The following is a 115,343-nucleotide window of genomic DNA, read 5'->3' on the forward strand; positions in this document are numbered from 1 at the left end:
TGTATGGCACCCTATAACCGCGATGTTGTTACCGTGCCGCGCGGCTACCATCCGGTCGCCACCATTGCCGGATACGATAACTACTATCTGAACGTGATGGCAGGACCGGTGCGCAAATGGAAGTTTACCTGGGAGAAGGATCACGCCTGGGTTAACAGCGACAGCTATCCGGTTAAAGCGAAGTAAACGCAGCCGGGAAGAGATGAAAGGCAGCCTGAACAGGCTGCCTTATTTGTTGATAAGGTGCCAGCACGAGGAGTTCAGGCCGATCGTAAAGACGCAAAAAACGTCATCCTTGTCAGCACGGCCCGCGCCCTTCATGACGCGGGCCGCTTTACTCTTCTGCCTGAACACCCCGCGCTTGAGCTGGGGGGGCATCTGTAGCAGTACGCCCGATCACCGACCTTATCACGAACTCCACACGCGTTGCGTTGGGGAGTCGTCTTTACTCTTTGGCATTATTTAACGCCAGCGAGACCGCCAGCGTCTGGGCCAGGCACAGCGAAGCGACCTGGGAACGGAATCCGTCAACCTGCGCTTCACGCACCACAAAACATACGTCGCTGAAGGCAGCCAGCGGGCTTACCTGGCTGTCGGTAATGGCTATCTGCTGCGCACCGCGGCGGGCACCCATTTCTACCAGCTCTACGCCCTCGCGCGCATAGGGTGAATAGCTGATGGCGATCACCACGTCTTTCGGATTCACTAAACTAAGCTGCTCGGTAAACATTCCACCTAAGCCATCAATAAGAAAAGCGCGGCGCTCAAGGTGGCGCAAAGCATAGGTCAGGTAAGAGGCCACGCTAAAAGAGCGGCGCAGGCCAATGACATAAATGTTTTCAGCATTGTTGAGCATCTCTACCGCTTTGTTCAGCTGCTCTGGGTTGGTTTGCATCGCCAGCTGCTGAAGCGCCTGCGAATTCACCATCGTAAAGACGTTCAGGATCTCGGCTGGATTTTCAGGTGATGCGGCAGCTTCATCGGTCGCGGTCTGGCGAAACAGACGCGCCCGCTCGGTATAGTTAACCGTCTCTTCCATCAGGTGCTGACGGAAAACCTGCTTCATTTCGTTAAAGCCGCTGAAGCCAAACGCGTTTGAAAAGCGAATCAGGGTAGAGGGCGGCACATCGGCCTGCTGTGCGATAGAAGCGACGGTATCAAAAGCAATGCTGTTGCTGTTATCGAGAATATAGCGGGCAACCTGTTTCAGGCGCTTGCTAAGCGTATCGTAGCGACGACGAATATCGTCCTGTAACAAGGAAAGCTGTGTAGGGTTAGTTGTCATTACTTCGGCCTGCTAAAAATGATTGGCGTTTTGCTGAGCGATATTCTACCAGACGAATGGAAAATTTCATTTGAAACCCCTGTTAGCAGACTTTATTTCATCGCAACATGAATTACCTCACAGAATGTAGTGCCAACTGGCGCTAAATCTGGCGAAAAGCGTCCGGTTAATCGTGTTAATTAGCGATTAATTTGCGTTGAAAAGAAGGAAACGCCGCCAGAAGCAGCGGCGTTATAGCTTGATGAAAACTAGCTGGCCTGTTGCATCGGGCGCGCTTCGCGCCAGTAGCCGATAAGCGTCAGATAGTTGCTTTTAACCTGCTCAATCAGCTGTTTGTCATTCAGCTCGCCCTGCAGCCACTGACGCGAAGGCTGACCGAAAATCGTGCGGCCAACGGCAAAGCCTTTTACCCACGGCGCCTGCGCTGCATCACGGAAGCCCGCTTTCAGCTTCGCTTCCGGTGCATCCAGTCCCAGCAGCAAAATACCGCGGCACCAGGGATCCTGTTGTTCAATGATGTTACCGATGGTTTGCCAGCTTTGCAGCGACAGCGGCGGCAGCTTCCACCAGTCGGGCTGAACGCCAAGCTGGTAAAAATGCTCAATAATATCAATATAGTAACCTTCCTGGCGGTCCGGATTATCCTCCGGTAAGATCACTTCCAGCAGCAATTCATGGCCTGATTTATTACAGCCGCGCCAGACATCGAGAACTAGCGCATCCTGCTCGGCACGCAGCGCGGCGTCATCATGGGGATGATAAAAGACCAGGCACTTCACCACATGCTCCTGTGGCCAGTCGATAAGCTGCGAGCCGATATTGCCATGCTCCAGACGTAAAGGGCGTGAACCCGGCATTTCAATCGGTCGGCCAATCCACCAGCCTTTGCCGGTAATCGCGTTCAGCGCCTGCTGACCATAGGTCGTATCGGCCAGAATACCGCTGCGATTGTCCAGTCCGGCCTCGTTAGCAGCCGCTTCAGCCGCCTGCAACAGCAGCATTTTTAGCTGCGGAATGCGTTCAGGATCGGCACCCGCTTCCTGTGCCATATCAGCCAGCTGTTTGCGATGATCGAAGGCGAACACGCACAGTTCATGCCAGCTTTGTTTACGGGTAGTTACCCTGTGCAGATGATTCAGGCGCGGATCACGATCGGGACGTTTCACGTCACGATCGCGGCTCAGATAGTCGTCCAGCTCCGCTTTTGTCGGCATTGCCGGCGCGCAGCCGTGGCGTGAAACCACCAGCGCGCCGCAGGCATTCGCGTAACGGCAGGCCTGTTCCCAGCCTTCATCGTTCAGCCAGCCGCGCAGCAGGCCAGACATAAAGGCATCGCCGGCGCCCAGCACGTTCAGTACCTCAACACGGACGCCGCTTTGCAGCCGGGTTTGCTCCCAGCTGTCGGGAATATCGCCTTCAAACACCACGCAGCCTAGCGGGCCGCGCTTGCACACCAGCGTGGCTTTGCTGGCCTGGCGTACCGCTTTTAACGCCGTCAGCGTATCGGTGCTGCCGCCTGCGATATGAAATTCTTCTTCGGTGCCGACAATCAAATCAAAGTAGTGCAGCACTTCCTGCAGTTGCTGAGTAACGTGGCCTGATTCAATAAAACGCGTTTCGCCGTCGCCCAGCGAGGTCAGGCCCCACAGCACCGGTCGGTAATCGATATCCAGCGCGGTGCGCAGCCCGTGACGGCGCGCGATCTCCAACGCTTTTAATACCGCCGCGCGCGTATCGGGATGAGAAAGGTGCGTGCCGGTCACCGCCAACGCGCGCGCCGAGGCGATATAATCTTCATTAATATCCTCTGGCGTCAGCCCCATGTCGGCGCAGTTATCGCGATAAAAGATCAGCGGGAAGGTGTCTTGATCCTTAATGCCCAGTATGACCAGGCCGGTTAGCCGTTTCTCATCCGTGATCAGAAACTCGGTATCGACGCCAACGCGCTGTAGTTCTTCGCGCAGAAAGCGGCCATTGTGTTCGTCGCCGACGCGCGCCAGCATCGCGGATTTCAGCCCCTGAATGGCGGTGCCGTAAGCGACATTGCCGGAGGAGCCGCCAAGATATTTGGCAAAGGTGCTGGTATCTTCCAGACGCGCACCGATTTGCTGACCGTAAAGGTCAACGGCAATACGGCCAATACAAATCACATCAAGCCGCTTCTGTGGTGTACTCATACCTGTTGTTTCCTTCTGTGATAAGCAGACACTGTCGAGCGTCTCCAGGGATCTTTTGAGAACCCGATCGCACCGGATCAACTGTGCTGGCAGTATGAGGAATAAATATTCCAAAAACAATATTGAATGAAATTATTAACCCAAAAATGTGAGACGGGTAAAAAACTCTCTGCTTTGGCTTTCTGCTAAAAGCCGTATCAACTTTCGTCGCGCATTCCTTTTAATGGCTTATTTAACGCTGTTTTTGAAGAAGTTAGCCATACCGATGAAATGAAATGGAATATTTATTTTTAAGTGTTCAACTCCCTGCTGTTTCACTTTAAGGTCAAGCCGAGCCGCTTTCTACGCTGGCAAAACGGATAATTTGATCTCTCTCGCAAAATGAAATGTTTCTTCTGTAATCGTGTTTTATGGAAAAAATATTTGTTTATAATCGCCACACGTTTCACTCAATAGCGGTCGGAAAATACCGTTTCGGTTGCCGACATAAGCGAATTGCGGCGCGCCCTGTTAACGGTTCCGCCACGGTAAAGGATGAGCAAATGGGCAAGATCAGATTAACTACGGCGCAGGCGCTGGTGAAATTTCTCGATAATCAGTACCTCTCCGTTGACGGTGTGGAAACCAAATTTGTTAAAGGCATCTTTGCCATTTTTGGTCACGGCAACGTGCTGGGGCTTGGCCAGGCGCTGGAGCAGGATAATGGCGATCTGGTCGTCCATCAGGGGCGCAATGAGCAGGGTATGGCACATGCCGCCATCGGCTACGCCAAACAGAAGCTGCGCCGTGAAATCATCGCCTGCACCTCATCCGTTGGTCCCGGCGCGGCTAATATGATTACCGCCGCCGCGACCGCAACGGCCAACCGCATTCCTCTGCTGCTGCTGCCAGGCGACGTGTTCGCTACGCGTCAGCCCGATCCGGTGCTACAGCAGATTGAGCAGAGCCACGATCTCAGCATCAGTACCAATGACGCGTTTCGCGCCGTCAGCAAATACTGGGATCGCGTTAGCCGGCCCGAACAGCTGATGACCGCCTGTATTAATGCTATGCGCGTGCTGACCGATCCGGCGGAAACCGGTGCGGTAACGCTCTCGCTGCCGCAGGATGTGCAGGGCGAAGCCTGGGATTTCCCCGATTACTTCTTCCAGAAGCGCGTACATCGTCTGGATCGCCGTCCCGCCACCGAAGCGCAGCTGCAGGACGCGCTGGCTTTGCTGGCGCGTAAACGCAAACCGCTGATCGTCTGCGGCGGCGGGGTGAAATATTCCGGCGCGGGCGAGGCGTTGCGCCAGTTTGCCGAGCAGCATCAGATCCCGTTCGCGGAAACCCAGGCCGGGAAAGGCTCGCTGGTTTCCGATCATCCGCTGAACGTCGGCGGCGTTGGCGAAACCGGCTGCCTGGCGGCGAACCTGCTGGCGAAAGAAGCCGATCTGGTGATTGGCATCGGCACGCGCTACACCGATTTTACGACCGCGTCGAAATGGATATTCCAGCATCCTGACGTCAGCTTCCTCAACATAAACGTCAGCAATTTCGACGCTTACAAACTGGATGGCGTGCAGCTGGTAGCCGACGCACGCGAAGCCTTAACCGCCTTAAACGAACGCCTTACCGCGCAGGGCTTTAACAGCGAATGGGGCGCTCAAATCGAACAGGCGCAGAGCAAACTGCTGAAAGAGACGCAGCGCGTTTATCAGGCGGCGTACAGCGAAGAGAACTTTGTGCCGGAAATTGACGACAGCATCGATCGGGAAGCGCTGTTTGCCGAATTTAACCGTCTGACTGGCTCCTTTCTGACGCAGAGCAGCGTGCTGGGAACCCTGAACGAACAGCTACCGGAAGATGCCGTTATTGTCGCCGCCGCGGGCAGCCTGCCGGGCGATCTGCAGCGTGTCTGGCGTACTAAAGCGCCTAACGGCTACCACGTGGAATATGGCTATTCCTGCATGGGTTACGAGATCAATGCCGCGCTCGGCGTGAAGCTGGCGGAACCGCAGCGCGAAGTCTATGCGCTGGTGGGCGACGGCTCTTTTATGATGCTGCACTCCGAACTGGTGACCTCCATCCAGGAGAAGGCCAAAATTAACGTTGTGCTGTTCGACAACATGACCAACGGCTGTATCAACAACCTCCAGCTGGAACACGGCATGGACAGCTTTACCACCGAGTTCCGCTTCCGCGATAACGACAGCGGCAAGCTGGACGGCGGCTTTATTCCGGTTGATTTCGCCGCCATCGCCGCTGGCTACGGCTGCAAAACCTGGCGCGTAACCACGCTGGAGGAGCTAAGCCATGCGCTGGAAGCAGCGCGTAAAGAAACCGTCTCTACCCTGATTGACGTGAAAGTATTGCCCAAAACCATGGTGCATAAATATTTCAGCTGGTGGCACGTTGGCGGCGCGCAGGTTTCGACCTCTGAGCGTATCGATGCTGTCGCTAAGATGCTGAAAGAACACGTCGAACAGGCACGTAAATACTAATTATTAAAGACATCTACCCTGACAGCGAATGTCGTCGGCCTGGCTGACGGGTTCGCGCTTACCCTGAATTCTGGAGAGATCATGACTCTGAAACTTGGCGTTATCGGCGCCGGCGCAATCGGCCAGGAACATATTCGTCGTTGTAGCAAAGTATTACAGGGCGCCACCGTGGTGGCGGTCTCGGATATTAATCTTGAGGGCGCGAAAGCAGCACTGACGCGCCTCGGTCTGCAGGCAGAAGTGTATGCCAACGGTCACGACGTGGTGAATTCCCCTGACGTTGAGGCGGTGCTGGTGACTTCCTGGGATCCGACCCACGAAGAATTTACCCTGGCGGCGATCGCCGCAGGCAAGCCGGTATTCTGTGAAAAACCACTGGCGATGAGTGCGGAAGGCTGCCGTCGCGTGGTGGAGGCTGAAATGAAATTCGGCAAACGTTTAGTGCAGGTCGGCTTTATGCGCCCTTACGATGCGGGCTACCGTGCGCTGAAAAAGGTCATTACCAATGGTGAAATCGGTGAGCCGCTGATGCTGCACTGCGCGCATCGCAACCCGGCGGTGCCGGAAAGCTATACCACCGATATGGCGATCACCAACACGCTGATTCATGAACTGGATGTGCTGCGCTGGCTGACCGATGACGATTACAAAACCGTTCAGGTGGTGTTCCCGCGCGTGACCTCAAAAAGCCATGCCCGCCTGAAGGATCCGCAGATCGTGTTGTTTGAAACCCAGAAGGGTATCCGCATCGACGTCGAGATTTTCGTTAACTGCGCCTACGGCTATGACATTCAGTGTGAAGTGGTGGGCGAAGAAGGCATTGCCAAACTGCCGGAACCTTCCGCTGTACAGATGCGTAAAAGCGCGCAGCTCTCTACCTCGATCCTGACCGACTGGAAAGATCGCTTTATCGATGCCTACGACGTCGAACTGCAAGCCTTCATTAATGATGTCAGCCGCGGCACGCTGACCGGCCCGTCAGCCTGGGACGGTTACGCCGCTTCCGTGGCGGCTGATGCCTGCCTGAAAGCGCAAAATAGCGGTGCGATTGAGCAGGTTGAATTACCGCCGCGTCCGGCTTTTTACGATAAGGCTTAATTTCCCCGGCCGCTTCCCGCTGCGGCGGGAGGCGCGCCAGCACTGAGCAATCAGGGAGAACGTTATGAAAATCGCTTTCGATGTGGATGTCATTAAAGATTTAGGCATCACGAAGATGGTTCAGCAGGTCGCCGAGTGGGGCTACAAATATATTGAACAGTCGCCGCATCCGCAGATTAACCCCTTCTATAAACACCCGAAAGCCAGCCGGGAAATCATGACGGAGTATAAAAACGCGCTGAAGTCCACCGGCGTGGAACTCTCCTCGTTTATCGTGGTTTATCGCTGGTCAGGCCCGGACGAGCTACGCCGCCAGGCAGCGGTAAAAAACTGGAAACGCATGATTGAAATCGCGGTGGAGATGGGTGTGCAGGTGATCAACACCGAACTGTCCGGCAACCCGAACGAGCCGGAGATCTGCGAGGAGATGTTCTACCGCTCAATGGAAGAGCTGTTACCGATCGTCGAGCGTGAAGGGATCCGCATTGAGATTCAGTCACATCCGTGGGATTTCTGCGAGCGTAATAATGAAACCGCTGACATCGTGAAGTCGTTCCGCAGCGAGAACGTGAAGTATGTCTACAGCGTGCCGCACACCTTCTTTTATGACAACGGCAAAGGCGATGTGAAAAGCATGCTGGAGTACGTTGGCGACGACCTGTCGCACGTGCTGATCGCCGATACCATGAATCACACCAAACACTGCCGCTATATCGTTAACCCGCCGGGCGTCGATGCTGCTGTGCATCAGCATGTCGGCGTGGGCGAGGGCGAAGTAGATTTTCCGACGCTGTTTCAAACCCTGCGCGATATGAACTTTGCTAACCGGACGTACAAAGTGGGCGGCGAGTCGATTATCGCCTCATCGCTGTTTGGCTACCCGGAAAAGATGAAATATCAGGCGGTAGAAACGCGCGAGCTTATCGAGCGTGAGCTGCTGGGCAAATAAGGTGGTTAGCTCCGCCGGAGCCTGACCGCGTGGTGGCTAAGGGCCGCCGTACCGAACAGAGAATTCATCATGAATAAAGATTACGTGAAGCTGGCGATCGCGCCGATTGGCTGGACTAACGACGATATGCCGGAGCTGGGGAAAGAAAACACCTTTCAACAAACGGTAAGTGAAATGGCGCTGGCTGGCTTTAGCGGCAGCGAGGTCGGCAGCAAATATCCGCGCGATCCGGCGGTCTTGAAGCCGATGCTGGAAATTCGCGGTATCCAGATTTGTAACGCCTGGTTCAGCACGTTTTTTGCCAACGGCGAAAAGGCGAAAACCATCGATGAATTCGTTAATCATATGAATTTTCTGCATGCGATGGGCGCGAAGGTGATCGGTTGCTCTGAGCAGAGCAAAAGTATTCAGGGCACTACGCTTGCGGTATTCGATCAAAAACCGATCTTTACCGATGAGGAGTGGCGCTTAACCGCCGAAGGCTATAACGAACTGGCGAAAATCGCGGCGGAAAAGGGCATGCAGGTTTGTCTGCATCATCATATGGGCACCGGCATTCAAACGCCTGCCGAAATCGACCGTTTTCTGGCCCTGACTAACGACGATGTTTATCTGCTGTACGATACCGGCCACCTCTATTATTCAGAAAACAGCGAGCAGGCGATGCTGGCGGTGCTGGAAAAACATCTGCCGCGTATCAATCATGTGCATCTGAAGGATGTGCGTGATGAGAAAGTGGCCGAGGTGCGCAGCCAGAAGCTCTCTTTCCTGGAGGGCGTGAAGCGCGGCACCTTTACCGTTCCGGGCGATGGGGTTATCGATTTTAAACCGGTGTTTAAACTGCTCGATGACGCGGGCTATCGCGGTTGGATGGTGGTGGAAGCGGAGCAGGATCCGGCGCTGGCGAACCCGTTTGAATATGCGGTTAAAGCGCGCAAATATATTCGCGAAACGGCAGGCATTTAAGCTGAAATAGCTGAAAAAGCGCCGCCAGATAAGGGCGGCGCTTTTTTACTTTTTACGCTGACGAGACGTCATTATTTCAGCGTAATGGTATTAATCACATTTTCAGCCTGCGTTTGCGCCTGCTGCTGATTATCGGCTGGCAGCGTAATTTGTAGCGTAACCAGTTTGCCTTCCGCTTTTGCCAGCACAACGGAAGACCAGGCGGTCTGGTTATTGGCTGATATCACCGTATCCAGCTGCTGTGCAGGCGTTCCCTTCAGCGTAATGGCCTTATTAGTCACCACCTGCAGCTGCGGATCGCGGTTGCGCTGCTGCTGTTCCAGGCGCTGGGTCATCACGTCCAGCCCTTCATTGGTTGCATCGCCTTCGATAACGATAATAGCGCGCTGGCCGCTTTCGTCAGCGTAAACGTGCATATTGTTTGCCTGCGTACCCAGCTTGCCGCTTTTATCTGACATACCGGCAGGCAGGTTAAAGCTGAGCTTGCCATCCATTAACGATACCGTCTGCGTGGATGTGCTGGCGCTGGCGCCGTTATCGTCCGCAGCGGCTTTATCTGACTGCTGATCGCAGGCGGCCAGACCTACTACCAGTAAACCTATTCCAAGAAATTTCGTAAGTTGACGCATCAGGTTCCCTTCTCTTTATTTGTCTGGCAATACAAAGCTTAATACAAACTGAATCAGCGCCTAAAAGCAACCAATCGTAAGTCACGATCTTAGACGCGCTGACGCCAGGTTGCTATTGCCGGTTAGCCGAAATTGAACTGTGCCCGCTGCGAGCGTTCAGCCAGACGCTTGAGTGCGGCATTGAGCAACACGCCGTAGGCAGGCAGGAAGAACACCATGCAGATTAAGACTTTAAAGCTGTAATCCACCAGCGCGATTTCCACCCAGTGCTGCGCCATAAAAGCGTCCGGGCTTTTGTAAAAGGCGATAAAGAAAAAGGAGATGGTATCGCTGATGTTGCCTAAAAACATGGCGCAGGCGGGCGCGATCCACCACTGCGGCAGCTGGCGCAGACGATTAAAGACATGTACATCCAGCACCTGTCCCAGCGCATAGGCCATAAAGCTGGCACAGGCGATACGGGCGACAAACAGGTTTACCTCATGCAGCGCCGCCAGGCCTTGCCAGCTGCCGTTATAAAACAGCGAGGAGATCACATAGGAGATAAATAGCGCAGGCACCATCACCGCCAGAATAATGCGGCGAGCCAGCGGCGCGCCAAAAATACGCACGGTCAGGTCGGTGGCGAGAAAGATAAAGGGAAAGCTGAAAGCGCCCCAGGTGGTATGGAAGCCAAAAATAGAAATCGGCAGCTGTACCAGATAGTTACTGGAGGTGATCACTAAAATATGAAACAGAGAAAGCCAGACAAGCGCATGCTGCCGCTGGCGCGGTGTAAAGGAGATCATAATTTACCTTTTTACGTTGGGGTGAGGGAACCCATTGTTTAATCAGCGTCTTACCGACAAAAGGAAGGAGTAACGCGGCTGCGGCACGCCATGCGGCGTCACATCTTCCAGCTTTGCCACTTACCAGACACCTGCCGCCTTAACATTCAACCTGGGCGGCAGAAAAAACGCTATCAACGGCAGCAACTGGCAATTGAACCAGATGGATTTAAAGAAGAGCGTTTTTTAGGTTGCAGTCTGACTTAAGAACATGCTGAAAGAACGGTATTTGGTATCCGTGTTCCAACAAGGCAGGTTCCTGGTTAAGCAGCTCTCTGGCTGACTTAACCTCGTGGCAAACGCCTTCTCAGGCGTTTTTTCATTGACGGGGCGAGAGATTACGCGCGAAAAAAAAGGATCTCAAGAAGATCCTTTAATATCAGATAACCTTTCGCCCTTCAGTCGATGTTTTACCTGCTGTGAAAATCAAGTTTACTGTATCTGGCTGCTTGATTTTTAACCACATCGGCAGGAGAATCCCTTCACATCACATGGACTAAACCAAACAGGATGTTTGATGCTCAGACTCTACACGCTGTGGGAGCTGGAACGGGAAGTGACGCCCGAAGAGTTCCAGCACATACTGACGCCAGAAACCGCTCTGGAAAAAGCGACGTACTGTTACGACCTGGATTACAGGAATGCCCTCTTACCGCCGTTTAGCGAAGTGCCCAGGCGACTGAGTACCCGGAAAGATAAACCTTACAAACGCGCCGATCGCTCTCTGTACGACCCGGTTTATGACGCTCTGGAAATGAACCTGCTGGAAGGCTGGATTATTGGTCTGGACAGCAATGAACCCTGGGATAACGCTGTAAACCCTTTTCACATCAATATCGACGGCGAGCTTGTTTTTGAATGCGCAGATCCTTTCTGTTGGGTTATCAGTGAATTCCAACGGGCTTACCAGCTCGCCATTAATAACCAGAATGGAAAAAAGCCTGCTCCAACGGAAAAATTCAGACCTTCAGGTGAACCGCTACAGCATGTGCAGGCAGCGAAAAGACCATCAACAGCAAAGCTGCCGGCCGTCTGCTGGCCGCTGGCGGAATTTATAACGGCAATATTGAGGGGTTCAGAAAAACCGCGGAGCAGCTTGGTGGCGATGCGCCCGCCGGTTACGCTCAGGTCATGGATAACAAAGGGCTAATCATTGCTGGCGCATCTATAGCCGCCGGCCTGATGATGGGTCGTTCAGGTACAGCAATGAAGCTTTCCGGGCCAGAAAAGCTTCATGTATTGGGAAAAGTAGAGGGCGAATATTCACTGATAAATCCCGGCCCAATAAGTGAACGATTTGCTGAAACATTTTCTGGTGGCGTTTATAAGGAAATCATTTTGTCTGAAGATACCGTTTTTTATCGAGGCGGACAAAATGGCATTGAGCTTGGGCGTTTTTTTAGCTACGAAAAACCTCAGGGTATAATCCAGACACGTATTGATAAAGCCGTACGACCTGAATGGCCTGATGGAAGCAAGTCGGTCATTGACAGATACTTTGAGGTAAAAATCCCAGCGAATACGAAGGTATATGTTGGAGAGGTTGGGTATCAAACAGACCTCTACCCAGGCGGCTCTGAACAGGTATTAATTCCAGCGCCGTGGAATATCCCAGGAGTAAAAATATTAGATTTTGGTGAATTGAAATGAAAACAACTATACAGCATCTGCTGGCACAAATAACGTTGCTGTTGTCAGAGAACAATGAACAGGCATGGGCAAAAAGATTTGAATTTTACAGTAGGCAGTTAGATGTAGATTACGATACTTCTTTAAGTGAAATAAAAGGTGTATTTGGTGGAGCAGGGTCATTTAATGACCTGGTACTGCATAATAACCAGCAGATGCTAATAAAAGAAAATAACGAATTAAACGCCCTTCAGGATCAGCTTTACGATGCGTTGACAAAAGAAATCATCAACCGCAGATCTTACTGATAAGAGTGAGTTAATTTACCCTCTCTCGCTTGTCGCTTCGGCTCAAAAATATAGACCGTAAATGGAGCAGTAAAAAGGGGAAATGCGGTAGCCATAGCACGTTGTTTCGGCTTTGCAATGGTTAGTTTTCACGCAAACGTTAACCTGCTTTCGGCGGCTTGCGCAACAGGCCGCCGGGCGTAGAATAGGGCGCAACAGAATTCAGTGACGAGACGATAATGAGTGATCTATTCGCTAATCCCGACCAAACCCTCGATGCGTTAGGGCTGCGCTGCCCGGAACCGGTGATGATGGTTCGCAAAGCGGTGCGTCATATGCAGGACGGGGAAACGCTGTTAATCATCGCCGACGATCCGGCGACGACACGTGACATTCCTGGTTTTTGCCGTTTTATGGAGCATACGCTGGTGGCGCAATCCGTTGATGAAAAGCCCTATCGCTATCTGTTGCGCAAGGGCCTCTCGTCAAGTTAATGCTCGCCTTTAACGCCGACGCAGCAAACGCAGTGCGTTGGCGGTGACCAGCGCGGTGGCGCCGCTGTCGGCAAGCACCGCCAGCCACAGGCCGGTCAGTCCAAACAGCGTCGTCACCATCAGCAACACCTTCAATCCCAGCGCGATGGCAATATTTTGCCGCAGAACAGACTGCGTTGCGCGTGCCAGCCGAACCATTGTCGCCAGACCGGTTAAGCGGTTATGCGTCAGCGCGGCATCGGCGGTTTCCAGCGCCACATCGCTGCCGCTGCCCATCGCAATGCCCAGGGTGGCCGCTTTCATCGCGGGCGCATCGTTAATACCATCACCCACCATGGCTGCCGGCTGATCCGCGCTAAGCTGCTGGATCGCTGCGACTTTATCGGCAGGCAACAGACTGGCCCGATAATCAAGACCGATTTCAGCGGCAATGGCGGCGGCAGCGCGCGGATTGTCGCCGGTGAGCATCAGGGTTTTTATACCAAGCTGATGCAGGTCAGCCAGCGCCTGGCGCGCATCGCTACGCACGCTATCGCGCAGAGCCAGCAGGCCGACCGGCGTGTCATCCTTCCAGGCCACAATCACCGTCTTGCCCGCATCTTCCAGCATCGCAATTTGCGCCGTCAGATTTTCAGCGACGCGCTGGCCTGGCGCGGCGAGCAGCCAGCGCTGACCGTCAATGTGCGCTTCGATGCCGCGTCCCGGCAGTGTCCGTTGGTCCTGCGCCTGCGGCAGCGGCTGATTCAGCTGGCGAGCCTGCTGTACAATCGTCTGTGCCAGCGGATGCGTCGCGCCCAGCTCCACCGCTGCCGCGTGGCGTAACAGAGCCGTTTGCTCAAGGCCGTTTAGCGCAATGATGTCGGTCAGCTCCGGTTTGCCGATGGTCAGCGTGCCGGTTTTATCAAAGGCCAGCAGGCGAATCGCGCCTAGCTTTTCCAGTGCCGCGCCGCCTTTAATCAGCGCGCCCTGTCGGGCGGCAGCGGCCAGGCCGGAGGTGATCGCCGCCGGCGTTGAGATCACTAATGCGCACGGACAGCCGATCAGCAATAAGGTCAGCCCTTTATAAATCCAGGTCTGCCAGTCGGCGCCCAGCAGCAATGGCGGCAGCAGCGCGACAAGCGATGCCAGACCGATAACCAGCGGCGTATAGACACGACTGAAACGATCGATAAAGCGCTCCAGCGGCGCCCGGTGCGCTTCAGCCTGCTCAATCAGCTGCAGAATACGGTCAATAGCGCTTTCACCCGGTTTGGATATCACCTCCAGCCTGACCAGCCGATCGATGCTGATACAGCCTGCGGCGACGGCATCATTTTGGCGATGTTCAGCGGGCATGGATTCACCGGTTAACGCGCTTTCGTCAAAGCTGGCAAACGGCGACAGTAGCCGCGCATCGGCGGGCAGCCGTTCACCGGCGGCAACTTCAATCATATCGCCGGGAAGCAGCCTGTCAGCCGCCACCTCTTCTCGCTGGTCGCCACGCACGCGCACCGCTTTATCCGGCTTTAACGCCATTAACGCGGTAACACCGCGACGGGCACGGCTGGCGGCGATCCCTTCCAGACGCTCGCCAAGCAGGAACAGCAGCAGCACCATCGCCGCTTCCGCGCTGGCGCCGATAAACAGTGCGCCAACGGCGGCAATGGTCATTAAGGTTTCAATCGCGAACGGGCTGCCGCTGCGCGCCTGCCGCCAGGCTTTCCGGCTGACCGGCCAGAGTCCGACCAGTGTGGTGAGAATAAACGCATCTTTTCCGATTACAGGCCAGCGGTATTGCAGCAGCCAGTTCGCCAGCATCAGCAGGCTCAGCGCGATCAGCAGACCATTTTCCTGCCAAAAGCCGGTTGATTTCTCCGTGGGCGCCGCTTTAGCTCGCAGCTGAAAACCCGCCTGTTTTACTGCCTGTTCAACCTGCGGCTGGATATTCTCATCGCCGTTAAGCAGCAGCGTTTGCGTGGCAAACAGCACGCGCGCCTCGCGTACGCCCGGCAGGGCGCTGACCGCTTTTTCTATTTTGCGTGCGCAGTTGGGGCAATCCATACCTTCAATAGTCCAGCGCCAGCTTGCCTCTGCGAGCCGGTTTTCTGCCTTCGCCGGTGCGGCGTCGCAGCAGCTGCTTTGACAGGTCGGCGCTGTTTTTCCCGGCGCTGACGCGGGCGCAAGAGCGGAAATATGTTCTACCTGAAGCGGTTTTTTGGGCGGAACGGTCAGGCGGAGCGGGCCCCTGGGATGGTTGGGGCCACGCGAAGAAGCGTTGTTCATGGCATCTCCTGGAATAAGCAGCGGATGCCAGTATCCTAAACTCTGGAGTTGACTCCAGAGTCAAGCGATATCAGATCAAAACAGCCAGAGCGAACGCGCAATCATAAAGTGACCGGCAAAATAGCAGGCGGCGACAATGGCGTTATCTGCCTTAAAGCGCTTGCGGTAATGGCTGATAAACCAGACCAGATTAGCCAGCGTTAACAGCGAAGCGCCCACGACCAGCGAAAAACTGTAGTCACTGGGGCGGAAATAATAGAGTTCGGCGGCCAGCCAGTTCATCACCAGCGTCATGCCGATAAAGGTAAAGACCGGCCAACGCAGATCTTCCAGCCGCGACCAGATGACGGCGACCCAGACTGCGCCAATGATTAACAGCGTCAGCGGAATCGGCCAGAAAAAGCTCATCGTCATATGGCTGGCAAAATTAATGGTGTAGAGCAGATGCGCGAGGAAAAAAGCACCGAGCGCGTACATCATGCGCTGACGCGGCAGCAGCGTTAGCACGTCGCCCGCCATGGTTGCCAGCAGGCCGAGCAGAATCAAATAGTCTCCAGGATTGAGCGTAGGTGCCTGCCAGGCCCAGGCCAGCAACAGCAGCAGCGTGACAGGCTTAAACAGCCAGCGCTGCCATTGCGGGCCGCGATAGGAAGCATCAACATACAGCCAGCCGGAAAAAAGTACCGCAAGAAACGACCAAATCATTACGTTGTCCTTTTCTGGTAAGGGGCAGTGCAGCACCGCCGTTTTGTGTGCAACATCCTGAGCTGAGTTTAGGTTAGCCGCGCGCGATGTGACAATCAGGAAGCTCTGGTTGTATCCTTGCTGCGCCCCGCCGCCATGAAAGGAGTCAAGAGATGAGCAAGCCACCGTTAATTTTTTTGATCGTGCTGGCGATTATTGTCGTTTTGGCCTCGCGTCAGTTTATTAAGCAGCGCCGTGAAAATGCCGCGAACGATGCGGCGCCGGTTCGATCGCTGCAGGTGGAAATTAAGAGCAAAAGGGAGTTTCCGGCGCCTAATCGTCGTTCGCGTCAGCGTGAAGTGATTGCCGGAGAGGAGATGCGCTACGAGGCTTGGTTTCATCCGCTCAACGGTGCCAGCGATTTTAAGCTGACGGTCAAAGCCGATGCGTATCATCAGATGGATAAAGGCGCAAAAGGCGAGCTGAAAATGCAGGGCTCGCGCTTTATCTCGTTTACGCCAGCGCAGTAGGACTACTGCTTCGGATAATGCTTCTTCTGCCAGGCCAGCAGTTCGAACACGCCGAAAAAGAAAATCTTAACCTGGGTAAAACGGCTGAGTTTCGCGGCATCTTTCGGCTGCGTGGCTTTCAGCAGCACCAGTTGCAGGCCATGCATCAGCACCATAAAAATCAGGGCAACGTTAACAAAATATGTCAGCGGTTTGGGAAACGGCTGCACGATATTCAGCAGTAAAAAAGCCCAGACAAACAGCATTAACAGACGACCTAAATTAAGCCACATCTTCCTGCTCCTTTAATTCGCTTTCACGGCGATATAAGCGGTAGGCAACCTGCCCCGCCACTTTTTCCCGATGCAGATGCCAGTTTGCCGGCACCGGCGGCGTGCCGTTCTCGACTTCGCTTTCGACATAAATCAGCGCTTCGTCGGCCAGCCAGTGATTACTTTCCAGAAGCTGAAGCGTTTGCTCCAGCAGACCTTTACGGAACGGCGGATCGATAAACACAATCTGATAAGGCTCACTGCCCGGCTGTGCCAGCCAGCTAAGCGCGTTGGTCTGAACCACCTGCGCATTGCTGGCTTTGAGCGTTTGCAGATTTTGTGTCAACTGCTGAGCGACCGGCTTTTCCAGCTCCAGCAAGGTGGCCGATCCCGCATAGCGCGACAGCGCTTCCAGCCCCAGCGCGCCGCTGCCGGCAAAGCAGTCCAGACAGCGTGCCTGCTGAATATCGGGTGCCAGCCAGTTAAACAGCGTTTCACGTACCCGATCGGTAGTCGGACGCAATCCGGCGCTGTTGGGAACCGGCAGTTTTCGTCCGCGCCATTGGCCGCCGATTATGCGGATTTGACCAGCGGCATTGCGGGGTTTTTTATTCATGATGCTCACAACTCGTCATAATTTGTTGCGTAGTTTAACGGGCGAAAGCGGTTGTGGAAACGTTAAAAAGGGTGCTGGTGTTGCGCTGGCTGGAAAGTGTTAGACTAATGAATTCTTTATCAGGTTATTTTTTCAGCCCGGCGCGACAGACGACCGGATGAAAGCCATCGAGGAGTGTGGTCACACAATGGCAAAAGAGAAAAAGCGTGGCTTTTTTTCCTGGCTGGGTTTTGGTCGTGAAGAAACGCCTGCGCAGCCAGAAGAACAACAAGAAACGGTAGCGGATCAGGCGGAAAACAACGCGCCTGCTGCGGCAGAACAGCTTGCCGACGAGATCGTTGCGACAACGGAAGCCGTTGCGCGGGAAGAACACAACGCCGCCGAGGCTCAGCCGGAAGCGAGCAAAGCCGACGCCGCGCCGGTTGAAGAAGAAATTCTGCCGGAAGAAGTGAAACCGGCTGATGCTGCGCCAGTTGAAGAAGAAATTCTGCCGGAAGAGGTGAAACCGGCTGACGCTGCGCCAGTTGAAGAAGAGATTCTGCCGGAAGAGGTGAAACCGGCTGACGTTGCGCCAGTTGAAGAAGAGATTCTGCCGGAAGAGGTGAAGCCGGCTGATGCTGCGCCAGTTGAAGAAGAGATCCTGCCGGAAGAGGTTAAACCGGCTGACGCGACAGCGCTGTATGAAGAGCAGGCCGAGGCTCCGGTTATGCCATCTTCTGCAGAGATCCTGTCCGAAGAAAACGCGCCAGCCGATGAGAAAGATGCGGTTGTAGCTACAGAAGTCGCTGCGGCCGTAGCGCTTTCTCCTGCGGCGGAAGAGCTGGACGACGCGCCGCTGTCTGATGAAGAACTGGCAGCGCTGGCGCTGGCGGATGCGCCGGAAGAAGAGGCTGCAGTTGTTGCCCCGGTAGAGCAAGAGCGCCCGACTAAAGAAGGCTTTTTTGCCCGCCTGAAGCGCAGCCTGGTCAAAACCCGGCAAAACCTCGGTTCCGGTTTTATCAGCCTGTTCCGCGGCAAAAAAATTGATGACGAGCTGTTTGAAGAGCTGGAAGAGCAGTTGTTAATCGCCGACGTTGGCGTTGAAACCACCCAGCGCATTATCAACAGCCTGACGCAGCAGGCGAACCGTAAACAGTTGCGCGATGCCGAAGCGCTGTACGGCCTGCTGAAAACCGAAATGGCGGAGATCCTGCACAAGGTTGAAGCGCCACTGGATATGAGCGGCAAAATGCCGTTTGTTATTCTGATGGTCGGCGTCAACGGCGTGGGTAAAACCACGACCATCGGCAAGCTGGCGCGTCAGTACCAGGCGGAAGGCAAATCCGTCATGCTGGCAGCGGGCGATACGTTCCGCGCGGCGGCGGTTGAGCAGCTTCAGGTGTGGGGCGAACGCAACCATATTCCGGTGGTGGCGCAGCATACCGGCGCCGATTCCGCGTCGGTGATTTTCGATGCGATTCAGGCAGCCAAAGCGCGCGGTGTGGATGTGCTTATCGCCGATACCGCGGGTCGCTTGCAAAATAAAGCGCACCTGATGGAAGAGCTGAAAAAAATTACCCGCGTGATGAAGAAACTGGATGAAAATGCGCCGCACGAGGTGATGCTGACGATTGACGCCAGCACCGGCCAGAATGCGGTTAGCCAGACCAAACTGTTCCATGAGGCGGTCGGTCTGACCGGGATTACCCTGACTAAACTGGACGGTACCGCGAAGGGCGGCGTGATCTTCTCGGTCGCAGACCAGTTTGGCATCCCGATTCGCTTTATCGGTGTCGGAGAAGGCATCGATGATTTGCGGCCATTTAAGGCCGAAGATTTTATTGAGGCACTGTTTGCCCGAGAGGATTAACCAGGATGATTCGCTTTGAAGAGGTCAGTAAGGCTTATCTCGGCGGTCGGCAAGCGCTGCAAGGAGTAGATTTCCATCTGCATCCGGGCGAAATGGCGTTTCTGACCGGTCATTCCGGCGCAGGGAAAAGCACCCTGTTGAAGCTGATTTGCGGTATTGAACGTCCCAGCGCAGGCCATATCTGGTTCAGCGGCCACGATATTAGCCGCCTGAAACACAGCGAGGTGCCTTTTTTGCGCCGTCAGATTGGCATGATCTTTCAGGATCACCATCTGCTGATGGATCGCACCGTTTATGACAACGTGGCGATCCCGCTGATTATCGCTGGTGCCAGCGGCGAAGATATTCGCCGTCGCGTGTCGGCGGCGCTGGATAAAGTCGGCCTCCTCGACAAAGCGAAAAGTTTTCCTATTCAGCTTTCGGGCGGTGAACAGCAGCGTGTCGGCATCGCCCGCGCGGTGGTGAATAAACCCGCCGTATTACTGGCGGATGAACCGACCGGCAACCTGGATGATGCGCTGTCGGAAGATATTCTGCGTCTGTTTGAAGAGTTCAACCGCGTTGGCGTAACGGTGCTGATGGCCACGCATGATATGGGACTTATCGCCCGTCGCAATTATCGGGTTATGAGGCTCAGCAACGGAAGACTGCACGGAGGCGATCGTGGCTAATAAACGCAACAAGCGCGTACCGGCGCCGAAAACCAAACAGCCGTCAAAAAGCAAAGCGCTGAAGGGCGGCTGGCAGGAACAGTGGCGCTACGCCTGGCGCGGCACGCTGTCGGATATGTGGCGTCAGCCGCTGGCAACTTTGCTGACAGTGATGGTGATCGCCATCTCGCTGACGCTGCCCAGCGTCTGCTATATGGTGTGGAAAAACGTCAGCCAGGCGGCGGAACAATGGTATCCGGCGCCGCAGCTGACGCTTTATCTGTCAAAAACGCTGGACGATAACGCCGCCGAAAATGTAGTAGCAACGCTGAAAAAAGAACCAGGCGTGGCGAAAGTTAACTACCTGTCGCGGGAAGAGGCGTTGGGCGAGTTCCGTAACTGGTCAGGTTTCGGCGGCGCGCTGGATATGCTGGAGCAGAATCCGCTGCCAGCGGTGGTAATCATTACGCCAGAGCTGAATTTCCAGAACGAGAAAACCCTGCAAACGCTGCGCGACCGCGTACAGCATGTTGATGGCGTAGAAGATGTGCGCATGGACGACAGCTGGTTTGCGCGTCTGGCGGCGCTGACCGGGCTGGTGGGACAGGTGGCGACCATGATCGGCTTTCTGATGGTGGTTGCGGTGTTCCTGGTGATTGGCAACAGCGTGCGCCTCAGCATTTTTGCCCGTCGCGATACCATTAACGTTCAAAAACTGATTGGCGCAACCGACGGCTTTATTCTGCGTCCTTTCCTCTACGGCGGCGCATTATTGGGCTTCGGCGGCGCGGTGCTGTCACTGGTTTTATCTGAAATTCTGGTGTTTCGGCTGGAGTCGGTAGTGGCGCAGGTAGCGGCGGTATTCGGCACCACTTTCCGCCTGAGCGGGCTGTCGTGGGATGAAAGCCTGCTATTGCTGCTGCTGTCGGCAATGATTGGCTGGATTGCCGCCTGGTTGGCCACAGTACAACATTTACGTCGTTTTACGCCACAGTAACGAATTTTTGGTATAATCTTCCTCTGCTGCATGACACTTGTGCCGCAGAGGAAATCCTCCCGGATTTCTCTCCTGCTTGTCACAATCTTATCGTCCGTATCTTGTGTATAAAATATTCACGATGTAAATTGAACTTGTGGATAACTTCGGTCTCTAATAGAAGTAGCACAGATTGCTTTGGGGTTTCGTTGCCGGTTCCTGTACCCTGGTGAATCGCGCAAAAGGAAATCGTGCGGCAATAATAATTAATTATGTGAGGGTTTGAATGACCAAAGAAATGCACACTTTAGCTATTGCTCCTCTTGGTAACCTGGAGTCCTATATTCGGGCTGCCAATACCTGGCCGATGCTGACGGCAGAAGAGGAAAAAGCGCTGGCTGAACGGCTGCATTACCAGGGCGATCTGGATGCAGCTAAAACGCTGATCCTGTCTCACCTCCGCTTTGTTGTTCATATCGCTCGTAACTACGCGGGCTATGGCCTGCCGCAGGCGGATCTGATTCAGGAAGGTAATATCGGCCTGATGAAGGCGGTACGTCGCTTTAATCCTGAAGTCGGGGTTCGTCTGGTTTCGTTTGCCGTTCACTGGATCAAAGCTGAGATTCACGAATATGTGCTGCGTAACTGGCGCATCGTGAAAGTCGCGACCACGAAAGCACAGCGCAAGCTGTTCTTTAACCTGCGTAAAACCAAGCAGCGTCTGGGCTGGTTTAATCAGGATGAAGTCGAAATGGTGGCGCGTGAGCTGGGCGTGAGCAGCAAAGACGTGCGTGAAATGGAATCCCGTATGGCCGCGCAGGATATGACCTTTGACCTGACATCAGAAGATGAATCAGGCGAAGGTAAGAGCATGGCGCCGGTGCTGTATCTGCAGGATAAAACCTCTGATTTTGCCGACGGCATTGAAGAGGACAACTGGGAAAACCACGCGGCCGACAAACTGAGTGATGCGTTGCAGGGGCTGGATGAACGCAGCCAGCATATTATTCGCGCGCGCTGGCTGGACGACGACAACAAAACCACGCTGCAGGAGCTGGCCGATAAATATGGCGTCTCTGCCGAGCGTGTGCGTCAGCTGGAAAAAAACGCCATGAAGAAATTGCGTATGGCTATCGAAGCCTAAGGCTTGATGGCAATCAAGGGCGGCTCAACAGGCCGCCCTTTTTGTTGCCTGCTATACAGAACTTACCTTTCACTCTTTGTTATAAATCCAGCCGTCCGCCTGAGTGCGGAAACCACAGCTCTGCATAAAAGCGGCAATCACCTGCTGTTCACCCTTGCCGTCGTCGGCAATCCACCAGTGCGAAATCGATGAATTTTGCGCGATAACTTCTTCCACTAAATAGCGTCCGACGCCGCGTCGGCGCGTCACTTCTCTGACTTCCAGCCGGGTAAGTTCTCCCTGCGTGCCACGGATATTCAGCTTAACCGCCGCCAGTAAACGCTCATTAAAGCGCGCGGCATAAAGCCGGTGATTTTCACTCAGCGTGGCTTCCAGTTCGTCAAGGTTAACGTCCGGCCAGATTTTGCCGAGATCGATACGGTCCTGATCGCTTAGCTTTTGCAGTCGGATAATGGTCAGTTTCATGAAATTACCTGCGCGCTGATAAAAGGCATATTGTAGCGAAAATGTGCAGAAAGGAACGTGTAACATTTTCTGTACGAAAACAAAGCAATCTGTTTTTTGCCGTCGTGATAATCCGAGTAAACACTTATTACATGCCATGCAGCCAGCATAACACGCTGGCAAAGCGGCTAAATTCCCACCGTAACTGCCAGATGATTGTCCTGTGGTAAAGGGTAGATTTTGATTATCTCAGTTGATTTACAGCATAAAATTCCTGTTTAATAGACTGAAAAATAAAGCCTTATTAATAAAATTGGCGCGTATTTATTCCTAACTCGTTCACATTAAACAAGTTTTGTTCAATAAGCCGCCGAAAATAATCACAACGCAAATCACAACAGACACAACAGATGGGGAAGTTCGGATGAATATCAGTAAAGGTCGCTTAATGCTGGCAGGGTGTGTGGCTTTGGCAATGAGCCATGCCGCGCTGGCGGAAGATATTAAGGTTGCGATTGTCGGTGCCATGTCCGGCCCGGTAGCGCAGTATGGTGATATGCAGTTTACCGGCGCTACGCAGGCGATTGCCGACATTAACGCTAAAGGCGGCGTTAACGGCAATAAGCTGGTGGCGGTGAAATATGATGACGCCTGCGATCCTAAACAGGCGGTGGCAGTAGCTAACAAAGTCATCAACGAAGGTATTCGCTATGTTATCGGTCACCTCTGCTCCTCCTCCACGCAGCCCGCTTCTGATATTTATGAAGACGAAGGCGTACTGATGATTACGCCAGCGGCTACCGCTGCCGATCTGACTTCCCGCGGTTATCAACTGATTATGCGCACCACCGGCCTCGACTCCGATCAGGGCCCGACCGCTGCCAAATATATTCTCGATACCATCAAGCCGCAGCGTATTGCCATCGTGCATGACAAACAGCAGTACGGCGAAGGTCTGGCGCGCTCAGTGCAGGAGAGCCTGAAAAAAGCCAACGCGCCTATTGCGATGTTTGAAGGCATCACTGCCGGTGATAAAGATTTCTCCACGCTGGTGGCGCGTCTGAAGAAAGAGAATATCGATTTCGTTTACTTTGGTGGTTACTACCCGGAGATGGGACAGATTGTGCGCCAGGCGCGCGCGGCCGGTTTGAAAACGCAGTTTATGGGGCCGGAAGGCGTGGGCAACGCGTCCCTCTCTAACATTGCGGGCGCAGCTTCCGAAGGCATGCTGGTCACTCTGCCGAAGCGCTATGATCAGGTGCCAGCTAACCAGCCGATTGTCGATGCCATCAAAGCGAAAAAACTGGACGCCACCGGGCCGTTCGTCTGGACAACCTATGCTGCCTTACAGTCGCTGGTGGCTGGCATGGAGCGCAGCAAAAGCGAAGAGCCTGCAGATATTGCCAAAAACCTGAAAGAAGGCCAGCCGGTTCCTACCGTTATGGGCGACCTAAGCTGGGATCAGAAAGGCGATCTGAAAGGGTTTGAGTTCGGCGTATTCAAATGGCACGCCGACGGCACGTCAACCGCAGTGAAATAAACCACGATTTTAGAATACGGATCGTTTGGGGTCAGGTACGCCTGACCCCTGTTCTATCCTGCACTACGTGAAGACGGACGTTTTTTTGCTGTTGGCGGTGCCCGCGCAGCTTTGTTGGGGTTTATCTTATGTCCGAGCAGTTTCTCTATTTTATTCAGCAGTTGCTTAACGGCGTGACCTTAGGCAGCACTTACGCGCTGATTGCCATCGGTTACACCATGGTTTACGGCATTATCGGCATGATCAACTTCGCACATGGCGAAGTGTATATGATCGGCAGCTATGTCTCTTTTATCGTTATCGCCGCGCTGATGATGGTCGGCATCGACGTTAGCTGGGTGTTAATCGGCGCCGGTTTCCTTGCCGCCATTGTCATTGCCAGCGCCTACGGCTGGAGCATCGAGCGCGTCGCCTATAAGCCGGTACGCTCTTCTAAACGCCTGATTGCACTGATTTCCGCCATCGGCATGTCCATTTTCCTGCAAAACTACGTCAGCCTGACGCAGGGCTCGCGCGATCTCGCGCTGCCGGGCCTGGTCAGCGGCCAGCTTACGCTGGGCGAAAGCAACGGTTTTGCCGCTACCATCAGCACCATGCAGGTGGTGATCTGGCTGGTAACCTTCCTCGCGATGCTGGCGTTAACGCTGTTTATCCGTTATTCGCGCATGGGCCGCGCCTGCCGCGCCTGCGCCGAAGATTTAAAAATGGCCAGCCTGTTGGGGATTAACACCGATCGGGTGATTTCCCTGACCTTTGTTATTGGCGCTGCGATGGCGGCGGTCGCGGGCGTGCTGTTGGGGCAGTTCTACGGCGTGATCAATCCTTACATTGGTTTTATGGCGGGCATGAAAGCCTTTACCGCGGCGGTATTGGGCGGCATCGGCAGCATCCCCGGCGCAATGCTGGGCGGTCTGGTGTTGGGCATTGCCGAAGCGCTGACCTCCGCTTATCTCAGTACCGAATATAAAGATGTGGTCTCTTTTGCACTGCTGATTGTGGTGCTGCTGGTTATGCCTACGGGTATCCTCGGCCGGCCGGAGGTAGAAAAAGTATGAAGCCCGTTCATTTTGTTAATGCCATCATTTCGGCATTGATGCTGTTAATTCTCGCCGCCTTTTTTATGGGGATGCGCCTTAATCTCGACGGTACGCGGTTAGTAGTCAATAACGCCGGCAGCGTGCGCTGGAACTGGATTGCCGCGGGTTGCGCGGTGGTCTTTATCTTTCAGCTGCTGCGCCCATTATTAGGGCGCAGCCTGAAGCGTAGCGGTCACGGCGGCTTCGTGCTGCCGAGCTTTGACGGCAGCACGCCAAAGCAGAAGCTGCTGGTACTGGCGCTGATCGTGGCAGCGGTAATTTGGCCGTTTATCGTCTCACGCGGCACGGTGGATATTGCCACCCTGACGCTGATTTACGTGATGCTCGGTTTGGGTCTGAACGTGGTGGTAGGGCTTTCCGGCCTGCTGGTGCTGGGCTACGGCGGTTTCTACGCCATCGGCGCTTACACCTTTGCGCTGCTGAATCACTACTATGGCCTGGGATTCTGGCAATGTTTGCCGTTAGCCGGTCTGGTTTCGGCGCTGTTTGGCCTGCTGCTGGGCTTTCCGGTACTGCGTCTGCGTGGGGATTACCTGGCGATTGTGACGCTCGGCTTCGGGGAAATCGTACGTATTCTGCTGCTCAACAACACCGCCATTACCGGCGGCCCAAACGGCATCAGCCAGATCCCGAAACCGACCTTTTTCGGTCTGGAGTTTAACCGCAGCCCGCGCGACGGCGGCTGGGATACGTTCCATCACTTCTTTAACCTGAAATACGATCCCAGCGACCGCATCATTTTTCTCTATCTGGTTGCGCTGCTGCTGGTGGTATTAACGCTGTTTGTTATCAACCGCCTGCTGCGTATGCCGCTGGGCCGCGCCTGGGAAGCGCTGCGTGAAGATGAGATCGCCTGCCGCTCGCTGGGCCTGAGCCCAACGCGCATCAAGCTGACCGCCTTTACCATCAGCGCTGCCTTCGCCGGTTTCGCTGGCAGCCTGTTCGCCGCGCGTCAGGGCTTTATCAGCCCGGAATCCTTTACCTTCGCCGAATCCGCCTTTGTGCTGGCGATTGTGGTACTGGGCGGCATGGGTTCGCAGTTTGCGGTGATTCTGGCGGCGATTTTGCTGGTGGTTTCGCGCGAGCTGATGCGCGATTTAAATGAGTACAGCATGTTAGTGCTGGGCGCGCTGATGGTGCTGATGATGATTTGGCGTCCGCAGGGATTATTGCCGATGCAGCGTCCGCATCTGAAGCTGAAGCGTGATGAACAGGGAGAGCAGGTATGAGTCAGCCTTTGTTAACGGTTGAAGGCCTGATGATGCGTTTCGGCGGCCTGCTGGCGGTGAATAACGTGGCGCTGGAGCTGCGTCCGCAGGAAATCGTATCGTTAATCGGCCCGAACGGCGCCGGGAAAACCACGGTCTTTAACTGCCTGACTGGTTTTTACAAGCCGACCGGCGGATCGATTAAGCTGCGCGACCGCCAGCTGGCGGGGCTACCGGGCCAGCAAATTGCGCGTATGGGTATTGTACGTACCTTTCAGCATGTGCGCCTGTTCCGCGAAATGACAGTGATTGAAAACCTGCTGGTCGCCCAGCATCAGCATCTGAAAAGCGGCGTTTTTTCCGGTCTGCTGAAAACGCCTGCTTTCCGCCGCAGCGAAAGCGACGCGCTGGATCAGGCTGCGAACTGGCTGCGACGCGTTGGGCTGCTGGAGATGGCGAACCGGCAGGCGGGCAACCTCGCCTACGGTCAGCAGCGTCGGCTGGAGATTGCGCGCTGCATGGTGACGCGCCCGGAAATTCTGATGCTGGATGAACCGGCAGCGGGCCTTAACCCGAAAGAGACGCATGAGCTGGATGAATTAATTGCCGAACTGCGCGGCGAACATAAAGTATCGGTACTGCTGATTGAGCATGATATGAAGCTGGTAATGGGGATTTCCGATCGTATTTACGTCGTTAACCAGGGAACGCCGCTGGCAAACGGCACGCCGGAAGAGATACGTAACAACCCGGACGTGATCCGTGCATATTTAGGTGAGGCATAAAATGGCGAATCCGATGTTAACGCTTAGCAAGGTCAGCGCGCACTACGGCAAGATTCAGGCGCTGCATCAGGTTAGCCTGCATATCAATCAGGGCGAAATCGTCACGCTGATTGGTGCCAACGGCGCGGGAAAAACCACGCTGCTCGGCACGCTGTGCGGCGATCCGCGTGCAACTGAAGGCGTCATTACTTTCGATGGCAAAACCATTACCGACTGGCAAACGGCGCGCATTATGCGCGAGGCGATTGCCATCGTGCCGGAAGGGCGGCGGGTTTTCTCACGCATGACGGTGGAGGAGAACCTGGCGATGGGCGGCTTCTTCGCCAGCCGCCAGCAATATCAACAGCGTATTGAGCGGGTATACGATCTGTTCCCGCGCCTCCATGAGCGCCGCATTCAACGTGCGGGCACCATGTCGGGCGGTGAGCAGCAGATGCTGGCGATTGGCCGCGCACTGATGAGCCAGCCGCGCCTGCTGCTGTTGGACGAACCTTCTCTGGGACTGGCGCCGATAATCATCCAGCAGATCTTCGACACCATCGAACAGCTGCGTCAGGAAGGCATGACCATCTTCCTGGTCGAGCAAAACGCCAACCAGGCGCTGAAGCTGGCCGATCGCGGCTACGTGCTGGAAAACGGCCACGTCGTGCTGGAGGACAGCGGCGACGCGCTACTGGCCAACGAAGCGGTACGCAGCGCCTACCTCGGCGCCTAGCCATCGGGAAGAAAGCAGACGGCACTCAAAGCCCAGGGCAATCGTCAACTGATAACACCAGAGCCTTGGGTAAGCGTCTACAGACACCCAAAGCCTGAAGCGAGACAGGCCCCGGCCAAGAGTAAAGCGTCCCGCGCCATGGGAGGCGCGGGCCGTGCCCGTCATGGATGACGGCAGTTGCGTCTTTACGGAAGGCCGGGGCCTTTCTCGCAGACATCGCCCATACAGACGACACCTCACAGCAGCCGTCCTCGTTGAGGCTGTTGCCAGGAATCCACCTGCGCTCCTCACTCCAAAAACCATTGCAACCTCGCCGTCATCTTTCCGTCATTTAACGGTTATCTCTCCGTCATTTTCCCGTGTCATGTTACTTCGCGAACAAAAAAAGCGTGATTTCGCGCATACCTACAATGTGACAGGAAAATGCTATGTCCTCATTCTCGTTTCGTCATACCGCTCTCAGCATGGCGCTGGGGCTGGCACTGAGCGGCAACGCCCTGGCCGCGACGGAAATCCCGTTCTGGCACTCCATGGAAGGTGAATTAGGCAAAGAAGTTGACTCTTTGGCACAACGTTTTAACCAGGCCCACCCCGATTACAAAATCGTCCCGGTTTATAAAGGCAACTACGAGCAAAGCCTGGCGGCAGGCATCGCCGCCGTGCGTACCGGCAAAGCGCCCGCGATCCTGCAGGTATACGAAGTCGGCACCGCCACCATGATGGCCTCAAAAGCGATTAAACCGGTCTATCAGGTCTTTACCGACGCTGGCATCAAATTCGATGAATCACAGTTTGTGCCGACCGTCTCCGGCTACTACACCGATGCGAAAAGCGGCCACCTGCTGTCCCAGCCGTTTAACAGCTCCACGCCGGTTCTCTATTACAACAAAGACGCCTTCAAAAAAGCCGGACTCGATCCTGAACAGCCGCCAAAAACCTGGCAACAGCTGGCAAAAGATACCGAAGCGCTGCGCAAAGCGGGCATGAAATGCGGCTACGCCAGCGGCTGGCAGGGCTGGATCCAGATTGAAAACTTCAGCGCCTGGCACGGCCTGCCGGTTGCCACCGAAAACAACGGCTTTGGCGGCACCAGCGCCGAACTGATTTTCAACAAGCCAGAACAGGTACGCCACATCGCCATGCTGGAAGAGATGAACAAGAAAGGGGACTTCACCTACTTTGGCCGTAAAGATGAATCCACCGAGAAGTTCTATAACGGCGACTGCGCCATCACCACCGCTTCATCGGGATCGCTGGCGGACATTCGTCAACACGCTAAATTTAACTACGGCGTCGGCATGATGCCGTATGACGAAACCGTATCGAACGCGCCGCAGAACGCCATTATCGGCGGCGCCAGCCTGTGGGTCATGCAGGGCAAAGACAACCCGACCTATAAAGGCGTGGCGGAATTCCTGCAATTCCTGACCCAGCCGGAAATCGCTGCCGAATGGCATCAAAAAACCGGCTATCTGCCGATTACCAAAGCGGCTTACGAGCTGACGCGCCAGCAGGGTTTCTATGACCAAAACCCAGGCGCCGACATCGCCACGCGCCAGATGCTGAACAAACCGCCGCTGCCTTACACCAAAGGCCTGCGCCTCGGCAACATGCCGCAAATCCGCACCATCGTTGATGAAGAACTGGAAAGCGTCTGGAACGGCAGCAAAACGCCGCAGGCCGCGCTTGACTCCGCCGTGCAACGCGGCAACGTACTGCTGCGTCGCTTTGAACAGCAGGTGAAATAACGCAAAACCGGGCTGCGTTGGCAGCCCGGTCTCCTGCGCCGCACCGGTTTATCGATCTGTTATGGAATCACCGCATGTCGAGTTCTCGTCCCGTTTTCCAGTCGCGCTGGCTGCCCTGGGTACTGGTTTTTCCGCAGCTGCTTATTACGCTGATCTTCTTTATCTGGCCCGCCGGAGAAGCGCTCTGGTACTCCGTCCAGAGCGTCGATCCCTTTGGCTTTTCCAGCACCTTTGTCGGGCTGGAAAATTTTAGCCGCCTGCTGGATGATGATTACTATCTTCAGTCCTTCTGGACCACGCTGATCTTCAGCGCGCTGGTCACCGGCTGCGGGCTGGTTATCTCGCTGCTGTTTGCCGCGCTGATCGATTATGTGCTGCGCCTGAAACGCTTCTATCAAACGCTGTTGTTGCTGCCTTATGCGGTCGCGCCTGCCATTGCCGCCGTGCTGTGGATGTTTTTATTTAATCCCGGCATCGGCCTGATCGCCCATTTCCTGCAAAGCATCGGCTACAGCTGGAACCACGCGCAAAGCAGCGGACAGGCGATGTTCCTGGTCGTGCTGGCCTCGGTATGGCAACAGATAAGCTATAACTTCCTGTTTTTCTTCGCCGCGCTACAGTCGATCCCGCGCTCGCTGGTCGAAGCGGCCGCTATCGACGGCGCCGGACCGGTGCGCCGTTTCTTCCATCTCTCGCTGCCGCTGATAGCACCGGTTAGTTTCTTCCTGCTGGTGGTTAACCTGGTTTACGCCTTTTTCGACACCTTTCCGGTGATTGACGCCGCCACTCAGGGCGGGCCGGTACAGGCGACTACCACCTTGATTTATAAAATCTACCGCGAAGGCTTTGCCGGACTGGATCTCTCCTCATCGGCGGCGCAGTCGGTGGTGCTGATGTTTTTAGTCATCGTCTTAACGATTATTCAGTTCCGCTACGTCGAGCGTAAGGTGCGTTACCAATGATTGAAAACCGTCGCGGGCTGGATATTTTCAGCCACGTTATGCTGATACTGGGCATCCTGACCATTCTGTTTCCGCTTTGGGTCGCTTTTGTCGCCGCCACGCTGGATAACCAGCAAATTTTTCAGGTGCCGATGACGCTGATCCCTGGCACCCAGTTATGGCACAACCTGCGTGAAATCTGGCTGCACGGCGTAAGCAGCAACAGCGCGCCGATGAGCGTGCTGCTACTTAACAGTACGCTGATGGCGCTGGGCATCACCGTCGGCAAAATTACCGTTTCGATGCTCTCCGCCTTCGCGCTGGTCTGGTTTCGCTTTCCGCTACGCAATCTGGTGTTCTGGATGATTTTTATCACCCTGATGTTGCCGGTCGAGGTACGCATTTTCCCGACGGTTGAAGTAGTGGCTAATCTCCAGCTACTCGACAGCTATAGCGGCCTGACGCTGCCGCTGATGGCGTCCGCCACCGCGACCTTTCTGTTTCGTCAGTTCTTTATGTCGCTGCCGGATGAGCTGCTGGAGGCGGCGCGCATCGACGGCGCCGGGCCGATGCGCTTCTTCCGCGACATTGTGTTGCCGCTGTCGCGTACTAATCTGGCGGCGCTGTTCGTCATCACCTTTATCTACGGCTGGAACCAGTATCTCTGGCCGATTCTGATCACCAGCGAAACCCGTATGGGCACGGCGGTGGCGGGCATCCGCAGCATGATTTCATCCGGCGAAGGCACCACGCAATGGAACCTGGTGATGGCGGCAATGCTGCTGACGCTGATTCCGCCGGTCGTGGTGGTGATGGTGATGCAACGGGCCTTTGTTCGTGGTTTGGTTGAGAGCGAGAAATAAATTATGGCAGCAGTAACCCTTCAGGCCGTCACCAAATCCTACGACGGCAAACAGCAGATTATTCAGCCACTCGACGTGGTGATCGGCGACGGTGAGTTTATGGTGATGGTCGGGCCGTCCGGCTGCGGCAAATCGACGCTGCTGCGCATGGTTGCCGGGCTGGAACGCGTCACCAGCGGCGATATTTATATTGATACGCGGCGCGTCACGGAGCTGGAGCCGAAAGATCGCGGCATTGCAATGGTCTTTCAAAACTACGCACTTTATCCACATATGACGGTGGAAGAGAACATGGCGTACGGCCTGAAAATCCGCGGCATGGGCAAAACGTTAATCCGCCAGCGCGTGCTGGAGGCGGCGCGCAGCCTGGAACTGGATGCGCTGCTGAAAAGACGTCCGCGCGAGCTATCGGGCGGCCAGCGTCAGCGGGTGGCGATGGGACGCGCTATCGTACGCGAACCGGCGGTATTTCTGTTTGATGAGCCGTTATCCAACCTTGATGCGCGCCTGCGCGTACAGATGCGGTTGGAGCTACAGCTGTTGCATCGCCGGTTACGCACCACCAGCCTGTACGTCACGCACGATCAGGTTGAGGCGATGACGCTGGCGCAGCGCGTGATGGTAATGAATAAAGGTATTGTCGAGCAGGTCGGCACGCCGGTTGAGGTGTACGAACGTCCGGCAACACGCTTCGTCGCCAGCTTTATCGGCGCGCCGGCGATGAACTTGCTGGAGGGCCATTTCAGTCGCGACGGTAATGCCTTTGCGCTGGGCGATAATCTGGCGCTGCCGCTGGTTGAGTCAAAACATCAATGGGCGAATCAGGCAGCGACGCTGGGCATTCGCCCGGAACATATTCGCCTCGGCAGCCGGGAAAACGGCGGTATTCCATTGATTATCGAAACGCTGGAGATCCTCGGCGCGGATAATCTGGCGCACGGCAAGTGGGGTGACCAGCGGGTTGTGGTACGCTTGCCGCATCTTGAGCGTCCCGTGCCGGGCAGCACGCTGTGGCTGCATCTGCCCGCCGAGGCGCTGCACTTTTTCTCAGCTAAACACGGAGCCCGTCTGGAATGAATAAAGCCTGGCCCTATCCACATATTGTGGCCCATCGCGGCGGCGGCAAGCTGGCGCCGGAAAACACCCTGGCGGCGATCGATACCGGCGCGCGCTACGGGCATACCATGATCGAGTTCGACGCCAAGCTGTCGCAGGATGAGCAGATTTTCCTGCTGCACGATGACACGCTTGACCGCACCAGCAACGGCTGGGGCATTGCGGGCGAGCTGCCGTGGGAAAAGCTGGCGCAGCTGGATGCTGGCGGCTGGTTCGGCAGGGCGTTTGAAAATGAGCGGCTGCCGTTGTTGCAGGCGGTAGCGGCGCGCTGTCGTCAGCATAACCTGATGGCGAATATTGAAATTAAGCCCACAACCGGACAGGAAGCGCCGACCGGGAAGGCGATAGCGCTGGCGGCGCGTGAACTCTGGCAGGACCAGTCGCCGCCGCTGCTTTCATCCTTCTCTTTTATCGCGCTGGAAGCGGCAATGCAGGCGGCGCCCGAACTGCCGCGCGGGCTGCTGCTGGATGAGTGGCAGGATGACTGGCAGGCGCTGACCAACGCGCTGGACTGCGTGTCGATTCATCTGAACCATCGCCTGCTGGATGCGGAACGCACCGCGGAGATCAAACGGGCCGGGCTAAAAATTCTGGTTTATACCGTGAATCAGCCAGCGCGCGCTCGCACGCTGCTAGAGTGGGGCGTGGATGCGATCTGTACCGATCGCATCGATATTATCGGGCCTGATTTTTAAGGCTTACTGCGTATTGTTTTGATAAACCGGCGGCGGCGTATTGCTGCCGGGCTGTGACTGCTGAACGCGCTGCTGCGCTGTTCTTGCATCCGGCGCTGCATCTGTTGGCAATGGACACTATGAATGTTGGTTTATGCCATCAGGCGCAGGGATTGTTTGAGCTTGCCGGTAAAAAAAGATCAGTGACGGATCTGCGCCAGCTCATCTTCAGTCAGGCCGGTCATTTTCATCACAGTATTGCGATCGATGCCGTTCTCCAGCATGGTACGGGCAACTTCCAGTTTAGCTTCCAGCCTGCCTTCATTGCGACCTTCCTGTCTGCCGAGCTGGATGCCCTTCTCAATTCCTTTTTGTTCAAGCTGTTGTGCGATGGTCATGAGGGCGTCTCCGTGTTGCGGCACACGCTGTGCCAGTTCGCGTACAAAGGCTTCGGAGTCAGCGGACTCCCCCGCCTGTATCAGATAGTGTATCAGCGCCACTATCTGTGGTGAAGAAAGATAATCCGCCATCAGCAGCGTAGCCAGTCGATCCGTCAAAGTGGCGATGTCGCGCTGGTGAATATGCTTCTGCAATAGCGTCAGCGCCGCCATACGGCGATGGCCCATAATCTCGTCATCGGGTATCACCGTCACATCAACCAGCGGGAGCGCATTGCTGTAGAGTTTACCTGCCAACTCCGGGTTATCAAACTCATCCAGCCACCGTGTGGAATAGGGATAAGGGCTGCGTCTGCCCGTATAGAACAGCACCGGTATCACCAACGGCAGCTTTTTATGTCCTGCTTCCAGGTGGCGTTGCATGGCGGCTACCGCATAACGAATCAGGCGAAACGCCATATGTTTGTCTGGCGTGGACTGATGTTCTATCAAAACATGAACGTAACCGTCACCGGTGGTAGTTTTCAGGCTGTAAAGCACATCGCTGAAGTACTGCCGCAGGTCATCTTCCACAAAAGAGCCTGATTCCAGCTTCAACGTAGTGAGATCGCAAATAGCGCGTAATTCTGGCGGGAGGTGCAGCTCCATAAAATCACGGGCGATTTCCGGCTGAGTAAGAAATTGTCGGAAGGTGGCATCGTGGGGCGTGGGTGTGCGGTTTATCTTCTTCATTATCAGTCCCTGATGCTGAAAATAATCCGTGAATATTATCACTGTCAGGTGAACAGAACCGTGAAATACGCGGCTTTTCCCTGAAGGCATTTTTAAACGTGAGTAATGTATTAGGTTCCACTAACGAAGCGAAAAGCCGGGTGTGACGCAGAATTTCTGATAACCAGCGGTTCTGGTCACTACAATCCGGCTTATGACAGCGCGTTACTGCGTATTGTTTTGATAAACCGGCGGCGGCGTATTGCTGCCGGGCTGAGACTGCTGAACGCGCTGCTGCGTGCTGTTGCGCTGCTCCTGCATCCGGCGCTGCATCTGCTGCGTTTGTTGCTGCTGATCCTGACGCAGCTTGTTCTGTTGCTGCTGCTGTCGCGTCTGCATTTGATTTTGCAGGCGCTGCTGGCTGGGATTGTAGCCTGGCTGGTTAGGATTGCTGTTGTTGTTCAACATATTGGCCATGCCGCTAAGCGGTAGCAGGGCGATAAAAACCATTAATAACTTTTTCACTGTTCATTCTCCTTCAATGGCAACGCTGCGGTGACGACGCCGGAGCGGCATCGCTCTCTGTTGCCCTATCTAAGTTTAACTCACCCGACGCGTTCGGCCTGTCAACGGACGCTAATTTGCGTTAACACTCGCTTTTTATCGTTATTTTGTGCAAGTTTAGAAAAAGTAAACACAATGTAAACAACAATAAAGCGGGTGATGATATGCAGAAAAAAGTGAAGGGATGGCAGTTAACCGCTGCGTTGCTGACGCTGTTGTGGGGCGGTTCGGCGTCGGCACTGGTACAGAACGCGCCGCCGGTTTCCTATGGCATCGAGGCGGATACGTTCCATCCGGTAAGGGCGAAGCAGGGCATGGTGGCTTCCGTGGACGCGACGGCCACCCAGGTCGGCGTAGATATTCTGCGTCAGGGTGGCAATGCGGTGGATGCCGCCGTGGCAGTAGGTTTTGCGCTGGCAGTGACCCATCCACAGGCGGGCAATCTGGGCGGCGGCGGCTTTATGCTGCTGCGTACGGCTTCCGGGCGTACCACCGCCATCGACTTCCGTGAAATCGCGCCCGCGCGCGCCAGCCGGGATATGTTCCTGGATAAACAGGGCAATGCCGACAGCAAGTTATCCCTCACTTCGCCGCTGGCTTCCGGCACGCCCGGCACGGTAGCGGGCTTTGCGCTGGCGGCGCAGAAATACGGTACCCTGCCGCTGAGTAAACTGGTGCAGCCTGCGGTTGAGCTGGCGCGGAAAGGAATTATCGTCAACGATGCGCTGGCGGATGATTTAAATACCTACGGCAAAGAGGTGCTGCTTTCACACGACAACAGCAAAGCGATTTTCTTCAAACCAGACGGCACGCCTTATCAAAAGGGGGAACGGCTGGTACAGGCAAACCTGGCGCACAGCTTGTCGCTGATTGCGCGTCAGGGCGCCGATGCGTTCTACAAGGGTGAAATCGCTGACCAGATTGCGGCAGAAATGGCACAGCACGGCGGCCTGATTAACAAAGCGGACCTGGCAGCCTATCGCGCAGTAGAGCGTCAGCCGATCGGCGGCAACTATCGCGGCTATGAGGTCTTTTCCATGCCGCCGCCATCCTCCGGCGGTATTCATATCGTGCAGATCCTGAATATCCTTGAAAATTTCGACCTGGCAAAAATGGGCTTCGGCAGTGCCGATGCGATGCAGGTAATCGCTGAAGCGGAGAAATATGCCTACGCCGATCGCTCGGAATATCTTGGCGATCCCGATTTTGTGAAAGTGCCCTGGCAGGCACTGACCAGCAAAGCCTACGCGAAATCGCTGGCTCAACAAATCGACCTGGCGCAAGCGCGTCCTTCCGATCGCATCAAGCCGGGCAAGTTGGCGCCATATGAAAGCAATCAAACCACGCACTTCTCGGTGGTGGATAAAGCAGGCAATGCAGTCGCGGTAACCTATACGCTGAACACCAACTTCGGCAGCGGCATCGTCGCGGGCAGCAGCGGTATCTTGCTGAACAACGAAATGGATGATTTCTCCGCCCGTCCCGGCACGCCAAATGTCTACGGCCTGGTTGGCGGCGAAGCGAACGCCGTGCAGCCTGGCAAGCGTCCGCTCTCGTCAATGTCGCCAACAATTGTAGTGAAAGATGGCAAGACCTGGCTGATTACCGGCAGCCCGGGCGGCAGCCGTATAATTACTACCGTGCTACAAATGGTAATTAACAGTATCGATTTTGGGATGAACGTCGCCGAAGCGACAAATGCGCCGCGTTTTCACCATCAGTGGCTGCCGGATGAACTGCGCGTTGAGAAAGGTTTCAGTCCCGATACGCTGAAACTGCTTAGCGCCAAAGGGCAGAACGTCAAAGTCTTACCGGCCATGGGTAGCACGCAAAGCATTATGATCGGGCCGGACGGCACGCTGTACGGCGCCTCCGATCCACGCACGGTAGATGATCTTACCGCCGGATATTAAACCTCGAGCCGTGTCGGAGGCGCTATGCTGACACGGCTTATCTGCATGAAATAACGGTTGTCTCTCGCAATACCGATGCCTTTGCTGATCTGCGCATGCGCGTACTCAATCTCCGGCAAGCGAAGTGGCGTCCTTTAAGGCTCTACGCAGCCGCGCCATATAATAAATGTCCACCATCTCGCCTGCGCGCAGCGCATAGTGAGATGCCGTACCCTCAATGACAAAGCCAAATTTTTTATACAGCCCCACTGCCGCTTTATTATCGGTATAAACCGTCAGCTCAATACGTTCCACGTTCAGCCAGCCATCGCATAACGCGATCATGGCACGCATCAGCGCCTGCGCAACGCCTTTACCGCGCTGCCTGGCAACAACGCCCAGGCCAAAGCTGGCGCTGTGGCGTCGACGCGGCGACTGACTCACTTCCAGCGTTAAATTTCCGGCCACCTGATTATCAATGCAGGCCACCAGCTGATACTGACCCGGCTGCGGGTGGGCAATGCGATCCTGCCAGCTCTGCAATGAAGGCCAGGGAATCTGCAACGTATCGCTAAAGGTGCTTTCCTGCGCATAGATCTGTTGCAGCGCGCGGGCATCCTGCGGTTCAACATGTCGGATGATAATTTCGCTCATGTTATATTCCTGTTATAAAAGGGCTTTGTCGTTAACATTCAGCGGAATCCGCTAAAAAATCAATTAATTTCCCGTCTGGGGGTTTACAGACGAGAATGATAATGATTATTATTGTCATGCACTCCAGCGAGGCCGGCATCGGTTTCCTGCGAAGGCACGACATTGCTCACATTGCTTCCAGTATTTCTTAGCCAGCCCGGGTGCTGGCTTTTTTTTATCCTGCATTTTTCCTCAAACCTTATTGCCTGCATAAACCGTTCACTTTTTTTGAACAGAGGCGTGAAGTTTTTCAGCTATCATTCGCATCGCTCCGGCCCCAGACTACAAAAAAACATTGAGGAGCATTGAACATGATTTATGTACGCAACGCACAAGAGCGCGGACATGCTAACCACGGCTGGCTCGATAGCTGGCACACTTTCTCCTTCGCGAATTATTACGATGTCAACTTTATGGGCTTCTCGGCGCTGCGGGTGATTAACGAAGATGTGATCGCCGGTGGCCAGGGTTTTGGCACGCACCCGCATAAAGATATGGAAATTCTGACCTACGTGCTTTCTGGCACCGTGGAGCATCAGGACAGCATGGGTAATAAAGAACAGATCCCGGCGGGCGAATTCCAGATCATGAGCGCCGGTACCGGCGTGCGTCACTCGGAATATAACGCCAGCAGCAGCGAGCCGCTGCATCTTTATCAGATCTGGATTATTCCTGAAAAAACCGGCATCGAGCCGCGTTACGACCAGCGCCGTTTTGCCGATGTACAGGGCCGCCAGCTGATTCTGTCGCCGGATGCGCGCGACGGTTCGCTGAAGGTTTACCAGGATATGACGCTGTCGCGCTGGGTGCTGAAAGCGGGTGAGAGCGACAGCATTACGCTGGATCCGACGCGCCGCATCTGGATTCAGGTGGTTAAAGGTGACGTGCAGGTTAATGACCAGCCGGTCTCCACTAGCGATGCGCTGGCCATTTGGGAAGAAAGCGCGCTGACGCTGCAGGCCAGCAGCGATGCGGAAATCCTGCTGTTCGATCTGCCGCCGGTATAATGCTGGCTCAGGCTGCCGTCGGGGAAAACGCCCCACGGCAGCTTTTTTTTATCCGCTTATCATCAATGCGCCGACGGCATCTGGCCCGGCGCGCTTTCCCTACTCGTTACCACACCGCTTTTTTTGTAAACTCACTGTCATCTCCCTCTGGCCTGCGAATGATAATGAAGAAAAAAAGACCCGTCCTTCAGGATGTTGCCGACCGTGTCGGCGTGACGAAAATGACCGTCAGCCGCTATCTCCGTAATCCGCAGCAGGTCTCCGCCGCGTTAGGCGCGCAAATCGCCGTGGTGCTGGATGAGCTGGGCTACATTCCTAATCGCGCGCCCGATATGCTTTCGAACGCTACCAGCCGCGCGATTGGCGTGCTGCTGCCTTCGCTGACCAACCAGGTATTTGCCGATGTGCTGCGCGGTATCGAAACCGTTACCGACGCGGCGGGCTATCAAACGCTGGTTGGTCACTTCGGCTATAACCCGGAAAAAGAGGAGCTACAGCTGCGTTCGCTGCTGGGCTGGAATATCGACGGGCTGATCCTTACCGAGCGTACCCATACGCCAGCCAGCCTGCGCATGATCGAAACCGCCGGTATTCCGGTGATTGAAATGATGGACAGCGTATCCCCCTGTCTGGATATGGCGGTGGGCTTCGACAACGTCGAGGCGGCGCGGCAGATGACGCAGGCCATTCTGGCGAAAGGGCATCGACACACCGTTTATCTTGGCGCGCGCCTTGATGAGCGCACGCTGCAAAAGCAGAAAGGCTACGAACTGGCGATGCGCGAAGCGGGGCTGGTGCCGCGCAGCGTGATGATGGAGGAAGCCTCTTCCTTCAGCGCGGGCGCCATGCTGTTGTGCGAAGCGCGTCGGCGTTATCCGCAAACTGACAGCCTGTTCTGCACCAATGACGATCTGGCGATTGGTGCTATGTTTGAATGTCAACGCCTGGGATTACGCGTCCCGCAGCAGATGGCGATTGCCGGTTTCCACGGGCACGATATTGCTCACGTGGTGACGCCGCGTCTGGCGACGGTGTTAACGCCGCGTGAACGGATGGGAAGCGAGGCGGCCGCGCTGCTGCTGGCGCGTATTGGCGGTGATACCAGCGTGCATCAGCCTGTTGATGTCGGTTTTGACATCGAGGAAGGGGAGAGCATCTGAATCTGATGTTTTTTTGAACCTGCTCACACTTCCAGGCTTTTCCTGGCAGACAGGTTGCGCTGATGAACGCAGGTACCGAGAATGGGTGCGCTAATGTTATCGGTAACATTAGCATTTCATCTGCCGGAGCAAATAACAATGCAAAATCAGTCGCCGTCACATCACGTCTTTATTTTGATGGGCGTATCAGGCAGCGGTAAATCTGCCGTTGCCTATGAAGTCTCGCATCAGCTGAAAACCGCGTTTCTCGACGGCGATTTTCTGCATCCACGCGCCAATATCGAAAAGATGGCCGAAGGCCACCCGCTGAATGATGAAGATCGCCGCCCCTGGCTACAAGCGGTTAACGATGCGGCATTTGCTATGCAGCGCACGCAGGCCATATCGATCATCGTCTGTTCCGCCCTGAAAAAAAGCTACCGCGACATCTTGCGCCAGGGTAACGACAACCTCTCCTTTATCTATCTGAAAGGCGATTTTGAAACAATCGAAGGTCGCCTGAAGGCGCGCAAAGGTCATTTCTTTAAGCCGCAAATGCTGGTTTCACAGTTCGCTACGCTGGAAGAGCCGGGCAGCGATGAAAGTGATGTGCTGGTGGTGGATATTAATCATTCCCTGCCAGAAGTCGTTGCCGCCACTATCGCTACCGTTGAGGGTGCGATCAAAAAGGACTAGTTGTTTCTGATGAGTACCGCAACCCTGGTTTTAACTGCAGCAGGCTCGGTTTTACTGCTGCTGTTTCTGGTGATGAAGGCGCGTATGCACGCCTTTGTTGCCCTGATATTAGTGTCGTTTGGCGCCGGTCTGTTTTCTGGCATGCCGCTGGATAAAATCGCGGAAACCATGCAGAAGGGCATGGGCGGCACGCTCGGCTTTTTAGCCGTGGTGGTGGCGCTGGGCGCGATGTTCGGCAAAATCCTTCATGAGACCGGCGCGGTCGATCAAATTGCCGTTCGGATGCTGAAATCTTTCGGCGAAAGCCGGGCGCATTATGCGATGGGCATTGCCGGTCTGATCTGCGCGCTGCCGCTGTTTTTTGAGGTGGCGGTAGTATTGCTGATTAGCATCGCCTTCGCCGTGGCGCGCCGCACCGGCGATAACCTGGTAAAACTGGTGATTCCGCTGTTCGCAGGCGTGGCGGCGGCCGCGGCGTTTCTGCTGCCTGGCCCGGCGCCAATGCTGCTTGCCTCGCAGATGCATGTCGATTTTGGCTGGATGATCCTGCTGGGGCTGTGCGCGGCGCTGCCCGGTATGCTGATCGCCGGGCCGCTGTTCGGCAACTTTATCAGCCGTCACGTCAGTTTTAACGTGCCGGAAGAGGTGGCGCAGCCGGAGGTGGAGCAGCATAAGCTGCCGTCGTTCGTCTTTAGCCTGTCGCTGATTCTGTTCCCGCTGGTGTTGGTCGGGCTGAAAACCATCGGCGCGCGTTTCACTGAGGAAGGCTCGCGGCTGTATGAATGGCTGGAATTTATTGGCCATCCTTTTACCGCCATTCTGTTGGCGCTGCTGCTGGCGATTTACGGTCTGGCCTGGCGTCAGGGCATGGATAAAGAGAAGGTGATGCAGGTGTGCAGTAGTGCGCTGCAGCCGGCGGGCATTATTCTGCTGGTGATCGGCGCAGGCGGCGTATTTAAGCAGGTGCTGGTCGATTCCGGCGTTGGCCCGGCGCTGGGCAATGCCTTAACTGGCGCGGGTCTGCCGATTGCGCTGGCCTGCTTTATTCTTGCCGCCGCGGTGCGCATTATTCAGGGATCGGCGACGGTGGCCTGTTTAACGGCGGTCGGCCTGGTGATGCCGGTCATCGAGCCGCTGCATTACAACGGCGCGCAGATGGCGGCGCTGTCGCTCTGTATCGCTGGCGGATCGATTGTGGTCAGCCATGTGAATGACGCCGGTTTTTGGCTGTTTGGCCGCTTTACCGGCGCGACCGAGGCGCAAACGCTGAAAACCTGGACGCTGATGGAAACCATTCTGGGCACCGTCGGCGCCATTATCGGCATGATCGCTTTCCAACTGCTCTCCTGATCGATGCGGGCGGATAAGTTATCCGCCCGCCGTTATTTCCTGCGCAAGTCCTTTCTCTGTAACCACCGGTCCTTATTTATCCGTGCCGTAACTTCTTTTGCCGCTGATGGTACAGGACGCGATTCTCTGCACAGGCGCGTTAAATCTTCAGGTAGGCGCGAATGCCGTCGAGGAACATCTGGGTCGCCAGCATAATCAGAATCAGCCCCATCAGACGCTCCAGCGCGTTGACGCCTTTGTCGCCCAGCAGGCGCAGAAACAGGCCGGAGAGCAGTAAAATCACTACCGTAATGCCCCAGGCGCACAGCAGCGCGCCGACCAGATAGCCCATCTGATTGGGATACTGATGGGAAAGCAGCATCAGCGTGGCGAGCAGCGACGGCCCGGCCACCAGCGGAATCGCCAGCGGCACCAGAAAAGGTTCTTCACCAACCGGCAAGCCGGTGCTGTTGCTCTCCGCTGAGGGAAAAATCATTTTAATGGCGATCAGGAACAGAATAACGCCGCCGGAAATGGAAACCGTTTCGGTACGCAGGTTAAGAAACGCGAGAATTTTTTCGCCGGCAAATAAAAACAGCAGCATGATCCCCAGCGCAATCAGCATTTCGCGAATTAATACCGCGCGCCGCCGTTTCGGCTCCAGATGCTTTAAAACCGACATAAAAATCGGCAAATTGCCGAGCGGGTCCATAATCAACAACAATAATATGGTCGCGGAGATCATTTCAGTCATTTATTTTGCTCTTTATCCTTGAGTGAGCAGCGCCGTTATTAGCAGTGCTGTTGAAAAGATTAACCTCAATCGAATTAATTCACTTGCCAGCAGTGCTGCATTTTGTAGAGTTGATGGTCACAGGTAAACCAAATTTTCTCTGGCGGGCTTCGCTTTCTGGCGAACCGATATTTTTACTCTTCAGACAGTCAGGCGCTACCCAACATGATGCCGCCGTTTCGGCAGTGCAGCATGGCACCGGTAGCCTGTAGCAGGTGTGCAATGAAAAATGTAGGTCTTATTGGTTGGCGCGGTATGGTCGGCTCGGTGTTGATGCAGCGCATGAGCGAAGAGCGTGATTTTGACGCGATTCGCCCGGTATTTTTCTCCACGTCCCAGCACGGCCAGGCCGCGCCGACAGTGGGTGGTCACGGCGGAACTTTGCAGGATGCGTATGATATCGAGGCGCTGCGCGCGCTGGATATTATTATCACCTGTCAGGGCGGCGATTATACCAGTGAGATTTACCCGAAGCTGCGCGCCAGCGGCTGGCAGGGCTACTGGATTGACGCCGCTTCGACGCTGCGCATGAAAGATGACGCGATCATTATTCTCGATCCGGTTAACCACCAGGTGATTCGTGAAGGGCTGGATAAAGGCATCAAAACCTTTGTCGGCGGCAACTGCACCGTCAGCCTGATGCTGATGTCACTGGGCGGCCTGTTTGCGCAGAATCTGGTGGAGTGGGCATCCGTGGCGACCTATCAGGCAGCGTCTGGCGGCGGCGCGCGTCATATGCGCGAACTGCTGACGCAGATGGGTATGCTGCACGATCACGTTGCGCCAGAGCTGCAGAATCCGGCGTCGGCAATTCTCGATATTGAACGCAAGGTCACTGAATTTACCCGCTCTGGCACGCTGCCGGTTGATAACTTCGGCGTTCCGCTGGCGGGCAGCCTGATTCCGTGGATCGACAAACAGCTGGAAAACGGCCAGAGCCGCGAAGAGTGGAAAGGCCAGGCGGAAACCAACAAGATCCTCGGCACACAGCAGACCATTCCGGTGGACGGCCTGTGCGTCCGCGTTGGCGCGCTACGCTGCCACAGCCAGGCCTTTACGCTGAAGCTGAAAAAAGATCTGCCGCTGGCGGAAATCGAACAGCTGCTGGGCGCCCATAATGAATGGGTGAAAGTGGTGCCTAACGATCGTGAACTGACGATGCGCGAACTGACGCCTGCGGCGGTCACCGGCACGCTTTCCACGCCGGTTGGACGCCTGCGCAAACTGAACATGGGACCGGAATATCTCTCCGCCTTTACCGTTGGCGATCAGCTGCTATGGGGCGCCGCCGAACCGCTGCGTCGCATGCTGCGTTTGCTGGTAGATTAACCCGTTATCGCCCTGTGCTGCATTTTGTGCCATAGGGCAAATTTCCCTCTGACAACCGCATTTCCTGCGTTTGCAAAATACTGGCGTAAATTTAATCTCCAGGTGATCCATCTCCTCTTTTTGGCATCATGAAAATTATTTTGTGCAAAGTCCGCAAGCTTATGGTTTGCCTTGTCTATGCTTAGCATGACCGTTTTTGTTTTCTGTTTCGAATATTAAAAGTTGATGTGCGCGGCAACGCTTTTTCCAGGGAAAGTTGCGGCTCTGTTGGCGCGCGCATGGCTCATTGAAGAGTAGTCAGGCTAACGTCCTCCTACGTTAAAGTTTCGGCTACCGTAAATCACAGGAAGAAAGTCATGTCAGAGCTCCCGGATCGCCAGGCGATCAATGCGATTATTGAAGGTCATTACGCTGACCCGTTTTCACTGTTGGGAATGCACCAAACCAGCAACGGACTCGAAGTCCGTGCGCTGCTGCCTGATGCTTCTGAAGTGTGGGTAATCGAAACCAGCACCGGTCGCAAATGCGCCCAGTTAAAATGTCTCGATTCCCGCGGCTTTTTTCACGGCGTGATACCGCGTCGAAAAAATCCGTTTCGCTACCAGCTTGCCGTTACCTGGCACGGCGAACAAAACCTGATTGACGATGCCTATCGCTTCGGCCCGCTGCTGCAGGAGCTGGACAGCTGGCTGCTGGCGGAAGGCACCCATCTGCGGCCCTACGAGACGCTGGGCGCCCATGCCGATGTGATTGACGGCATCAGCGGCACCCGTTTCCTAGTTTGGGCACCGAACGCCCGCCGCGTCTCGGTGGTCGGCGATTTTAACTACTGGGATGGCCGTCGCCATCCGATGCGCTTTCGTCGGGAAATTGGCGTCTGGGAACTGTTCGTGCCTGCCGCACGCAATGGCCAGCTCTACAAATATGAAATCATCGACCAGCATGGACATTTGCGCCTGAAATCCGATCCTTTCGCGTTTGAATCGCAAATGCGGCCGGACAGCGCTTCGGTGATCTGCGGGCTGCCGGAAAAAGTGGCGATGCGCGAAGATCGCAAGGCCGCTAACGCCTTTGATGCGCCGATCTCTATTTATGAAGTGCATCTGGGATCGTGGCGTCGTCATACCGATAACAACTTCTGGCTGAGCTATAAGGAGCTGGAAGAGCAGCTGATCCCTTACGTGAAAGAGATGGGCTTTACCCATATTGAGCTGATGCCGATTAACGAGCATCCGTTCGACGGCAGCTGGGGCTATCAGCCGGTAGGCATGTACGCGCCGACGCGCCGCTTCGGTACGCGCGATGAGTTTCGCCACTTTGTCGCTGCTGCGCACGCCGCTGGCCTGAATGTAATCCTCGACTGGGTGCCTGGCCATTTCCCTTCCGATGATTTCGGCCTGGCGCAGTTTGACGGTACCGCGCTCTATGAGCATGAAGATCCGCGCGAAGGCTATCACCAGGACTGGAACACGCTGATTTACAACTACGGTCGGCGCGAAGTCAGCAACTACCTCGCCGGTAACGCGCTCTACTGGCTGGAGCGCTTCGGCATTGACGCTCTGCGCGTGGATGCGGTGGCGTCAATGATCTATCGCGACTACAGCCGTCCGCAGGGCGAGTGGGTGCCGAACCATTTCGGTGGCCGCGAAAATCTCGAAGCAATTAATTTTATCCGTTACACCAACCGGATGCTGGGACGCAACGCGCCTGGCACGGTCACCATTGCTGAAGAATCTACCGACTTTCACGGCGTGTCGCGGCCGCCGGAGGCGGGCGGGCTGGGCTTCTGGTTTAAGTGGAATCTGGGCTGGATGCACGACACCCTGGATTACATGAAACTCGATCCGGTGTACCGCAGCTATCATCACCACAAGATGACCTTCGGCATGCTCTACAACTACACCGAAAACTTTGTGCTGCCGCTGTCGCACGATGAAGTGGTCCACGGCAAAGGCTCGATACTCGATCGTATGCCGGGCGACACCTGGCAGAAATTTGCCAACCTGCGCGCTTACTACGGCTGGATGTGGGCTTTTCCGGGCAAAAAGCTGCTGTTTATGGGCGATGAGTTTGCACAGGGCAGAGAATGGAACCACGACAGCAGCCTCGACTGGCATTTGCTGGAAGGGGAGGATAACTGGCACAACGGCGTTCAGCGGCTGGTACGCGATCTTAACCATACCTATCGCCATTACGCGCCGATGCACCAGTGCGATTTCGAAGGCAGCGGTTTTGACTGGCTGGTGGTGGACGACTATCAGAACTCGGTCTTTATCTTCGCGCGCCGCGATCGCGAAGGGAATGAAATCATTGTCGCCAGCAACTTTACGCCGGTGCCGCGCGAAAACTATCGCTTCGGCATCAACCAACCGGGCGGCTGGCGCGAGGTCATCAATACCGACTCGGCGCACTATCACGGCAGCAACAGCGGCAACGGCGGTGTGGTCTGGAGCGATCCATTACCGAGCCATAACCGTGAGCATTCACTGACGCTGACGTTGCCGCCTCTGGCAACCATTTGGCTGGTCAGGGAGGCGGAATGAGCCATCTGCGTACGGGACAACCTGAACCTCCTGGCGCAACCTGGGATGGCGCAGGGGTGAACTTTACGCTGTTTTCACAACACGCACAGCGCGTGGAACTCTGCCTGTTTGATGATAACGGGGTTGAGAGTCGTTATGACCTGCCGTCGCACACCAACGCTATCTGGTACGGCTATTTTCCCGATCTGAAGCCGGGCCAGCGCTATGGCTACCGTGTGCATGGCCCGTGGGCGCCAGAGCAAGGGCATCGTTTTAATCCGGCGAAGCTGCTGATCGATCCCTGCGCCCGCGCCGTTGAAGGCGAAGTGACGGACGATGCGCGATTTTACGGCGGCGAATGGCAGCGCGACGAGCAGGATAACGCGGCCATTGCGCCGAAAAGCCTGGTGGTCGCGGACGATTTTAACTGGGGCGACGATATCGCGCCGCGCGTGCCTTGGGGCCAGACGGTGATTTACGAAGCGCACGTACGCGGCCTGACGAAGCGGCATCCGGAAATTCCGGAAACGCAGCGCGGTACTTACGCGGCGCTGGGGCATCCTGCTATTGTCAACTATCTCACCGCGCTGGGCATTACCACGCTGGAGCTACAGCCGATCGCGCAGTTTGCTGACGAGCCGCGTTTGCAGCAGATGGGGCTGCGTAATTACTGGGGCTACAACCCTTATGCGCTCTGGTCGGTTGAGCCGCGTTACGCCTCCGGCGAAGGCGGACGCAGCGCCCTGCAGGAGTTCCAGCAGGCGGTAAAAACGCTGCATGCTGCCGGCATCGAAGTGGTGCTGGACGTGGTGTTTAACCATACCGCCGAACTGGAGGAGATTGGCCCGACGCTCTCGCTGCGCGGCGTGGATAACGCCAGCTACTACTGGCTGACCGACGACGGCCATTACCACAACTGGACCGGCTGCGGAAACACGCTCAATCTCAGCCATCCGCAGGTGATGAACTGGGTACTCGACGCTTTACGCTATTGGGTCACGGTATGCCACGTCGATGGTTTTCGTTTCGACCTGGCGCCGGTGCTGGGCAGAACGCCCGACTTTCATGCCGATGCGCCTTTCTTTCGGGCGATAAAAGCCTGCCCGATTCTGTCGCAGGTGAAGCTGATCGCCGAGCCGTGGGACATCGGGCCGAACGGCTATCAGGTTGGGCGCTTTCCCGCGCCCTTTGCAGAGTGGAACGACTGTTTCCGCGACGATATGCGTCGCTACTGGCTGCACGGCGAACTCTCCAACGGCGAGTTCGCCCGCCGTTTTGCCGCCTCCAGCGACCGCTTTCAGCATGACGAGCGTTTGCCTTCTGCCACGGTGAACCTGATTACCGCGCACGATGGTTTTACGCTGCGCGACCTGCTGAGCTTTACGCGCAAGCGTAATGAAGCGAACGGCGAAGATAACCGTGACGGGCATAACAGTAACTTTAGCCATAACCACGGCAGCGAAGGATTAACGGTATCGCTTAACGTGCTGGAGCGCCGCCGCCGGAGCGCGCACGCGCTGCTGACCTCGCTGCTGCTGGCGCAGGGCACGCCGATGCTGCTGGCCGGTGATGAACACGGGCACACGCAGTACGGCAACAATAATGCATTTTGTCAGGATAACGAACTGACCTGGTTTGACTGGAAAAACCGGGACGAAGGTCTGTGCGCCTTTACCGCCGCGCTGATTCATTTGCGCCGGCAGATCCCTGCGTTGACGCAGGATCGCTGGTGGGCGGAAGGCGACGGCAACGTTCAGTGGCTCAACGCGCAGGCGCAGCCGCTGAATGCGCAGGAGTGGGAACAGGGCGCGCATAAGCTGCAAATCCTGCTTTCCGAATGCTGGCTGATCACAATAAATGCGACGCAAGACGTGAGCGAAATATCTCTACCAGACGGAGAGTGGCGCGCTGTTCCTCCTTTTGCCGGGGAAGATAACCCAGTCCTGTCTACTGTCTGGCACGGGCCCGCGCACGGCGTGTGTCTGTTCCAAAAGCAATTATAAGGAGTCAGACATGGTCAAGTTAGAACGTACCGAACACCTGATGCTGGCGAGACAACTGCCAACGCAAACTGTAGCCCTCATTCTGGCAGGCGGACGCGGCACGCGCCTGAGAGATTTGACCGCCACGCGCGCCAAACCAGCGGTTCACTTCGGCGGCAAATTCCGCATTATTGATTTCGCCCTGTCGAACTGCATTAACTCCGGCATTCGACGCATCGGCGTGATTACGCAGTACCAGTCGCATTCGCTGGTGCAGCATATTCAGCGCGGCTGGTCATTCTTCAATGAAGAGATGAATGAGTTTGTCGATCTGCTCCCGGCGCAGCAGCGTTTCTCGACTGAACACTGGTATCGCGGTACCGCCGATGCGGTTACGCAGAACCTCGATATTATTCGCCGTTACGATGCGCAATATATCGTGATCCTGGCGGGCGACCATATCTACAAAATGGACTATTCGCGCATGCTGCTGGATCACGTGGATAACAATGCGCGCTGCACCATTGCGTGTCTGCCGGTACCGATTCACGAGGCCACGGCGTTTGGCGTCATGGCGGTGAATGAACAAAACCGCGTGGTGGATTTTGTTGAGAAACCGGCGCAGCCGCCCTCTATGCCCGGCGATGAAACCCAGGCGCTGGCCAGCATGGGCATTTACGTCTTTAACGCCGACTATCTTTATCAGCTGCTGGAGGAAGATCTGGAAACGCCCGGATCCAATCACGACTTCGGCAAAGATTTGCTGCCGAAAATCGTCGCCAGCGGCGAAGCATTGGCTCACTCTTTTACGCTCTCCTGCGTACAGAACGATGAAGACGCCGTGCCTTACTGGCGTGACGTCGGGACGCTGGAAGCCTACTGGCGCGCCAACCTCGATCTTGCCTCCGTAACGCCGGAGCTGGATATGTACGACCATGAATGGCCCATTCATACCTATATGGAGCCGTTGCCGCCCGCCAAGTTTGTCCAGGATCGCTCCGGCAGCCACGGCATGACGATGAACTCGCTGGTCTCCGGCGGCTGCATCATTTCCGGCTCGGTGGTGGTGCATTCTGTTCTGTTCTCGCGTGTGCGCGTGAACTCGTTTTGCAATCTTGATTCAGCCGTGCTGCTGCCTGATGTGGTTGTCGGACGCTCCTGTCGTCTGCGCCGCTGCGTTATCGATCGCGCCTGCGTCATTCCCGAAGGAATGGTGATCGGCGAGAACCCTGACGAAGACAGCCGCCGATTTTACCGTTCAGAAGAGGGAATCGTGCTGGTAACGCGCGAAATGCTGGCCAGGTTGGCCGACACTTCCGCCTGACCGACGAAACAGTAATACAAATAATCTGCGCGAGGATCGCGCCAGATTTCCGTTAAAGGAGCCGAGAATGCAGGTTTTACATGTCTGTTCAGAACTCTTCCCGCTGTTAAAAACCGGCGGGCTAGCTGATGTGGTGGGGGCATTGCCGGCAGCCCAGATAGCAGAAGGAATGGATACGCGCGTTTTACTTCCTGCGTTTCCTGATCTGCGCAAGGGTATTACCGACACGGAAGTCGTCGCTGAGCTGCAAACTTTCGCAGGCCCGGTCAGGCTGCACTTTGGACATTTTAATGGGGTCGGCATTTATCTGATCGAGGCTGAGGAACTGTACGATCGGCCCGGCAGCCCCTATCACGATGAAAACCAGTTCGATTACCCGGACAACTATCTGCGCTTTGCGTTGCTCGGCTGGATGGGATGTGAAATGGCCTGCGGGCTGGATACCAACTGGCGGCCAGACATCGTGCATGCGCACGACTGGCACGCCGGACTGACCTGCGCCTATTTAGCGGCGCGCGGTCGTCCGGCGAAGTCGGTGTTCACCGTACATAACCTGGCGTACCAGGGGCTGTTCTACGCGCATCATATGGATGAAATCCAGTTGCCGTGGTCGTTTTTCGATATGCACGGGCTGGAGTTCTACGGGCAAATCTCTTACCTCAAGGCGGGACTGTTCTTTGCCGATCATATTACGGCGGTGAGTCCCACCTATGCGCGCGAGATTACACTGCCGGAATATGGCAACGGCATGGAGGCGCTGCTGGCCGAGCGGATGCGCGAAGGTCGGCTGAGCGGCATTCTCAACGGCGTCGATCCGCTGATTTGGGATCCCGCCCACGACCTGTTGCTAAACGCTCGTTACAACCGCGATACGCTGGATGCCAAGGCGGAAAACAAGCGCCAGTTGCAGATTGCGATGGGCCTGAAGGTGGACGACAGCGTGCCGGTTTTTGCGGTGGTCAGCCGTTTAACCAAACAGAAAGGGCTGGATCTGGTGCTGGAAGCGCTGCCGAGCCTGCTGGAGCAGGGCGGGCAACTGGTGTTGCTCGGTGCGGGCGATGCGGTGCTGCAGCAGGGCTTCCTGGCGGCGGCGGCGGAAAACCCTGGCAGCGTCGGCGTACAGATCGGCTATCACGAAGCCTTCTCCCACCGCATTATGGGCGGCGCGGATGTGATTATGGTGCCGAGCCGCTTTGAACCGTGCGGCCTGACGCAGCTCTACGGTCTGAAGTACGGCACGCTGCCGCTGGTGCGGCGTACCGGCGGCTTGGCGGATACGGTTAATGACAGCTCGCTGGAAAACCTGGCGGACGGCATCGCCAGCGGCTTCAGCTTTGAGGACAGCAACGCCTGGTCGCTACTGCGCGCGATCCGCCGTTCGTTTGTCTTGTGGTCCCGTCCTTCTCTGTGGCGCTACGTTCAGCGTCAGGCGATGGCGATGGATTTTAGCTGGCAGGTGGCTGCACAGGCCTACCGGGATCTTTATCAACGGTTGTTGTAACCTGATTTGGGATACTTGCTATGAACGCACCTTTTACCTATGCCTCACCCACGCTGACGGTCGAAGCGTTAAAGCACTCTATTGCCTATAAGCTGATGTTTACGCTGGGTAAAGATCCTTCCGCCGCCAATAAGCACGAATGGCTGAACGCCTCGCTGCTGGCGGTGCGCGATCGTATGGTAGAGCGCTGGCTGCGATCCAGCCGCGCTCAGCTCTCGCAGGATGTACGCCAGGTTTACTATCTGTCGATGGAATTCCTGATGGGCCGCACCTTATCTAACGCTTTGCTGGCGATGGGGATCTATGAAGATCTCAGCCTTGCGCTGGAGGAGATGGGGCTTGATCTGGAAGAGCTGATTGATGAGGAGAACGATCCCGGTTTAGGGAACGGAGGTTTAGGGCGTTTAGCTGCCTGTTTCCTGGATTCGCTGGCAACCTTAGGTTTGCCGGGCCACGGCTACGGCATCCGGTACGATTACGGCATGTTTAAGCAGAATATTGTCGATGGCCGTCAGGCGGAATCGCCAGATTACTGGCTGGAATATGGCAATCCCTGGGAGTTTCAGCGTTTCAACACCCGTTATAAAGTGCGCTTCGGCGGCCGTGTACAGCACGAAGGCGCGAAAGTGCGCTGGCTGGAAACGGAAGAAGTGCTGGCGATGGCCTACGACCAGATCGTGCCGGGCTTTGATACCGACGCTACCAACACGCTGCGGCTGTGGAGCGCGCAGGCCAGTAACGAAATCAACCTGGGTAAATTCAACCAGGGCGACTACTTTGCGGCGGTAGAAGATAAAAACCATTCGGAGAACGTGTCGCGCGTTCTCTATCCTGATGATTCCACTTATTCAGGGCGTGAGCTGCGTCTGCGTCAGGAGTATTTCCTGGTATCGGCCACGGTGCAGGATATCCTTAACCGTCACTGGGAGATGCATCAAACCTTCGACAATCTCGCCGATAAAATCGCTATTCACCTGAATGATACCCATCCGGTGCTGGCGATCCCGGAGCTGATGCGTCTGCTGATCGATGAGCATAAGTTCAACTGGGATGACGCCTTTGAAGTGGTGTGCCAGGTATTCTCTTATACCAACCACACCCTGATGAGCGAGGCGCTGGAAACCTGGTCGGTGGATATGATCGGCAAAATCCTGCCGCGTCATCTGCAAATCATTTTCGAAATTAACGACTACTTCCTGAAAACTATCCAGGATCACTACCCGGAAGACTGGGAGCTGCTGTCGCGTATTTCCATCATTGATGAAAATAACGGGCGTCAGGTGCGCATGGCCTGGCTGGCGGTGGTAGTCAGTCACAAGGTGAATGGCGTCTCAGAGCTGCACTCCAACCTGATGGTGCAATCGCTGTTTGCTGATTTTGCCCGGCTGTTCCCTGGCCGCTTCTGCAATAAGACCAACGGCATCACGCCGCGCCGCTGGCTGGCGCTGGCGAATCCGGCGCTTTCCGAGGTGCTGGATGAGGTGATTGGTCGTCACTGGCGTACCGATCTTAGCCAGCTGGAGGAGATCAAACCGCAGATCGATTTTCCTGCCTTTATCGAAAAGATTGCCGATGCCAAGCTGGAGAACAAAAAGCGGCTGGCCGCCTGGGTAGCGAAAAACATGGATATTGTACTGGATCCGAACGCGCTGTTTGACGTGCAGATCAAGCGTATCCATGAATATAAGCGCCAGCTAATGAACGTGCTGCACGTGATTACGCGCTATAACCGCATCAAGGCCGATCCCAACGCCAACTGGGTGCCGCGCGTAAACATCTTCGCCGGTAAAGCGGCCTCTGCTTACTATATGGCGAAGCACATTATTCACCTGATTAACGATGTGGCGCAGGTAATCAATAACGATCCGCAGGTGAAAAATAAGCTGAAGGTGGTGTTTATTCCCAACTACAGCGTCAGCCTGGCGCAGATCATTATTCCGGCCGCCGATCTTTCTGAGCAGATCTCGCTGGCGGGCACCGAGGCTTCCGGTACCAGTAATATGAAGTTTGCCCTTAACGGCGCGCTGACGATCGGCACGCTGGACGGCGCGAATGTTGAAATGCTGGAGCATGTAGGCAAAGAAAATATCTTTATTTTCGGCAATACCGCCGATCAGGTGGAGAAGCTGCGGCGCGAAGGCTACAACCCGCGCCAGTATTATGAAAAGGATGAGGAGCTGCGCCAGGCGCTAACGCAGATTGCGACCGGCGTCTTCAGCCCGCAGGAGCCGGGACGCTATCACAATATCTACGACGCGCTGATAGGGTTGGGCGATCACTATCAGCTGCTGGCGGATTACCGCAGCTATGTGGATACCCAGGATAAAGTGGATGAGCTGTATCGTCAGCCGGATGAGTGGCAGCGTCTCGCCGCGTTGAATATCGCTAATATGGGCTATTTCTCCTCGGATCGTACCATTCAGGAATACGCCGACGAGATTTGGCATATTAAGCCTATCCGCCTGTAGTTTCTGGCCTGCCAATAAAAATCCCCCGGTCAGCAGAGCGCTAATCGGGGGATTTATTTTTGTTGACTATGGCTGGCGCAAAGCCCGGTTTATGACGCCAGCGACAGCGCGGGCTTTTTGCCGTGCGTCGCCAGCCACTGCGCGACGCGCGCCTGCTGAGCGTCACTCAGCCACATGCCAAGCTTGGTGCGACGCCAGATCGCATCATCCAGTTCGCGTACCCATTCGTTTTCCATCAGGTAACGCAGCTCGGCCTCATAAAATTCATGACCGAAATCTTCGCCCAGATCCGCCAGCGAAGTGGCGTTTTGCAGGATAATTTCGCTATTGCTGCCGTAGGTGCGAGCGTAATGACGCGCCATGCCTTCGCTAATAAAGGCATAGCGACGACGCAGGCTGGCAGCATAATCTTCACGCGTACCGGCAATATCGCCGCCAGGCAGCACTGCCGTTTTGGTCCATGCCGGGCCGATATTGCTGTAATACCTGGTCAGCTTTTCCACCGCGTGTTCAGCCAGCTTACGATAGGTCGTCAGCTTGCCGCCAAATACCGACAGCAGCGGCGCCTTACCATTATCGTCTCGAACATCCAGCGTGTAATCGCGGGTAATGGCCTGCGGCGAATCCGATTCGTCATCGCACAGTGGACGCACGCCGGAATAGGTCCAGACGATATCGCTACGCTCCAGCGGCTTTTTAAAGTGCGCGTTGTAGACTTTCAACAGGTAGTCGATCTCTTTATCGTCAATTTTCACCTGCTTGGGATCGCCTTTATATTCCACGTCGGTGGTGCCGATAATGGAGAACTCGTCCATCCACGGAATCACAAACACGATACGGTGATCTTCGTTCTGCAGAATATAAGCCTGCTTTTCGGTATGTACGCGCGGCACCACGATATGGCTGCCTTTAATCAGGCGGATGCCATAAGGCGATTTCAGCTTCAGGCCATCGTCAAACAGCTGTTTAACCCACGGGCCGGCGGCATTCACCAGGCCTTTGGCGCGCCAGGTATAGGTTTTACCGCTATCGACATCTTCCGCTTCCACCATCCACAGGTCGTTTTCACGCCAGGCGCGGGTAACACGTGTGCGGGTACGTACTTCGCCGCCGCGCTTGACCACTTCCTGCGCGTTCAACACCACCAGGCGGGCATCATCGACCCAACAGTCGGAATATTCGAAACCGCGCGTGATTTCCGGCTTTAACACCGAATCCGCGCCAAAACGCAACCCTTTACTGCCCGGCAGGCTGGTGCGTTTGCCTAAATGGTCATACATAAACAGGCCGGTGCGGATCATCCAGGCCGGACGTAAATGCGGGCGGTGCGGCAGACGGAAGCGCATCGGGAAAGCGATGTGCGGCGCCATTTTCAGCAGCACTTCGCGCTCGGCCAGCGCTTCGCTGACCAGGCGGAATTCATAATGTTCAAGGTAGCGCAGGCCACCGTGAATAAGCTTCGAGCTGGCAGAAGAGGTCGCGCAAGCCAGATCCTGCGCCTCCAGCATCAGCACTGACAGTCCGCGTCCTGCGGCATCGGCCGCAATACCGGCACCGTTGATGCCGCCGCCGATAACGATCAGATCTTTGGTTTCCACGTCATCTCCTCCGATGTTCGGAATAGTTCGTCTATGTTCGTTTTCGAGCATAATAATAATCGCAAACCAACATTGATGCCAGCTTTAACCCAATAAAAACATCTTAGCGTGATTCAGTTAACATTATTCGTCCGGCACCGCCGCATTAACCCTGCAGCTGGTTGGGTTATAGTTACGTTGGTTCACGGTACAATGAAAAAATTCACAGCTGAAAGGCGGCGATCCTGATAAAGGAAGCGGGCCGTCGGCTTATCGCACCACCTTGATTCGGAATCCGGTATGGAACAATTTGAATGTATTAGCGTTGAAATGGCGCAGCAGCGTCTGGCTGAAGGCGAAGCGCTGCTGGTCGATATTCGCGATCCGCAAAGCTTTGAGGCCGGACATGCGCAGGGCGCATTCCACCTGACCAACGGCACCTTGAACAATTTTATGCAGCAGGCGGATTTTGATCGGCCGGTGCTGGTGATGTGCTATCACGGCAACAGCAGCAAGGGCGCGGCGCAGTATCTGATTAATCAGGGATTCGATCAGGTTTACAGCATTGACGGCGGCTTTGATGCCTGGCGAGCGGCCTTTCCACAGCTGGTCGAAACGCAAACGGAATAAGCGCCGCGCCTTACCATTACACTCAGGAAGCGAGTAATGATACGACTGACTCAGTTTACTAATCCGCGCATGGCGCAGGCGTTCGTTGACTATATGGCGACGCGCGGCGTCACGTTGCATATCCAGCACGACGAACAATTTATTTTGCTGCTGGAGGATGAGACGAAACTGGAAATGGTCGAAAACGAACTTGAACAGTTTGTTCGCGATCCTTTTCATCCGCGCTACCAGGCCGCCAGCTGGCAGAGCGGCAGAACCGACAGCGGCATTCATTACCAGCGCGCCAGCCTGCTGGCCAACTTGCGTGAACGCGCCGGGCCGCTGACTATGCTGCTCGGCATCGCCTGCATTGCTGTGTTTATCCTGATGCAGATTGTGGGCGACCGCACCGCGTTGGCATGGATGGCCTGGCCTGCGGACAGTTCGCAATATTTTCAGCTGTGGCGCTGGTTCAGCCATGCGCTGCTGCACTTCTCGCTGCTGCACCTGGTGTTTAACCTGATGTGGTGGTGGTATATCGGCGGGGCGATTGAGAAACGGCTCGGCACCGGAAAACTGTTTGTGATTACGCTGATTTCCGCGTTGCTGAGCGGTTGGATGCAGGCGAAATTCAGCGGCGTTTGGTTTGGCGGATTATCCGGCGTGGTGTATGCGCTGATGGGCTATGCCTGGCTGCGAGGCGAGCGCGATCCCGAAAGTGGCATTTTCCTGGAGCGCGGTTTGATGGCTTTCGCTATCCTGTGGCTGGTCATTGGTTATTTTGGCGCATTTGGCATGGCGATCGCCAACGCCGCACATGTTACCGGCCTGGTGGTCGGGCTGGCGATGGCGTTTGTTGATACGCGCAAGGTGCGCAAAGGTTAATGTCCGAATTTGCCAGGCTGCTGGCGCAGCCTGATGCCGCGCTATTAACAGGAGATTTATGTGAAGCAGACGCAACGTCATGACGCCATTATCGATCTGGTCCGGCGTCAGGGGTATGTGAGTACCGAAGAGCTGGTGGAACATTTTGACGTCAGTCCGCAAACCATTCGCCGCGATCTGAACGACCTGGCCGACCAGAATAAAATTCAGCGGCATCACGGCGGCGCGGCGCTGCCTTCCAGTTCAGAAAATACCGCCTGGCAGGATCGTAAGATGATGTGGTCGGCGGAAAAGGCGCGCATTGCCCAGCGCGTTGCCAGCCAAATCCCCGACGGCGCCACGCTGTTTATTGATATTGGCACTACGCCGGAAGCGGTGGCGCACGCGTTGATGAATCACAGCGATCTGCGCATCGTGACCAATAACCTGAATGTCGCCACGCTGCTGATGACCAAGCCCGACTTCCGCCTGATTATTGCCGGCGGCGAAGTTCGCACCCGCGACGGCGGCATTATGGGCGAAGCGACGCTCGATTTTATCTCCCAGTTCCGCCTTGATTACGGCATTCTCGGCATCAGCGGAATTGATATGGATGGGTCGCTGCTGGAGTTTGACTATCACGAAGTGCGCACCAAGCGGGCAATTATTGAGAACTCCCGCTGTGCGATGCTGGTGGCCGACCACTCTAAATTTGGCCGTAACGCGATGGTCAACCTGGGAAATATGAGCCTGGTGGATTATCTGTTTACCAATGAAATGCCGCCCGCCAGCGTGATGAAAGTAATCGAACAGCATGAAGTGCATCTGGAGTTGTGCTGAGATCGCTTCACCTTAGCGGAAGCAGTATCACAAAAAAGCCGCGTCTGATAAGGCGCGGCACTCTCAATGACAACTCTCTCATTCCATCACCGATCAATGCAGTGCGGGACTGTATGACGTGAGGAAAATTGACCACCACAACTCGCGCAAGCAATCACGCCACGCTCATGCCCATCAGATGCAGCAGATGCTGCGCCTGCTGCACTGCTTCCTGCCGGTGCATCACGCCAAGCTTCTGATAGAGATTACGAATATGGGTTTTGATGGTGGTTTGCGCCACTTCCAGCTCACCGGCAATCTGGTCGTTGCTGTAGCCGGAATAGATCAATCCCAGCACCTGCCATTCACGCTGCGTTAGCGGACTGGTGCGGATCAGCTCCGGTACCTGCGGATGCGTCAGCAGACGGCTGACAAAGCTTTCATCGAAATGGGCAAACTTATGGCGATGGTGCTGGTTAATATCGCGCAGAATACGCTGTGCCCGATGCTGCTCCAGCTCCGGCAACGTATGCAGCTGTAACAGCTGACGCAGCTGTTGCGCCATGGTTTCGCCTTCAATGACAAAATGGCTGATAAAGCCGGTGCGGTTCGCCAGCGTCAGCGCCTCAATCAGTGCCTGCTGCGCCTCGCTTTTACGTCCGGTCTGCCAGTAGAGCGCGTTCAGCAGTAGCAGGTTGCGATTGAGATCGCTGGTCAGCCGCAGCCGTCGGGCGCTTTCGTTCAGCTCATCCAGCACCACTTCCGCTTCATCATACTGGCCCAGCAGAATTTGCACGCGGGCGATATTGCGCCACTGGCCCTGCAAAAAGTGATTATCGGCGGTAGGCGGCTTCGGCGTCAGCCGCAGCCAGTTGGCGGCGGCATTTTTATCATTGGTCATCTGCCAGTAGATCACGCGCGGCTTGTCGGCGTTGGTTACCCAGTCGCTGTGATACTGGCCGTTGCCAAGCAGGTTTTCACAACGGATTAAATGACGGCGCGCGTTATCGAGATCGCCACGCGCCAGCGCGCATTTCGCCAGCATTGCCAGGCACTGAAGCTGCTGCTGCGGCTGGAAGTTAGCCAGCACCTCCAGCCCTTTACGTGCGGTCGCTTCTGCCTCGTCGAGACGCGCCCATGACCAGAGCAGCTGTGAGCGAATGCGCAGCAGAAACTCGTGCATCGGCAGCTGTTCCAGCCCCTCTTCATTAATCAGCGCAAATGCCTTTTCCTGAATGTCATAAGCGGTTTGCAGAAAGCCCTGAGCCAGCAGAATTTCGCTTTGCTGTAGCAGCGCCCAGAGCGCGTAGTGGCAGCTGTTATAGTGACGCGCCATTTCATCGGTTTGCTGCATGGTCGCCAGCGCCGCGTCCAGATCGCCCTGGCAGTGCAACACTTCGCCTTTTACCGAGGTGGCGACAATGCGGCTGTAATAATTGGCCAGCGGTAGATTCGCCAACGCCTGATTAGCCAGATGCTCCGCTTCTTCCGGTTTTCCGGCGTTAATCGCCACCTGCGCGCGCAGCGCATCAAACTCGGCGCTTAACACCGAGTCGATAGCGATTTGCTGCATCGTCATCTCTTCTTCGGCGCGTGCCAGCAGTAAGTTGACTTCGCCGTAACGATGCTGGCTCTGTGCCAGCCACGCCTGCAACAGAATCAGCCGTGGATTATCCACCAGCAATTGCCACGGCAGCGCTTTTAGTCCTTCTTCCAGCAAGGCCAGCTCGCTGTGATTAAACAGCGACCAGGCGTGATGCAGCAGGATATCGCGTAGCAGTTCGGTATCTTCGGCGGCCAGCGCGTGATGAATCGCTTCGCCCGCGTAGCCGAGCGCCATCCAGCCCTCCGCCGCCGCACGGTGCAGTTGATGCAGTTCACTGCTCAGCTCCCATTGGCAGCGCTGACGCAGGAAGCTGGCAAACAGCGGATGGAAATTAAACCATTTTCCGCTGTCATCCATGCGCTGTAAAAACAGCCCCTGGCGCTCTGTCTCCTCCAGCCTTAACTGCGCGTTCTCCTCGCCGGTCACGCGCGCAATCAGCATATCGTTCATCGAGCGCAGCACAGAACTACGCAGCAGGAAATGACGTGTCGCGCTATCGACGCAGTCCAGCACTTCATCCACCAGATAATCGGAAAGATGGCTGGCATTGATGCCCGCCAGACGTTGCGCGGTTTGATGCGTCGGCGTATTGGACTGGCGCTCCGTCAGGGCAATCAGCTGGAGCGCCGTCGCCCAGCCAGCCACTTCGTCGCACAGTCGCTGTGAGTCATCCGCACCTATCGGCCGCTGCAGACGGCAGTCAAAAAACTGTTTCGCCTCCTGCGGCGTGAAGGTTAACGACTGGCTGTTAATTTCCAGCAGCTGTTCGCGTACCCGCAGGTTGGCGATGCCCAGCGAAGGCAGATTGCGCGACAGAATAATCAGCGTCAGGTTTTCGGGCTGGTGGCGAATAAAAAAGCGCATAGCCTGATGAATGGCATCGTTGGTAATCAGATGGTAATCGTCAATCACCAGATAAAGCGGGCGTTGCCATTCGGAAAGCTCCACGAACAGCTGGGAAAAGAGCGCGCTAAGGCTGGCATACTGGCGTTTTTGCGCCAGCGCTTCGCTGCGTACGCAGTGCCCGTTGGTCGCCTGCTGCACTGCCGCCATAAAATAGTTAGCGAAGCGTTCCGGGTAGTTATCGCTCTCATCCAGCGAATACCAGCCGAGATCGCTCTTATTTGCTGCCCACTGCGCTACCAGCGTGGTTTTCCCATAGCCGGCGGGGCTGCTGATCAGCGCTAAACGGTAGTGCGCAATGTTCGCAAGTCTGGCTATCAAACGCTCCCGAACAATGGTGTTCTGAAGCCGCAGAGGACGGCTGAGTTTCGATGGTATCAGCATGGCGACACTTCATTGTGATGACATAGTAGGAAACAAAAAGAATTATTTCACGGTGTGTAATTAAGTACTTTCTGACTTGCTGCCTGCTAATGCAAGGAAGAGATCTGACCAGACTTCATTAAGTTGCACCTCATCACATTTCCTTATTGTTTTTTGACATTTTTCTGTACGAAAGCGAACAGAGTATAGCGCCGGTATAGCTGATTGCCGCTGCGCTGAACAGGTTTTCATGAGGTTTAAGAGAATGGCCAATTAATTCCCGCTGCTCTATTTTCAGTTCTCTGACTTATGAAAAGCGCTTTTTTTCTTATAAGCGACTTAACTTAACGAGCCCACGATCACACTTTTACCTACGCCCTGTGACTCCTCCCTGTTGAATCTGGCGACAGGAGGATGTTGCCCGATCGGGTTAACGTCAGCATATGTGTATCAATTTTTTGCGAAACCATTCACTTACCGGAAGAGACTTTATGTCGCAGCAAAAATTTAATAAGGCACGTTTTGAAGCGGCGTTAACGCGCCAGTGGCAATACCTGGGTCTGAACAGCGCCAGCGAGATGACTCGCCATCAATGGTGGCAGGCGGTCAGCGCGGCCTTAGCCGAACTACTGGCGGCGCAGCCAGTGGCGAAACCGGCGAAAAATCAGCGCCACGTTAACTATATTTCGATGGAATTTCTGATCGGCCGTCTGACCGGCAATAACCTGATTAACCTTGGCTGGCATGACGACGTGCAGGCGCTGCTCTCAGAGCAGGGCATTGCGCTAAGCGATCTGCTGGAGGAGGAGGTCGATCCAGCGCTGGGCAACGGTGGTCTGGGACGGCTGGCAGCCTGCTTCCTCGATTCGATGGCGACGGTTGGCCAGTCCGCTATCGGTTACGGGCTTAACTATCAGTACGGCCTGTTCCGCCAGTCTTTTGACGAGGGCCAACAGCGCGAAGCGCCGGACAACTGGCAGCGCGATCGTTACCCGTGGTTCCGGCATAACGCCGCGCTGGATGTGAATGTTGGTATCGGCGGCAAAATCGTGAAAACCAGCGACGGCTCCCAGCGTTGGGAACCGGGATTTGTTATTCGCGGCGAAGCCTGGGATCTGCCGGTTATCGGCTATCGCAATGGCCTGACGCAGCCGCTGCGCCTGTGGCAGGCGACGCATCTGCATCCGTTTGATTTGACGCTGTTTAACGATGGCAAATTCCTGCAGGCGGAGCAGCAGGGCATCGACGCCGCGAAGCTGACCAAAGTACTCTATCCGAACGACAACCATCAGGAAGGGAAGCGCCTGCGCCTGATGCAGCAATATTTCCAGTGCGCCTGCTCGGTCGCAGATATTCTGCGGCGCCATCACCAGGCGGGACGCGCGCTGGCAGAGCTGCCCGATTATGAAGTGATTCAGCTTAATGATACCCATCCCACCATCGCCATCCCTGAAATGCTGCGCGTACTGCTGGATGAGCATCAGCTGAGCTGGGACGACGCCTGGCAGATCACCAGCAATGTTTTTGCCTATACCAACCACACATTGATGCCGGAAGCGCTGGAGCGCTGGGACGAACGGCTGGTGCGCTCACTGCTGCCGCGTCATTTCGCCATCATTAAAGAGATCAACCAGCGCTTTAAAAAAGTGGTGGAAAAGCAGTGGCCGGGCGATGAGAAGGTCTGGCAAAAACTGGCGGTGCTGCACGATAAACAGGTACGAATGGCGAACCTTTGCGTGGTCAGCGGCTTTGCCGTTAACGGCGTGGCGGCGCTGCACTCCGAGCTGGTCGTCAAGGATCTCTTCCCGGAATATCACCAGCTGTGGCCGCATAAATTCTTTAACGTCACCAACGGCATTACGCCGCGCCGCTGGCTGAAGCAGTGCAATCCGGCGCTCTCCGCGCTGATTGATGAAACACTGGGCAACAGCGACTGGGTGACGCATCTGGATTCCTTACAGGCACTGGAGCCGTACGCGGACGATCCGGCGTTTCGCCAGCGCTATCGCCAGATCAAACATGACAACAAGCAGCGTCTGACCGACTACATTCGTCAGGTCACTGGCATTGAGGTGAATCCCGACGCGCTGTTTGATGTGCAAATTAAACGTCTGCACGAATATAAACGTCAGCATCTGGGGCTGCTGCATATCCTGCACTGCTACCGTCAGCTGCGCGATAACCCGCAGCTGGACAAAGTGCCGCGCGTTTTCCTGTTCGGCGCAAAAGCCGCACCGGGTTATTACCTGGCAAAAAACATTATCTATGCCATTAATAAAGTAGCCGAGGTGATCAATAACGATCCGCTGATTGGCGATCGGCTGAAGGTGGTGTTTATCCCTGATTACCGCATTACCGTAGCGGAGATGATGATCCCGGCGGCGGATCTCTCAGAGCAGATCTCCACGGCGGGCTACGAAGCGTCCGGCACCGGCAATATGAAGCTGGCGCTGAACGGAGCGCTGACCATCGGCACGCTGGACGGGGCGAATGTGGAAATAGCCGAACAGGTGGGCGAGGAGAATATCTTTATCTTCGGCAACACCGTAGATGAGGTGAAAGCCCTGAAGGCTAACCGCTACGACCCGAAAAAACTGCGCAAGAAAGATAAGCATCTCGACGCGCTGCTGAAAGAGCTGGAAAAAGGCCATTTCAGCCAGGGCGACAAGCATGCTTTCGACTTGCTGATGGAGAGCCTGACCAAAAACGGCGATCCCTGGCTGGTGCTGGCGGATTTCGCCGACTATATCGCCGCGCAGGAACGCGTTGAAGCGCTGTGGCGCGATCGGGAAGCCTGGACGCGCACCGCCATTCTCAATACCGCGCGTACCGGAATGTTCAGTTCCGACCGCTCCATCCGCGATTACCAACAGCGAATCTGGCAGAGCAAACGTTAAGGGCGAGCGGCGCAGGCCGCTCAGTGTAGAAGTCGGATTCAGGAAGCGTTATGGATTTAACTCAACTTGAGAAGGACGCCAGCGCGGCCGGGATTGCTGCCAGCTATATCAATGCCAAAGGCGAGCCGGAGGCCATCGGCAACGAAACCCGGCAGCTGTTGCTGAAAGCGATGGGCTTTCCCAGAGCCGCCAGCACGACGCCGGTTCCCGCTGTTAAAGTTTTTAGCGGACGCCGTAAGCGCGCCATTGAGGTGAGCGGCCGCGGTCAGTTCAACTGGCTGTTGGAAACAGAAAACGGCAAGACATATCAGGGCGAGGCGCAAGGCGGGGAGACCTTTGCGCTGCCGCCGCGTTTACCGCAGGGCTACCATCAGCTCACCCTGAAACAGGGGAAAAAGCAGTGGGCCTGCCGGGTGATCATTGCGCCGCAGCGCTGCTATGAACCGCAGCCGCTACTGAATGGTGAGAAACTGTGGGGCGCCTGCGTGCAGCTTTATACGCTGCGCTCGGCGCGCAACTGGGGCATCGGCGATTTCGGCGATTTAAGCGTGATGCTGGGGCAGTTGGCCGATCGCGGCGGCGATTTTATCGGTCTTAACCCGATTCATTCGCTTTATCCTGCCAGCCCGGAAAGCGCCAGTCCTTACAGTCCCTCTTCGCGGCGCTGGATGAATATCATCTATATCGACGTGGAGCGCGTGCCTGATTTCCAGCACAGCGAGGCGGCGCAGCGCTGGTGGAAAAAGAAGGAAACGCAGCGTCGGGTACAGGCGGCGCGTGATGCAGAGTGGGTCGATTATGGCGCGGTTAACCAGCTAAAAACAGAAGGGCTACGGCTGGCGTGGGCGCAGTTTGCAACCCGCGACGAACAGGATGAGACGCGCCGCCATTTTGAAGCCTTTATCGAGGCGGGCGGCAGCAGTCTATACAGTCAGGCGGCCTATGACGCGCTGCATGCGGCGATGTTGCGCGAAAGCAGCGATCGCTGGGGCTGGCCCGCCTGGCCGGAAGAATATCGCCATGCGGAAAGCGCGGCGGTGCAGCAGTTCTGCCGCGAAAATGCGGAGGAAGTGCGCTTCTGGCTGTGGCTACAATGGCTGGCTAACCGCCAGTTTGACGAATGCTGGCAGGTTTGCCAGCAGCGCGGTATGTCGGTCGGCCTCTACCGCGATCTGGCAGTTGGCGTGGCGGAAGGCGGTTCGGAAACCTGGTGCGATCCCGATCTCTACTGCCTGAAAGCATCAGTCGGCGCGCCGCCGGATATTCTGGGGCCGCTGGGACAAAACTGGGGCCTGCCGCCGATGGATCCGCATGTAATGACGGCGCGCGCTTATCAACCGTTTATCGATATGCTGCGCGCAAATATGGCCAGCTGCGGCGCGTTGCGCATCGATCATGTGATGTCGATGCTGCGCCTGTGGTGGATCCCGTATGGCATGACCGCCAACCACGGCGCCTATGTCTCCTATCCGGTGGACGATCTGCTGGCGATTCTGGCACTGGAAAGCCAGCGAAATCGCTGCATGGTGATCGGCGAGGATCTGGGAACGGTGCCGCAGGAAATTATCGGCAAGCTGCGTCGCAGCGGGATCTATTCCTGGAAGGTTCTCTACTTTGAGCAGGAGAGCGCCGACAGCTATCGCGCGCCGCAGCAATGGCCGCGGCAGTCAATGGCCAGCGCGACGACCCACGATTTGCCAACGCTGCGCGGCTTCTGGAGCGCGGGCGATTTGACGCTGGGCGAGGAGCTGGGACTCTATCCCGACAAGGTGGTGCTGAAAGGATTGTATGAAAACCGCGAGCGGCAGAAGCAGGCGTTGCTGAAAGCGCTGCACGAGCAGGGCTGCGTGCCGAAGAAGCTGGGCAAACGGGCCGCCACGCTGCCGATGTCGCCAGAGCTGAACCGCGGCATGCAGCGCTATATTGCCGAAAGCAACAGCGCGCTGCTCGGCCTGCAGCCGGAAGACTGGCTGGATATGGAAAAGCCGGTCAATGTGCCGGGTACGGTGGATCAATATCCTAACTGGCGGCGCAAACTAAGCCGCACGCTGGAAGAGATGTTCAGCGATGAACAGATTAACCGGCTGATTAAGGATCTTGACCAGCGGAGACGGGCACCAAACTGAATATAGGTAACCATCAAGCCCGACCAGTCCGATAAAAGCTGGTCGGGTATATTTGTTGTGTTAAGTCAGGTTGCAGCGCTGACCTAATGCCAATGAACTATCCTGATTTCAGCGCTTAAAATTCCCTTTTTAATTCGGTAATTCGGCCATCTGCAAACCGAATATAGGCAGAACTGCCAAAGGCGAATCGGGTGCTACCATCACGATTGCGGCCAATTGTTAACAATATCTCTTTATCGATGCAGTTTTTAGGCGGCTTCATATCGTCAAAACAGAGCATATCGTTCTCATCCTCTTCCCGGTAGCCGGTGCCAAAGGCAAAAACAGTAAAGTTCGTTGGTCCTCCCGCCTCGCCAGAGGGAATATGATATTTTTCCCGGATAGCGTTCTGGTTTGTCAGCCACCAGTTAATCGCCGATGTGGCGGTAATGGGTAAGTGATCAACCAAAATTGCGGCAGAATATGTGCCGTGATGCGCATCAATAACGTTAACGCGTCGGTTATCCAGATAGAGATAAATGCCCACAGCAGCAACAATAAGCAGGGTTAAAATTTTAAGAGATGTTCTTTTACTCATTAACGGCCTCCCTGGATTTCTACCGTGGCTTCCATATTGGTGAAAAATGGGCGAAAGCCGAATTGATCAAAGCGCTGTAGAATAAACCATATCCTGAAAAACTGGAATTGATTGAATTTAATGTTTGTAATGTCGTTTACGTCCAGCCCAAAGTGATCCTGCCCTGTATAACGTATCTGCGCACGCCAGCCTTTCTCACTGATTTGCAGGCTTAATAAATCTATACGTGTAGCATATACATCATGTATGGTAATACCTAGCCCATTGATTTTATCTAATATCATTGAGCTAAATTTTGGCAGGATCCTATAGCCGATTTCTTCAGTTATCGCAGGAAACGTTTCCGGAGGAACAGTGTTTCTCATATAATCAACACGCTGATTAATTATCTCCTGAATGGCAGTTAGGGTACTGTTTTTTGTCTTATCATTAATGATTTTTGCCTTATAAGCCGCGTTAAGCTGCATATCGGTAAATGGCGTACCGGTAGAGCGCTGGAAATGCTGAAGCATTCGATTAATCAAATACTTCCAGGGACCTACGCATGCAAAGGGCAATGAGGTAACCTGCATCTCTTCAAATAATAGCGTGGCGCACTGTTGCGCACTGTTGCGCACTGTTGCGCACTGAGCGTGCTGCTGCGTCGGTTATCGCCATATGCGCCGAAAAATCGCGAATGAGGATTAGCAAAAGCCGTTAGACGGGTCATTGTCCAGGGATCGATTACATTAGAGATATTGCTAAGCCTGAACTCTTTTTTAAGACATGCAGCACTCATATCGCCATACCGCATATCATCCGTCCCATAGTCGTTAAATCGATGTTCTGTAGCATAAAGCTTTTGCGGGAAGGTAATTTTAACCATGTCACTAATTCCTTGTGGATATTGTTCCCTGACTCTTTCAGCTGAACTTTTATTTAAAAAATCATAGCTATTGAATAATAGCGAGCAATGAATTTTTAAACAACTCTGCAAAAATATAAATATAAAGCAAGTGTCGTAAAATATATTCTGACTCAGCAATATCCGCTGTTATTCTACTTTAAATAGAGCTGCGGAGATTTTTTCTTACTTAATGTCATTATAATTGGGAAGGAGTTTGTTTTATTTTTATATAGTTTATTATTTATGAATTAATAGCTGGAGGCTTTACCCAAAGCGTGGCTAATCGTTAGCGTAACAGAATATTATTATTTCCTTTAGCTGATGGCTTTTATTTGCCAACAGAAAGGCGACCCGTAAGTCGCCTTTCAGCATTTTGCGCATTTCTGAATTAGTCAGAAAATGCGCGCTTATTGTCAGCGGAGCCGCCAGGCCCACGCTTAATAATAAGAATGTTCGCCGCGCTGATGTTCGGTCAGATCGCGTACGCCTTTCAGCTCAGGGAAAGCGGCCAGCAGCTCTTTTTCAATCCCTTCTTTCAGCGTAACGTCGACCATCGAACAGCCGTTACAGCCGCCGCCGAATTGCAGGATCGCATAACCTTCATCGGTGATTTCCATCAGCGTGACGCGGCCACCGTGACCGGCCAGCTGCGGGTTGATCTGCGCCTGTAACAGGTATTCAACGCGTTCTAGCAGCGGCGCGTCGTCAGCCACCTTACGCATTTTGGCGTTAGGCGCTTTCAGCGTCAGCTGTGAGCCAAGATTATCGGTAACGAAATCGATCTCGGCATCTTCCAGATAAGGCGCGCTCAGCTCATCCACATAGGCGGAAAGCTTTTCAAACTTCAGTTCGGTATCGCTTGGCTCCACCGCATCCGGCGGGCAGTAAGAGACGCCACATTCGGCAGTTGGCGTGCCCGGATTAATCACGAACACGCGGATTTGAGTGCCTTCTTCCTGATTTGAAAGCAGTTTTGCAAAATGCTCCTGGGCGGCATCGGTAATTCGGATCATGGCAGTTGCTCAATAGTTGACTAATTTAGTTGGTTATAATACGCCCATCGCCGACGCTCTACAAGGTACGGCAAAGGCACCAAATCTGGACGCTGGCCGCGCCAGCGCGCATCAGCAGGCGACTGATTTCCGCCGCCGTGCTGCCGGTGGTGACCACATCATCGATCAGCACGATGTGGCGATCCTGTACGGGAATTTCAAGCTGAAAGGCATCGCGCAGGTTTCTCTTGCGGGCGCGTGCATTAAGCTGGTGCTGAACGCGAACGGCACGACGGCGCGTTAATCCTTGCGGACGATAATCGCAGCCCAGCCAGCGCGCCAGCGGCTGCGCCAGCAGATCGACCTGATTAAATCCCCGGCGCCAGGCGCGTTGATGATGCAACGGAACCGCCAGCAGTAAATCAGGACGCGACAGGCCGCGCTCTCGCCTGACCGCCAGCCAGCTTAGCAAAATCAGCCGCGCCAGCATCACAGAGAGTGCGGTTATGCCGGAGAATTTATGGCGCGCAATGAGCAGGCTGAGCGGCGGGCAATAATGGCTGACGGCGATCAGCCGTTGCCACGGCGGGGGACGACGCAAACAGTGACCGCAGGGAAGCAGCGGATCGCCTGCGGGCAAGCCGCAGCGCGGGCAGCACGGCGGCAGCGGCGGCAAGGCGCGCAGGCAGTAGCTGCATAGCCCGTGTACAGGCATTTTCAGCGGCATCTGGCATAGCCAACAGCCTCCCTGCATTGGTAGCATAGCGACCTCCTTAATTTAGCGACAATGAGACAATAACTGATGGCGCAGCTTTACTGGCACACTACCGGCACCGGCAATCGCGATCTTGTGCTGCTACACGGATGGGGACTGAACGCGGAAGTCTGGCGTTGCATTATGGCGCCGCTCAGCGCACATTTTCGCCTGCACGTTGTGGATCTGCCGGGCTTTGGCCGCAGTCAGGGATTCGGCGCGTTAACGCTGGATGAAATGGTTGAGGCTTTGCTGCCGCAGCTGCCGGAACAGGCGATTTACCTCGGCTGGTCTCTGGGCGGATTAGTGGCCAGCCGTCTGGCGCTGCGCTGGCCGCAGCGCGTTACCGGTCTGATTACCGTCGCCTCTTCGCCCTGTTTCACCGCCAATGCGGAAAACTGGCCGGGCATTAAGCCGGAGACGTTGGCCGGTTTCCAGCAGCAGCTGAGCCACGATTATCAGCGTACCGTCGAGCGGTTTCTGGCGTTGCAAACGTTAGGGACGCCCAGCGCCAGGCAGGATGCGCGCGCGCTAAAAGAGGTGGTGCTGTCGCAGCCGATGCCGCCGGTTGACGTGTTGGCCGGCGGGCTGGAGATATTACGCAGCGTTGATTTACGCGAGGAGATGGAAACGCTTGAGGTGCCGTTGCTGCGCATTTATGGCTATCTCGACGGCCTGGTGCCGCGCAACGTCGCCGCACTGCTCGATCGGCGCTGGCCCGCAAGTGCTTCGCTGGTAATGGAAAAAGCGGCGCACGCGCCTTTTATTTCGCATCCGCAGGATTTTTGCGCAGCGGTAACGCAGTTCAGCGCTTCAGTTTAAGAAACTTTATCCCTTTAGCTGGCAAAATATCACCGGGCGTTAATACTTGAAGCTGAGCAAGGCCGCTGATTATGACTGATAACGTCTGCCAGGGAGCAGGGCGCTATTCTCCCTATTTCATTCTATTCATTCGGCGGTCCTGAGTTTTTCCGTTAACTTAAGACGAAGGTGAACTATGAATATGATTAAAGCTGCGGTTGTAACTTGTCTGTTGGGTGGACTCTCATTTTCCGCGCTGGCGGCGCAGGAAGTGACGAAAGAAGACGTGCAGAAAATGAATCTGGAAAAAATCGGCACGGTGAATACCACGGCGGAAACCACCTCGCCGATGGATGCTAAACGTGAACTGTCAAAAATGGCGGACGAGAAAGGCGGCAAATATTTTCTGGTTATCGCCGGACGTGAGCATGGCAAGTTCAGCGCCACGGCTGACGTCTACAAGTAATGCTTTAGCAGGCATATGCGTTATGCCTGCTTATCCTTTTCTGCGCCTGAATTGTTTTATCCCTTCAGCCATAAATAGTGCCAGGGCGGCAACGTGACCGGCTGAGCGCCATCAATCAACTTCTGTTCGATAATATCCCGATACTTCTTCCCATCCGGCAGCGTGGCATTGACGCTTTTATCGCTCAGATTAAACACACACAGCAAACTGTTCTCTCCATCCGCCGAATAGCGCCGCATCATCAGCAGCGTATTTTCGCTATCAAGGATCGCCATTGGGTTATCGGGATGGAAGGCGGGCTGACGCGTGCGCAGTTGGATAAGCGCGCTGAGACGGTTAAAGACCTGCTGGCGCAGGTAGTCGCCGCCCGACAGCGCTTTTTCTATTGCTGAGAGGGCATATTTTTCGCGGTTGATGGCGCGGTTATGACCAGCCACTCTGACGCCTTCCCGATCGTTGCGTGAGCCGAGAATGCTCTGGATGTAGATGGCGGGCACGCCGGGAAAGGCGAGCAGAATCGCGTGCGCCAGCATAAAACGTCGGATACGCGTGTCATCGTCATCGTCCTGCTTGTTCAGCGCATCCATATAGGTGACGTTGATTTCATACGGGCTGGTGGTGCCGTCCGGGTTATTTTTGTAGGAGATCAGAGCGCCTTCCAGCGCCAAATCGCGCACCAGCGAAACAATCTCTACTTCCGGCAGAATGCCGCGCGCCGGGTTAAGGCCGATACCATCGTGCGAGGCGAGAAAATTAAAAAAGGTTGTCGTGCCGTCGCCCAGATCGAGACCGGCGGCCCACTGACGCAGCGCGCGCGCCGAGCCGTTATGAATGGCGTGCAGCACCAGCGGCGGCAGCGAAAACTGGTAAACCATCTGCGCCTCATCCTGGCCGTTGCCAAAATAGCTGATATTGTCCTGATGCGGCACGTTGGTTTCGGTAATGATCACCGTACCTGGCGCTACCACATCGGCAATGGCGCGGAACAGTTTCACCAGCAGATGGGTATTTTCCAAGTGAATACAGCGGGTGCCGGGCGTTTTCCACATATAGCCGACCGCATCCAGCCGGACATAATCAGCCCCTTTTTTCAGGTATTCCAGCAGCACGTCAATCATGCGGATCAGCACTTCCGGGCTGGCAAAATTGAGGTCGATCTGATCGGCGCTAAAGGTGGTCCAGATATAGTGCGTTTCGCCGTTCGCCTTGACGAAAGGCGTCAGCAGCGGTGACGTGCGCGGACGGGTAACGCCGCTTAAATCGGTGCCGGGCGGCATACTGATAAAGAAATCGTCCCAGCCGGGATCGCAGGCCAGATAATGCTTAAACCAGGCGCTGTGCGAAGAGATATGGTTACAGACAAAATCGAACATCAAACGCGTATGGGTATGCAGTTCGGCCACGTTGCGCCACTCGCCGCATATCGGATTGACCTGATGATAGTCAATCACCGAAAAACCATCGTCGGAAGACCAGGGAAAGAAAGGCAGCAGATGCACCAGATTAAATGTGGATTCCAAATGCTGCTGGTAAAAACGCGAAAAGGTCGCCAACGTTGGCGCTTCCGGCTCGCGAAACTGATCGGCATAGGTGATCAGCACCACGTCTTTTTCATCCCAGTGCGGCTTACGCGGCTTTTTTATAGCATCACGGGCGGCGCGAATGTGTGACAGCAGGCGTTCCCGCGCAGCCATCGGAAAGGAATTCAGGTAGATCTTATCGATTAAGTTATTGATAATATCCATGTTTACCCGGCGGGCTACAGCGTTAAGTTCGCAAAGGCGTTAGATTTTACTGTAGACCGCCGGGCTAAAATCGCAACCGCTGACTAATGGCAGACGCCGCTTTTTACCGGCTGCTCATAATTTTCCACGGGCAGTATGCGAATCGGAATGCGCTGCGGCGGCAGTTTAATGCGGCGTAACAGCAGCAACAACGCGCCGTTGAACAGCAGCACCAGCAGGATAGTCAGGCTGCTGGCGAGCGGCTGCTCGCCGATGCGCGAGAACTGCCAGAACAGCGTCGCCAGCGAATAAGCGACGTTCAGCCCCCAAAGAATGGAAAAGCCCATCCAGCGGCGGCTGCTTTCACGGGCAATCGCGCCCATCACCGATACGCACGGAATATAGAGCAGCACAAACAGCAGATAGCTAAAGGCGGCGGCATCGCTGCCAAATTGTTGGCTCATCTGGCCCATCGCGCCGCCCGCCATTTCGCCGTCGCCCTTGCTGGCCTCAATCGGGTTCGCCAATACGCTCAGACTGAATGTCTCTTTCAGTCCTTGCCAGGTTTCGCTGACCGCATCGGACAGCTCTGCCGTCAGGCTCCACTCATTAACGTCGAAAGGGGCTTCCTGTAAGGCCTCGGCGGTGTAAAGCGTATTCAGCGTGCCGACCACCACTTCTTTCGCCATCGCGCCGGTCAGCAGGCCCACCGACGCCTGCCAGTTATCCGGCTGTATGCCGATAGGCTGCAGCAGCGGCGTCATGATGCGGCTGACGCTGGCCAGCGCCGAATCGTTAATGCTGTTGACCGGCTGCCCGTTAAAGGAAAAGCTGTTCAGCCCGCCGATAAGAATGCTGACGATCACGATGACTTTACCGGCGCGCAACACGAAGCTTTTCAGGCGCTGCCAGGCCTGCAACAGCAGGCTTTTCAGATGCGGCACGTGCCAGCTCGGCAGCTCCATAACGAACGGCGAAGCTTCGCCGCGCAGCAGCGTATGCTTGAGCAGCAGGCCGGTCAGCACCGCCATGACAATGCCGGTCAGATAAAGGCTGAACACCACCAGCGCGCCGTGTGAACCAAAAAAGGCGGCGGCGAAAACAGCAAAAATCGCCAGCCGCGCGCCGCAGGAGATAAAGGGCGCCATCATCACCGTAATCAGCCGTTCACGCGGCGCATCCAGCGTGCGTGCGCCCATCACCGACGGCACGTTGCAGCCAAAACCGACGATCAGCGGCACGAAAGATTTACCCGGCAGGCCAAGCGACTGCATCAGCCGATCGACCACAAAAGCGGCGCGCGCCATATAGCCGGAATCTTCCATAAAGGAGAGAAACAGATACATCAAACCGATCTGCGGCACCAGCGGCAGCACCGTATTGATGCCGCCGCCCACACCCTGTGCGAGAAACAGCGTCAGCCAGACCGGGAAATGCAGCGTGGCGCCGAGCCACTGCGTACCGTGAATAAACAGCGCCGCCGAGCCGACGTCAAACAGCGGCTGCAGCGCGCCGCCAATATTGATCGCCAGCAGAAACATCAGATACATCATCAGCAAAAAGACCGGAATGCCCAGCCAGCGGTTCAGTACGATCTTATCAAGCCGCTGCGATAGCTGGTGCGGGGCGGCTAAATGCTGATTGCTGACGTTGGCGCAAATCGACGCCAACAGCTGATAGCGTGCGGCGACAATGGAGACGGCGGCTTCCTGCGCCAGCCCGGTCTCCACTTCTGCCAGCCGCTGCAGCGCCAGATCGCTTACCTGCTGACGGCTGTAAATGTCGCCTTCCAACAGCTGTAACGCCAGCCAGCGCCGCCGCTGACGGCTTTCGCTTACCGACATCGCCGCTGCCAGCCGATCGACAGCGTCATTCAGTAGCGCGGGATAGGGCACTTCCAGCGGCGCGCAGGTGCTAATTCCTTGATCAATCAGTTGCTTCAGCTGCTCCAGTCCGCTGCCGCGTGTTGATACGACCGGCACCACCGGACAGCCGAGACGCTGCGCCAGCGCCGGAATATCGATGCTGATTTTCTGGCTTTCTGCCATGTCCAGCATATTCAGCGCCACAATGCAGGGCACGCCCAGTTCGCGCAATTGCAGGGTGAGATAAAGATTGCGCTCCAGGTTGCAGGCGTCCACCACGTTAATCAGCAGATCTGCCTGCTGGCTCAGCACGAAGTGGCAGGCGATCTGCTCATCAAGCGAGGCCTGCTGGGAAATGGTGGTCAGCGAATAGGTACCGGGCAGGTCGATAAGATTCACCCGCGTTTGGCCAGCGGTGAAAAAACCTTCTTTGCGCTCAACGGTGACGCCAGCCCAGTTGCCGACGCGCTGACGGGCGCCGGTGAGCTGATTAAACAGCGTGGTTTTACCGGCGTTGGGATTGCCTAACAGACCGACAGTACAGGTTTTCATGCGGCCTCCATCGGAGCCATTGGCTGCAACTGCAGCAGCGCCAAATCCTTTTTGCGCAGCATTAAACTTACGCGTCCCGCCTGAATCTGCAGCGGATCACCCAGCGGGGCAATGCGTAGCACCTGAAAGCAGGAACCGGGCAGCAGGCCGAGGGAAAGCAGCTTTTGGCGATAAGCGGGACTGACGGCGGATGAAAAGCCGAGAATTTGATAGTGTTGGCGGGCAAGCAGAGACATGAAAGGTACCTCATTGACTGTCGCGTAGTACGACAATGACAAAACGGCACCATATTAATGAGAATAATTATCGTTAATGTTGATTTAAAACAAACAACGAGGGCGGCGCGAGGCCGCCCTTACGTTTTAGCGCTTCTTACCGAAGGCGGCGGCCAGCGCATCGCCCATGGCGCTGTTGCCAGGTGCCGTGCTGGCGGCACGCGGACGCGGTTTAGCCGCCGGACGGTTATTACCACGATCCTGCGTACGTGGCGCACCGCGCGCCGCGGTTTCGCCTGGCTGCTCGTCAAGACGCATGGTCAGCGCGATGCGTTTGCGTTGAAGATCGACTTCCAGCACCTTAACTTTGACGATATCGCCTGCTTTCACCACGGTATGCGGATCTTCGACAAATTTGTCGGAAAGCGAAGAGATATGCACCAGGCCATCCTGATGGACGCCAATATCCACGAATGCGCCGAAGTTGGTCACGTTGGTCACCGCACCTTCCAGTACCATGCCCGGCTGCAGATCGTTCATGGTTTCTACGCCTTCGGCAAACTGTGCTGTTTTGAATTCCGGGCGCGGATCGCGGCCTGGTTTCTCCAGCTCTTTGATAATGTCGCTGACCGTCGGCACGCCGAAACGCTCATCGGTAAAATCGACCGCTTTAAGGTTGCGCAGCTCAGTCGGATTGCCCATCAGCTCGCGCAGTGACTGGCGGGTCGCTTCCAGAATACGCTCGACCACCGGATAGGCTTCCGGATGCACAGTAGAAGCATCCAGCGGATTATCGCCGTGGTTAATACGCAGGAAGCCAGCGCACTGTTCAAAGGCTTTCGGGCCGAGACGGCTCACCTTCAGCAGCTGCTGACGGCTGCGGAAGCGACCGTTTTCGTCGCGCCAGTTCACAATGTTTTGCGCCATCATGCGCGTCAGTCCGGCAACGCGGGTCAACAGCGCGACGGAGGCGGTATTCAGATCGACGCCAACGGCGTTAACGCAGTCTTCCACCACCGCATCCAGCTTTTTCGCCAGCTGGTTTTGGCTGACGTCATGCTGATACTGGCCCACGCCAATTGATTTCGGATCGATTTTCACCAGCTCCGCCAGCGGATCCTGCAAACGACGGGCAATTGAGACTGCGCCACGCAGCGAAACATCGAGATCCGGGAACTCCAGCGCTGCCAGTTCGGAAGCTGAGTAGACCGACGCGCCCGCTTCGCTGACGATCACTTTTTGCGCCGTCACCTGCGGGAACTGTTTTTGTACTTCAAGGAAGAAGCGCTCGGTTTCACGTGAAGCGGTGCCGTTGCCGATCGCCACCAGTTCTACCTGATGACGCGTGCAGAGCGCTGCAACCGCCGCCGCCGCTTTGGCCGCCTGGCCGGTGTGCGGATAGATGGTATCGGTCGCGACCAGCTTGCCGGTGGCATCCACTACCGCCACTTTGACGCCGGTACGCAGGCCCGGATCGAGGCCCATGGTGGCGCGCATGCCCGCTGGAGCCGCCATCAGCAGATCGTGCAGGTTACGGGCAAAGACATTAATCGCTTCTTCTTCCGCACGCTCGCGCACGCTGCCCATCAGCTCGGTCTCCAGATGCAGCAGCACTTTAATGCGCCACGTCCAGCTCACCACCGCTTTACGCCAGCTGTCCGCCGGCGCGTTATTCAGGCGCAGGTTAAGGTGTTCGCTAATCAGCTGCTCGCCGTAGCTTTCACGCGGCGGCTCATCAAACTGCGGATCGGGATTGAGCGAGAGCTGCAATACGCCTTCGTTGCGGCCACGGAACATCGCCAGCGCGCGGTGCGACGGTACGGTAGCCAGCGCTTCATGATGATCGAAGTAGTCGCGGAATTTCGCGCCTTCTTCCTCTTTGCCTTCCACAACGCGGGAAACCAGATGGGCATGCTTCCACAGATAATCGCGGACTTTCGCCAGCAGGGCGGCGTCCTCAGCGAAACGCTCCATCAGAATATAGCGCGCGCCGTCCAGCGCCGCTTTCACGTCGGCCACGCCTTTCTCCGCATCGACAAAGCGGGCGGCCAGCTGCTCCGGCTCCTGAGACGGATCCTGCCACAGCGACTCGGCCAGCGGTTCCAGACCGGCTTCAATCGCGATCTGCCCACGCGTGCGGCGCTTCGGTTTATAGGGAAGGTAAAGATCTTCGAGTTCGGTTTTGCTCAGGGTAGCATTAATCGCGGCGGCAAGTTCATCGCTGAGTTTGCCCTGTTCGGCGACCGATTTCAGGATCGCCTGGCGGCGGTCTTCCAGCTCGCGCAGGTAGCCGAGACGGGTTTCCAGCTGTCGCAGCTGGGTATCATCAAGCCCGCCGGTCACTTCCTTACGATAACGTGCGATAAACGGCACGGTGTTCCCTTCGTCCAGCAGGCGGATTGCGGCATCAACTTGCTCAGCCCGCGCCTGAAGTTCACCTGCAATAATGCGGTTCAGTGAATCATTCATCATCGGTTCAACTATCTTGCTAACAGTGGGTGAGAAATAGCGGACAGTTATACGGATTGACGGGCGAAATTACCAGCGAAGGGGTGCGCTTTAAGCCATATTCCGAGTGGGTTCTCCCACGCGGCGAGAGTGATGTTGTACCATTAGCACAAGGGGCCGCCAGGCCATCAGATTCAGCAGACAGGATGGATGTGTGAAGACGCAACTGATTACCCGTGAAGGTTATAACAAGCTTCGGGCGGAACACGATTATCTGTGGAAGGAAAAGCGCCCGGAGATCACCAAAATCGTCTCCTGGGCGGCCAGCCTGGGCGACCGCTCCGAAAACGCCGATTACACCTATAACAAGCGTCTGCTGCGCCAGATCGATCGCCGCGTGCGCTATCTGCGTAAATGTCTGGCGGAACTAAAGATCGTCGATTACTCCCCGCAGCAGGAGGGCAAAGTCTTTTTTGGCGCCTGGGTGGAAGTGGAGAACGAACAGGGCGAGGTAAAATGCTTTCGCATTGTCGGGCCGGATGAGATCTACGGTGAGGTGAAAAACTATATCTCTGTGGATTCGCCGATGGCGCGCGCGCTGATTAAAAAAGAAGTGGATGACGAAGTGATCGTTAACACGCCGGAAGGGGAAAAATTGTGGTTTATTAACCGCATTGAATATCGACAATCGCCAGATGAGACCAGCGAAAAATAAAAAGAAGCGGAGAATAATGACTTTTTTAATAAAGCCCGGGCAACGCTTATTCTCCGGTGGCGAAAGACTACAGCAACAGAATTTTTATATGTAAAGCTGGGTCTGACCTAATGCCTTAAAAAGCGTTAATGAGGGATGGTACTGGTGGTTGTGGTGGTCGCCGTGCTGGAGCCGTCTCCGCCGCCTGCGGTCGCCAGCGCAAGGCCCAGCAGCGCGCCTACTACGGCGACGCCTTCCGCATCGGAATTTCCCTTCGCTTCGGCGGTGGCCTGCGCGCCGGCAGCTTCGCCGGAAGGTTCATTGGCCATTACGTATCCGCTGACGAACAGGGCCAGTGAGCAAATTAACATTATCTTGTTCATATTTATTCCCGGCTGATAAATAGAGAAAGTTTGCCGGGATGAATATAGGTTTGTCGGGCCTGCGCTGAAAAGCGTTGTTTTTTGAACAATAGGGGCGAGTTAAGTTATTGCTGGATCGAACTTTTATTGGCTGCGAATATTCCTGGCTGAGCGTAACGGTAAAAAAATATCCGCCAGTATTTTCTGCTAATAGTTGGACTCAAGGCGCGCAAAACTGACAGCAAAGGTAGAGTTAAAAACGCCGTTTAACAGGCGAAACGGTTTTGGTAAATGTAAATAATTGATTGCAAGAGTAAATTTTTGCATGGCGCGATCTGAGCCAGTGGTTAAAAGAGTTTTAACGGCTATTTCAGAAAAGACGGATCGAAGCGTTGACGCTTATTCGATAGCGTAAAAGGCAAATAAATACGCGATAAGCTGCTGTTTAATATGCTTTGTAACAATTTCGGCTAGAATATAAACCATTAATGACTGTCACAGCTACGCTTCTTTTTTAACAATACCAGCTCGGGCAATAGCGCCTTTGGGAGTAACGAAATGCAAGAAAACTACAAAATTCTGGTCGTTGATGATGATATGCGTTTGCGCGCGTTGCTGGAGCGCTATCTGACCGAACAGGGTTTTCAGGTGCGCAGCGTCGCTAACGCCGAGCAGATGGATCGCCTGTTAACCCGCGAATCCTTCCACCTTATGGTGCTTGACCTGATGTTGCCAGGCGAAGATGGCCTGTCGATTTGTCGTCGCTTGCGTAGCCAAAGCAATCCAATGCCGATCATTATGGTGACGGCGAAAGGCGAAGAAGTGGATCGCATTGTGGGTCTGGAGATCGGCGCGGATGATTATATTCCGAAGCCGTTCAACCCGCGCGAACTGCTGGCGCGCATTCGCGCCGTACTGCGTCGCCAGGCGAATGAGCTGCCGGGCGCGCCGTCGCAGGAAGAGGCGGTTATCGCCTTCGGCAAATTTAAACTGAACCTCGGCACCCGTGAAATGTTCCGCGAAGATGAGCCGATGCCGTTAACCAGCGGCGAGTTCGCCGTGCTGAAAGCGCTGGTGAGCCATCCGCGCGAGCCGCTGTCGCGCGATAAGCTGATGAACCTTGCGCGTGGCCGCGAATACAGCGCCATGGAACGTTCGATTGATGTTCAGATCTCCCGCCTGCGCCGCATGGTGGAAGAAGATCCGGCGCATCCGCGCTATATCCAGACCGTTTGGGGCCTGGGCTACGTCTTTGTACCGGACGGCACTAAAGCATGAAGCGGCTCCGCTTTTCTCCCCGCAGTTCATTCGCCCGTACGCTGCTGCTGATCGTCACGTTGCTGTTTGTCAGCCTGGTCACCACCTATCTGGTGGTGCTTAACTTCGCCATTCTTCCCAGCCTGCAGCAGTTTAACAAAGTGCTGGCGTATGAAGTGCGTATGTTAATGACCGATCGGCTACAGCTGGAGGACGGCACGCAGCTTGAGGTGCCGCCGGCGTTCCGGCGTGAAATTTACCGCGAGTTGGGGATCTCTCTGTATACCAACGCGGCGGCGGAGGAGAGCGGATTACGCTGGGCGCAGCACTATCAGTTTTTAAGCGATCAGATGGCGCACCAGCTTGGCGGGCCGACGGATGTGCGCGTTGAGGTCAATAAAAATTCGCCGGTGGTCTGGCTGAAGACCTGGCTGTCGCCCGATATTTGGGTGCGCGTGCCGCTGACCGAGATTCATCAGGGCGATTTTTCGCCGCTGTTCCGCTATACGCTGGCGATAATGCTGCTGGCGATCGGCGGCGCCTGGCTGTTTATTCGCATTCAGAACCGGCCTTTGGTGGATCTGGAACATGCGGCCTTGCAGGTGGGCAAGGGTATTATTCCGCCGCCGCTGCGCGAATATGGCGCGTCGGAAGTGCGTTCGGTGACCCGTGCTTTTAACCAGATGGCTTCCGGCGTTAAACAGCTGGCGGACGATCGCACATTGTTGATGGCGGGCGTTAGCCACGATTTACGCACGCCGCTGACGCGCATTCGTCTGGCGACGGAAATGATGGGCGAAGAGGATGGCTATCTGGCGGAGTCGATCAATAAGGATATTGAAGAGTGCAACGCGATTATCGAACAGTTTATCGATTATTTACGCACCGGCCAGGAGATGCAGACCGAGCGCGCCGATCTGAATGCTGTGCTGAATGAAGTGGTGGCGGCGGAGAGCGGCTACGAACGTGAAATCGAAGATGCCGTTATGCCAGGCGAGCTGATGCTGGACATTAACCCGCTTTCCATTAAACGCGCGGCGGCCAATATGGTGGTGAATGCGGCGCGTTACGGTAACGGTTGGATCAAGGTCAGCAGCGGCTATGAGCTACAGCGCGCCTGGTTCCAGGTGGAAGATGACGGCCCAGGCATTAAGCCGGAGCAGCTCAAGCATCTGCTGCAGCCGTTTGTGCGCGGCGACAGCGCCCGCAGCACCAGCGGCACGGGGCTGGGGCTGGCGATTGTACAGCGTATTATCGATGCGCATCAGGGCTCGCTGGATATTGGCGTCAGCGAGCGCGGCGGCCTGCGTATCCGCGCCTGGCTGCCGTTAACGGAGAACGCTCATGCGGTAAGTAGCCCGACTAATGCGCTACCGCCGACAAAAAGCGAATAAAGCAGTCTGCCAACGCTCGCCGTTAGCTGGTTCATCGCTCCTGCGGGCGTCTGCCTGAAATAAAAACCCCCGCCGTTTGGCAGGGGTTTTTTATTTCAGGCTTAAATCACCTTCAGAGCAGAAGGTGACTGTTTTACTTTTAGCATAATACCGTCAGGTTAAATCTGCGGCCCGGCTGATACCAGCGCGGCGCCCGCAGGCGTATCGGTATATTTTTCAAAGTTATTAATAAAGCGCTGCGCCAGATCCAGTGCCGATTTTCCCACTGCGAAGGATCTTCCCAGGTATTGCGTGGATCGAGAAGATGCGCATCGATACCGGCCACCGCGATTGGCATTTCCAGGTTGAAGATCGGCAGCGTTTGGGTTTCCGCCTGCGCCAGTTCGCCGCTCAGGATCGCATTGATAATCGCCCGCGTATCTTTCAGCGAAATGCGTTTGCCGGTGCCGTTCCAGCCGGTATTCACCAGCCAGGCTTCCACGCCTGCGTCCTGCATCCTTTTCACCAGCACTTCCGCATATTTGGTTGGGTGCAGCGTTAAAAATGCCGCGCCAAAGCAGGCGGAGAAAGTTGGCGTCGGCTCCGTTACGCCGCGCTCCGTACCGGCCAACTTAGCGGTAAAGCCGGACAGGAAGTGGTACTGCGTTTGATCGGAGGAGAGACGAGAAACCGGCGGCAGCACGCCAAACGCATCGGCGGTCAGGAAGATCACCTTTTTCGCATGGCCCGCTTTGGAGACCGGCTTAACGATGTTATCGATATGGTAAATCGGATAGGAGACGCGCGTGTTCTCCGTTTTGCTGGCGTCATCAAAATCGATAGAGCCGTCGCTGCGCACCACCACGTTTTCCAGCAGCGCATCGCGGCGGATTGCGTGATAAATCTCCGGCTCCGCCTGCTCTGACAGCTTGATGGTTTTCGCGTAGCAGCCGCCTTCGAAGTTGAACACGCCGTCGTCGTCCCAGCCATGCTCATCATCGCCAATCAACTGACGTTTAGGATCGGTGGAAAGGGTGGTTTTCCCCGTGCCAGAAAGACCGAAGAACACCGCCACGTCGCCCTGTTCGCCCACGTTAGCCGAGCAGTGCATCGAGGCGATCCCTTTCAGCGGCAGCAGGTAGTTCATCACCGCGAACAGGCCTTTCTTCATTTCACCGCCGTACCAGGTGCCGCCGATCAACTGCATTTTTTCAGTGAGGTTAAAAGCGATGAAGTTCTCAGAATGCAGGCCCTGCTGCTGCCAGTTGGGGTTGGTGCATTTCGCGCCGTTCATCACCACGAAATCGGGTGTGAAGCTGGCCAGACTTTCCTCATCGGGACGGATAAACATGTTTTTGACAAAGTGTGCCTGCCAGGCGACTTCGGTAATAAAGCGGACGCTCAGACGGGTATCAGGGTTGGCACCACACCAGGCGTCTACCACAAACAGACGTTTACCGGAGAGCTGTTGCGTGACGCAACCCTTAAGCGCTTGCCAGGTTTCCTGAGACAGGGGCTGATTATCGTTTTTACCTTTGCCCTGATCGTTCCACCACAAGGTGTCGCGGGTCGTATCGTCGCGCACAATATATTTATCTTTGGGTGAGCGTCCGGTGAACACACCGGTATCCACGGCAATCGCCCCGGACTGCGTTAGCGTACCGCGCTCGTAGCCGGACAGACCGGGCAGGGTTTCTTCCTTAAATAAAGTTTCATAATCGGGATTATGGATGACTTCAACCGTATCAGTGATGCCATAAGCGACGAGGTCCTGTGGAGTCAGGCCATTAGGGCGCATATTACTGTTCCTTTATCGGTTTGTACTGCAACAAATGTTGAGGGGACTTGCTGCCACTTGCCGTAAAGCGCCATGAAGCGATTCACGTTGCTTTACAATTGCGGCAGTCTACTCCTGTCAAAAAGCAGCGAAAGGGGCGAATAGCAGAAATGAGAGACGAAACGTTTTTTTATGGAAATTCATCTGAATCCGATGAAAAGTTATGGATAGCAGCGCACAGTTTATAAAACGCTATTTTAATATTTTAGCGGCACGTTATTGTTTTAATTTAAAAACTCCGCCCAGGCTCTTGAGTGGTGCGACACTATAGTGCGCGTGTAGCCTGCCGCTTTGTTAATAAAAAAGGCGGCCAAAGCCGCCCTGGTTTTTGTTAACGATCGATCAGTGAATTTGCGCGCTGCTGCTGCCTGAATCGTTACGGATAGCAGCAATATCAACTGCATCGTAAATATAGTGGCTGCCGCAATAGTCGCAGTGCATATCGATCTGACCATCTTCTTCAAGAATCTGATCAACTTCTGCCTGCGGCAGCGTTTTCAGCACTTCGCCGCAGCGTTCGCGTGAGCAGCTGCACTTAAAGCTGACGTTCTGCGGTTCATAAAGTGTGACTTCTTCCTGGTTATAGAGACGCCACAGCACTTCGTTTGCCGGCAGGCCGATTAGCTCTTCCGTTTTGATAGTCTCCGTCAGCGTCGCCAGATGGTTGAAATCTTCTTTATCAGTATTCTGCGCCGGCAGGACCTGCAGCAGAATACCGCCTGCGCCCGGCTGGCCTTCATGCTCGCCGGTACGGATAAACAGGCGCGTCGGCAGCTGCTCAGAGCGCATAAAGTAATCTTCCAGGCAGGCGGCCAGCGTATCGCCTTCCAGACCGACCACGCCCTGGTAGCGCTCGCCTTTTTCCGGGGAAATGGTGATCACCAGATAGCCGTTGCCGACCATCTCTTTTAGCGTGCTGCCCGGCGCGATTTCGCCCTGAACGCGCGCCACGCCGCGCATTTCCTGGCGGTTATTGCCGTTGATTACCGCCAGCGTCAGCGCGCCGTCGCCCTGCAGCTGAACGGTGATGTCGCCTTCGAATTTCAGCGTGGCGGTCAACAGGCTGGTGGCTACCAGCAGTTCGCCCAGCAGCTGCTGAACCGGCTGCGGATAATCATGACCGGAAACAATCTCGCGCCATGTGTCGGATAAATTAACCAGTTCGCCGCGAACCGCGTGGTTTTCGAACAGGTAACGGTGCATTTGGTCTTGGTGAGCCATAGTTTTTCTCTCGTGTTGGCGGCGCGTTATTCGTCGCCAGAAAATTTGAATTTCATCAGATCGCGGCGCTCTTTTTTATCAGGCCGACGATCGGGATGGGGCATAGTCAGCGCGTTCATTTTGCGCGCCTGCGCCATTTTTTCGCGTTTCTCAACGCTTTCCGCCGTCTCGCTGTATAGCTGCTGCGCTTCCGTCGCCGGACGGCGCTGATCGGTAACGGCGCAGATGATAACCGTGCGCTCATCGTTGCCCTGGCGTAATTTCACTTCGGCATTCAGCTCCACCAGCTTGCTGGGCTTGCTGCGCTGACCGTTATAGTGAACTTTGCCGCCCTCAATCATCTCACGCGCCAGCGCGCGGGTTTTGTAGAAGCGCGCGGCCCACAGCCATTTATCGAGGCGGACGCCTTCTGTGGATTTCTCTTTCATCACTGCTCCCGTCGGTTTACCGCGCCTGGGGCGCCAGCGCGCCGAGCAGCGTTCGGTAATCGCTCACGCTTTGATGGCGAGCGAAGGTTTTCATCGGCATACCGGAATCAGGATTGCTGACGCCAAGACACCACGCGATTCCCCAGCTCTTCGCCGCATCCAGCACCGGCTCGCTGTCATCAATAAACAGCGTGCGGTGATTTTCGAAGCCGGTCTGCTGCTGCACAGCCTGCCATAAGCGCTGATCTTCTTTCGGAAAGCCAAATGTATGGGTCGAAAGTAATAAATCAAGGTGCTGTCCAAGGCCGGTTTGCTTTAGTTTTACATCCAGATTCCAAGGATGCGCATTGGTGAGCAGAATGGTGCGTTTGCCGCTGGCGCGCAGGGCGTGCAGGAGAGGAAGGGTATCATCGCGCAAACGCGCGCGGGCGCGCATCTCCCAGGTCATCGCACGAATGTCCAACTCCAGCTCGCGACTCCAGTAATCCAGACAATACCAGTTTAGCGTATGCTGCACCGCCTGGTACTTCGCCATAATGAGCTGGTTGGCTTCGGCCAGCGGGATGCCGTGCCGTTGACTGAGGCTTTCCGGTACCAGCGTCAGCCAGAAATAGCTGTCGAAGGCCAGATCGAGCAGCGTGCCGTCCATATCCAGCAGCACGGTATCGATATTTTGCCAGTCAATGCTGGTTTCCATGCCGCCTCCCATAAATGAAAAGCGACAGGGTAGCACAGTTAAAAGTGGCTCAGAACAGGGGACGTATATCCGGCACCGGCGACAGCGTGTGGTTAAAGCACTTATCGTAATAGCGCTGAATTTCCACGATGCGTTTGCGGTTGCGGTGGATACGGCGCAGCGCCAGCAGGCCGTTAATGATGGCGCTCAGGCTCAGCGCCACCAGCAGCAGCGAGGTAAAAAGATAACGCCACATAGTGAGCATATCCGGCGCGCTGTGCAGCGCGATATGCTGCGTGCCATTCGCGTCGGTATGAATACTGGTGATGATGCCGGAGGCGCTAAATGAGGTATGCAGCAGCATTCCCGCCAGGCGTTGGAGTTCATCCCACTGATCCGATGCGTTGAAATCAAACAGGGAAACGGTCGGTTGCGGATGATTAACCAGCTGGCGGCCCTCATCGCTGACAATCAGGAATCCGCCGGGCGGCGGGCTGTTCAGCGCTTCGGCGGCCCGATGCGTTTCACGATAGAAAAAGGTTGAGGTGGCGGTAGTTACCAGGTTTTCCAGCGCTTCGGCGCTAACCGGACGCAGCAGCACATTCATGCCGTTTAACGCCCCGGAGGAGGCGCGGCCGACCAGCGTTTCCCAGTCTTTCGCATTGCCAAGGTTAACCAGCGCGTTTTTCAGCCTGACGCAATCCTGCTGCTGGCTACACAGCTCCTGGGTTTTCAGCACCAGATCGGAAAAGTCATCCAACAGGATCATGCCTGATTTCTGGATCGCCGTCGCCAGCTGCGGGTTGAGCTTGCTGTCAGTGTTATTTTGCGGATGCAGCTGTTGATTGGTTAAATCCACCAGTGCCGAGGCTTTATCAATAATTTCTGACTGTGGCAGCGGCAGGGGAGAGGCCATATTCCAGTAAATCGCCGAGCAGTCGAACGGCATAAACGCATAGCTGCGGTTGCTCTGATAGCTGGCAGGGACGGAACACATGCCGGTGCCGCTAACTTTCAGGCTGTCGCCGACGTGCAGCGTCGCCTGTTCCAGCGCGGCCACGGAATTAACCTCGATTCGCTCGGAGCCTTTCAGCCACGCCAGACTGAGTTTCAGCGGCATAGTCAGCGGCACCCAACTGATCAGCAGCGCCAGTACCAGCAGCGAACCGCAGGCCAGCACCATGTTCTTTTTCCAGCGCTGAATCGGGAAGTTACGCACTTCATCCTGCAGCGACAGGAAACGGCCCTGCCGCACGACCTGACGGTTCAGATAGATATCCACATCGGTCGTCTGGCCTAAATCGTGCGCCACATACGGCTGCCAGTGCGGCGGATAGACCAGGTCGATAATGCCGAGAGAGATATTGTTGACCTGCCCCTGGTTCGATTCGCTAAACAGCCCCCAGCGCTTCGGCGCGCCGCGCAAGCAGTGGATTTCGCGCAGATCTTTTTCACGTGGCCGACGGTACATAAACCACAGGCTGACCAGAATAATGATGACGCTGACGCTGACCAGCCACGGCATAAAGATAAGCGGCGTCAGCAGGCTGATAAAAAAGAGCAACAGGCCGCCGCTGATTACCGTGGCTTCGCGCGAGCCGTCGCTGCGCGACAGGCTATGCTCCTCCGGCGTCTCTTTGCGCACCTGAAGTAGCTCGACGTTTTCGCTCTGTTCCTGCCGAATCGAGGCATTGGTGGCGCTGGGACGCACCACCGTCGGCAGCATGCTTTGCTCGCCGGCATAATTCACCAGCGAATGGCCGTTCAGGGAGATGACCAGCGGAATAGAGTGGGTTTTAATCAGCTCGACAAAGTTCTCTTCGGCGATGTACTGCTCCCACAGCGGCGGAAGGTGTACCTCAAGCGCGTCGAGATAGTAGCGCCATTTTTGCGGATCGTCGGTAGAAAGCCCGTAGCGGGTAATCGCGCGGGTAACAGGATAAACTTTATTGCTTTGCGAGCTGAGCGACAGCATTTCCGGCGAGGCGCTGGCACCGCCCGGCTGGATGGTGCGCTGCTTCTTTGCCAGCGTATCGAGATAACGCTCTACGGCGTCGCGCTCTTCGCTGGTCATCAGACGATGGGGCGGATTAATAAACGGCAGGGGCTTCGCCAACGGCGGACGATGCCGCATAGCGTACCAAAAACAGATACCTGCAATAAGTGAGCAGGTAAGCATTACACCCAGAATAATAATTATTGTGTTCATGCTTTGCTCATTCCAGCCAAACTGCTGCCGTCACTATGATTGCTCGCTCCGGGCTAAGTTATAGGGAGTTTACTAATTTTGGCGGGATTGGGCAGTGGTGGCAACCAACCTGATAACTAAAATAGCGCACAAAATCATAAAATTAGAACTACTATACAGAATTCCTTGCCGGAATATTACCTGTCGCCTGTCGAGGAAAGTATCGGCATTATCCTATTTCCTTATCGCTTATTGACATTGTGATAAAATTTTTCCTCAGGCATTACAAGCAATTGTTATAAAAAAGTAAATTAAATCATCTGGCGATTGGATTCCCGTGATGCCTGTCGCACAATGTCATTTTGCCGATCTTTACGCCATGACGATGACCGGCCAGCGATGATCAACCGCGCTTTAACAGGGGCCCCCATGCCGAGACAATTAGAGAAACCCACTATTTTACGTGTTGAGCCTGTTGCCCGTTCGCGCCTGTTTACCATTGAGTCGGTGGATCTGGCGTTCAGTAACGGTGCGCGGCGCGTTTACGAACGTATGCGTCCCTCAGAGCGCGAAGCGGTGATGATTGTTCCCATTATCGATAACCATTTGGTACTGATTCAGGAATATGCCGTTGGGCTGGAAAGCTATGAACTTGGCTTTCCCAAAGGGCTGATCGATCCTGGCGAGACGGTATTCGAGGCGGCTAACCGCGAACTTAAAGAAGAGGCGGGCTTTGGCGCACAGCAGATGGAAGCGCTCAGCAAGCTCACCATGGCGCCTTCCTACTTTTCCAGCAAAATGAATATTGTGGTAGCGGAAGGGCTCTATCCAGAAAAACTGGAAGGGGATGAACCGGAACCGTTGCCGGTTATTCGCTGGCCGCTGGAAAATCTGATGGCGCTGCTACAGGAACCCGATTTCAGCGAGGCGCGTAACGTTAGCGCGTTGTTCCTGGTGCGGGAATGGTTGGCGAAGCAGCAGCGTATCGCTTACTGAGCGCGTTTTACTGCCGAAGCGGTGCAGTGAGCAGTAAGAAAAAAGGGCGATTATTCGCCCTTTTTTGTTGGTATCAGAATAGCTCGTGCGTTTCGCCGTTATCCATGATCGTAGTGCCAACATCGTGGACGGAATACTCGGTTGGCTGCGTGCCGTCGATAAAGTATTCCTGACGGGTGTTGCCGCCGCCGTTAGCCAGTTTGCCGGTGCTGCGATCGATGGTGACGGTCACAATGCCGGGCGGCGGCGTTAGCGGCTGCTCAGGCACGCCGTCCAGCGCCGCCTTCATAAAGCTATCCCACGCTGGCTGAGCGCTTTTCGCCCCGCCTTCGTAGCCGGAGATCTGATCTTTAATCGCGCCGGAGGCGGTGGAACGACCCAGGTCTCGACGGTGATCGTCAAATCCGATCCAGACGGTGGTCACGACGCCTGGACCATAGCCGGAGAACCAGGCATCTTTCGAGCTGTTGGTCGTACCGGTTTTACCCCCGATATCATTACGCTTCAGATCGCGGCCTGCGCGCCAGCCGGTGCCCATCCAGCCCGGTTCCCCAAAGATATTTGAGTTCAGCGCGCTCTTAATTAAGAAGGAGAGCGGCGTATTAATGACGTGCGGCGCATACTGCTGCGCAACGGCGGGCTGCGGTGCGCCAACCTGCTGCAGAGCAGGCTGTGGTACGCCAGGGTTACGATTTTCCTGGGAGACCGCGACGTTTTCGACACTCTCTTCGCCCAGCGCGACCGCTTTTTTGGTCTCGCCATAAATCACCGGCAGATTACATTCCGGGCAGGCGATGCGCGGCTGGTTTTCAAACAGCGTTTCGCCGTTTTCATTTTCGATCTTTTTAATGAAGTACGGATCGACCAGGAAGCCGCCGTTAGCCATGACCGCATAGCCGCGCGCCATTTGCAGCGGCGTAAAGGATGCCGCGCCGAGCGCCAGCGATTCGGTATGGACGATATTTTGCGCCGGGAAGCCGAAGCGCTGTAAATATTGTGCAGCGTAGTCAACGCCCATGGCACGCATCGCGCGCACCATGACCACGTTCTTCGATTGTCCAAGTCCCTGACGCAGACGAATCGGACCGTCGTAGGTTGCCGGTGAGTTTTTAGGACGCCAGTCGGAGCCGGCGCCCGCATCCCAGCGCGAAATCGGCACGTCATTAAGAATTGATGCCAGCGTCAGGCCGCGGTCCATCGCGGCGGTGTAAAGGAACGGCTTGATATTCGAGCCGACCTGACGCAGCGCCTGGGTGACGCGGTTAAATTTGCTCTGGTTGAAATCAAAACCGCCAACCAACGCACGTACGGCACCGTCGCGCGGATCGAGAGAAATCAGCGAGGAGTTAACGTCAGGCACCTGTGCCAGCCACCAGCTATTTTCAACTTTGCGCACCCAAATCTGCTGACCTGGGTAGCACCTGCGCCACGCTGCGCGGCGTCGCGCCCTGGAGCGTATCGGATTTATAAGGACGCGCCCAGCGTACTCCTTCCATCGTCAGCGAGACATTGCTGCCGTCACGCATCAGTGCCGTGGCTTCATTGCTGTTAACGGTGGTGACAACCGCTGGCCACAGTGGACCATAAACCGGTAGCGCTTTTAACGTTTTCAGCATGCGCGTGCGATCCCACGCGGCTTCGCCCACTTTCCACAGCACGTTTGACGGGCCGCGATAGCCGTGGCGCATATCGTAATCCAGCACGTTATTGCGTACCGCTTCCTGCGCTGCCAGCTGAAGCTTGCGCGTCACGGTGGTGTAAACCTTAAAGCCATCGTTATAGGCATTTTCGCCGTAACGTTTCAGCATTTCCTGACGCACCATCTCCGTCAGGTAAGGCGCAGAGAAGGCGATTTGCGGGCCGTGATAGCTGGCTTCCAGCGGTTCGCTGCGCGCTTCAATATATTGCTGCTGCGTAATGTAGTTCTGATCCAGCATACGGGACAGCACGACATTACGACGCGACAGCGCACGATCGTGCGAATAGAGCGGATTGAAAGTGGAAGGCGCTTTGGGCAGACCGGCAATCATCGCCATTTCGCTTAGCGTCAGCTGATCGATAGTTTTGCCGAAATAGACCTGAGCGGCGGCACCTACGCCATAAGCGCGATAGCCGAGATAGATCTTATTCAGATAAAGCTCAAGGATTTCATCTTTACTGAGCAGTTGCTCAATACGAATGGCAAGGAAAGCTTCTTTGATTTTACGCATCAGCGTGCGTTCAGGGCTAAGGAAGAAGTTACGCGCCAGCTGCTGCGTAATAGTACTTGCGCCCTGTGAAGCATGACCTGAAACCAGCGCGACGCTGGCGGCACGGAAAATACCGATAGGATCGACGCCGTGGTGTTCATAGAAACGGCTGTCTTCGGTCGCGATAAAGGCTTTAACCAGCTCAGGTGGCATCTGCGCCAGCGTCAGCGGAATACGACGCTTTTCGCCATACTGGGCGATAAGTTCGCCATCAGCGCTGTAAACCTGCATTGGCGTTTGCAGACGAACATCCTTCAGGGTGTTCACATCTGGTAGCTGCGGCTCAATGTATTTGTACAACCCGTAAACCGAGCCGACGCCCAGCAAAATGCAACACACTGCAAGAATCAATAAATACTTTACGAACTTCACCTGAGATTTCCCATTTAATGTCGTTTGGGCAGTTTATAAACAATCGCGCGGTAGTATAAAGGCAAGCCAGACGCTTTGATACGTCCTTTTATTTTATGACGATATGGAGATCGCGCGAATATGGCTTTTCAGAGATGGCAAGTAGGGCTGGATATTCAGAATGGTCAGCTCTGCGCTTTAAGCATTCAACGGCGCCGTAACGGTTGGCAGCTACGCCACTGGTGGCAACATGCGTTGCCGCACGATACGTTATCCCATGGCGCGCTGCATGCCTCCCCGGCGCTGGTCGCTGTGCTGCGACGCTTGCGTCAGCAGCTCCCCCGAAATATCTCTTTGCGTATTGGTTTTCCGCCGCAGGCGGTATTACAGCGCGCCTTGCCGACGCCTTCTGTGCAGCTACGCGAACCGGAACTGGGTCGCTACGCTGCCGCTGCCGCCGAACGGCTTTTCCCGCTCGCCGCCAATGAACTGGCGCTGGACTATCGCACGGCGCTTCAGCCGCAGCTCTGGCTGACGGCGGCGCGGCAAAGCGTATTACAGCAATGGCTGACCACGCTGAATCAGGCCGGGCTGCACCCTGACGTTGTCGAGTTAACCTGCGGCGCGCTGGCGACGACAGGGCAAATGATGCAGCTGCCTGACGGGGCCGCGCTGATCCATCAGCTTAGCGACCACTGGCTGTGGTATATGCCGGGCCGCCCAGAGAGCGTCACCGGCTGGGCGCCCGGTCTGCTGGCGACGGATAGCGCGCAGCTTAGCCAACTCTTGCCGGACGCGCACGATCTCTGGTTTAGCGCTGGCATATCAGCCGAGCTGCTAACGGGAATGCAACCGCTTCAGCCGCTCAGCCTGTTGCAGTTGATGCAGCCGCCGCTGCCAGCCAATGGCGGAATGTTTACACTGGCGCTGGGTCTGGCGCTACGACCGGAAGACGCGTGATGATCGCGGTTAATTTGCTCGACTGGCGTCAGCAGGCGTGCAGGCGTCGGTTAATACGCTGGCTGTGGTTAAGCATCTCGCTGTTGTTGTCACTGCATCTTGCGCTCTTGTTCAGCTGGCAGACGCTGGCTGCAAACAGGCAGCAGTGGCAAACAAAATTAACGCTCTGGCAGCAGGCGACAGAGCAGGCGCGGGAATTAACGCAGCGCTATGACGAAGTAAAAAGCCAGCAGCAGAGGCTGCATAAACAGGCGGAGCGGCGCCGGGACAAGCGGCAGCAGCTGGATCAGTGGCTGGTGTTTATGTCGCAGCTTGAAAGCCACTTACCTGACGACATCTGGCTCTCTTCGCTAACACAGCAGCAGCAAACGCTCAGCATCGACGGGATCAGCCAACGCGCTGAGGCGACCCGCCTCCTGCATTCCCGACTCAGTCAGCCGCGACTTTTTCAGGCCTGGCGGCCAGGTGCGGTAAAAAAGCAGGCGGACGGCTTTTATCACTTCACGCTGGCGGCAGAGAGAGCGGAGGGCGCAGGCAATGAAAAATGAAATTCTGCTGCGCTGGCTGTTGATGTCGGAAAAATTACGCTGGCTGAGTATGACGGGCCTGCTGGCCGGGATTGTTTTGCTGGCAAGCTATTTCTGGATCCTTCCAGCCTGTCGCCAGCTGCACCAGATACAGCATCAGGTTATTCAGCAGCAGCAGCGTTATCAGAAAGTCCTGACGTCGCTGCGGCAACAACCCGCGCTGCAGGCGTTGCAGATGCGCAACCAGCAGTTACTGGAGGAGATGGTGCGCGAAGGACAGCCTTTTTCATTGTATGGCCTGTTGCAACAGAGCGGCGGTGAGCTGGAGCAATGGCAGCCCGATCGGCAGGATAAGCAGTTACAGCTGTGGCTGGCGTGGCCGCAGCTTAAAGCGCTGTTTGCTTATCTGGCTGCCTGCGAACCGGCGCCCGCGCTGACCTCGTTTATTGTGCAACGTAAGGCGGATCGCCTGCATGCCATCTTCCATCTGGCGTTTGATAATGAAACCTCTCATTAGCGCACTTTTATTTGGCTGGGCGCTGTCGGCCGCTGCCCGCGATCCTTTTGCCCAGCCGTTGCCGCCTTGCCACGAGTCGCTTGCGTCATTAGAGGGCTGGCAACTTCAGGGCATGATCGGCAGGGATGAGCGTTATCAGGGCTGGCTGCGTTCAGCGCAGGGAGATCGCGCCACGGTGGCGACCGATCGGCCTTCGCCTTTCGACGCCTGGCTGATCGAGGAATTTGCGCCATTTCGTCTGACATTTAGCACGCCGCAACGCTGTACGCCACAGCGCATCACGCTTCAGATTAAAGGAAAAGAGTATGACAAGGATGGTAGCGGCGCTGTTACTACTGCTGAGCGCCGCAGCACAGGCCGATAACCGGCCGCTTTCGCTGGCGTTTCAGGATGCGCCGGTTGAACAGGTTTTACAGGCGCTGGCGGATTATCAGCAGTTCAATCTGCTGGTTGCGCCGGGTGTGGAAGGACAAATTACGTTGCGCCTGCAAGATGTACCCTGGCGACAGGCGCTGTCCCTGGTAGCGCGTATGGCCCGGTTAACCATAACCCAGGAAGATTCGGTGCTGCTGGTTTTTCCGCAGGGATGGCAGCAGGAGACGGAACAGGAGGATGCACAGCAGCAGGTTTTGGCGGATCTGGCGCTGCCTTTGCGTTACGCCGACGCTGCAACCGTTAGCGCCAGTTTGCAGGCTGAACGGGCGAAATTAATGACGCCGCGCGGCAGCATTACCGTTGATGCCCGCGCCAATACGCTGCTGTTACGTGACACGCCCGCGGCCTTGCACAGCACGGCGGCCTGGATTCGCGCGCTGGATGTGGCGCTGGAGCAGGTCGAGCTGACGGCCCATATCGTCAGCATTAGCGAAGAGCATCTGCATGAGCTTGGCGTAAGCTGGCAGCTTTCAGGCGAGGAGATGATTACACAGGCGCTGCGTAACCCGACGTTAAATATTGCACTGGGCGCCAGTTCGCCTTCGCTGGCGGCAGGGTTAACGGCAGCGCGCGTCGATGGCAGGCTGCTTGACCTGGAACTCAGCGCGCTGGAGCAGGAAAACCAAATCGATATTATCGCCAGTCCGCATCTGATTGCTTCGCATCAGCAGGCGGCAAGCATTAAGCAGGGCACGGAAATCCCGTATGAAGTCTCCAGCAGCAGTGACGGCGCTACCAGCATTGAATTTAAAGAGGCGGTTTTAGGCATGGAGGTGACGCCCACGGTATTGCCTGACGGCCATATTCGGCTGGCGTTGCATATCAGTCAGAACGTGCCGGGCCGCAATATCAACAACGGCGACAGAGAAATTCTGACTATTAATAAGCAGGAAATCGCTACGCAGGTTACGCTGAAGGATGGTCAAACGCTGGCGCTGGGCGGCATATTTCAACAGGAATCATCGCGTAATCGTGATAAAGTCCCCCTCCTGGGCGATATACCGCTGCTTGGGGCGCTTTTCCGCCATGATATTCAGAATGACAAACGTCGGGAGCTGGTGATTTTTATTACGCCGCGTCTGGTGCATGAGGAGTGACCCGCAGCGTTTTTTTCCCGGCCTGGTATCATATGCGTTTGACGCAGGGGCGGAATTAGCTTACAAGGTTTAGCGATTTTGACTTATGGCAACACAGACTTACCGTCTGTCGCCACGATACCGTGACAGGACGCTGCCTGAATGGCGGCGGTTTTGACTCTTAGCGAACTGTGTGACGCGCGATCGGCGCGTTCTGAGCCGGGCAATTTATTCGGTTGCCAAACGACCTTGAGTGTTGAGATAATTTTTCATCTGACTCTCGCACTATCGCTCATGAGGTTTCAGTTCATGTCCCGCCAGCGGCCAGGCCGCTGCAGACGGGGTATCATCAACGCATTGTCTTAGTAATACCGAAAAAATGGCAGAGAAACGCAATATCTTTCTGGTTGGGCCTATGGGTGCCGGCAAAAGCACTATTGGTCGTCAGTTAGCTCAGCAACTCAATATGGAATTCTACGATTCCGATCAGGAAATTGAGCGACGTACCGGAGCGGATGTGGGCTGGGTTTTTGACGTTGAAGGCGAAGCAGGTTTTCGCGAACGTGAAGAAAAAATCATTAATGAACTCACAGAGAAACAGGGCATCGTGCTGGCTACCGGCGGCGGCTCTGTAAAATCCCGCGAAACCCGTAATCGTCTCTCCGCCCGTGGCGTTGTGGTCTATCTTGAAACCACTATTGAGAAGCAACTGGCGCGTACGCAGCGCGATAAAAAGCGTCCTTTATTACAGGTTGATGCGCCGCCGCGTGAAGTGCTGGAAGCGCTGGCGGATGAACGCAATCCTCTGTATGAAGAGATCGCTGATGTCACCATCCGCACCGATGATCAAAGTGCGAAAGTGGTAGCTAATCAGATCATTAATTTATTGGAAAAAAACTAATCCATCGCCTGAGGGCATAGCGAAAAGGTTATACAGCGTCATGGAGAGGATCACCGTTACCCTTGGGGAGCGAAGCTACCCGATCACCATCGCCGCCGGTCTGTTTAATGATGCGGCAGCCTTTTGGCCGTTGAAAGCAGGCGACCAGGCTATGTTGGTTACCAATGATACGCTGGCTCCGCTCTGGCTGGCGCCGCTGCGACAGCGGCTGGAAGAGGCGGGCGTTAAGGTGGACCAGGTTATCCTTCCCGATGGCGAACAATATAAAACCCTGGCGGTAATGGATCAGGTTTTCACCGCGCTGCTGCAAAAGCCCCACGGACGCGATACCACGCTGGTGGCGCTGGGCGGCGGCGTGATTGGCGATCTGACCGGCTTCGCGGCCGCCAGCTACCAGCGCGGCGTGCGCTTTATTCAGGTGCCGACCACGCTTTTATCACAGGTAGATTCCTCCGTTGGCGGTAAAACCGCCGTCAATCATCCGCTGGGCAAAAACATGATAGGCGCCTTCTGGCAACCTGCCTCGGTGGTTATCGATCTCGACTGTCTGCGTAGCCTGCCGCCGCGCGAGCTGGCTTCCGGTCTCGCTGAAGTGATCAAGTACGGCATTATCCTCGACGGCGACTTCTTCAACTGGCTGGAGCAGAATCTGGATGCGCTGCTGGCGCTGCAGGACGAGGCGCTGGCTTACTGCATTCGTCGCTGCTGCGAGCTGAAAGCAGACGTAGTCGCCGCCGACGAGCGGGAAACCGGCCTGCGGGCGCTGCTTAATTTAGGCCATACCTACGGCCACGCGATTGAAGCGCACATGGGTTACGGTAACTGGCTGCACGGCGAAGCCGTTGCTGCCGGGATGGTGATGGCTACCCGTACCGCTGAACGGCTGGGGCAGTTCAGCGCCGCCGATACCGATCGTATTATCGCTTTGCTTACGCGTGCTGGCCTGCCGGTTACGGGGCCGCAGGAGATGACGGCGCAGGATTACCTGCCGCATATGATGCGTGACAAAAAAGTGCTGGCTGGCGAGCTGCGTCTGGTTCTGCCGCTGGCGCTAGGCAAAGCCGAGGTGCGTAGCGGCGTGGCTCATGATATTGTGCTTGCCGCGATTAATGATTGCCGCAAGGCCTGACAGTGTTTTGTGCCGCGAACGGGAAGTTGGCGGCGTTTGCCGTAAGACGGGAGGGTTGAATGGATGAGTTTAAACCGGAAGACGAGTTAAAACCTGATACCAGCGATCGCCGTCCAACGCGGCCTCGCAAAACGTCTTCTGCGCCTAAAACGCCGGCATCTCGCCAGCGTATGATGATGGGTATTGGCGTGCTGGTGCTGTTGCTATTGGTGATCGGCATCGGTTCGGCATTAAATGGCCCTGATTCTAAAAAGCCAGCGGATAACAACGCGGCGACTTCCGGCGGCAATGAAAAAAATATCGATCTCTCCGGTTCTTCCATGAGCGGCAGCGCGTCCGATACGCAGGCGCCGAGCGGCAACGGTACGGCTAATGAGGTGCCGCAGCCGGTTTCCGTTCCGCCCATTTCCTCTACGCCGACGCAGGCCGCGCCGATTGAAACGCCGGAAAACCAGCAGCGCGTCGAACTGCCGGGCGACCTGAATAGCGCGCTGACCAATCAGCAGGGACAGGTTGACTCCGCTGCGCAGGATGCTATGAATGGCAGCTCGCTGCCGACCGCGCCCGCGACGGTTAGCGGCAATAACGCCAACAGCAGTCATGTTGCGCCACCGGTACAGAACAGCAGTAAGCCTGCACCGACGCGTAAGCCGCCGGTCGCCAGCCATTCAACTACCAAACAAAATGCGCCGGTTGCGAAGCAGAGCAGCAAGCCTGCCCCTGCCGCCAGCAGCAGCCATGCTACACAAAATGTGCCGGGCGGCAGCTATACGCTGCAGCTGAGCAGCGCCTCACGTTCAGATACGCTGAACGCCTGGGCGAAAAAACAAAACCTTAGTAACTATCACGTCTATCAGACCACGCGCAACGGGCAGCCATGGTACGTGCTGGTGAGCGGCTCTTACGCCACGCCAGCTGATGCTAAACGCGCCGTAAGCACGCTGCCGGCGGAAGTTCAGGCGCAGAAGCCCTGGGTGAAACCGGTAAGCCAGGTGAAGAAAGAGGCGATACGCTAGGTTTACCGCATTTTTGCGAGAACGCGCTCTGGCAGCGCATGATTTCAGCCGGTTAGACGGCGTTAAAAATGGCAACCGGGTTGCCATTTTTGTCGTAAGACGGATTCGTAAGCGCAGATATGCTGTCGCTATAGCCACAGCCAGATGAACAGAAGTAACCAAAACGACGGCATGAAAAAACATCGCGCTTTCCTGAAATGGGCAGGCGGCAAATATCCTCTTCTGGAAGATATTCGCCGTCATTTGCCGCAAGGCGACTGCTTAGTCGAGCCTTTCGTCGGCGCTGGCTCCGTGTTTCTTAACACTGATTATCCGAGCTACGTGCTGGCAGACATTAATAACGATCTGATTAGCCTTTATAACATCGTAAAAGGGCGCACCAGCGAGTTCGTCAGCGATGCGCGTCAGCTGTTTACGCCGCGCTGCAACGAAGCGGACGCGTATTACGCCTACCGTAGCGAATTTAATGCCAGCGATGATGCCTATCGCCGGGCGCTGCTGTTTCTTTATTTAAATCGTCACGGTTATAACGGTCTGTGCCGCTACAACCTGCGTGGCGAGTTTAACGTGCCTTTTGGCCGTTACCGTAAGCCTTATTTTCCAGAAGAAGAGCTGTTTGGATTTGCTGAGCGCGCGCAGAAAGCCACTTTTGTTTGTGAATCTTACGATGTGACGCTGAGCAAGGCGCAGGCGGGATCGGTGGTTTACTGCGATCCGCCTTACGCGCCGCTTTCGGCGACGGCGAACTTTACCGCCTATCATACCAACAGCTTTAGTCTGCGCGAGCAGCAGCATCTGGCTGAGCTGGCTGTAAAGCTGGCGCAGGAAAACGCTATTCCGGTGCTGATTTCTAACCATGATACCGAGCTGACGCGGCTGTGGTATCAGGAGGCGGTGCTGCATGTGGTTAAAGCGCGCCGTTCAATCAGCAGAAGCATCAGCGGTCGCACGAAAGTCGACGAGCTACTGGCCCTTTTTAGCTAGCCAGTTTCGTCCGCGACCAGCGCAATCTGTCAGTATTTTTACTGGCGCATACAGTGGGAGATACGGATGAAACAATTTTTGCTGGCCCCTTCAATCCTTGCAGCAGACTTTGCCCGTTTGGGCGAAGATACGGCGAAAGCGCTGGCTGCAGGCGGAGATGTGGTGCATTTCGACGTTATGGATAACCATTACGTACCCAATCTCACCATGGGGCCGATGGTATTAAAAGCGCTGCGTGATTACGGCATCACCGCGCCGATCGACGTTCATCTGATGGTGAAACCGGTCGACAGCCTGATCCCTCAGTTTGCCGAAGCGGGCGCCAGTTTTATTACTTTTCACCCTGAAGCCAGCGAGCATATCGATCGCAGTCTGCAACTGATCAAAGAACATGGCTGTAAAGCCGGTTTAGTCTTTAATCCCGCCACGCCGCTGAGCTACCTCGATTACGTGATGGATAAGCTGGATATTATTCTGCTGATGTCGGTCAATCCGGGCTTCGGCGGCCAATCCTTTATTCCCGGCACGCTGGATAAACTGCGCGAGGCGCGCAAGCGTATCGATGAAAGCGGCTATGACATCCGTCTGGAAGTTGATGGCGGCGTGAAGGTGGATAATATCGCTGAAATCGCCGCCGCGGGCGCGGATATGTTCGTGGCTGGCTCAGCCATCTTTGGCCAGCCCGATTATAAGAAAGTGATTGATGATATGCGTAATGAACTGGAGAAAAGCCGCCATGGTGCCTTTCACTGATATTCGCGCGCTGGCTTTCGATCTTGACGGTACGCTGGTCGACAGCGTGCCGGGGCTGGCTGAGGCCGTGGATCGGACGCTGAATGCGCTACAGCTGCCAGCGGCAGGTGCGCCGCGCGTCTCCACCTGGATAGGCAATGGCGCCGATATTATGGTGGAGCGGGCGCTGAACTGGGCGTTGCAGCGTCAGCCAGAGGCCGATCAACTGCGCGACGGCCGGGCGCTGTTTGATAAATTCTATGCGGAAACGGCGGAAGCGGGAACGACCCTGTTTCCACATGTCGCGCAAATACTGGACAAGCTGAGCGCGGCAGGCATCCCGCTGGCGCTGGTTACCAATAAGCCGACGCCTTTTATCGCGCCGCTGCTGCGCGCGCTCGGCATTGAACGCCACTTTTCGCTGGTGATCGGCGGTGATGATGTGGCGGCGAAGAAGCCGCATCCGGCGCCGCTGTTTCTGGTGTTAGGCAAGTTTGGTTTGCTGCCGCAGGAGCTGCTGTTTGTCGGCGACTCACGCAATGATATTCTGGCGGCGAAGGCAGCGGGCTGTCCTTGCGTCGGCATGTCATTTGGCTACAACTACGGCGAGCCAATTGCGACCAGTGAACCGAACCTTGTTCTGGACGATTTCAACGATCTTTTGCCCGCATTGGGGCGGTAATTATCAGGATGTAAAAGCATGAGCAAACCCATCGTATTTAGCGGCGCACAGCCTTCCGGCGAACTGACCATTGGTAACTACATGGGTGCTATGCGTCAGTGGGTACAGATGCAGGATGATTATCACTGCATTTACTGCATTGTCGATCTGCACGCCATCACCGTTCGTCAGGATCCGGCAGCGCTGCGTAAAGCGACGCTGGATACGCTGGCGCTCTACCTTGCCTGCGGCATCGATCCGGCAAAAAGTACCATTTTCGTACAGTCGCACGTACCGGAACATACTCAGCTGAGCTGGGTACTGAACTGCTACACCTATTTTGGCGAGCTGAGCCGAATGACCCAGTTTAAAGATAAGTCCGCCCGCTATGCGGAAAATATCAATGCTGGTCTGTTCAGCTATCCGGTGCTGATGGCGGCGGACATTCTGCTCTACCAAACCAATCAGGTACCGGTGGGCGAAGATCAGAAACAGCATCTGGAGCTGAGCCGCGATATTGCCCAGCGTTTTAACGCGCTTTATGGCGACGTGTTTAAGGTGCCGGAGCCCTTTATCCCGAAATCGGGTGCGCGCGTGATGTCGCTGCTTGAGCCGACCAAAAAAATGTCCAAATCAGATGAAAACCGCAACAACGTGATCGGCCTGCTGGAAGATCCGAAAGCGGTGGTGAAGAAGATCAAGCGTGCGGTAACTGACTCCGATGAGCCGCCAGTGGTGCGTTACGACGTGCAGAATAAAGCGGGCGTCTCCAACTTGCTGGATATTCTCTCTGCCATCTCCGGTAAAAGCATCAGCCAGCTGGAGCAGGAGTTCGAAGGCAAAATGTACGGCCATTTGAAAGGCGAAGTGGCTGAAGCGGTGTCCGGTATGCTGAGCGAACTGCAGGTGCGTTATCAGCGCTATCGTGAAGATGAAGCTTTTCTTGAGCAGGTGATGCGTGACGGCGCGGCAAAAGCCCGTGCGCACGCGCAGGAAACGCTGAAGAAAGTGTATGAAGCGGTAGGTTTTGTGGCGCAGCCGTAATGTAATAAAGGGCTGGGCCAGCGCCCAGCCAATGTCGCCGATGGTAAGAAGCGCGTGATAAAACGATCAACACTTACCTGACGTTAATTGTGGTAAACAACCACGTTTAACGAGGTGGTGTAAGTCTGTCAACCATGAGGACTTTTAACCGGAGGTGGTTTAAGCCTGACGATAAAAGGGCGCCCACGTGGCGCCCTTTATATTATTCAGAACCAGCGCAGCTTATCGCGTAGCGCCACCACTTGCCCAACGATAATCAGGCTGGGGCTGTTAACCTGGGCCGCCAGCGCTTCCAGCTGTTCCAGTTCGCCCGTCACCACGCGCTGCCGCGTACTGGTACCGTTTTCTACCAGCGCCACCGGCATCGAACCTGCCATGCCGTGTTCCTGCAGCTGACGCTGGATATTACCTGCCTGCGCCAGCCCCATATAAAACACCAGCGTCTGCTGTTCGGCGGCCAGATTTGCCCAGTCCAGATCGTGATCCTGTTTACGATGGCCGGTGACCAGACGCACGCTGTGCGCGTAATCTCGATGGGTTAGCGGGATCCCGCTATAGGCAGAACAGCCGGAGGCGGCAGTAATTCCCGGCACCACGGAAAAAGGAATATTGCTGCCCTGTAGCGCTTCCAGCTCTTCACCACCGCGGCCGAAAATAAAGGGATCGCCGCCTTTCAGACGCACCACGCGTTTACCTCGTCGCGCCTGCTCCAGCAGAATCTGGTTGATCTCCTCCTGCGGTACGCAGTGATGACCGGCGCGCTTGCCGACGAAAATCTTCTCTGCATCGCGCCGCGCCAGCGCCAGCACTTCATCCGAGACCAGCCGGTCATAAACTACAATATCCGCCTGCTGGATCTGCTGTAGCCCTTTTAACGTTAACAGGCCGGCATCGCCCGGCCCGGCGCCGACCAGCACCAGCTCGCCGCGATGATCCAGCGGCTGCACAAACAGATCGTCAGTTAACGCCTCCGCCTGCTGCGTATCGTTATTCGCCAGCGACTGCGCCAGCCGATCGCTGATAAACAGTTTTTCCCAGAAACGACGGCGTTCCGCGCCGGTAGCGTAGTGCTGTTTTACCCGCTGACGCAGCGTGCCCGCCAGCGCGGCCAGCTTGCCGAGATGCTGAGGCAACAGCGCCTCCAGCTTTTCACGCAGCAGGCGCGCCAGTACAGGGGCTCGCCCGCCGGAGGAGACGGCGATCATCAGCGGTGAGCGATCAATAATGGAAGGCATAATCGCGCTGGCCTGGGCAGGCGCGTCAACCACGTTGCAGAACAGACGGCGTGCTTCCGCCGCTTCGCTCACCTGTTGATTAACTTTTTCATCGCTGGTGGCGGCGATAACCAGCCAGCATTCATCAAGTAGCGCGGCGGTAAAGGGCTGTTGCAGTAGCGTCGCCTCGCCTGCCTGCTGCCACTCATAAAATGGCGTGCTGAAATCCAGCGCGCAAACCTGTAGCCGTGCGCCAGCATCAAGCAGCAGTCGCGCTTTACGCGCGGCGACGTCGCCTGCGCCAACCAGCAGACAGGTTTTGCCACGTAGCTGACAAAAAAGCGGTAGGTAATCCATAGCGATCTCCCGGTAAGCCGGTTTTTATCATGGTTTGCAGGTGATGCGGCGCACCAGGTGCGCCGCAGGCAGGAATAAACAGTTTACAGATTGCGTGTCGGAGGCGTTAGTCGCAGGCGACCTCAACCTGACCTTCACGCACACGTACCGGCCAACTGCGCACGGAACGACTGGCGTCTTCCATGCAGAGGCCATCACGCAGACGAAAGCGCTGTTTTTTCAACGGACTGGCGACCCACAGCTCCTGCTGATGTTCAGCGATGATGCCGCGCGACAGCACGCTGGCTTCGGCGAAAGGATCAATATTACTGATGGCGTACAGCTCTTCATCCGCACGCGGACGGAAAATCGCCACCTGCTCGCCCTCAACCAGCGCGCAGACGCCGGTCGCGGGCAGGATTGCCTCTAGTTTACAGACGGTGTGCCAGCGGCTCATGCCTGTTCCTCCTCTTCAACCAGTTTGATCGCGATACGCTCATACGGACGCGCCGGACGATGCTGTCCACGCTCTTCCACCATCTGCACCAGCGGATCGCGCTGGTCGCTATTGATAAAGTGAGTGAAGCGGGTTTGCGCTTCAGGCTGATCGATCGTGGCTTTCCATTCGCAGATAACGCGGCTGCGCAGCTGCGCCATATCCGCTTCCAGCTGTTCGTTCAGGCCTAACTTGTCGTCAATAACGATGCTGCGGACGTAGTTAATGCCGCCTTCCAGGCTTTCCAGCCAGGTAGAAGTACGCTGCAGCTTATCCGCCGTACGGATGTAGAACATCATAAAGCGGTCCAGATAGCGCACCAGCGTCTCTTTATCGAGATCGGCGGCCAGCAGATCGGCGTGACGCGGTTTCATGCCGCCGTTGCCGCACACATACAGGTTCCAGCCTTTATCGGTCGCGATAATGCCCACATCTTTACCCTGTGCTTCAGCACATTCGCGCGTACAGCCGGAGACGCCGAACTTCATTTTGTGCGGCGTGCGGATGCCTTTATAGCGGTTCTCCAGCTCGATGCCGAAGCCCAGACTGTCGCCGACGCCGTAGCGGCACCAGGTGCTGCCGATACAGGTTTTCGCCATACGCAGCGCTTTCGCGTAGGCGTGACCGGTTTCGAAGCCAGCCTCAATCAGCTGACGCCAGATTTCCGGCAGGTCATCTTTCTGTGCGCCAAACAGGCCGATACGCTGTGAACCGGTGATTTTGGTGTAGAGATTATATTTACGCGCGATCTGTCCAATCACTACCAGCCCTTCAGGGCTGATCTCACCGCCTGCCGAGCGCGGGATAATGGAATAGGTGCCATCCTTCTGGATGTTGCCGAGGAAGTTGTCGTTGCTGTCCTGTAAAGGCGTATGCTGCGGTTCCAACACATAATCGTTCCAGCAGGAGGCAAGCAGCGAGCCGACGGTTGGCTTACAGACTTCGCAGCCGTAGCCTTTGCCATATTTTTTCAGCAGCTCATCGAAGCTCTTAATCTCTTCTACGCGGATCAGATGATACAGCTCCTGACGCGACCAGGCGAAGTGTTCGCACAGGTGATTGTTAACTTCGATACCCTGGCGGCTCAGCTCGGCGTTCAGCACCTGGGTGACCAGCGGCAAGCAGCCGCCGCAGCCGGTGCCAGCGCGCGTTTCCGCTTTGATGGCGGCCACGGTATGGCAGCCTTTAGCGATGGCCTGAATAATGTCGCCTTTGGACACGTCGAAGCAGGAGCAAATCTGCGCATTATCCGGCAGCGATTCCACGCCCAGCGCTGGTTTCTCGCCGCCCGCGTGTGACGGCAGGATTAAGCTGTCCGGGTGTTCAGGCAGTTTAATCTGGTTCAGCACCAGCTGAAGCAGTTGACCGTAATCGCTGGTATCGCCAACCAGTACTGCACCTAACAGATATTGATTATCCTGGCTGACGACCAGGCGTTTATAGACGCCGGTTTGCTCGTTAAGGTAAACGTAGCTGCGCGCGCCCGGCGTGCGGCCATGCGCATCGCCGATACCGCCTACGTCAACGCCCAGTAGCTTCAGCTTGGCGCTCATATCCGCACCGCTGAACTGATTTTCGCGGCCTAACAGATGGTCGCTGGCAACCTGCGCCATTTTGTAGCCCGGCGCCACCAGACCAAAAATTTTCTCGTTCCAGGCTGCGCATTCGCCGATAGCGTAAATATCCGGGTCCGCGCTCTGGCAGAAATCGTTAATCTGGATGCCGCCGCGCGGGCCAACCGGCAGATTGCACTGGCGCGCCAGTTTGTCCTGAGCGCGAATCCCGGTAGAAAAGACGATAAAGTCGACGTCGAGACTGGTACCGTCGGCAAACTCCAGCGTTTTGCCGACGGCGTGGTGGGCAATATTTTTTGTATTTTTGCTGGTGTGTACCTGTACGCCCATCTGCTCGATTTTCTGACGCAGCTGGTTGCCGCCCTGCACATCAAGCTGTTCAGCCATCAGCACCGGCGCGAATTCGATAACGTGCGTTTCAATGCCGAGGTTTTTCAGCGCGCCTGCAGCTTCCAGACCCAGCAGGCCGCCGCCGATAACGGCGCCGCTTTTACTGCGACGCGCGCACTCTTCGATTGCATTCAGATCTTCAATAGTGCGGTAAACGAAGCAGTCCGGGCCGTCAGAACCCTGAATCGGCGGGATCCATGGATAGGAGCCGGTAGCCAGAATGAGCTTGTCATACTGAACGGCGCGACCGCTGCTGGAGTGAATCACCTTTTCCTTACGGTTTAAGGTAATCGCCCGTTCGCCGAGCAGCACATGCACACCATGTTTTTCATAGTAGCCTTCACGTACCAGCGAGAGTTCTTCTGCGGTGTGGTGGGAAAAGTATGCGGAGAGATGGACCCGGTCGTAAGCCACACGGGGTTCTTCACAGAAGACGGTAATGTCGAACTGGCCGGGTTCGGCTTTATCGATCAGTTCTTCAATGAAGCGGTGGCCAACCATGCCATTACCGATGATGGCGAGTTTGACAGTGCTCATTTTTGCCTCAAAATTGATCTAATTGCGGCCACAATAGCGCGGTTGTTAGCACGCTTATTGATGCACATCAACTGAGGCTTAATATACCTCTTTAGAGGTATGTGGCTGAAAAGTAGCGTCTTTTAGGAAATCACGTAATATCCGGCACTTAGCGCGCTGCTCCTTTTAATCTGTGCTAGCCTGAATCCTCTGTCCTGACCTCAGGAGCCTGGCATGAATCACACCGATCTACGATGGATTAATCACCTGCGCCTGCCGCAGCGCGAAGGGCTGTGACAACTCGAAATTAACGGCGGGAAAATCACCGCAATCAGGCCGCAACCGGAGCGTTGCGATAATAGCAGCGCTTCGCTTAATGGGGAAGGCGGAATAGCATTGCCTCCTTTTGTTGAGCCGCATATTCATCTTGATACCACGCAAACCGCGGGCGAACCCGCCTGGAATCAATCCGGCACGCTGTTTGAAGGCATTGAGCGCTGGGCCGAGCGTAAAGCGCTGTTGTCGCCGGAAGATGTTAAGCGCCGGGCGCGCGCTACGCTGAAATGGCAAATCGCCAACGGCATTCAATATGTTCGTACCCATGTCGATGTCTGCGATCCCAGCCTGACGGCGCTTAAAGCGATGCTGGAGCTGAAGCAGGAAATGGCGCCCTGGATCACGATACAGATCGTCGCCTTTCCGCAGGAGGGCATTCTTTCCTCGCCTGATGGTGCCGCTTTGCTGGAGGAGGCGCTACGTCTGGGCGCTGACGTGGTTGGCGCCATCCCGCATTTCGAATTTACCCGTGAATATGGCGTGGAGTCGCTGCATATTGCCTTCGCGCTGGCGCAGAAATATCAGCGCATGGTAGATGTTCACTGCGATGAGATTGACGATGAGCAGTCGCGCTTTATCGAAACCGTGGCAGCGCTGGCACATCGGGAGCAGATGGGCGCGCGCGTGACGGCCAGCCATACTACGGCGATGCACTCCTATAACGGCGCGTATACCTCACGTCTGTTTCGCCTGCTGGCGCTCTCCGGCATTAATTTCGTCGCTAATCCGCTGGTTAATATCCATCAGCAAGGGCGCTTTGACGATTACCCGAAACGACGCGGCGTCACGCGCGTAAAAGAGCTGTTGGCGGCGGGCATCAACGTCTGTTTCGGTCACGACGACGTGTTCGATCCCTGGTATCCGCTGGGAACGGCCAGCATGCTACAGGTACTGCATATGGGATTACATGTCTGTCAGTTGATGGGCTATGAGCAGATCGATCGTGGGATAGATCTCATCACCACGAACAGCGCGAAAACGATGCAGCTGAACGATTACGGCATTGAGGTCGGTAACAGCGCCAACCTGATCATTTTGCCAGCGGAAAACGGGTTTGATGCGCTACGGCGTCAGGTTGCGACGCGTTATTCCATACGGCAGGGAAGCGTGATCGCGGCGACGGAACCAGCTCGCACGCAGATCTGGCTGCAGGAGGCGGAAGCGGTAAGCTTTAAACGTGATGAAGAACGCCAACGCAATTGAGGTTTGGGCGGGAGAAAGCTAACGGAGCCCGCGCGGAAAATTCAGAACGACGCAAAGATGTAAAAGATTACTTCTAACAGCCAGACCCGCGCCGTTTATGGCGCAGGTCTGGATTTCCCCTGCTTTGAGTGGAACCGGGGTTCCACCCGCAAGGATTAATGTCCGGCGTGGCCGTGCTGGCGATGTTTGGTCACAAAGCCCAGCAGTAAACACATCACAAAGACCACAGCATACAGGCCGTTAGCGGTAAACAGCGCCGCATGCGCGCCGCCTTTCGCAACAATCGGGCCGGTTACTACGAAGGTCAGCATGGTGCCGACGGTGCCGCAGGTCAGGATAAAGTTCACCAGCTTCGGCGAAGAAACCTTTGTCTGCTGCGAGCCGAGCGTGATGATGGTGGTATAGATGGCGCTGGAGAAGAAGCCCAGACCGATAATAATCCACTTCAGCATTGTCGGTTCGCTGCTGCTGACAAACCAGTACATCAGCACCGTAGCCAGTGCGGCCAGCACCATCAGAATGCGTTGCAGATCGAAGAAGCGCAGCACAAAGCTGAACACCCACATCCCGATCATATAAGAAGTCCAGAAATTACCAACCAGCTGACCTGCGGCACTGATATCCATGCCCATGGTTTTGGTGGCATATTCCGGCACCCAGGAGATAAAGCCCAGCTGGCCCAGAATGTAGCAGAGAGCAGCAACAGAGAGCAGCAGTACGCCAACACCCCATTTTTCTTTTGCTACCGGCTGCGCGTCATGCTGTTTTTTACCCAGGATCGGGAATTCAACGGTCAGCGTCAGCACGAAAATCGCCACATAGATAACGCCGATGCAGACGTAAACCCAGTACCAGGGCAGATGGCGTGCCAGCAGCATACCGGCGATCACCGGGAAAATGGTACCTGCCATGCTGAAGAACGAGTCGGTAAACAGCAGGCGTGAACCGCGCTGACGACCTTCATAAAGGTGCGTAATCAGGAACGTGCCGATCGACATGGTAATGCCGCTTACCACGCCCAGTACAAACATGCAGAGCGAGAAAATGCTCAGGCTGTGGCTGGTCATCAGGCCCAGCACTGCCAGCACCATCAGCACAAAACCAAAAATCAGCTGACGTTTCAGCGGCACGATTTCCATCAGCCAGGCGTTAAGAAATACCGCGGCCAGAATACCGGTATTAAGGAAAGTAAAGGTGTTGCTCATTTCAGAAACCGGAAGCTGGAAATAATTGGCGATATCGCCTAAAACCATGCCGGTGACAATGACCAGTGCGCCGGTGAGCGCATAGGAAAAGAAACTGATCCACGTCAGTCCAATGCGGTTACGATTTGTCATAGTTGGGAAACCTTGAGCCTAAGGAGCCTGGCTGAAGCAGCGCAGGGGGTAGTCGTCGAGAAGTGTAAAGAAATTTTATCGGCGATCAAACTAACGATGAAACCAGTCCTCCTTATTTCACCAATAATGTGATTTAAATCACCCTTTATTGCGGCGACGTTAACGTTTGCTCACTATGTTTGTTTGCGTAAATAAAAGTAAAACGCTGGCTCTTGCCTGGTATGCTCTTTACAATCAATTTCGTTTAGATTTTGTGGCCTCAGTAAGGAATTATTCATGGTGAAACGTACTTTGACAGCGGTTGCGGCCCTCCTGGCGCTGTCCACTTTTTCTGCTCCCACATTCGCTGCGCAAGGCGATACGCACGTCCTTTTGACCACTTCAGCCGGTAATATCGAACTTGAACTGAACAACCAAAAAGCGCCGGTTTCCGTCAAAAATTTCGTTGATTACGTGAATAGTGGTTTTTATAACAACACCATCTTTCATCGCGTGATCCCAGGCTTTATGGTTCAGGGCGGCGGTTTTACTGCCGATATGCAGCAGAAATCGACCAACGCGCCGATTAAAAACGAAGCTGACAACGGCCTGCGTAATACGCGCGGCACCATCGCGATGGCGCGTACCGCAGAGAAAGACAGCGCTACCAGCCAGTTCTTTATTAACGTCACCGACAATGCTTTCCTCGACCATGGCCAGCGTGATTTTGGCTATGCTGTTTTTGGCAAAGTGGTTAAGGGAATGGACGTTGCCGACAAAATCTCTCAGGTGCCGACGAAAAATATCGGACCTTATCAAAACGTTCCCAGCAAGCCGGTTGTTATCCTTTCCGCAAAAGTCCTGCCGTAATATCTCTGCCGTCGCGCTCGCGGCGGCGCTCCTGAAATTTGCTGCTTATACTTAGGTCACCTATTCGTTGACCGGAGGCAGTATGCCAACAAAACTGACCGAAAAGCAGAAGGCCACGCTATGGCAACAGCGGCGCAACGCTAACTTTCAGGCCAGTAGCAAACTGGAAGGCTTATCTTTTGCGGAAGTGACGCTAAATACGGAACAGGCCACGCAACGCCTGGCGGAGTTGAGGAGGCAATATGGCGGCTAATGCAATGAACGGACGCGATCCCTATTACTGGCAGAACGATGACGTACTGCGCAACCGCCTTAATCTTCACGATGCTGCCCAGCTGCAAAAAGCCGAAGTCGCGTTTACCTCGCTGCGTGCGGCAACGATTGAGCTGGGGCCACGTAACTTAGGTTTTCCCTACCTGTGTGCCATTCATCGCATCTTGTTCCAGGATCTTTACGACTGGGCGGGCGAGATCCGTGAGATCGATCTTTACCTGGGCGATACGCCGTTTTGCCACTTCGAATACATTGAGAAAGAGGGTAACGCGCTGATGGAGGCGCTGGAGGAAGAGAACGGTCTGGTCGATCTGCCTTTTGAGCAATTTGTGGCGCGTCTGGCGCACTATTATTGTGAAATCAATATGCTGCATCCGTTCCGAGACGGCAATGGCCGCGCTCAGCGTCTGTTCTTCGAGCAGCTCATTATCCATGCCGGTTACGATATTGACTGGAGCAAGACCGAACGCGATGCCTGGCTGAAGGCAAATGAAGAGAGCGTGAACGGCGATCTTAACGGGCTGACCGCGATTTTTGCTAACGTAGTGAGTGAACCGAAGTAAGCGCGTAGAATAGCGGCGTTTTGGTCAGCCCGGAGCAAAAATGCTGCTGCTTATTGATAATTACGACTCTTTCACCTGGAACCTGTACCAGTATTTTTGCGAGTTAAATGCAGAAGTGCTGGTACGCCGCAACGATGAGATTTCGCTGGCGGAGATGCAGGCGCTGCCGCTGACGCATCTGGTTATCTCACCTGGCCCCTGCACACCTGACGAATCGGGTATTTCTCTTGATGCTATCCGCGCCTTTGCCGGACGGCTGCCGGTGCTGGGCGTTTGTCTGGGCCATCAGGCGCTGGCGCAGGTTTTTGGCGCGCGTGTGATCCGCGCCCGGCAGGTTATGCACGGTAAAACCTCCGCGATTGCTCATCAGCAACGCGGCGTCTTTGCCGGCCTGGCTCAGCCGCTGACCGTGACGCGCTACCATTCGCTTATCGTAGAAAAAGAGACGCTGCCGGATTGTCTGGAGATCACCGCCTGGAGCCTGCGCGACGGCCAGCCGGATGAAATTATGGGGTTGCGGCATAAAACGCTGGATGTGGAAGGCGTCCAGTTTCATCCAGAAAGCATTCTTAGCCAGCAAGGGCATCAGCTGCTGGCTAATTTCCTGCAACGTCAGCCACAGGTTTAATGCAATTCCGTTTGACTTATTATGCATATTTAATGATTATTTTTTCACATGACGATAACGTGAAGCAAGACGAGGTAGCGAATGGCAGCGGAAAAGATGACGGTTACGCGGGACACCTTTGATAAGGTTATCTTGCCTGTTTATGCACCAGCCCAGTTTGTGCCGGTGAAGGGCAAAGGCAGTAAGGTGTGGGATCAGCAGGGCAAAGAATATATCGATTTCACGGCGGGCATCGCCGTAACCGCGCTGGGGCACTGTCATCCGGCGCTGGTGGAGGCGCTGAAAACGCAGGGTGAAACGCTGTGGCATACCAGCAACGTTTTTACTAACGAGCCTGCGCTGCGTCTGGCCAGCAAGCTGATTAACGCAACCTTTGCTGAGCGCGTTTTCTTTGCAAATTCCGGCGCCGAAGCCAACGAAGCGGCCTTCAAACTGGCGCGCTACTACGCCTCCACACGCCACAGTCCGTATAAAACCAAAATCATCGCGTTCCACAATGCGTTTCATGGTCGTACGCTGTTCACCGTTTCCGTCGGCGGTCAGCCTAAATATTCTGATGGCTTTGGCCCTAAACCGGCTGATATCGTCCACGTTCCCTTTAACGATCTCGATGCGGTAAAAGCGGTCATCGACGATCACACCTGCGCCATTGTGGTGGAGCCGATTCAGGGCGAGGGCGGCGTAACGCCCGCCACGCAGGAATTTATGCAGGGACTGCGCCAGCTGTGCGACCAGTATCAGGCGCTGCTGGTGCTGGACGAAGTGCAGAGCGGAATGGGCCGCAGCGGGAAGCTGTTTGCCTATCAGCATTACGGCATCGAGCCCGATATTCTGACCTCGGCGAAAGCGTTGGGCGGTGGTTTCCCGATTAGCGCCATGCTGACGACTGAGGAGATCGCATCGGCAATGGCGCCCGGCGTCCACGGCACCACCTATGGCGGCAATCCGCTGGCCTGCGCCGTGGCGGAAGCGGCGCTGGACGTTATTAACACGCCATGGGTACTGGATGGCATTGAGCAGCGTCGTCAGCGTTTTCTTGAAGCGCTGGAGGCGATCAATGCCAAACTGGATCTGTTCAGCGAAATTCGCGGCAAAGGATTACTGATTGGCGCCGAGCTGCAGCCACAGCATAAAGGCAAAGCGCGGGACATTTTAAATGCCGCGGCGGCGGAAGGCGTGATGATTCTGACGGCGGGCGCGGACGTGCTGCGTTTTGCGCCTTCGCTGGTGATCCCGCTGGCGGATATTGGCGATGGCATGGCGCGGCTGGCGCGCGCTGCCGATAAAGTGCTGAATCCCGCGTAATCTTCCACGGCGCGCCTGATTCTGGGCGCGCTAACCTTTTTCGCTTCCTGACGTGCCCGCTCTGGGGCGCATTAACGTTATCCGGCGCCATTGCTGGAAATAACGCGTAGCGCTCTGTTCTGCCGATGGCTTTACTTTTTGCGCAGGCGGCGCACCAGCCATTTTCCATGCTGCGGCCGCTGGCTCCAGGCCAGCGAAGAGATGGTGTGCATCACCGAAAGGTGTTCCAGAATACGCTTTACGTGGCGCTCCATAATGGTCATCGGCCCTTCCTGGCTGAGCGACTGATCTTCCAGAATATTGGTTTCCTGGCCTGGCCCATCATATTCCAGCCGCTGCTGGCAGCGCTGAAGCGCGATTTCACAGGATTGCAGGTAGCTCTGCGCCAGCGCTGGCGTCAGCATGGTGTGTTCGCGCGCAAGAATTGTCATCGCATTAATATGTTCGACAATAAACTGGCTGTGCGTCACCCACAGTTTCATGTCATTCAGATAACGCGTATTGAACGCCGGTTCCTGCATCGCCTGATTCAGAGAATTGAACAGCGCGTTATGCGCCTGGTTAACCCGAACCCGTTGCCATGCAAGCTTTTGCGGCGAATGCTCATTACCTAACAGCAGACGCAGCGCTTCCTGATACGCCTCCAGCGCATCGTGCGCATTCTGGCGCAGCAGCCCGCTCTGCCACTGCGGCCACAGCCAAACCATACCGCCGAAGGCGATGCAGCAGCCCATCAGCGTATCCATCAAACGCGGCAGCAAAAACTGCGCGCCGTTCAGCGATAAAAGCTGCAGTGAATAAACGGCGGTAACGGTAAAGCCGATGGTTGCCCAGCCGTAATATTTACGGATAAACAGATAGCTCACCAGGGTAATCACCAGCATGATCAGCAGCACCGCCGATTCCGGTACGGAAAAGCGCAGCGTCGCGGCGGCAATGGTCAGGCCGGCCAGGGTGCCGAGCGCCCGGTGCTGAATGCGCACGCGCGTTGCGCTGTAGCCATTCTGGCTAACAAACATAATCGTCATCAAAATCCACCACGGCTTCGGCACATTAAAGGCCAGCGCCAGCGCGCTGCCGAACACCAGCATCACCGCAAAGCGCGCCGCGGTACGCAGGGCGGCGGATTTTAACGACAGATAGCTGCGCAACGCCGCCAGCAGCGGCAGCCGACGCTGACGATCGGCCATTAAATCGCGGCGATATAAAGGATGCTGCGTGCGCAGAACACGGGCGATGCGGCTGAAGTGGTAATAGCAAAAGTGGCCGACCGGATTCTCTTGATGCTGACGCGCAATCTTTTCCAGCCCCAGCAGCGGCTTTTCCATGCTGAAACGGGAAGGCAAGCGGTGATAAAGCATATCGTCTGCCAGTTCGCGCAGCCGTGCGGCGATAGTTTGCGCATTCCAGCGAATCACCGCTTCCGCATGGCTTTGCTCTACCAGCTTTTGTACTTCTTCCGGCTGATGCAGGCTGACGGCGATATGTTCCTGTAAATCGAGCGCTACCTGAAAAGCGCGCGTCAGGCGACGATGACTGTGGTCGCGGTTAGCGGCCAGCATATGCATTTGCTGATAACAGGTATTAATCAGATCGACCGCCTTTTGCTGGCGCGCCAGCAGCGGCGGCAACGCTTTCTCCGGGTCGGACAGCTGCGTCAGCAGCGTATATTTCGCCTCGCAGTAGTCGGCAAGCTCGCGATAGAGCAGGCTGAGCGTTTCACGCATTGGCTGCTCTTTCCACAGACGGAACCAGCCCCAGTTAAACAAGCCGTACCAAAAGGTGCCGCCGATATAAAGCAGCGGCGGTGCCCAGATCGGCATATGGCCGACCAGACCAAGGGTAAAGATTGCAGCAATCAGCGAGGCGGGCAGCAGACGGGCATGAAGCGGGCCGATTTCACCGGTAACGCCAAGCAAGAGCGCCATGGTGAATAGCGTGACGGGTAATGGGATGTTTTGAAGCGACAGCCACTGAACCAGAAAACTGCTGAGGGCAAACAGCGAACCCCCGACAATGAGCCGCTTAAAGAAACGGCGGTGCGGCGTATCCAGCCCGGCAATATTGCAGCAGGCGGGCACCAGCGAGAACAGCAGGCCTTTTTGTAAATCCCCCAGCAGCCAGCCAATGGCCACCGGCAAACAGAGCACCAGCGTCTGACGCAGCGCATAGTTCACTTCAGGATGGTAAATAATTCTCCGCCACATCACCACATCACAAAAATAAACACGGCGTGATGCGGGGGGCATCACGCCGTGCGTTCAGATTAGCTTAACGGGTGCCGTAAACGACAATCGTTTTACCATGAGCGGAAATCAGGTTCTGATCTTCCAGCATTTTCAGAATACGTCCCACCGTTTCGCGCGAGCAGCCAACAATCTGGCCGATCTCCTGACGAGTGATTTTGATCTGCATGCCGTCCGGGTGGGTCATGGCGTCCGGCTGTTTCGCCAGGTTGAGCAGCGTTTGGGCGATGCGGCCCGTAACGTCAAGGAAAGCTAAATTGCCGACTTTCTCTGATGTCACCTGCAGGCGACGCGCCATCTGCGAGGAGAGACGCATTAAGATGTCAGGATTCACCTGAATCAGCTGACGGAATTTTTTATAGGAAATTTCAGCCACTTCACAGGCGGTTTTTGCTCGTACCCATGCACTGCGCTCCTGACCTTCTTCGAACAGGCCAAGCTCGCCAATGAAATCACCCTGGTTAAGGTAAGAGAGAATCATCTCTTTACCTTCTTCATCCTTGATCAGTACCGCAACCGCACCTTTTACGATGTAATAGAGCGTCTCGGCCTTTTCACCCTGGTGAATCAACGTGCTTTTTGATGGATATTTGTGAATATGGCAATGTGACAGGAACCATTCGAGAGTAGGGTCTGTTTGCGGTTTGCCGAGAACCATTCGCTATTATCCTCTGTTGTAATCGTGCCCTAAATACAGGGGGCATTTTTCCCTGTCAGGCGTTGAAATCTTCAAGCGTTTCCTGCTGGAAATTTATTCGGGCAACGGCGACGCGCTAAGGCGTGCAGTCATCCCGTTTCGTTTCTTAGAACGAAAATATTACAGCTTTGTTTGTAGCACAGCTTTATCTTACTGTCTCCTGTTGTCTCGCTTCAGCTTGCGCTGAATCGGACAATTGCCGTCTGCCTGCTGAAGGCGTAGGCTGGCGACAGGGTTATTTATCAGAGGTCAAAGAATATGCAGGCGCGTGTTAAATGGATAGAAGGGTTGACCTTTTTAGGCGAGTCTGCATCAGGACATCAGATCCTGATGGATGGCAATTCAGGTGATAAAGCGCCCAGCCCGATGGAAATGGTGTTGATGGCCGCAGGCGGATGCAGCGCCGTTGACGTGGTTTCTATTCTGCAAAAAGGGCGCGTTGCGGTTAGCGATTGTGAAGTAAAACTTACCTCTGAGCGCAGCGATGAGCCGCCGCGCGTTTTTACCCACATCAACCTGCATTTTATCGTCAGCGGTAAAGGGCTTAATGACAAAACGGTCGCGCGCGCCGTGGCGCTCTCCGCGGAAAAATATTGCTCTGTCGCGCTGATGTTAGGCAAAGGCGTGCAGATCACCCACAGCTATCAGTGCGTCTAAACGGCCTGATCACTCGATTTTTTTGCCTTCGATCAGGCGTTTGACCAGCGGTAGCATAATCAGCTCCATAGCCAGCCCCATTTTTCCGCCGGGCACCACCAGCGTGTTGATATGCGAAATAAACGAGCCCTGTAGCATCGCCAGCAAATAGGGGAAATCAATATCTTCCAGGCCGCGGAAGTGAATCACCACAAAGCTTTCATCGAGCGAAGGAATCGCACGGGCGGCGAAAGGATTAGAGGTATCGACCGTGGGAACGCGCTGGAAGTTTATGTGGGTGCGCGAGAACTGCGGCGTAATGTAGTTAATGTAATCTTCCATTGAGCGCACCACCGAATCCATCACCGCCTCGCGCGAGTGGCCGCGTTCGCTGGTATCGCGCACCAGTTTCTGAATCCACTCCAGGTTAACGATCGGCACTACGCCTACCAGCAGATCGACTTTTTCCGCCACGTTATGCTGCTGAGTGACCACGCCGCCGTGCAAACCTTCATAAAACAAGATATCCGTCGGCTCCGGCAACGGCTGCCAGGGCGTGAACGTGCCGGGTACCTGATTCCAGGGCACCGCTTCATCATAGGTATGCAGATATTTGCGCGACTGACCGCGGCCGCTTTCGCCATACTCCACAAAGGATTGTTCCAGCAGGCCGAAGTCGTTGGCTTCCGGCCCGAAATAGCTGATATGGCGTCCTAGATCGCGGGCTTTGCGGATCGCCATATCCATTTCCGGGCGCGTATAGCGGTGGAAACTGTCGCCTTCCAGTTCGGCGGCATGCAGATCCAACTGCTGGAAAATCT

98 protein-coding genes and 4 pseudogenes (2 of these 102 only partly in view) are annotated in these 115,343 nt (G+C 55.5%); 64 read left to right on the plus strand and 38 right to left on the minus strand.

Going from position 1 to position 115,343, the window contains the following annotated elements; all coding sequences use genetic code 11:
• Window positions 1-186 carry the 3' end of a 5-deoxy-glucuronate isomerase gene (gene iolB / locus P3C52_RS01350; RefSeq protein WP_275553433.1) on the plus strand. Its footprint begins 636 nt before the window's first position, so only the last 186 of its 822 coding nucleotides appear in the window; its start codon lies off the left edge, out of view; the stop codon is at window positions 184-186.
• A 259-nt stretch (window positions 187-445) separates the two neighbouring features.
• Here the strand turns inward: iolB and P3C52_RS01355 are convergent, their stop codons facing one another.
• Both P3C52_RS01355 and iolC read right to left on the minus strand, forming a co-directional pair.
• On the minus strand, window positions 446-1,285 hold the full coding sequence (locus tag P3C52_RS01355; protein WP_249892986.1) for a MurR/RpiR family transcriptional regulator: 840 nt from the start codon (window positions 1,283-1,285) through the stop codon (window positions 446-448).
• A gap of 248 nt (window positions 1,286-1,533) precedes the next feature.
• A complete protein-coding gene (iolC, locus tag P3C52_RS01360; RefSeq protein WP_275553434.1) occupies window positions 1,534-3,462 on the minus strand; it encodes a 5-dehydro-2-deoxygluconokinase in 1,929 nt (642 codons plus the stop codon).
• A 542-nt stretch (window positions 3,463-4,004) separates the two neighbouring features.
• Here iolC and iolD point away from each other — a divergent pair.
• The 4 genes from iolD (at window position 4,005) to iolE (ending at window position 8,958) form a co-directional block, all read left to right on the plus strand.
• Window positions 4,005-5,945, plus strand: coding sequence for a 3D-(3,5/4)-trihydroxycyclohexane-1,2-dione acylhydrolase (decyclizing) (gene iolD, locus P3C52_RS01365; RefSeq protein ID WP_275553435.1), 1,941 nt, complete (start codon window positions 4,005-4,007; stop codon window positions 5,943-5,945).
• Window positions 5,946-6,026: 81 nt separating this feature from the next.
• The gene (locus P3C52_RS01370; RefSeq protein WP_275553436.1) at window positions 6,027-7,043 is read left to right on the plus strand and encodes a Gfo/Idh/MocA family oxidoreductase; all 1,017 of its coding nucleotides are present in this window, start codon (window positions 6,027-6,029) and stop codon (window positions 7,041-7,043) included.
• Window positions 7,044-7,107: 64 nt separating this feature from the next.
• A complete protein-coding gene (locus P3C52_RS01375; RefSeq protein WP_275553437.1) occupies window positions 7,108-7,992 on the plus strand; it encodes a sugar phosphate isomerase/epimerase in 885 nt (294 codons plus the stop codon).
• 69 nt (window positions 7,993-8,061) lie between these two features.
• Window positions 8,062-8,958 (plus strand): myo-inosose-2 dehydratase, encoded by an 897-nt coding sequence (iolE, locus tag P3C52_RS01380; protein WP_275553438.1) that lies wholly within the window; start codon window positions 8,062-8,064, stop codon window positions 8,956-8,958.
• Between the two features lie 71 nt (window positions 8,959-9,029).
• Here iolE and P3C52_RS01385 read toward each other — a convergent pair whose 3' ends face one another.
• Together P3C52_RS01385 and P3C52_RS01390 are read right to left on the minus strand one after the other, a co-directional pair.
• Window positions 9,030-9,587: a DcrB family lipoprotein gene (locus P3C52_RS01385; RefSeq protein WP_275553439.1), complete on the minus strand. Its 558-nt coding sequence runs from the start codon at window positions 9,585-9,587 to the stop codon at window positions 9,030-9,032.
• A gap of 122 nt (window positions 9,588-9,709) precedes the next feature.
• Window positions 9,710-10,375, minus strand: coding sequence for a 7-cyano-7-deazaguanine/7-aminomethyl-7-deazaguanine transporter (locus P3C52_RS01390; protein ID WP_275553440.1), 666 nt, complete (start codon window positions 10,373-10,375; stop codon window positions 9,710-9,712).
• Between the two features lie 556 nt (window positions 10,376-10,931).
• On the opposite strand from P3C52_RS01390, the pseudogene P3C52_RS01395 reads away from it, so the two are divergent.
• From P3C52_RS01395 to tusA, 3 genes and pseudogenes are all read left to right on the plus strand, one after another.
• A pseudogene (locus P3C52_RS01395) lies at window positions 10,932-12,064 on the plus strand (hypothetical protein).
• Window positions 12,061-12,351: a hypothetical protein gene (locus P3C52_RS01400; protein ID WP_275553441.1), complete on the plus strand. Its 291-nt coding sequence runs from the start codon at window positions 12,061-12,063 to the stop codon at window positions 12,349-12,351. Before P3C52_RS01395 ends, P3C52_RS01400 begins: the two are co-directional and overlap by 4 nt.
• 218 nt (window positions 12,352-12,569) lie before the next feature.
• Window positions 12,570-12,824 carry a sulfurtransferase TusA gene (gene tusA, locus P3C52_RS01405; RefSeq protein ID WP_275553442.1) on the plus strand — a complete coding sequence of 85 codons (255 nt, stop codon included), beginning with the start codon at window positions 12,570-12,572 and terminating at the stop codon, window positions 12,822-12,824.
• 9 nt (window positions 12,825-12,833) lie between these two features.
• On the opposite strand, the gene P3C52_RS01410 is transcribed toward tusA, so the two are convergent.
• Window positions 12,834-15,086 (minus strand): zinc/cadmium/mercury/lead-transporting ATPase, encoded by a 2,253-nt coding sequence (locus P3C52_RS01410; RefSeq protein WP_275553443.1) that lies wholly within the window; start codon window positions 15,084-15,086, stop codon window positions 12,834-12,836.
• A gap of 75 nt (window positions 15,087-15,161) precedes the next feature.
• A complete protein-coding gene (locus P3C52_RS01415) occupies window positions 15,162-15,791 on the minus strand; it encodes a lysoplasmalogenase (protein ID WP_275553444.1) in 630 nt (209 codons plus the stop codon).
• Between the two features lie 152 nt (window positions 15,792-15,943).
• Here P3C52_RS01415 and P3C52_RS01420 point away from each other — a divergent pair, with 152 nt between their 5' ends.
• Entirely contained in the window at window positions 15,944-16,300 is a 357-nt protein-coding gene (locus P3C52_RS01420; RefSeq protein WP_275553445.1) for a DUF2500 domain-containing protein, read from the plus strand.
• Window positions 16,301-16,302: 2 nt separating this feature from the next.
• On the opposite strand, the gene P3C52_RS01425 is transcribed toward P3C52_RS01420, so the two are convergent.
• Together P3C52_RS01425 and rsmD are read right to left on the minus strand one after the other, a co-directional pair.
• Window positions 16,303-16,572 (minus strand): DUF1145 family protein, encoded by a 270-nt coding sequence (locus P3C52_RS01425; RefSeq protein ID WP_275553446.1) that lies wholly within the window; start codon window positions 16,570-16,572, stop codon window positions 16,303-16,305.
• Complete coding sequence (gene rsmD / locus P3C52_RS01430; RefSeq protein ID WP_275553447.1) at window positions 16,562-17,167, minus strand: 16S rRNA (guanine(966)-N(2))-methyltransferase; 606 nt, start codon at window positions 17,165-17,167, stop codon at window positions 16,562-16,564. The genes P3C52_RS01425 and rsmD overlap by 11 nt, the downstream gene beginning before the upstream one ends.
• A 187-nt stretch (window positions 17,168-17,354) precedes the next feature.
• Here rsmD and ftsY point away from each other — a divergent pair, with 187 nt between their 5' ends.
• The 4 genes from ftsY (at window position 17,355) to rpoH (ending at window position 21,786) form a co-directional block, all read left to right on the plus strand.
• Window positions 17,355-19,016, plus strand: a complete 1,662-nt coding sequence (gene ftsY / locus P3C52_RS01435) for a signal recognition particle-docking protein FtsY (RefSeq protein WP_275553448.1) — start codon at window positions 17,355-17,357, stop codon at window positions 19,014-19,016.
• A 5-nt stretch (window positions 19,017-19,021) separates the two neighbouring features.
• Window positions 19,022-19,687, plus strand: coding sequence for a cell division ATP-binding protein FtsE (gene ftsE / locus P3C52_RS01440; RefSeq protein WP_275553449.1), 666 nt, complete (start codon window positions 19,022-19,024; stop codon window positions 19,685-19,687).
• Window positions 19,680-20,663 carry a permease-like cell division protein FtsX gene (gene ftsX / locus P3C52_RS01445; RefSeq protein ID WP_275553450.1) on the plus strand — a complete coding sequence of 328 codons (984 nt, stop codon included), beginning with the start codon at window positions 19,680-19,682 and terminating at the stop codon, window positions 20,661-20,663. Before ftsE ends, ftsX begins: the two co-directional genes overlap by 8 nt.
• 265 nt (window positions 20,664-20,928) lie before the next feature.
• The gene (rpoH, locus tag P3C52_RS01450; protein ID WP_249893003.1) at window positions 20,929-21,786 is read left to right on the plus strand and encodes an RNA polymerase sigma factor RpoH; all 858 of its coding nucleotides are present in this window, start codon (window positions 20,929-20,931) and stop codon (window positions 21,784-21,786) included.
• A gap of 69 nt (window positions 21,787-21,855) precedes the next feature.
• Here the strand turns inward: rpoH and panM are convergent, their stop codons facing one another.
• Window positions 21,856-22,251 carry an aspartate 1-decarboxylase autocleavage activator PanM gene (panM, locus tag P3C52_RS01455; RefSeq protein ID WP_275553451.1) on the minus strand — a complete coding sequence of 132 codons (396 nt, stop codon included), beginning with the start codon at window positions 22,249-22,251 and terminating at the stop codon, window positions 21,856-21,858.
• 403 nt (window positions 22,252-22,654) lie between these two features.
• On the opposite strand from panM, the gene P3C52_RS01460 reads away from it, so the two are divergent.
• From P3C52_RS01460 to ugpQ, 10 genes are all read left to right on the plus strand, one after another.
• Window positions 22,655-23,770 carry a branched-chain amino acid ABC transporter substrate-binding protein gene (locus tag P3C52_RS01460; RefSeq protein ID WP_275553452.1) on the plus strand — a complete coding sequence of 372 codons (1,116 nt, stop codon included), beginning with the start codon at window positions 22,655-22,657 and terminating at the stop codon, window positions 23,768-23,770.
• Between the two features lie 128 nt (window positions 23,771-23,898).
• On the plus strand, window positions 23,899-24,825 hold the full coding sequence (livH, locus tag P3C52_RS01465; RefSeq protein ID WP_275553453.1) for a high-affinity branched-chain amino acid ABC transporter permease LivH: 927 nt from the start codon (window positions 23,899-23,901) through the stop codon (window positions 24,823-24,825).
• A complete protein-coding gene (locus P3C52_RS01470; RefSeq protein ID WP_275553454.1) occupies window positions 24,822-26,096 on the plus strand; it encodes a high-affinity branched-chain amino acid ABC transporter permease LivM in 1,275 nt (424 codons plus the stop codon). The genes livH and P3C52_RS01470 overlap by 4 nt, the downstream gene beginning before the upstream one ends.
• Window positions 26,093-26,860 carry a high-affinity branched-chain amino acid ABC transporter ATP-binding protein LivG gene (livG, locus tag P3C52_RS01475; protein WP_275553455.1) on the plus strand — a complete coding sequence of 256 codons (768 nt, stop codon included), beginning with the start codon at window positions 26,093-26,095 and terminating at the stop codon, window positions 26,858-26,860. Before P3C52_RS01470 ends, livG begins: the two co-directional genes overlap by 4 nt.
• Window position 26,861: 1 nt before the next feature.
• Window positions 26,862-27,575 carry a high-affinity branched-chain amino acid ABC transporter ATP-binding protein LivF gene (livF, locus tag P3C52_RS01480; RefSeq protein ID WP_275553456.1) on the plus strand — a complete coding sequence of 238 codons (714 nt, stop codon included), beginning with the start codon at window positions 26,862-26,864 and terminating at the stop codon, window positions 27,573-27,575.
• Between the two features lie 428 nt (window positions 27,576-28,003).
• Complete coding sequence (gene ugpB, locus P3C52_RS01485; RefSeq protein WP_275553457.1) at window positions 28,004-29,323, plus strand: sn-glycerol-3-phosphate ABC transporter substrate-binding protein UgpB; 1,320 nt, start codon at window positions 28,004-28,006, stop codon at window positions 29,321-29,323.
• Window positions 29,324-29,397: 74 nt separating this feature from the next.
• Window positions 29,398-30,285, plus strand: coding sequence for a sn-glycerol-3-phosphate ABC transporter permease UgpA (ugpA, locus tag P3C52_RS01490; RefSeq protein ID WP_275553458.1), 888 nt, complete (start codon window positions 29,398-29,400; stop codon window positions 30,283-30,285).
• Entirely contained in the window at window positions 30,282-31,127 is an 846-nt protein-coding gene (gene ugpE / locus P3C52_RS01495) for a sn-glycerol-3-phosphate ABC transporter permease UgpE (RefSeq protein ID WP_275553459.1), read from the plus strand. Before ugpA ends, ugpE begins: the two co-directional genes overlap by 4 nt.
• A gap of 3 nt (window positions 31,128-31,130) precedes the next feature.
• Window positions 31,131-32,204, plus strand: a complete 1,074-nt coding sequence (locus P3C52_RS01500) for a sn-glycerol-3-phosphate import ATP-binding protein UgpC (protein WP_275553460.1) — start codon at window positions 31,131-31,133, stop codon at window positions 32,202-32,204.
• Window positions 32,201-32,938 carry a glycerophosphodiester phosphodiesterase gene (gene ugpQ, locus P3C52_RS01505; RefSeq protein WP_275553461.1) on the plus strand — a complete coding sequence of 246 codons (738 nt, stop codon included), beginning with the start codon at window positions 32,201-32,203 and terminating at the stop codon, window positions 32,936-32,938. Before P3C52_RS01500 ends, ugpQ begins: the two co-directional genes overlap by 4 nt.
• Before the next feature lie 179 nt (window positions 32,939-33,117).
• Here the strand turns inward: ugpQ and P3C52_RS01510 are convergent, their stop codons facing one another.
• Together P3C52_RS01510 and P3C52_RS01515 are read right to left on the minus strand one after the other, a co-directional pair.
• The gene (locus tag P3C52_RS01510; protein ID WP_275553462.1) at window positions 33,118-34,047 is read right to left on the minus strand and encodes an Rpn family recombination-promoting nuclease/putative transposase; all 930 of its coding nucleotides are present in this window, start codon (window positions 34,045-34,047) and stop codon (window positions 33,118-33,120) included.
• Between the two features lie 204 nt (window positions 34,048-34,251).
• Window positions 34,252-34,551, minus strand: a complete 300-nt coding sequence (locus tag P3C52_RS01515; protein WP_275553463.1) for a DUF2756 domain-containing protein — start codon at window positions 34,549-34,551, stop codon at window positions 34,252-34,254.
• Window positions 34,552-34,754: 203 nt separating this feature from the next.
• Between P3C52_RS01515 and ggt the strand changes: the two genes are divergently transcribed.
• The gene (gene ggt / locus P3C52_RS01520; protein WP_275553464.1) at window positions 34,755-36,503 is read left to right on the plus strand and encodes a gamma-glutamyltransferase; all 1,749 of its coding nucleotides are present in this window, start codon (window positions 34,755-34,757) and stop codon (window positions 36,501-36,503) included.
• A gap of 105 nt (window positions 36,504-36,608) precedes the next feature.
• On the opposite strand, the gene P3C52_RS01525 is transcribed toward ggt, so the two are convergent.
• Window positions 36,609-37,136, minus strand: coding sequence for a GNAT family N-acetyltransferase (locus P3C52_RS01525; RefSeq protein ID WP_275553465.1), 528 nt, complete (start codon window positions 37,134-37,136; stop codon window positions 36,609-36,611).
• Between the two features lie 350 nt (window positions 37,137-37,486).
• Here P3C52_RS01525 and P3C52_RS01530 point away from each other — a divergent pair, with 350 nt between their 5' ends.
• The 4 genes from P3C52_RS01530 to gntU all read left to right on the plus strand — a co-directional run bounded on the left by P3C52_RS01530 (window position 37,487) and on the right by gntU (window position 41,367).
• On the plus strand, window positions 37,487-38,182 hold the full coding sequence (locus P3C52_RS01530; RefSeq protein ID WP_275553466.1) for a pirin family protein: 696 nt from the start codon (window positions 37,487-37,489) through the stop codon (window positions 38,180-38,182).
• A gap of 164 nt (window positions 38,183-38,346) precedes the next feature.
• Window positions 38,347-39,342 carry a gluconate operon transcriptional repressor GntR gene (gntR, locus tag P3C52_RS01535; protein ID WP_275553467.1) on the plus strand — a complete coding sequence of 332 codons (996 nt, stop codon included), beginning with the start codon at window positions 38,347-38,349 and terminating at the stop codon, window positions 39,340-39,342.
• 138 nt (window positions 39,343-39,480) lie between these two features.
• Window positions 39,481-40,017: a gluconokinase gene (gntK, locus tag P3C52_RS01540; RefSeq protein ID WP_275553468.1), complete on the plus strand. Its 537-nt coding sequence runs from the start codon at window positions 39,481-39,483 to the stop codon at window positions 40,015-40,017.
• Between the two features lie 9 nt (window positions 40,018-40,026).
• On the plus strand, window positions 40,027-41,367 hold the full coding sequence (gntU, locus tag P3C52_RS01545; RefSeq protein ID WP_275553469.1) for a gluconate transporter: 1,341 nt from the start codon (window positions 40,027-40,029) through the stop codon (window positions 41,365-41,367).
• A 139-nt stretch (window positions 41,368-41,506) separates the two neighbouring features.
• Here gntU and P3C52_RS01550 read toward each other — a convergent pair whose 3' ends face one another.
• Window positions 41,507-42,100 carry a YhgN family NAAT transporter gene (locus tag P3C52_RS01550; protein ID WP_275553470.1) on the minus strand — a complete coding sequence of 198 codons (594 nt, stop codon included), beginning with the start codon at window positions 42,098-42,100 and terminating at the stop codon, window positions 41,507-41,509.
• A 261-nt stretch (window positions 42,101-42,361) separates the two neighbouring features.
• On the opposite strand from P3C52_RS01550, the gene asd reads away from it, so the two are divergent.
• The 6 genes from asd (at window position 42,362) to glgP (ending at window position 53,265) form a co-directional block, all read left to right on the plus strand.
• Entirely contained in the window at window positions 42,362-43,468 is a 1,107-nt protein-coding gene (gene asd, locus P3C52_RS01555) for an aspartate-semialdehyde dehydrogenase (protein ID WP_275553471.1), read from the plus strand.
• Window positions 43,469-43,824: 356 nt separating this feature from the next.
• Complete coding sequence (gene glgB / locus P3C52_RS01560; RefSeq protein WP_275553472.1) at window positions 43,825-46,011, plus strand: 1,4-alpha-glucan branching enzyme; 2,187 nt, start codon at window positions 43,825-43,827, stop codon at window positions 46,009-46,011.
• Window positions 46,008-47,993, plus strand: a complete 1,986-nt coding sequence (glgX, locus tag P3C52_RS01565; RefSeq protein ID WP_275553473.1) for a glycogen debranching protein GlgX — start codon at window positions 46,008-46,010, stop codon at window positions 47,991-47,993. Before glgB ends, glgX begins: the two co-directional genes overlap by 4 nt.
• Before the next feature lie 10 nt (window positions 47,994-48,003).
• On the plus strand, window positions 48,004-49,296 hold the full coding sequence (glgC, locus tag P3C52_RS01570) for a glucose-1-phosphate adenylyltransferase (RefSeq protein ID WP_275553474.1): 1,293 nt from the start codon (window positions 48,004-48,006) through the stop codon (window positions 49,294-49,296).
• Between the two features lie 67 nt (window positions 49,297-49,363).
• Complete coding sequence (gene glgA / locus P3C52_RS01575; protein WP_275553475.1) at window positions 49,364-50,797, plus strand: glycogen synthase GlgA; 1,434 nt, start codon at window positions 49,364-49,366, stop codon at window positions 50,795-50,797.
• Between the two features lie 20 nt (window positions 50,798-50,817).
• Window positions 50,818-53,265 carry a glycogen phosphorylase gene (glgP, locus tag P3C52_RS01580; RefSeq protein WP_275553476.1) on the plus strand — a complete coding sequence of 816 codons (2,448 nt, stop codon included), beginning with the start codon at window positions 50,818-50,820 and terminating at the stop codon, window positions 53,263-53,265.
• Between the two features lie 89 nt (window positions 53,266-53,354).
• On the opposite strand, the gene glpD is transcribed toward glgP, so the two are convergent.
• Window positions 53,355-54,863: a glycerol-3-phosphate dehydrogenase gene (glpD, locus tag P3C52_RS01585; RefSeq protein ID WP_275553477.1), complete on the minus strand. Its 1,509-nt coding sequence runs from the start codon at window positions 54,861-54,863 to the stop codon at window positions 53,355-53,357.
• A 279-nt stretch (window positions 54,864-55,142) separates the two neighbouring features.
• Between glpD and glpE the strand changes: the two genes are divergently transcribed.
• From glpE to P3C52_RS01600, 3 genes are read left to right on the plus strand one after another with little or no spacing between them, the layout of a single operon-like run.
• On the plus strand, window positions 55,143-55,472 hold the full coding sequence (gene glpE / locus P3C52_RS01590) for a thiosulfate sulfurtransferase GlpE (RefSeq protein WP_275553478.1): 330 nt from the start codon (window positions 55,143-55,145) through the stop codon (window positions 55,470-55,472).
• Between the two features lie 39 nt (window positions 55,473-55,511).
• Window positions 55,512-56,336: a rhomboid family intramembrane serine protease GlpG gene (gene glpG / locus P3C52_RS01595; protein ID WP_275553537.1), complete on the plus strand. Its 825-nt coding sequence runs from the start codon at window positions 55,512-55,514 to the stop codon at window positions 56,334-56,336.
• A gap of 60 nt (window positions 56,337-56,396) precedes the next feature.
• Entirely contained in the window at window positions 56,397-57,155 is a 759-nt protein-coding gene (locus P3C52_RS01600; RefSeq protein ID WP_275553479.1) for a DeoR/GlpR family transcriptional regulator, read from the plus strand.
• Window positions 57,156-57,309: 154 nt separating this feature from the next.
• Here the strand turns inward: P3C52_RS01600 and malT are convergent, their stop codons facing one another.
• Entirely contained in the window at window positions 57,310-60,027 is a 2,718-nt protein-coding gene (gene malT, locus P3C52_RS01605) for an HTH-type transcriptional regulator MalT (RefSeq protein ID WP_275553480.1), read from the minus strand.
• Between the two features lie 470 nt (window positions 60,028-60,497).
• On the opposite strand from malT, the gene malP reads away from it, so the two are divergent.
• Together malP and malQ are read left to right on the plus strand one after the other, a co-directional pair.
• Window positions 60,498-62,903 carry a maltodextrin phosphorylase gene (gene malP / locus P3C52_RS01610; protein ID WP_275553481.1) on the plus strand — a complete coding sequence of 802 codons (2,406 nt, stop codon included), beginning with the start codon at window positions 60,498-60,500 and terminating at the stop codon, window positions 62,901-62,903.
• A gap of 50 nt (window positions 62,904-62,953) precedes the next feature.
• Entirely contained in the window at window positions 62,954-65,029 is a 2,076-nt protein-coding gene (gene malQ / locus P3C52_RS01615) for a 4-alpha-glucanotransferase (protein WP_275553482.1), read from the plus strand.
• Window positions 65,030-65,144: 115 nt separating this feature from the next.
• Here the strand turns inward: malQ and P3C52_RS01620 are convergent, their stop codons facing one another.
• From P3C52_RS01620 to gntX, 5 genes are all read right to left on the minus strand, one after another.
• Window positions 65,145-65,606 (minus strand): DUF943 family protein, encoded by a 462-nt coding sequence (locus P3C52_RS01620; RefSeq protein ID WP_275553483.1) that lies wholly within the window; start codon window positions 65,604-65,606, stop codon window positions 65,145-65,147.
• Window positions 65,606-66,223: a DUF3289 family protein gene (locus P3C52_RS01625; RefSeq protein WP_275553484.1), complete on the minus strand. Its 618-nt coding sequence runs from the start codon at window positions 66,221-66,223 to the stop codon at window positions 65,606-65,608. Before P3C52_RS01625 ends, P3C52_RS01620 begins: the two co-directional genes overlap by 1 nt.
• Window positions 66,145-66,471: a DUF3289 family protein gene (locus tag P3C52_RS01630; RefSeq protein WP_343252000.1), complete on the minus strand. Its 327-nt coding sequence runs from the start codon at window positions 66,469-66,471 to the stop codon at window positions 66,145-66,147. The genes P3C52_RS01625 and P3C52_RS01630 overlap by 79 nt, the downstream gene beginning before the upstream one ends.
• A gap of 458 nt (window positions 66,472-66,929) precedes the next feature.
• The gene (gene nfuA, locus P3C52_RS01635) at window positions 66,930-67,505 is read right to left on the minus strand and encodes a Fe-S biogenesis protein NfuA (RefSeq protein WP_275553485.1); all 576 of its coding nucleotides are present in this window, start codon (window positions 67,503-67,505) and stop codon (window positions 66,930-66,932) included.
• A 58-nt stretch (window positions 67,506-67,563) separates the two neighbouring features.
• A complete protein-coding gene (gntX, locus tag P3C52_RS01640) occupies window positions 67,564-68,247 on the minus strand; it encodes a DNA utilization protein GntX (protein WP_275553486.1) in 684 nt (227 codons plus the stop codon).
• A 39-nt stretch (window positions 68,248-68,286) separates the two neighbouring features.
• Between gntX and bioH the strand changes: the two genes are divergently transcribed.
• Window positions 68,287-69,060 (plus strand): pimeloyl-ACP methyl ester esterase BioH, encoded by a 774-nt coding sequence (gene bioH / locus P3C52_RS01645; protein ID WP_275553487.1) that lies wholly within the window; start codon window positions 68,287-68,289, stop codon window positions 69,058-69,060.
• A gap of 175 nt (window positions 69,061-69,235) precedes the next feature.
• On the plus strand, window positions 69,236-69,505 hold the full coding sequence (locus P3C52_RS01650) for a DUF1471 domain-containing protein (protein WP_275553488.1): 270 nt from the start codon (window positions 69,236-69,238) through the stop codon (window positions 69,503-69,505).
• A gap of 56 nt (window positions 69,506-69,561) precedes the next feature.
• On the opposite strand, the gene P3C52_RS01655 is transcribed toward P3C52_RS01650, so the two are convergent.
• The 4 genes from P3C52_RS01655 to P3C52_RS01670 form a co-directional block, all read right to left on the minus strand.
• Entirely contained in the window at window positions 69,562-71,250 is a 1,689-nt protein-coding gene (locus P3C52_RS01655) for an alpha-amylase family glycosyl hydrolase (RefSeq protein WP_275553489.1), read from the minus strand.
• An 83-nt stretch (window positions 71,251-71,333) separates the two neighbouring features.
• The gene (feoB, locus tag P3C52_RS01660) at window positions 71,334-73,646 is read right to left on the minus strand and encodes a Fe(2+) transporter permease subunit FeoB (protein WP_275553490.1); all 2,313 of its coding nucleotides are present in this window, start codon (window positions 73,644-73,646) and stop codon (window positions 71,334-71,336) included.
• Window positions 73,643-73,882, minus strand: coding sequence for a ferrous iron transporter A (gene feoA, locus P3C52_RS01665; RefSeq protein WP_275553491.1), 240 nt, complete (start codon window positions 73,880-73,882; stop codon window positions 73,643-73,645). The genes feoB and feoA overlap by 4 nt, the downstream gene beginning before the upstream one ends.
• A 126-nt stretch (window positions 73,883-74,008) precedes the next feature.
• A complete protein-coding gene (locus P3C52_RS01670) occupies window positions 74,009-76,333 on the minus strand; it encodes a Tex family protein (RefSeq protein ID WP_275553492.1) in 2,325 nt (774 codons plus the stop codon).
• 190 nt (window positions 76,334-76,523) lie between these two features.
• Here P3C52_RS01670 and greB point away from each other — a divergent pair, with 190 nt between their 5' ends.
• On the plus strand, window positions 76,524-77,024 hold the full coding sequence (gene greB / locus P3C52_RS01675; protein ID WP_275553493.1) for a transcription elongation factor GreB: 501 nt from the start codon (window positions 76,524-76,526) through the stop codon (window positions 77,022-77,024).
• Window positions 77,025-77,149: 125 nt separating this feature from the next.
• Here the strand turns inward: greB and yjbE are convergent, their stop codons facing one another.
• A complete protein-coding gene (yjbE, locus tag P3C52_RS01680; RefSeq protein ID WP_275553494.1) occupies window positions 77,150-77,386 on the minus strand; it encodes an exopolysaccharide production protein YjbE in 237 nt (78 codons plus the stop codon).
• A gap of 537 nt (window positions 77,387-77,923) precedes the next feature.
• Here yjbE and ompR point away from each other — a divergent pair.
• Together ompR and envZ are read left to right on the plus strand one after the other, a co-directional pair.
• Window positions 77,924-78,643 carry a two-component system response regulator OmpR gene (ompR, locus tag P3C52_RS01685; protein ID WP_038629697.1) on the plus strand — a complete coding sequence of 240 codons (720 nt, stop codon included), beginning with the start codon at window positions 77,924-77,926 and terminating at the stop codon, window positions 78,641-78,643.
• Entirely contained in the window at window positions 78,640-80,016 is a 1,377-nt protein-coding gene (gene envZ / locus P3C52_RS01690; protein ID WP_275553495.1) for a two-component system sensor histidine kinase EnvZ, read from the plus strand. The genes ompR and envZ overlap by 4 nt, the downstream gene beginning before the upstream one ends.
• 158 nt (window positions 80,017-80,174) lie before the next feature.
• On the opposite strand, the pseudogene pckA reads toward envZ, so the two are convergent.
• The 5 genes and pseudogenes from pckA to P3C52_RS01715 form a co-directional block, all read right to left on the minus strand.
• Window positions 80,175-81,793, minus strand: a pseudogene (gene pckA / locus P3C52_RS01695) (phosphoenolpyruvate carboxykinase (ATP)).
• A 381-nt stretch (window positions 81,794-82,174) separates the two neighbouring features.
• Complete coding sequence (gene hslO, locus P3C52_RS01700; RefSeq protein ID WP_275553496.1) at window positions 82,175-83,053, minus strand: Hsp33 family molecular chaperone HslO; 879 nt, start codon at window positions 83,051-83,053, stop codon at window positions 82,175-82,177.
• A 26-nt stretch (window positions 83,054-83,079) separates the two neighbouring features.
• Window positions 83,080-83,481, minus strand: a complete 402-nt coding sequence (gene hslR / locus P3C52_RS01705; RefSeq protein ID WP_275553497.1) for a ribosome-associated heat shock protein Hsp15 — start codon at window positions 83,479-83,481, stop codon at window positions 83,080-83,082.
• Window positions 83,482-83,497: 16 nt separating this feature from the next.
• Entirely contained in the window at window positions 83,498-84,178 is a 681-nt protein-coding gene (yrfG, locus tag P3C52_RS01710) for a GMP/IMP nucleotidase (protein WP_275553498.1), read from the minus strand.
• Window positions 84,179-84,227: 49 nt separating this feature from the next.
• On the minus strand, window positions 84,228-86,366 hold the full coding sequence (locus P3C52_RS01715) for an intracellular growth attenuator family protein (protein WP_275553499.1): 2,139 nt from the start codon (window positions 86,364-86,366) through the stop codon (window positions 84,228-84,230).
• Between the two features lie 408 nt (window positions 86,367-86,774).
• Here P3C52_RS01715 and nudE point away from each other — a divergent pair, with 408 nt between their 5' ends.
• On the plus strand, window positions 86,775-87,341 hold the full coding sequence (nudE, locus tag P3C52_RS01720) for an ADP compounds hydrolase NudE (RefSeq protein WP_275553500.1): 567 nt from the start codon (window positions 86,775-86,777) through the stop codon (window positions 87,339-87,341).
• Between the two features lie 73 nt (window positions 87,342-87,414).
• On the opposite strand, the pseudogene mrcA reads toward nudE, so the two are convergent.
• Window positions 87,415-89,962, minus strand: a pseudogene (gene mrcA / locus P3C52_RS01725) (peptidoglycan glycosyltransferase/peptidoglycan DD-transpeptidase MrcA).
• A 120-nt stretch (window positions 89,963-90,082) separates the two neighbouring features.
• Between mrcA and pilM the strand changes: the two are divergent.
• The 12 genes from pilM (at window position 90,083) to trpS (ending at window position 99,923) form a co-directional block, all read left to right on the plus strand.
• Window positions 90,083-90,901, plus strand: a complete 819-nt coding sequence (gene pilM, locus P3C52_RS01730; protein ID WP_275553501.1) for a pilus assembly protein PilM — start codon at window positions 90,083-90,085, stop codon at window positions 90,899-90,901.
• A complete protein-coding gene (locus P3C52_RS01735; protein WP_275553502.1) occupies window positions 90,901-91,449 on the plus strand; it encodes a PilN domain-containing protein in 549 nt (182 codons plus the stop codon). Before pilM ends, P3C52_RS01735 begins: the two co-directional genes overlap by 1 nt.
• The gene (locus P3C52_RS01740) at window positions 91,439-91,945 is read left to right on the plus strand and encodes a hypothetical protein (protein ID WP_275553503.1); all 507 of its coding nucleotides are present in this window, start codon (window positions 91,439-91,441) and stop codon (window positions 91,943-91,945) included. The genes P3C52_RS01735 and P3C52_RS01740 overlap by 11 nt, the downstream gene beginning before the upstream one ends.
• A complete protein-coding gene (locus P3C52_RS01745) occupies window positions 91,929-92,309 on the plus strand; it encodes a HofP DNA utilization family protein (RefSeq protein ID WP_275553504.1) in 381 nt (126 codons plus the stop codon). The genes P3C52_RS01740 and P3C52_RS01745 overlap by 17 nt, the downstream gene beginning before the upstream one ends.
• Entirely contained in the window at window positions 92,251-93,477 is a 1,227-nt protein-coding gene (hofQ, locus tag P3C52_RS01750) for a DNA uptake porin HofQ (RefSeq protein WP_275553505.1), read from the plus strand. Before P3C52_RS01745 ends, hofQ begins: the two co-directional genes overlap by 59 nt.
• Window positions 93,478-93,835: 358 nt before the next feature.
• Window positions 93,836-94,357, plus strand: coding sequence for a shikimate kinase AroK (gene aroK, locus P3C52_RS01755; protein WP_085068555.1), 522 nt, complete (start codon window positions 93,836-93,838; stop codon window positions 94,355-94,357).
• Window positions 94,358-94,397: 40 nt separating this feature from the next.
• The gene (aroB, locus tag P3C52_RS01760) at window positions 94,398-95,486 is read left to right on the plus strand and encodes a 3-dehydroquinate synthase (RefSeq protein ID WP_275553506.1); all 1,089 of its coding nucleotides are present in this window, start codon (window positions 94,398-94,400) and stop codon (window positions 95,484-95,486) included.
• A 59-nt stretch (window positions 95,487-95,545) separates the two neighbouring features.
• Window positions 95,546-96,502: an SPOR domain-containing protein gene (locus tag P3C52_RS01765; RefSeq protein ID WP_275553507.1), complete on the plus strand. Its 957-nt coding sequence runs from the start codon at window positions 95,546-95,548 to the stop codon at window positions 96,500-96,502.
• A gap of 171 nt (window positions 96,503-96,673) precedes the next feature.
• The gene (dam, locus tag P3C52_RS01770; RefSeq protein ID WP_275553539.1) at window positions 96,674-97,486 is read left to right on the plus strand and encodes an adenine-specific DNA-methyltransferase; all 813 of its coding nucleotides are present in this window, start codon (window positions 96,674-96,676) and stop codon (window positions 97,484-97,486) included.
• 66 nt (window positions 97,487-97,552) lie between these two features.
• A complete protein-coding gene (rpe, locus tag P3C52_RS01775) occupies window positions 97,553-98,239 on the plus strand; it encodes a ribulose-phosphate 3-epimerase (protein WP_249893085.1) in 687 nt (228 codons plus the stop codon).
• Entirely contained in the window at window positions 98,223-98,900 is a 678-nt protein-coding gene (locus P3C52_RS01780; RefSeq protein WP_275553540.1) for a phosphoglycolate phosphatase, read from the plus strand. The genes rpe and P3C52_RS01780 overlap by 17 nt, the downstream gene beginning before the upstream one ends.
• 18 nt (window positions 98,901-98,918) lie before the next feature.
• A complete protein-coding gene (gene trpS, locus P3C52_RS01785; protein ID WP_275553508.1) occupies window positions 98,919-99,923 on the plus strand; it encodes a tryptophan--tRNA ligase in 1,005 nt (334 codons plus the stop codon).
• 206 nt (window positions 99,924-100,129) lie between these two features.
• Here the strand turns inward: trpS and cysG are convergent, their stop codons facing one another.
• The 3 genes from cysG to nirB form a co-directional block, all read right to left on the minus strand.
• Window positions 100,130-101,494, minus strand: coding sequence for a siroheme synthase CysG (gene cysG, locus P3C52_RS01790; RefSeq protein WP_275553509.1), 1,365 nt, complete (start codon window positions 101,492-101,494; stop codon window positions 100,130-100,132).
• Window positions 101,495-101,600: 106 nt separating this feature from the next.
• Entirely contained in the window at window positions 101,601-101,930 is a 330-nt protein-coding gene (gene nirD, locus P3C52_RS01795; RefSeq protein ID WP_275553510.1) for a nitrite reductase small subunit NirD, read from the minus strand.
• Complete coding sequence (gene nirB, locus P3C52_RS01800; protein WP_275553511.1) at window positions 101,927-104,470, minus strand: nitrite reductase large subunit NirB; 2,544 nt, start codon at window positions 104,468-104,470, stop codon at window positions 101,927-101,929. The genes nirD and nirB overlap by 4 nt, the downstream gene beginning before the upstream one ends.
• Window positions 104,471-104,683: 213 nt before the next feature.
• Here nirB and P3C52_RS01805 point away from each other — a divergent pair.
• A pseudogene (locus tag P3C52_RS01805) lies at window positions 104,684-105,988 on the plus strand (cytosine deaminase).
• A gap of 155 nt (window positions 105,989-106,143) precedes the next feature.
• Here the strand turns inward: P3C52_RS01805 and tsgA are convergent.
• A complete protein-coding gene (gene tsgA, locus P3C52_RS01810) occupies window positions 106,144-107,325 on the minus strand; it encodes an MFS transporter TsgA (protein WP_275553512.1) in 1,182 nt (393 codons plus the stop codon).
• Window positions 107,326-107,601: 276 nt separating this feature from the next.
• Here tsgA and ppiA point away from each other — a divergent pair, with 276 nt between their 5' ends.
• The 5 genes from ppiA (at window position 107,602) to P3C52_RS01835 (ending at window position 110,943) form a co-directional block, all read left to right on the plus strand.
• The gene (ppiA, locus tag P3C52_RS01815) at window positions 107,602-108,174 is read left to right on the plus strand and encodes a peptidylprolyl isomerase A (protein WP_275553513.1); all 573 of its coding nucleotides are present in this window, start codon (window positions 107,602-107,604) and stop codon (window positions 108,172-108,174) included.
• 82 nt (window positions 108,175-108,256) lie between these two features.
• The gene (locus P3C52_RS01820; RefSeq protein ID WP_275553514.1) at window positions 108,257-108,427 is read left to right on the plus strand and encodes a YhfG family protein; all 171 of its coding nucleotides are present in this window, start codon (window positions 108,257-108,259) and stop codon (window positions 108,425-108,427) included.
• On the plus strand, window positions 108,417-109,010 hold the full coding sequence (locus tag P3C52_RS01825; RefSeq protein WP_275553515.1) for a putative adenosine monophosphate-protein transferase Fic: 594 nt from the start codon (window positions 108,417-108,419) through the stop codon (window positions 109,008-109,010). Before P3C52_RS01820 ends, P3C52_RS01825 begins: the two co-directional genes overlap by 11 nt.
• 40 nt (window positions 109,011-109,050) lie before the next feature.
• The gene (locus tag P3C52_RS01830) at window positions 109,051-109,638 is read left to right on the plus strand and encodes an aminodeoxychorismate synthase component II (protein ID WP_275553516.1); all 588 of its coding nucleotides are present in this window, start codon (window positions 109,051-109,053) and stop codon (window positions 109,636-109,638) included.
• An 81-nt stretch (window positions 109,639-109,719) separates the two neighbouring features.
• Window positions 109,720-110,943, plus strand: coding sequence for an aspartate aminotransferase family protein (locus P3C52_RS01835; protein WP_275553517.1), 1,224 nt, complete (start codon window positions 109,720-109,722; stop codon window positions 110,941-110,943).
• 131 nt (window positions 110,944-111,074) lie between these two features.
• On the opposite strand, the gene P3C52_RS01840 is transcribed toward P3C52_RS01835, so the two are convergent.
• Together P3C52_RS01840 and crp are read right to left on the minus strand one after the other, a co-directional pair.
• Window positions 111,075-113,150 (minus strand): YccS/YhfK family putative transporter, encoded by a 2,076-nt coding sequence (locus P3C52_RS01840; protein WP_275553518.1) that lies wholly within the window; start codon window positions 113,148-113,150, stop codon window positions 111,075-111,077.
• Between the two features lie 64 nt (window positions 113,151-113,214).
• Window positions 113,215-113,847, minus strand: a complete 633-nt coding sequence (gene crp / locus P3C52_RS01845; RefSeq protein WP_017803012.1) for a cAMP-activated global transcriptional regulator CRP — start codon at window positions 113,845-113,847, stop codon at window positions 113,215-113,217.
• A gap of 297 nt (window positions 113,848-114,144) precedes the next feature.
• Between crp and P3C52_RS01850 the strand changes: the two genes are divergently transcribed.
• The gene (locus tag P3C52_RS01850) at window positions 114,145-114,543 is read left to right on the plus strand and encodes an OsmC family protein (RefSeq protein ID WP_275553519.1); all 399 of its coding nucleotides are present in this window, start codon (window positions 114,145-114,147) and stop codon (window positions 114,541-114,543) included.
• 9 nt (window positions 114,544-114,552) lie between these two features.
• Here the strand turns inward: P3C52_RS01850 and P3C52_RS01855 are convergent, their stop codons facing one another.
• Window positions 114,553-115,343, minus strand: partial view of a phosphoribulokinase gene (locus P3C52_RS01855; RefSeq protein ID WP_275553520.1) — the 3' portion only. It continues 79 nt past the right edge of the window; 791 of the gene's 870 nt are visible here — the last part of the coding sequence; its start codon lies off the right edge, out of view; the stop codon is at window positions 114,553-114,555.

Origin of the sequence: Mixta sp. Marseille-Q2659 (genome assembly GCF_940807255.1) — a bacterium.
Lineage (GTDB): Bacteria > Pseudomonadota > Gammaproteobacteria > Enterobacterales > Enterobacteriaceae > Mixta.

Bases quoted from the DNA above. Each gene is read 5' to 3' on its own strand.
- iolE (WP_275553438.1), top strand. From the start codon at position 8,062: ATGAATAAAGATTACGTGAAGCTGGCGATCGCGCCGATTGGCTGGACT.
- gntU (WP_275553469.1), top strand. From the start codon at position 40,027: ATGAGTACCGCAACCCTGGTTTTAACTGCAGCAGGCTCGGTTTTACTG.
- gntK (WP_275553468.1), top strand. From the start codon at position 39,481: ATGCAAAATCAGTCGCCGTCACATCACGTCTTTATTTTGATGGGCGTA.
- trpS (WP_275553508.1), top strand. From the start codon at position 98,919: ATGAGCAAACCCATCGTATTTAGCGGCGCACAGCCTTCCGGCGAACTG.
- pilM (WP_275553501.1), top strand. From the start codon at position 90,083: ATGGCTTTTCAGAGATGGCAAGTAGGGCTGGATATTCAGAATGGTCAG.
- ugpE (WP_275553459.1), top strand. From the start codon at position 30,282: ATGATTGAAAACCGTCGCGGGCTGGATATTTTCAGCCACGTTATGCTG.
- hofQ (WP_275553505.1), top strand. From the start codon at position 92,251: ATGACAAGGATGGTAGCGGCGCTGTTACTACTGCTGAGCGCCGCAGCA.
- malP (WP_275553481.1), top strand. From the start codon at position 60,498: ATGTCGCAGCAAAAATTTAATAAGGCACGTTTTGAAGCGGCGTTAACG.
- yjbE (WP_275553494.1), bottom strand. From the start codon at position 77,386: ATGAACAAGATAATGTTAATTTGCTCACTGGCCCTGTTCGTCAGCGGA.
- P3C52_RS01655 (WP_275553489.1), bottom strand. From the start codon at position 71,250: ATGGATATTATCAATAACTTAATCGATAAGATCTACCTGAATTCCTTT.
- iolC (WP_275553434.1), bottom strand. From the start codon at position 3,462: ATGAGTACACCACAGAAGCGGCTTGATGTGATTTGTATTGGCCGTATT.
- P3C52_RS01425 (WP_275553446.1), bottom strand. From the start codon at position 16,572: ATGTGGCTTAATTTAGGTCGTCTGTTAATGCTGTTTGTCTGGGCTTTT.
- asd (WP_275553471.1), top strand. From the start codon at position 42,362: ATGAAAAATGTAGGTCTTATTGGTTGGCGCGGTATGGTCGGCTCGGTG.
- P3C52_RS01420 (WP_275553445.1), top strand. From the start codon at position 15,944: ATGAGCAAGCCACCGTTAATTTTTTTGATCGTGCTGGCGATTATTGTC.
- panM (WP_275553451.1), bottom strand. From the start codon at position 22,251: ATGAAACTGACCATTATCCGACTGCAAAAGCTAAGCGATCAGGACCGT.
- hslR (WP_275553497.1), bottom strand. From the start codon at position 83,481: ATGAAAGAGAAATCCACAGAAGGCGTCCGCCTCGATAAATGGCTGTGG.
- rpe (WP_249893085.1), top strand. From the start codon at position 97,553: ATGAAACAATTTTTGCTGGCCCCTTCAATCCTTGCAGCAGACTTTGCC.
- ppiA (WP_275553513.1), top strand. From the start codon at position 107,602: ATGGTGAAACGTACTTTGACAGCGGTTGCGGCCCTCCTGGCGCTGTCC.
- gntX (WP_275553486.1), bottom strand. From the start codon at position 68,247: ATGCTACCAATGCAGGGAGGCTGTTGGCTATGCCAGATGCCGCTGAAA.
- P3C52_RS01525 (WP_275553465.1), bottom strand. From the start codon at position 37,136: ATGAGCGAAATTATCATCCGACATGTTGAACCGCAGGATGCCCGCGCG.
- P3C52_RS01745 (WP_275553504.1), top strand. From the start codon at position 91,929: ATGAAACCTCTCATTAGCGCACTTTTATTTGGCTGGGCGCTGTCGGCC.
- P3C52_RS01510 (WP_275553462.1), bottom strand. From the start codon at position 34,047: ATGAAGAAGATAAACCGCACACCCACGCCCCACGATGCCACCTTCCGA.
- nirB (WP_275553511.1), bottom strand. From the start codon at position 104,470: ATGAGCACTGTCAAACTCGCCATCATCGGTAATGGCATGGTTGGCCAC.
- P3C52_RS01670 (WP_275553492.1), bottom strand. From the start codon at position 76,333: ATGATGAATGATTCACTGAACCGCATTATTGCAGGTGAACTTCAGGCG.
- ugpA (WP_275553458.1), top strand. From the start codon at position 29,398: ATGTCGAGTTCTCGTCCCGTTTTCCAGTCGCGCTGGCTGCCCTGGGTA.
- P3C52_RS01460 (WP_275553452.1), top strand. From the start codon at position 22,655: ATGAATATCAGTAAAGGTCGCTTAATGCTGGCAGGGTGTGTGGCTTTG.
- nirD (WP_275553510.1), bottom strand. From the start codon at position 101,930: ATGAGCCGCTGGCACACCGTCTGTAAACTAGAGGCAATCCTGCCCGCG.
- P3C52_RS01620 (WP_275553483.1), bottom strand. From the start codon at position 65,606: ATGAGTAAAAGAACATCTCTTAAAATTTTAACCCTGCTTATTGTTGCT.
- P3C52_RS01370 (WP_275553436.1), top strand. From the start codon at position 6,027: ATGACTCTGAAACTTGGCGTTATCGGCGCCGGCGCAATCGGCCAGGAA.
- iolD (WP_275553435.1), top strand. From the start codon at position 4,005: ATGGGCAAGATCAGATTAACTACGGCGCAGGCGCTGGTGAAATTTCTC.
- glgP (WP_275553476.1), top strand. From the start codon at position 50,818: ATGAACGCACCTTTTACCTATGCCTCACCCACGCTGACGGTCGAAGCG.
- P3C52_RS01765 (WP_275553507.1), top strand. From the start codon at position 95,546: ATGGATGAGTTTAAACCGGAAGACGAGTTAAAACCTGATACCAGCGAT.
- envZ (WP_275553495.1), top strand. From the start codon at position 78,640: ATGAAGCGGCTCCGCTTTTCTCCCCGCAGTTCATTCGCCCGTACGCTG.
- P3C52_RS01470 (WP_275553454.1), top strand. From the start codon at position 24,822: ATGAAGCCCGTTCATTTTGTTAATGCCATCATTTCGGCATTGATGCTG.
- P3C52_RS01500 (WP_275553460.1), top strand. From the start codon at position 31,131: ATGGCAGCAGTAACCCTTCAGGCCGTCACCAAATCCTACGACGGCAAA.
- ftsY (WP_275553448.1), top strand. From the start codon at position 17,355: ATGGCAAAAGAGAAAAAGCGTGGCTTTTTTTCCTGGCTGGGTTTTGGT.
- bioH (WP_275553487.1), top strand. From the start codon at position 68,287: ATGGCGCAGCTTTACTGGCACACTACCGGCACCGGCAATCGCGATCTT.
- livF (WP_275553456.1), top strand. From the start codon at position 26,862: ATGGCGAATCCGATGTTAACGCTTAGCAAGGTCAGCGCGCACTACGGC.
- feoB (WP_275553490.1), bottom strand. From the start codon at position 73,646: ATGAAAACCTGTACTGTCGGTCTGTTAGGCAATCCCAACGCCGGTAAA.
- livH (WP_275553453.1), top strand. From the start codon at position 23,899: ATGTCCGAGCAGTTTCTCTATTTTATTCAGCAGTTGCTTAACGGCGTG.
- P3C52_RS01415 (WP_275553444.1), bottom strand. From the start codon at position 15,791: ATGATTTGGTCGTTTCTTGCGGTACTTTTTTCCGGCTGGCTGTATGTT.
- cysG (WP_275553509.1), bottom strand. From the start codon at position 101,494: ATGGATTACCTACCGCTTTTTTGTCAGCTACGTGGCAAAACCTGTCTG.
- rpoH (WP_249893003.1), top strand. From the start codon at position 20,929: ATGACCAAAGAAATGCACACTTTAGCTATTGCTCCTCTTGGTAACCTG.
- P3C52_RS01840 (WP_275553518.1), bottom strand. From the start codon at position 113,150: ATGTGGCGGAGAATTATTTACCATCCTGAAGTGAACTATGCGCTGCGT.
- P3C52_RS01780 (WP_275553540.1), top strand. From the start codon at position 98,223: ATGGTGCCTTTCACTGATATTCGCGCGCTGGCTTTCGATCTTGACGGT.
- ompR (WP_038629697.1), top strand. From the start codon at position 77,924: ATGCAAGAAAACTACAAAATTCTGGTCGTTGATGATGATATGCGTTTG.
- dam (WP_275553539.1), top strand. From the start codon at position 96,674: ATGAAAAAACATCGCGCTTTCCTGAAATGGGCAGGCGGCAAATATCCT.
- P3C52_RS01835 (WP_275553517.1), top strand. From the start codon at position 109,720: ATGGCAGCGGAAAAGATGACGGTTACGCGGGACACCTTTGATAAGGTT.
- glgC (WP_275553474.1), top strand. From the start codon at position 48,004: ATGGTCAAGTTAGAACGTACCGAACACCTGATGCTGGCGAGACAACTG.
- P3C52_RS01735 (WP_275553502.1), top strand. From the start codon at position 90,901: ATGATCGCGGTTAATTTGCTCGACTGGCGTCAGCAGGCGTGCAGGCGT.
- gntR (WP_275553467.1), top strand. From the start codon at position 38,347: ATGAAGAAAAAAAGACCCGTCCTTCAGGATGTTGCCGACCGTGTCGGC.
- ftsE (WP_275553449.1), top strand. From the start codon at position 19,022: ATGATTCGCTTTGAAGAGGTCAGTAAGGCTTATCTCGGCGGTCGGCAA.
- P3C52_RS01385 (WP_275553439.1), bottom strand. From the start codon at position 9,587: ATGCGTCAACTTACGAAATTTCTTGGAATAGGTTTACTGGTAGTAGGT.
- P3C52_RS01650 (WP_275553488.1), top strand. From the start codon at position 69,236: ATGAATATGATTAAAGCTGCGGTTGTAACTTGTCTGTTGGGTGGACTC.
- glgA (WP_275553475.1), top strand. From the start codon at position 49,364: ATGCAGGTTTTACATGTCTGTTCAGAACTCTTCCCGCTGTTAAAAACC.
- P3C52_RS01830 (WP_275553516.1), top strand. From the start codon at position 109,051: ATGCTGCTGCTTATTGATAATTACGACTCTTTCACCTGGAACCTGTAC.
- ugpQ (WP_275553461.1), top strand. From the start codon at position 32,201: ATGAATAAAGCCTGGCCCTATCCACATATTGTGGCCCATCGCGGCGGC.
- P3C52_RS01530 (WP_275553466.1), top strand. From the start codon at position 37,487: ATGATTTATGTACGCAACGCACAAGAGCGCGGACATGCTAACCACGGC.
- P3C52_RS01825 (WP_275553515.1), top strand. From the start codon at position 108,417: ATGGCGGCTAATGCAATGAACGGACGCGATCCCTATTACTGGCAGAAC.
- P3C52_RS01630 (WP_343252000.1), bottom strand. From the start codon at position 66,471: ATGGTTAAAATTACCTTCCCGCAAAAGCTTTATGCTACAGAACATCGA.
- P3C52_RS01400 (WP_275553441.1), top strand. From the start codon at position 12,061: ATGAAAACAACTATACAGCATCTGCTGGCACAAATAACGTTGCTGTTG.
- P3C52_RS01820 (WP_275553514.1), top strand. From the start codon at position 108,257: ATGCCAACAAAACTGACCGAAAAGCAGAAGGCCACGCTATGGCAACAG.
- feoA (WP_275553491.1), bottom strand. From the start codon at position 73,882: ATGTCTCTGCTTGCCCGCCAACACTATCAAATTCTCGGCTTTTCATCC.
- aroB (WP_275553506.1), top strand. From the start codon at position 94,398: ATGGAGAGGATCACCGTTACCCTTGGGGAGCGAAGCTACCCGATCACC.
- yrfG (WP_275553498.1), bottom strand. From the start codon at position 84,178: ATGGAAACCAGCATTGACTGGCAAAATATCGATACCGTGCTGCTGGAT.
- rsmD (WP_275553447.1), bottom strand. From the start codon at position 17,167: ATGAATAAAAAACCCCGCAATGCCGCTGGTCAAATCCGCATAATCGGC.
- P3C52_RS01375 (WP_275553437.1), top strand. From the start codon at position 7,108: ATGAAAATCGCTTTCGATGTGGATGTCATTAAAGATTTAGGCATCACG.
- nfuA (WP_275553485.1), bottom strand. From the start codon at position 67,505: ATGATCCGAATTACCGATGCCGCCCAGGAGCATTTTGCAAAACTGCTT.
- glgB (WP_275553472.1), top strand. From the start codon at position 43,825: ATGTCAGAGCTCCCGGATCGCCAGGCGATCAATGCGATTATTGAAGGT.
- aroK (WP_085068555.1), top strand. From the start codon at position 93,836: ATGGCAGAGAAACGCAATATCTTTCTGGTTGGGCCTATGGGTGCCGGC.
- hslO (WP_275553496.1), bottom strand. From the start codon at position 83,053: ATGGCTCACCAAGACCAAATGCACCGTTACCTGTTCGAAAACCACGCG.
- tsgA (WP_275553512.1), bottom strand. From the start codon at position 107,325: ATGACAAATCGTAACCGCATTGGACTGACGTGGATCAGTTTCTTTTCC.
- nudE (WP_275553500.1), top strand. From the start codon at position 86,775: ATGCCGAGACAATTAGAGAAACCCACTATTTTACGTGTTGAGCCTGTT.
- glpE (WP_275553478.1), top strand. From the start codon at position 55,143: ATGGAACAATTTGAATGTATTAGCGTTGAAATGGCGCAGCAGCGTCTG.
- ugpB (WP_275553457.1), top strand. From the start codon at position 28,004: ATGTCCTCATTCTCGTTTCGTCATACCGCTCTCAGCATGGCGCTGGGG.
- P3C52_RS01390 (WP_275553440.1), bottom strand. From the start codon at position 10,375: ATGATCTCCTTTACACCGCGCCAGCGGCAGCATGCGCTTGTCTGGCTT.
- tusA (WP_275553442.1), top strand. From the start codon at position 12,570: ATGAGTGATCTATTCGCTAATCCCGACCAAACCCTCGATGCGTTAGGG.
- crp (WP_017803012.1), bottom strand. From the start codon at position 113,847: ATGGTTCTCGGCAAACCGCAAACAGACCCTACTCTCGAATGGTTCCTG.
- P3C52_RS01850 (WP_275553519.1), top strand. From the start codon at position 114,145: ATGCAGGCGCGTGTTAAATGGATAGAAGGGTTGACCTTTTTAGGCGAG.
- malQ (WP_275553482.1), top strand. From the start codon at position 62,954: ATGGATTTAACTCAACTTGAGAAGGACGCCAGCGCGGCCGGGATTGCT.
- malT (WP_275553480.1), bottom strand. From the start codon at position 60,027: ATGCTGATACCATCGAAACTCAGCCGTCCTCTGCGGCTTCAGAACACC.
- P3C52_RS01410 (WP_275553443.1), bottom strand. From the start codon at position 15,086: ATGAACAACGCTTCTTCGCGTGGCCCCAACCATCCCAGGGGCCCGCTC.
- livG (WP_275553455.1), top strand. From the start codon at position 26,093: ATGAGTCAGCCTTTGTTAACGGTTGAAGGCCTGATGATGCGTTTCGGC.
- P3C52_RS01715 (WP_275553499.1), bottom strand. From the start codon at position 86,366: ATGAACACAATAATTATTATTCTGGGTGTAATGCTTACCTGCTCACTT.
- P3C52_RS01550 (WP_275553470.1), bottom strand. From the start codon at position 42,100: ATGACTGAAATGATCTCCGCGACCATATTATTGTTGTTGATTATGGAC.
- ggt (WP_275553464.1), top strand. From the start codon at position 34,755: ATGCAGAAAAAAGTGAAGGGATGGCAGTTAACCGCTGCGTTGCTGACG.
- glgX (WP_275553473.1), top strand. From the start codon at position 46,008: ATGAGCCATCTGCGTACGGGACAACCTGAACCTCCTGGCGCAACCTGG.
- P3C52_RS01355 (WP_249892986.1), bottom strand. From the start codon at position 1,285: ATGACAACTAACCCTACACAGCTTTCCTTGTTACAGGACGATATTCGT.
- P3C52_RS01740 (WP_275553503.1), top strand. From the start codon at position 91,439: ATGAAAAATGAAATTCTGCTGCGCTGGCTGTTGATGTCGGAAAAATTA.